Origin of the sequence: Streptomyces sp. NPDC016309 (assembly GCF_043077235.1) — a bacterium.
In the GTDB taxonomy this organism is placed as follows: Bacteria; Actinomycetota; Actinomycetes; order Streptomycetales; family Streptomycetaceae; genus Streptomyces.
Map to the genome: position 1 here is coordinate 1 of NZ_JBIBSG010000010.1, position 112,027 is coordinate 112,027.

106 protein-coding genes and 3 tRNA genes (1 of these 109 cut by a window edge) are annotated in these 112,027 nt (G+C 73.0%); 54 read left to right on the top strand and 55 right to left on the bottom strand.

The features are described 5' to 3' along the window. Positions 1-134: 134 nt before the first annotated feature. Positions 135-1,499, bottom strand: coding sequence for an FAD-dependent oxidoreductase (locus tag ACF068_RS24455; RefSeq protein ID WP_392276432.1), 1,365 nt, complete (start codon positions 1,497-1,499; stop codon positions 135-137). A gap of 161 nt (positions 1,500-1,660) precedes the next feature. On the opposite strand from ACF068_RS24455, the gene ACF068_RS24460 reads away from it, so the two are divergent. After that, positions 1,661-2,413 (top strand): hypothetical protein, encoded by a 753-nt coding sequence (locus ACF068_RS24460; RefSeq protein WP_392276433.1) that lies wholly within the window; start codon positions 1,661-1,663, stop codon positions 2,411-2,413. Positions 2,414-2,416: 3 nt separating this feature from the next. On the opposite strand, the gene ACF068_RS24465 is transcribed toward ACF068_RS24460, so the two are convergent. The 3 genes from ACF068_RS24465 to ACF068_RS24475 are packed head-to-tail and all read right to left on the bottom strand — an operon-like array spanning position 2,417 to position 4,059. Beyond that, on the bottom strand, positions 2,417-3,028 hold the full coding sequence (locus ACF068_RS24465; protein ID WP_392276434.1) for a hypothetical protein: 612 nt from the start codon (positions 3,026-3,028) through the stop codon (positions 2,417-2,419). Between the two features lie 9 nt (positions 3,029-3,037). After that, complete coding sequence (locus ACF068_RS24470) at positions 3,038-3,238, bottom strand: DUF397 domain-containing protein (RefSeq protein ID WP_392276435.1); 201 nt, start codon at positions 3,236-3,238, stop codon at positions 3,038-3,040. Beyond that, the gene (locus tag ACF068_RS24475; RefSeq protein WP_392276436.1) at positions 3,220-4,059 is read right to left on the bottom strand and encodes a helix-turn-helix transcriptional regulator; all 840 of its coding nucleotides are present in this window, start codon (positions 4,057-4,059) and stop codon (positions 3,220-3,222) included. Before ACF068_RS24475 ends, ACF068_RS24470 begins: the two co-directional genes overlap by 19 nt. Before the next feature lie 117 nt (positions 4,060-4,176). Here ACF068_RS24475 and ACF068_RS24480 point away from each other — a divergent pair, with 117 nt between their 5' ends. The 5 genes from ACF068_RS24480 to ACF068_RS24500 all read left to right on the top strand — a co-directional run bounded on the left by ACF068_RS24480 (position 4,177) and on the right by ACF068_RS24500 (position 6,929). Continuing rightward, on the top strand, positions 4,177-4,410 hold the full coding sequence (locus ACF068_RS24480) for a hypothetical protein (RefSeq protein ID WP_392276677.1): 234 nt from the start codon (positions 4,177-4,179) through the stop codon (positions 4,408-4,410). Next, entirely contained in the window at positions 4,407-4,634 is a 228-nt protein-coding gene (locus ACF068_RS24485; RefSeq protein WP_392276437.1) for a hypothetical protein, read from the top strand. The genes ACF068_RS24480 and ACF068_RS24485 overlap by 4 nt, the downstream gene beginning before the upstream one ends. Before the next feature lie 64 nt (positions 4,635-4,698). After that, on the top strand, positions 4,699-5,445 hold the full coding sequence (gene recO, locus ACF068_RS24490; RefSeq protein ID WP_392276438.1) for a DNA repair protein RecO: 747 nt from the start codon (positions 4,699-4,701) through the stop codon (positions 5,443-5,445). Positions 5,446-5,472: 27 nt separating this feature from the next. After that, positions 5,473-6,339 carry an isoprenyl transferase gene (locus ACF068_RS24495; protein WP_392276439.1) on the top strand — a complete coding sequence of 289 codons (867 nt, stop codon included), beginning with the start codon at positions 5,473-5,475 and terminating at the stop codon, positions 6,337-6,339. 44 nt (positions 6,340-6,383) lie between these two features. Further along, positions 6,384-6,929 (top strand): YcxB family protein, encoded by a 546-nt coding sequence (locus ACF068_RS24500; protein ID WP_392276440.1) that lies wholly within the window; start codon positions 6,384-6,386, stop codon positions 6,927-6,929. 78 nt (positions 6,930-7,007) lie between these two features. On the opposite strand, the gene ACF068_RS24505 is transcribed toward ACF068_RS24500, so the two are convergent. The 4 genes from ACF068_RS24505 to ACF068_RS24520 form a co-directional block, all read right to left on the bottom strand. Next, a complete protein-coding gene (locus ACF068_RS24505) occupies positions 7,008-7,415 on the bottom strand; it encodes a Fur family transcriptional regulator (protein WP_198943973.1) in 408 nt (135 codons plus the stop codon). Positions 7,416-7,504: 89 nt separating this feature from the next. Continuing rightward, complete coding sequence (locus tag ACF068_RS24510; protein ID WP_392276441.1) at positions 7,505-8,413, bottom strand: metal ABC transporter permease; 909 nt, start codon at positions 8,411-8,413, stop codon at positions 7,505-7,507. Position 8,414: 1 nt separating this feature from the next. Beyond that, the gene (locus tag ACF068_RS24515; protein ID WP_392276442.1) at positions 8,415-9,209 is read right to left on the bottom strand and encodes a metal ABC transporter ATP-binding protein; all 795 of its coding nucleotides are present in this window, start codon (positions 9,207-9,209) and stop codon (positions 8,415-8,417) included. Positions 9,210-9,214: 5 nt separating this feature from the next. Further along, on the bottom strand, positions 9,215-10,201 hold the full coding sequence (locus tag ACF068_RS24520; RefSeq protein WP_392276443.1) for a metal ABC transporter substrate-binding protein: 987 nt from the start codon (positions 10,199-10,201) through the stop codon (positions 9,215-9,217). Positions 10,202-10,345: 144 nt separating this feature from the next. Here ACF068_RS24520 and ACF068_RS24525 point away from each other — a divergent pair, with 144 nt between their 5' ends. Next, positions 10,346-11,728, top strand: coding sequence for a glycine--tRNA ligase (locus ACF068_RS24525; RefSeq protein ID WP_189551384.1), 1,383 nt, complete (start codon positions 10,346-10,348; stop codon positions 11,726-11,728). Positions 11,729-11,809: 81 nt separating this feature from the next. On the opposite strand, the gene ACF068_RS24530 is transcribed toward ACF068_RS24525, so the two are convergent. Continuing rightward, a complete protein-coding gene (locus ACF068_RS24530) occupies positions 11,810-12,406 on the bottom strand; it encodes a TetR/AcrR family transcriptional regulator (protein WP_392276444.1) in 597 nt (198 codons plus the stop codon). 31 nt (positions 12,407-12,437) lie between these two features. After that, positions 12,438-13,454, bottom strand: a complete 1,017-nt coding sequence (locus ACF068_RS24535) for an aldo/keto reductase (protein WP_392276445.1) — start codon at positions 13,452-13,454, stop codon at positions 12,438-12,440. Positions 13,455-13,703: 249 nt separating this feature from the next. On the opposite strand from ACF068_RS24535, the gene ACF068_RS24540 reads away from it, so the two are divergent. Then, positions 13,704-13,886, top strand: a complete 183-nt coding sequence (locus ACF068_RS24540) for a DUF6243 family protein (RefSeq protein ID WP_392276446.1) — start codon at positions 13,704-13,706, stop codon at positions 13,884-13,886. 159 nt (positions 13,887-14,045) lie between these two features. On the opposite strand, the gene ACF068_RS24545 is transcribed toward ACF068_RS24540, so the two are convergent. After that, a complete protein-coding gene (locus ACF068_RS24545; RefSeq protein WP_392276447.1) occupies positions 14,046-15,488 on the bottom strand; it encodes an MFS transporter in 1,443 nt (480 codons plus the stop codon). A 57-nt stretch (positions 15,489-15,545) separates the two neighbouring features. Between ACF068_RS24545 and dusB the strand changes: the two genes are divergently transcribed. The 3 genes from dusB to ACF068_RS24560 all read left to right on the top strand — a co-directional run bounded on the left by dusB (position 15,546) and on the right by ACF068_RS24560 (position 21,575). Beyond that, positions 15,546-16,682, top strand: a complete 1,137-nt coding sequence (gene dusB, locus ACF068_RS24550) for a tRNA dihydrouridine synthase DusB (RefSeq protein ID WP_392276448.1) — start codon at positions 15,546-15,548, stop codon at positions 16,680-16,682. 435 nt (positions 16,683-17,117) lie between these two features. Beyond that, positions 17,118-19,829 carry a pyruvate, phosphate dikinase gene (gene ppdK / locus ACF068_RS24555; RefSeq protein ID WP_392276449.1) on the top strand — a complete coding sequence of 904 codons (2,712 nt, stop codon included), beginning with the start codon at positions 17,118-17,120 and terminating at the stop codon, positions 19,827-19,829. A gap of 705 nt (positions 19,830-20,534) precedes the next feature. Next, positions 20,535-21,575, top strand: a complete 1,041-nt coding sequence (locus ACF068_RS24560) for an ArsR/SmtB family transcription factor (RefSeq protein WP_392276450.1) — start codon at positions 20,535-20,537, stop codon at positions 21,573-21,575. On the opposite strand, the gene ACF068_RS24565 is transcribed toward ACF068_RS24560, so the two are convergent. Further along, positions 21,545-22,705 carry a PhoX family protein gene (locus ACF068_RS24565; protein ID WP_392276451.1) on the bottom strand — a complete coding sequence of 387 codons (1,161 nt, stop codon included), beginning with the start codon at positions 22,703-22,705 and terminating at the stop codon, positions 21,545-21,547. The two genes, ACF068_RS24560 and ACF068_RS24565, sit on opposite strands and share 31 nt — an antisense overlap. Before the next feature lie 94 nt (positions 22,706-22,799). Then, on the bottom strand, positions 22,800-22,958 hold the full coding sequence (locus ACF068_RS24570; RefSeq protein ID WP_392276452.1) for a hypothetical protein: 159 nt from the start codon (positions 22,956-22,958) through the stop codon (positions 22,800-22,802). A gap of 70 nt (positions 22,959-23,028) precedes the next feature. Between ACF068_RS24570 and ACF068_RS24575 the strand changes: the two genes are divergently transcribed. Then, complete coding sequence (locus ACF068_RS24575) at positions 23,029-23,439, top strand: VOC family protein (protein ID WP_392276453.1); 411 nt, start codon at positions 23,029-23,031, stop codon at positions 23,437-23,439. A gap of 106 nt (positions 23,440-23,545) precedes the next feature. On the opposite strand, the gene nirD is transcribed toward ACF068_RS24575, so the two are convergent. From nirD to ACF068_RS24590, 3 genes are read right to left on the bottom strand one after another with little or no spacing between them, the layout of a single operon-like run. Next, positions 23,546-23,893 (bottom strand): nitrite reductase small subunit NirD, encoded by a 348-nt coding sequence (gene nirD, locus ACF068_RS24580; protein WP_392276454.1) that lies wholly within the window; start codon positions 23,891-23,893, stop codon positions 23,546-23,548. Next, positions 23,890-26,409, bottom strand: a complete 2,520-nt coding sequence (nirB, locus tag ACF068_RS24585; protein WP_392276455.1) for a nitrite reductase large subunit NirB — start codon at positions 26,407-26,409, stop codon at positions 23,890-23,892. Before nirB ends, nirD begins: the two co-directional genes overlap by 4 nt. Before the next feature lies 1 nt (position 26,410). Beyond that, positions 26,411-27,592, bottom strand: coding sequence for an NAD(P)/FAD-dependent oxidoreductase (locus tag ACF068_RS24590; RefSeq protein WP_392276456.1), 1,182 nt, complete (start codon positions 27,590-27,592; stop codon positions 26,411-26,413). A 213-nt stretch (positions 27,593-27,805) separates the two neighbouring features. On the opposite strand from ACF068_RS24590, the gene ACF068_RS24595 reads away from it, so the two are divergent. Then, positions 27,806-28,582 (top strand): sulfite exporter TauE/SafE family protein, encoded by a 777-nt coding sequence (locus ACF068_RS24595; RefSeq protein WP_392276457.1) that lies wholly within the window; start codon positions 27,806-27,808, stop codon positions 28,580-28,582. A 55-nt stretch (positions 28,583-28,637) separates the two neighbouring features. Here the strand turns inward: ACF068_RS24595 and ACF068_RS24600 are convergent, their stop codons facing one another. Beyond that, on the bottom strand, positions 28,638-29,303 hold the full coding sequence (locus ACF068_RS24600; protein ID WP_392276458.1) for a class F sortase: 666 nt from the start codon (positions 29,301-29,303) through the stop codon (positions 28,638-28,640). Positions 29,304-29,404: 101 nt separating this feature from the next. Next, positions 29,405-30,007: a hypothetical protein gene (locus tag ACF068_RS24605; RefSeq protein ID WP_392276459.1), complete on the bottom strand. Its 603-nt coding sequence runs from the start codon at positions 30,005-30,007 to the stop codon at positions 29,405-29,407. A 259-nt stretch (positions 30,008-30,266) separates the two neighbouring features. Here ACF068_RS24605 and ACF068_RS24610 point away from each other — a divergent pair, with 259 nt between their 5' ends. The 3 genes from ACF068_RS24610 to ACF068_RS24620 all read left to right on the top strand — a co-directional run bounded on the left by ACF068_RS24610 (position 30,267) and on the right by ACF068_RS24620 (position 31,724). Beyond that, a complete protein-coding gene (locus ACF068_RS24610; RefSeq protein ID WP_392276460.1) occupies positions 30,267-30,869 on the top strand; it encodes an NADPH-dependent FMN reductase in 603 nt (200 codons plus the stop codon). Positions 30,870-30,933: 64 nt separating this feature from the next. Then, positions 30,934-31,302: a divalent-cation tolerance protein CutA gene (gene cutA / locus ACF068_RS24615; RefSeq protein WP_392276461.1), complete on the top strand. Its 369-nt coding sequence runs from the start codon at positions 30,934-30,936 to the stop codon at positions 31,300-31,302. Then, entirely contained in the window at positions 31,299-31,724 is a 426-nt protein-coding gene (locus ACF068_RS24620) for a gamma-glutamylcyclotransferase family protein (RefSeq protein WP_392276462.1), read from the top strand. The genes cutA and ACF068_RS24620 overlap by 4 nt, the downstream gene beginning before the upstream one ends. On the opposite strand, the gene ACF068_RS24625 is transcribed toward ACF068_RS24620, so the two are convergent. The 3 genes from ACF068_RS24625 to ACF068_RS24635 form a co-directional block, all read right to left on the bottom strand. Beyond that, on the bottom strand, positions 31,672-33,759 hold the full coding sequence (locus ACF068_RS24625; protein WP_392276463.1) for a molybdopterin oxidoreductase family protein: 2,088 nt from the start codon (positions 33,757-33,759) through the stop codon (positions 31,672-31,674). The genes ACF068_RS24620 and ACF068_RS24625 overlap by 53 nt on opposite strands. Before the next feature lie 242 nt (positions 33,760-34,001). After that, positions 34,002-34,709: a vancomycin high temperature exclusion protein gene (locus tag ACF068_RS24630; protein WP_392276464.1), complete on the bottom strand. Its 708-nt coding sequence runs from the start codon at positions 34,707-34,709 to the stop codon at positions 34,002-34,004. Positions 34,710-34,757: 48 nt separating this feature from the next. Further along, positions 34,758-35,471: an aquaporin gene (locus ACF068_RS24635; protein WP_392276465.1), complete on the bottom strand. Its 714-nt coding sequence runs from the start codon at positions 35,469-35,471 to the stop codon at positions 34,758-34,760. Positions 35,472-35,575: 104 nt separating this feature from the next. On the opposite strand from ACF068_RS24635, the gene ACF068_RS24640 reads away from it, so the two are divergent. The 6 genes from ACF068_RS24640 to ACF068_RS24665 all read left to right on the top strand — a co-directional run bounded on the left by ACF068_RS24640 (position 35,576) and on the right by ACF068_RS24665 (position 43,349). After that, positions 35,576-36,283, top strand: coding sequence for a hypothetical protein (locus tag ACF068_RS24640; protein WP_392276466.1), 708 nt, complete (start codon positions 35,576-35,578; stop codon positions 36,281-36,283). Positions 36,284-36,487: 204 nt separating this feature from the next. Next, a complete protein-coding gene (locus ACF068_RS24645) occupies positions 36,488-37,243 on the top strand; it encodes a sirohydrochlorin chelatase (RefSeq protein WP_392276467.1) in 756 nt (251 codons plus the stop codon). 37 nt (positions 37,244-37,280) lie between these two features. Continuing rightward, a complete protein-coding gene (locus ACF068_RS24650) occupies positions 37,281-38,585 on the top strand; it encodes a deoxyguanosinetriphosphate triphosphohydrolase (protein ID WP_392276468.1) in 1,305 nt (434 codons plus the stop codon). A gap of 116 nt (positions 38,586-38,701) precedes the next feature. Further along, positions 38,702-39,970: an NAD(P)/FAD-dependent oxidoreductase gene (locus ACF068_RS24655; RefSeq protein WP_392276469.1), complete on the top strand. Its 1,269-nt coding sequence runs from the start codon at positions 38,702-38,704 to the stop codon at positions 39,968-39,970. Between the two features lie 59 nt (positions 39,971-40,029). Continuing rightward, positions 40,030-41,934, top strand: a complete 1,905-nt coding sequence (gene dnaG / locus ACF068_RS24660; protein WP_392276470.1) for a DNA primase — start codon at positions 40,030-40,032, stop codon at positions 41,932-41,934. 155 nt (positions 41,935-42,089) lie between these two features. Beyond that, entirely contained in the window at positions 42,090-43,349 is a 1,260-nt protein-coding gene (locus tag ACF068_RS24665; RefSeq protein WP_392276471.1) for an RNA polymerase sigma factor, read from the top strand. A gap of 22 nt (positions 43,350-43,371) precedes the next feature. On the opposite strand, the gene ACF068_RS24670 is transcribed toward ACF068_RS24665, so the two are convergent. The 4 genes from ACF068_RS24670 to ACF068_RS24685 all read right to left on the bottom strand — a co-directional run bounded on the left by ACF068_RS24670 (position 43,372) and on the right by ACF068_RS24685 (position 48,971). After that, a complete protein-coding gene (locus ACF068_RS24670) occupies positions 43,372-45,327 on the bottom strand; it encodes an ABC transporter ATP-binding protein (RefSeq protein ID WP_392276472.1) in 1,956 nt (651 codons plus the stop codon). Then, complete coding sequence (locus tag ACF068_RS24675; RefSeq protein ID WP_392276473.1) at positions 45,327-47,060, bottom strand: ABC transporter ATP-binding protein; 1,734 nt, start codon at positions 47,058-47,060, stop codon at positions 45,327-45,329. Before ACF068_RS24675 ends, ACF068_RS24670 begins: the two co-directional genes overlap by 1 nt. Before the next feature lie 144 nt (positions 47,061-47,204). Next, positions 47,205-48,647, bottom strand: a complete 1,443-nt coding sequence (locus ACF068_RS24680) for an FGGY family carbohydrate kinase (protein WP_392276474.1) — start codon at positions 48,645-48,647, stop codon at positions 47,205-47,207. 21 nt (positions 48,648-48,668) lie between these two features. Next, positions 48,669-48,971 (bottom strand): YtxH domain-containing protein, encoded by a 303-nt coding sequence (locus ACF068_RS24685; protein ID WP_392276475.1) that lies wholly within the window; start codon positions 48,969-48,971, stop codon positions 48,669-48,671. Between the two features lie 171 nt (positions 48,972-49,142). Here ACF068_RS24685 and ACF068_RS24690 point away from each other — a divergent pair. From ACF068_RS24690 to istB, 5 genes are all read left to right on the top strand, one after another. Beyond that, positions 49,143-49,215, top strand: a tRNA-Asn gene (locus tag ACF068_RS24690). A gap of 5 nt (positions 49,216-49,220) precedes the next feature. Continuing rightward, positions 49,221-49,293: transfer RNA gene (locus tag ACF068_RS24695), tRNA-Asn, on the top strand. A gap of 187 nt (positions 49,294-49,480) precedes the next feature. Further along, positions 49,481-49,554 (top strand) — tRNA-Ile (locus ACF068_RS24700). A 288-nt stretch (positions 49,555-49,842) separates the two neighbouring features. After that, entirely contained in the window at positions 49,843-50,970 is a 1,128-nt protein-coding gene (locus ACF068_RS24705; RefSeq protein ID WP_392276476.1) for an NADH:flavin oxidoreductase, read from the top strand. Positions 50,971-51,142: 172 nt separating this feature from the next. Then, positions 51,143-52,345, top strand: coding sequence for an IS21-like element helper ATPase IstB (istB, locus tag ACF068_RS24710; RefSeq protein ID WP_392276477.1), 1,203 nt, complete (start codon positions 51,143-51,145; stop codon positions 52,343-52,345). Here istB and ACF068_RS24715 read toward each other — a convergent pair. After that, entirely contained in the window at positions 52,335-52,748 is a 414-nt protein-coding gene (locus ACF068_RS24715; protein WP_392276478.1) for an organic hydroperoxide resistance protein, read from the bottom strand. The genes istB and ACF068_RS24715 overlap by 11 nt on opposite strands. 102 nt (positions 52,749-52,850) lie before the next feature. On the opposite strand from ACF068_RS24715, the gene ACF068_RS24720 reads away from it, so the two are divergent. Further along, positions 52,851-53,342 (top strand): MarR family winged helix-turn-helix transcriptional regulator, encoded by a 492-nt coding sequence (locus ACF068_RS24720; protein WP_392276479.1) that lies wholly within the window; start codon positions 52,851-52,853, stop codon positions 53,340-53,342. A gap of 160 nt (positions 53,343-53,502) precedes the next feature. Here the strand turns inward: ACF068_RS24720 and ACF068_RS24725 are convergent, their stop codons facing one another. From ACF068_RS24725 to ACF068_RS24740, 4 genes are all read right to left on the bottom strand, one after another. Further along, positions 53,503-54,825 (bottom strand): carboxyl transferase domain-containing protein, encoded by a 1,323-nt coding sequence (locus ACF068_RS24725; protein ID WP_392276480.1) that lies wholly within the window; start codon positions 54,823-54,825, stop codon positions 53,503-53,505. Then, positions 54,818-56,290, bottom strand: coding sequence for an acyl-CoA synthetase (locus ACF068_RS24730; RefSeq protein ID WP_392276481.1), 1,473 nt, complete (start codon positions 56,288-56,290; stop codon positions 54,818-54,820). The genes ACF068_RS24725 and ACF068_RS24730 overlap by 8 nt, the downstream gene beginning before the upstream one ends. 463 nt (positions 56,291-56,753) lie before the next feature. Then, complete coding sequence (locus ACF068_RS24735; RefSeq protein ID WP_392276482.1) at positions 56,754-57,797, bottom strand: rod shape-determining protein; 1,044 nt, start codon at positions 57,795-57,797, stop codon at positions 56,754-56,756. Positions 57,798-58,021: 224 nt separating this feature from the next. Next, positions 58,022-58,594 carry a hypothetical protein gene (locus tag ACF068_RS24740; RefSeq protein ID WP_392276483.1) on the bottom strand — a complete coding sequence of 191 codons (573 nt, stop codon included), beginning with the start codon at positions 58,592-58,594 and terminating at the stop codon, positions 58,022-58,024. 121 nt (positions 58,595-58,715) lie between these two features. Between ACF068_RS24740 and ACF068_RS24745 the strand changes: the two genes are divergently transcribed. Then, complete coding sequence (locus tag ACF068_RS24745; protein ID WP_392276484.1) at positions 58,716-59,531, top strand: hypothetical protein; 816 nt, start codon at positions 58,716-58,718, stop codon at positions 59,529-59,531. 162 nt (positions 59,532-59,693) lie between these two features. Here ACF068_RS24745 and ACF068_RS24750 read toward each other — a convergent pair whose 3' ends face one another. Then, positions 59,694-60,128 (bottom strand): MarR family winged helix-turn-helix transcriptional regulator, encoded by a 435-nt coding sequence (locus tag ACF068_RS24750; RefSeq protein ID WP_392276485.1) that lies wholly within the window; start codon positions 60,126-60,128, stop codon positions 59,694-59,696. 109 nt (positions 60,129-60,237) lie between these two features. Between ACF068_RS24750 and ACF068_RS24755 the strand changes: the two genes are divergently transcribed. Both ACF068_RS24755 and ACF068_RS24760 read left to right on the top strand, forming a co-directional pair. After that, on the top strand, positions 60,238-61,257 hold the full coding sequence (locus tag ACF068_RS24755; RefSeq protein WP_392276486.1) for an NADP-dependent oxidoreductase: 1,020 nt from the start codon (positions 60,238-60,240) through the stop codon (positions 61,255-61,257). Between the two features lie 66 nt (positions 61,258-61,323). After that, positions 61,324-61,749, top strand: a complete 426-nt coding sequence (locus ACF068_RS24760) for an organic hydroperoxide resistance protein (RefSeq protein ID WP_392276487.1) — start codon at positions 61,324-61,326, stop codon at positions 61,747-61,749. Between the two features lie 88 nt (positions 61,750-61,837). Here ACF068_RS24760 and ACF068_RS24765 read toward each other — a convergent pair whose 3' ends face one another. Beyond that, positions 61,838-63,031, bottom strand: coding sequence for a serine hydrolase domain-containing protein (locus tag ACF068_RS24765; protein WP_392276488.1), 1,194 nt, complete (start codon positions 63,029-63,031; stop codon positions 61,838-61,840). A 65-nt stretch (positions 63,032-63,096) separates the two neighbouring features. On the opposite strand from ACF068_RS24765, the gene ACF068_RS24770 reads away from it, so the two are divergent. The 6 genes from ACF068_RS24770 to ACF068_RS24795 all read left to right on the top strand — a co-directional run bounded on the left by ACF068_RS24770 (position 63,097) and on the right by ACF068_RS24795 (position 69,600). Continuing rightward, complete coding sequence (locus tag ACF068_RS24770; protein WP_392276489.1) at positions 63,097-63,957, top strand: EI24 domain-containing protein; 861 nt, start codon at positions 63,097-63,099, stop codon at positions 63,955-63,957. Then, complete coding sequence (locus ACF068_RS24775) at positions 63,950-64,555, top strand: LysE family transporter (protein WP_392276490.1); 606 nt, start codon at positions 63,950-63,952, stop codon at positions 64,553-64,555. The genes ACF068_RS24770 and ACF068_RS24775 overlap by 8 nt, the downstream gene beginning before the upstream one ends. A 150-nt stretch (positions 64,556-64,705) precedes the next feature. After that, positions 64,706-66,253 (top strand): Y4yA family PLP-dependent enzyme, encoded by a 1,548-nt coding sequence (locus tag ACF068_RS24780; RefSeq protein WP_392276491.1) that lies wholly within the window; start codon positions 64,706-64,708, stop codon positions 66,251-66,253. Continuing rightward, a complete protein-coding gene (locus ACF068_RS24785) occupies positions 66,250-67,569 on the top strand; it encodes a pyridoxal-phosphate dependent enzyme (protein WP_392276492.1) in 1,320 nt (439 codons plus the stop codon). The genes ACF068_RS24780 and ACF068_RS24785 overlap by 4 nt, the downstream gene beginning before the upstream one ends. Further along, the gene (locus tag ACF068_RS24790; RefSeq protein ID WP_392276493.1) at positions 67,562-68,776 is read left to right on the top strand and encodes an aminotransferase class V-fold PLP-dependent enzyme; all 1,215 of its coding nucleotides are present in this window, start codon (positions 67,562-67,564) and stop codon (positions 68,774-68,776) included. Before ACF068_RS24785 ends, ACF068_RS24790 begins: the two co-directional genes overlap by 8 nt. A gap of 71 nt (positions 68,777-68,847) precedes the next feature. Continuing rightward, positions 68,848-69,600, top strand: coding sequence for a class I SAM-dependent methyltransferase (locus tag ACF068_RS24795; RefSeq protein WP_392276678.1), 753 nt, complete (start codon positions 68,848-68,850; stop codon positions 69,598-69,600). A 29-nt stretch (positions 69,601-69,629) separates the two neighbouring features. Here ACF068_RS24795 and ACF068_RS24800 read toward each other — a convergent pair whose 3' ends face one another. Continuing rightward, on the bottom strand, positions 69,630-70,865 hold the full coding sequence (locus ACF068_RS24800; protein WP_392276494.1) for a pyroglutamyl peptidase: 1,236 nt from the start codon (positions 70,863-70,865) through the stop codon (positions 69,630-69,632). Between the two features lie 32 nt (positions 70,866-70,897). Further along, positions 70,898-71,473, bottom strand: a complete 576-nt coding sequence (locus tag ACF068_RS24805) for a TetR/AcrR family transcriptional regulator (protein ID WP_392276495.1) — start codon at positions 71,471-71,473, stop codon at positions 70,898-70,900. 109 nt (positions 71,474-71,582) lie between these two features. Here ACF068_RS24805 and ACF068_RS24810 point away from each other — a divergent pair, with 109 nt between their 5' ends. After that, entirely contained in the window at positions 71,583-74,030 is a 2,448-nt protein-coding gene (locus tag ACF068_RS24810) for a beta-glucosidase (RefSeq protein WP_392276496.1), read from the top strand. On the opposite strand, the gene ACF068_RS24815 is transcribed toward ACF068_RS24810, so the two are convergent. Both ACF068_RS24815 and ACF068_RS24820 read right to left on the bottom strand, forming a co-directional pair. Then, positions 73,961-74,959 carry an aldose epimerase family protein gene (locus ACF068_RS24815; protein WP_392276497.1) on the bottom strand — a complete coding sequence of 333 codons (999 nt, stop codon included), beginning with the start codon at positions 74,957-74,959 and terminating at the stop codon, positions 73,961-73,963. The genes ACF068_RS24810 and ACF068_RS24815 overlap by 70 nt on opposite strands. Continuing rightward, positions 74,952-75,857 (bottom strand): GDSL-type esterase/lipase family protein, encoded by a 906-nt coding sequence (locus ACF068_RS24820; RefSeq protein ID WP_392276498.1) that lies wholly within the window; start codon positions 75,855-75,857, stop codon positions 74,952-74,954. The genes ACF068_RS24815 and ACF068_RS24820 overlap by 8 nt, the downstream gene beginning before the upstream one ends. A 249-nt stretch (positions 75,858-76,106) precedes the next feature. On the opposite strand from ACF068_RS24820, the gene ACF068_RS24825 reads away from it, so the two are divergent. Continuing rightward, positions 76,107-76,601: a DUF3145 domain-containing protein gene (locus ACF068_RS24825; RefSeq protein WP_392276499.1), complete on the top strand. Its 495-nt coding sequence runs from the start codon at positions 76,107-76,109 to the stop codon at positions 76,599-76,601. A 215-nt stretch (positions 76,602-76,816) separates the two neighbouring features. Here ACF068_RS24825 and fabF read toward each other — a convergent pair whose 3' ends face one another. From fabF to ACF068_RS24850, 5 genes are all read right to left on the bottom strand, one after another. Then, a complete protein-coding gene (gene fabF, locus ACF068_RS24830) occupies positions 76,817-78,079 on the bottom strand; it encodes a beta-ketoacyl-ACP synthase II (protein WP_392276500.1) in 1,263 nt (420 codons plus the stop codon). Between the two features lie 67 nt (positions 78,080-78,146). Then, complete coding sequence (locus tag ACF068_RS24835) at positions 78,147-78,395, bottom strand: acyl carrier protein (protein WP_084897295.1); 249 nt, start codon at positions 78,393-78,395, stop codon at positions 78,147-78,149. Between the two features lie 82 nt (positions 78,396-78,477). Continuing rightward, on the bottom strand, positions 78,478-79,479 hold the full coding sequence (locus tag ACF068_RS24840) for a ketoacyl-ACP synthase III (RefSeq protein WP_392276501.1): 1,002 nt from the start codon (positions 79,477-79,479) through the stop codon (positions 78,478-78,480). Positions 79,480-79,495: 16 nt separating this feature from the next. Beyond that, the gene (locus ACF068_RS24845; RefSeq protein ID WP_392276502.1) at positions 79,496-80,419 is read right to left on the bottom strand and encodes an ACP S-malonyltransferase; all 924 of its coding nucleotides are present in this window, start codon (positions 80,417-80,419) and stop codon (positions 79,496-79,498) included. Positions 80,420-80,508: 89 nt separating this feature from the next. Beyond that, positions 80,509-81,711, bottom strand: a complete 1,203-nt coding sequence (locus ACF068_RS24850) for a PucR family transcriptional regulator (protein WP_392276679.1) — start codon at positions 81,709-81,711, stop codon at positions 80,509-80,511. Positions 81,712-81,810: 99 nt separating this feature from the next. Between ACF068_RS24850 and ACF068_RS24855 the strand changes: the two genes are divergently transcribed. Further along, positions 81,811-82,470: a pirin family protein gene (locus tag ACF068_RS24855; RefSeq protein ID WP_392276680.1), complete on the top strand. Its 660-nt coding sequence runs from the start codon at positions 81,811-81,813 to the stop codon at positions 82,468-82,470. Between the two features lie 43 nt (positions 82,471-82,513). On the opposite strand, the gene ACF068_RS24860 is transcribed toward ACF068_RS24855, so the two are convergent. Both ACF068_RS24860 and ACF068_RS24865 read right to left on the bottom strand, forming a co-directional pair. After that, the gene (locus tag ACF068_RS24860; protein ID WP_392276503.1) at positions 82,514-82,885 is read right to left on the bottom strand and encodes a hypothetical protein; all 372 of its coding nucleotides are present in this window, start codon (positions 82,883-82,885) and stop codon (positions 82,514-82,516) included. 27 nt (positions 82,886-82,912) lie between these two features. Next, positions 82,913-83,758 (bottom strand): serine hydrolase domain-containing protein, encoded by an 846-nt coding sequence (locus tag ACF068_RS24865; RefSeq protein WP_392276504.1) that lies wholly within the window; start codon positions 83,756-83,758, stop codon positions 82,913-82,915. 86 nt (positions 83,759-83,844) lie between these two features. Between ACF068_RS24865 and ACF068_RS24870 the strand changes: the two genes are divergently transcribed. Continuing rightward, positions 83,845-84,312, top strand: coding sequence for a MerR family transcriptional regulator (locus ACF068_RS24870; protein WP_392276505.1), 468 nt, complete (start codon positions 83,845-83,847; stop codon positions 84,310-84,312). Beyond that, positions 84,309-85,325: an aldo/keto reductase gene (locus tag ACF068_RS24875; protein ID WP_392276506.1), complete on the top strand. Its 1,017-nt coding sequence runs from the start codon at positions 84,309-84,311 to the stop codon at positions 85,323-85,325. Before ACF068_RS24870 ends, ACF068_RS24875 begins: the two co-directional genes overlap by 4 nt. 5 nt (positions 85,326-85,330) lie before the next feature. Here ACF068_RS24875 and ACF068_RS24880 read toward each other — a convergent pair whose 3' ends face one another. From ACF068_RS24880 to ACF068_RS24910, 7 genes are all read right to left on the bottom strand, one after another. Next, on the bottom strand, positions 85,331-86,596 hold the full coding sequence (locus tag ACF068_RS24880) for an acyltransferase (protein ID WP_392276507.1): 1,266 nt from the start codon (positions 86,594-86,596) through the stop codon (positions 85,331-85,333). Then, entirely contained in the window at positions 86,593-87,582 is a 990-nt protein-coding gene (locus tag ACF068_RS24885; RefSeq protein WP_392276681.1) for an alpha/beta hydrolase, read from the bottom strand. The genes ACF068_RS24880 and ACF068_RS24885 overlap by 4 nt, the downstream gene beginning before the upstream one ends. 363 nt (positions 87,583-87,945) lie before the next feature. Then, positions 87,946-88,623 (bottom strand): response regulator, encoded by a 678-nt coding sequence (locus tag ACF068_RS24890; RefSeq protein ID WP_392276508.1) that lies wholly within the window; start codon positions 88,621-88,623, stop codon positions 87,946-87,948. After that, positions 88,620-89,912: a sensor histidine kinase gene (locus ACF068_RS24895; RefSeq protein WP_392276509.1), complete on the bottom strand. Its 1,293-nt coding sequence runs from the start codon at positions 89,910-89,912 to the stop codon at positions 88,620-88,622. Before ACF068_RS24895 ends, ACF068_RS24890 begins: the two co-directional genes overlap by 4 nt. A 167-nt stretch (positions 89,913-90,079) precedes the next feature. Beyond that, positions 90,080-90,946 carry a DUF4429 domain-containing protein gene (locus ACF068_RS24900; protein ID WP_392276510.1) on the bottom strand — a complete coding sequence of 289 codons (867 nt, stop codon included), beginning with the start codon at positions 90,944-90,946 and terminating at the stop codon, positions 90,080-90,082. A 106-nt stretch (positions 90,947-91,052) separates the two neighbouring features. After that, positions 91,053-92,264: an alpha/beta hydrolase gene (locus tag ACF068_RS24905; RefSeq protein WP_392276511.1), complete on the bottom strand. Its 1,212-nt coding sequence runs from the start codon at positions 92,262-92,264 to the stop codon at positions 91,053-91,055. A gap of 239 nt (positions 92,265-92,503) precedes the next feature. After that, entirely contained in the window at positions 92,504-93,181 is a 678-nt protein-coding gene (locus ACF068_RS24910; RefSeq protein ID WP_392276512.1) for a TetR/AcrR family transcriptional regulator, read from the bottom strand. A 116-nt stretch (positions 93,182-93,297) separates the two neighbouring features. On the opposite strand from ACF068_RS24910, the gene ACF068_RS24915 reads away from it, so the two are divergent. From ACF068_RS24915 to ACF068_RS24925, 3 genes are all read left to right on the top strand, one after another. Beyond that, positions 93,298-94,908 carry an MFS transporter gene (locus ACF068_RS24915; protein ID WP_392276513.1) on the top strand — a complete coding sequence of 537 codons (1,611 nt, stop codon included), beginning with the start codon at positions 93,298-93,300 and terminating at the stop codon, positions 94,906-94,908. Between the two features lie 266 nt (positions 94,909-95,174). After that, positions 95,175-95,627 (top strand): peptidase inhibitor family I36 protein, encoded by a 453-nt coding sequence (locus tag ACF068_RS24920; protein WP_392276514.1) that lies wholly within the window; start codon positions 95,175-95,177, stop codon positions 95,625-95,627. A gap of 19 nt (positions 95,628-95,646) precedes the next feature. Further along, positions 95,647-95,955 carry a small hydrophobic protein gene (locus tag ACF068_RS24925; protein ID WP_392276515.1) on the top strand — a complete coding sequence of 103 codons (309 nt, stop codon included), beginning with the start codon at positions 95,647-95,649 and terminating at the stop codon, positions 95,953-95,955. 124 nt (positions 95,956-96,079) lie between these two features. Here ACF068_RS24925 and ACF068_RS24930 read toward each other — a convergent pair whose 3' ends face one another. The 3 genes from ACF068_RS24930 to aceE form a co-directional block, all read right to left on the bottom strand. Continuing rightward, positions 96,080-96,811, bottom strand: coding sequence for an alpha/beta fold hydrolase (locus ACF068_RS24930; RefSeq protein WP_392276516.1), 732 nt, complete (start codon positions 96,809-96,811; stop codon positions 96,080-96,082). Positions 96,812-96,911: 100 nt separating this feature from the next. Then, complete coding sequence (locus ACF068_RS24935; protein WP_392276517.1) at positions 96,912-97,760, bottom strand: potassium channel family protein; 849 nt, start codon at positions 97,758-97,760, stop codon at positions 96,912-96,914. Between the two features lie 51 nt (positions 97,761-97,811). Beyond that, the gene (aceE, locus tag ACF068_RS24940) at positions 97,812-100,544 is read right to left on the bottom strand and encodes a pyruvate dehydrogenase (acetyl-transferring), homodimeric type (RefSeq protein WP_392276518.1); all 2,733 of its coding nucleotides are present in this window, start codon (positions 100,542-100,544) and stop codon (positions 97,812-97,814) included. Positions 100,545-100,994: 450 nt separating this feature from the next. On the opposite strand from aceE, the gene ACF068_RS24945 reads away from it, so the two are divergent. From ACF068_RS24945 to ACF068_RS24970, 6 genes are all read left to right on the top strand, one after another. Next, entirely contained in the window at positions 100,995-101,426 is a 432-nt protein-coding gene (locus tag ACF068_RS24945; RefSeq protein ID WP_392276519.1) for a DUF3052 domain-containing protein, read from the top strand. A gap of 115 nt (positions 101,427-101,541) precedes the next feature. After that, positions 101,542-102,027 carry a peroxiredoxin gene (locus tag ACF068_RS24950; RefSeq protein ID WP_392276520.1) on the top strand — a complete coding sequence of 162 codons (486 nt, stop codon included), beginning with the start codon at positions 101,542-101,544 and terminating at the stop codon, positions 102,025-102,027. A gap of 112 nt (positions 102,028-102,139) precedes the next feature. Next, a complete protein-coding gene (locus tag ACF068_RS24955; protein WP_064071174.1) occupies positions 102,140-102,715 on the top strand; it encodes a TerD family protein in 576 nt (191 codons plus the stop codon). A gap of 288 nt (positions 102,716-103,003) precedes the next feature. Next, positions 103,004-103,579, top strand: a complete 576-nt coding sequence (locus tag ACF068_RS24960) for a TerD family protein (protein WP_392276521.1) — start codon at positions 103,004-103,006, stop codon at positions 103,577-103,579. Positions 103,580-103,662: 83 nt separating this feature from the next. Next, positions 103,663-104,787, top strand: a complete 1,125-nt coding sequence (locus ACF068_RS24965; protein WP_392276522.1) for a DUF475 domain-containing protein — start codon at positions 103,663-103,665, stop codon at positions 104,785-104,787. A gap of 139 nt (positions 104,788-104,926) precedes the next feature. Then, positions 104,927-105,670: a Tellurium resistance gene (locus ACF068_RS24970; protein ID WP_392276523.1), complete on the top strand. Its 744-nt coding sequence runs from the start codon at positions 104,927-104,929 to the stop codon at positions 105,668-105,670. Positions 105,671-105,778: 108 nt separating this feature from the next. Here the strand turns inward: ACF068_RS24970 and ACF068_RS24975 are convergent, their stop codons facing one another. Then, positions 105,779-106,627, bottom strand: coding sequence for a TerD family protein (locus ACF068_RS24975; RefSeq protein WP_392276524.1), 849 nt, complete (start codon positions 106,625-106,627; stop codon positions 105,779-105,781). Positions 106,628-106,803: 176 nt separating this feature from the next. Between ACF068_RS24975 and ACF068_RS24980 the strand changes: the two genes are divergently transcribed. From ACF068_RS24980 to ACF068_RS24990, 3 genes are all read left to right on the top strand, one after another. After that, positions 106,804-107,967 (top strand): HpcH/HpaI aldolase/citrate lyase family protein, encoded by a 1,164-nt coding sequence (locus ACF068_RS24980; protein WP_392276525.1) that lies wholly within the window; start codon positions 106,804-106,806, stop codon positions 107,965-107,967. A gap of 110 nt (positions 107,968-108,077) precedes the next feature. Then, entirely contained in the window at positions 108,078-110,609 is a 2,532-nt protein-coding gene (locus tag ACF068_RS24985; protein WP_392276526.1) for a phosphoribosyltransferase, read from the top strand. Further along, a complete protein-coding gene (locus ACF068_RS24990; protein WP_392276527.1) occupies positions 110,606-111,472 on the top strand; it encodes an HAD family hydrolase in 867 nt (288 codons plus the stop codon). Before ACF068_RS24985 ends, ACF068_RS24990 begins: the two co-directional genes overlap by 4 nt. Here ACF068_RS24990 and ACF068_RS24995 read toward each other — a convergent pair. Then, a protein-coding gene (locus tag ACF068_RS24995; protein WP_392276528.1) for a DedA family protein crosses the window boundary here: on the bottom strand, positions 111,441-112,027 show its 3' portion. Its footprint extends 25 nt past the window's final position; 587 of the gene's 612 nt are visible here — the last part of the coding sequence; its start codon lies beyond the right edge, outside the window; it ends in the stop codon at positions 111,441-111,443. The genes ACF068_RS24990 and ACF068_RS24995 overlap by 32 nt on opposite strands.

Consider the following 112,027-nt stretch of genomic DNA (forward strand, 5'->3'; position numbering starts at 1 on the left):
GGGGGCGGCGGCGGGCGGCGGGTGGGCGGGGCGCGGGGGGGGGGGGGGGGGCCGCCGGCGGGGGGGGGGGGGGGGGGGGGGCGGGGGGGGGCGCCCCCCCCGGGGGGGGGGGCCCCCCCCCCCGCCGCGTGCGGTCAGCGCTCGGCGCTCGCCCGGAGCATGCCCTCGCGCTCGACGATCTTGACGCGTTCGCGGCCCTCGGCCTCACCCAGCGCCCGCTCGGCCGCGTCCAGGCGGTACCAGCCCTCCCAGGTCGTGTACTCCACGCCCTTGTCCCGCAGGAACGCGTCGACCGCGCCCTCCTCCGGGGCGGCCGGGACCAGGAGCCGGCCCTCGCGGTGGTCCTCCAGCAGGTTGGCCACCGTCTCGTTGGCGTCGCCCTTGGTGTGGCCGATCAGGCCGACCGGACCGCGCCGGATCCAGCCCGTGACGTACGTCGACGCCATGTGCTCGCCACCCTCGATCACCCGGCCGCCCTCGTCCGGCACCGTGCCGCTGGCGAGGTCGAACGGCAGCTTGGGCAGCTCGTCGGAGAGGTAGCCCACCGCGCGGTACACGGCCTGGACGTCCCAGGTCGTGAACTCGCCCGTGCCCTTGACGTTGCCCGTGCCGTCCAGCTCGGTGCGCTCGGTGCGCAGCCCGACGACCCTGCCGTCCTCGCCGACGATCTCGGCCGGCGACTCGAAGAAGTGCAGGAACAGCTTGTGCGGCCGGTCGCCGACGTCGCGGATCGCCCAGTTCTCCAGGGTCTTGGCGACCATGTCGACCTGCTTGTTGGAGCGCCGCTGCTCGATGGACCCGGCGTCGTAGTCGATGTCCTCGGGGTTGACGACGACCTCGATGTTCGGCGAGTGGTCCAGCTCGCGCAGCTCCATCGGGCTGAACTTCGCCTGTGCCGGGCCGCGCCGCCCGAAGACGTGGACCTCCAGCGCCTTGTTCGCCTTCAGGCCGTCGTGGACGTTCGGCGGGATCTCGGTCGGCAGCAGCTCGTCCGCCGTCTTCGCCAGGATGCGCGCCACGTCCAGCGCCACGTTGCCCACGCCCAGCACGGCGACCTTCTCGGCCTCCAGCGGCCAGGTGCGCGGCACGTCCGGGTGGCCGTCGTACCAGGACACGAAGTCGGCGGCGCCGTACGAACCGTCCAGGTCGATGCCGGGTATGTCCAGCGCCCGGTCGGCCGTCGCGCCGGTCGAGAAGACCACCGCGTCGTAGAACGTCCGCAGGTCGTCCAGGACGATGTCGGTGCCGTAGTCGACGTTGCCGAACAGCCGGATCTGCGGCTTGTCCAGCACCTGGTGCAGCGCGGTGATGATGCCCTTGATGCGCGGGTGGTCCGGCGCGACGCCGTACCGGATGAGGCCGAAGGGCGCGGGCATACGCTCGAAGAGGTCGATCGACACACCGGGGTCGGTGGCGGCCTCGGACTTCAGCAGCGCGTCGGCGGCGTAGATCCCGGCGGGGCCGGCACCGACGATCGCGACCCGCAAGGGGCGGGGCATGACGAATTCCCTTCGAGCGAGGAGTGAGCGGTGACGTGAGTGCTCATACGCACCCTAAGTAAGGCTCGCCTCACCTCGGTACCCGCCCCCCGCCTATGACCCCATAAGCCGGGCTTATGGCATCTCTCGCCTCCACGCATGAACCGCGCCACGCTGGAACCATGAACGGCACGGCCGGCTGGGGCGCCAGGCTGATGAACAGCTCGATCACGGGCATGTCCCCGTGGATCGTCTTCTCCTTGCTGGTCGGCCCCGGCCGTTATGAACCGGCGGCCGGCCTCGCCCTGGCCCTGGCGGCCGTCCTGCTGCTGGTGCGCCACCGGCCGGTGTTCCTGGAGGTCGCCGGACTGGTCTTCTTCGGCGTCCTCACCGTCGTCGGCATGATCGCCCCGGTGGACACGATGCGATGGCTGGAGACGTACGCCAACGAGATCTCCAACCTCGCGATCGCCGCGCTGGCGGTGCTCTCCGTCGCGGCGGCGGCACCCCTGACGACGCCGTACGCCCGCAAGAAGGTCCCGCGCGAGTTCTGGCACACGCGGGACTTCCTCCGGGCCAACGTCGTCGTCACCCAGGCCTGGGCACTGGCCTTTCTGGTGGCGGCCGTGGCGGGCGGCATCGGCGACCTCGTCCTGCACGACCCCGACAACCTCTGGACGGCCTGGCTCGTCCAGGCGTCGGCGCTCATCACCGCCATGCGCTTCACCGAGTGGTACCCGGCCGTCCCCCGCCCGCCGGTACGCAGCCTGCTGATGCCGTTCGTCGGCCTGCTGATCCCCATGGGCGTCCTGGTCCTGGTCTACGACGCCGCCCCCCGCTGGCTGGCGGTCGGCCTGATCGTCATCGGCGTCATCCTGGCGCGCGCACTGCGCAAGGAGGTCGTGGTCGCCAAGCAGGAAGGGCGGGAGCCGTAGCGCCTACGACACGAACCCCACGACGCCGAAACCGGGCCGCGCCTCCACGTGCCGCAGCCACCCGATGACGTCCATCACCGCGTCGACCACCTCCGGCTCCAGCGGCGGCGCGTGCCCCTCCCGCTTCGTCCGCTCGAACTGCTCCAGCGCCTCCAGGCACTCCTCGTGCGTCCACTCGCCGCAGCGCGGCAGGTCGTAGGCCGGGATCCCCTTCGGCAGACCGTCGTAGTACCCCAGCTCCGCCACCGAGACGGCGGTGATCCGCAGTGCCCGCAGCCCCTCGTCGACGACCTCCAGCCAGTCGCCCCGGAACGGGCTGAAGGAGGAGTTGTCCAGGAAGGACCCCGTCAGCGAGCAGAGGCGCTTGTACGCGTACCCGTACTGGAAGGCGTACTGCTTGTTCTCGTGGAACGGCCCGCCGTGCACCACCGCGCGCAGCGCCTCGTACGCGGTGGGGGCGCCGTTCGCGATCTCGGAGGAGAAGTACCGGTCGTCGGCGGCCAGGTCGTCGCCGAAGCTGTCCCGTATGACCTGGAGCAACTGGTCGTCGCCGGAGCCGACGAGGGCGCGGGTGGCCTTGGGGTCGAGCAGGTACGCGCTCAGGGAAGAACTCATGTGATCACGTTAACCACCGGCACTGACACCCTCGACGAACGCCCGCCACGCGTGAGCGCCGACCACCAGGACCGGTCCGGCGGGCTTCTTGCTGTCCCGTACGGGGACGACGCCGGGGAAGTCGTACGCCACTTCGACGCAGTCGCCGCCCTCGCCGTTGCTGTGGGTGCTCTTGCGCCAGCGTGCGGTGCTCAGGTCGTAGTCGCGCATCGTCTGTAGTCCTCAGCCGCCGACTCGATCAGGGCGAGGGACGCCTCCGGCGACGACGCGGCGACCCTGACCAGATCGTAGGCGCGCTGTGCCCGCTTCACCACCGCCGGATCGTCCAGCAAGGTGCCCGAAAAAGCCGTTTCTGTATAGGCGGTTGGCGGGGCGTCCTCGAAGTCCATGAGCTTCAGCGACCCCATCATGGAGGCGTGCGCCCCCGCCGCGCACGGGATCACCGTCACCAGTACCGCCCGCCGGCGCGCCAGCGCCGCCACGTGGTCCAGTTGCGCCGCCATCACGGCCGGGCCGCCCACCGGCACCCGGAGCACGTTCTCGTGCAGGGTCACCCAATACTCGGGCCTTGTAGCGTCCGCCAGGACGCGGGCCCGGGCCAGCCGGGCGGTGACCTTCTCCTCCACGTACTCCTCGGGGACGAAGGGGTTGGCGGCCACGGTGACCGCCCGCGCGTACTCGGCGGTCTGGAGCAGGCCGGGCACGACCGTGGGCGCGAACTCGCAGATCCTCGTCGCCAGCGCCTCCAGCTCCGCAACGGCCCGGAAATACTCGGCGTACGGCGACGTGTTGATGAGCTTGCGGCACATCCGCTCGAAAAAACCATCGGTTTGTAGGACTTCGTCGATCCTCGCCGCCACGTCCAACTGCGGCTTTCGGATGGCCTGTTCGAATTGGCCGATGTATCCGCCCGAAACGAAGACCTTCCGCCCCAGTTCCTGCTGGGTCATTTTCGCGGCTTCGCGCCGGTTCTTCAGCTCCGTGCCGTAGAACTCCCAGGCGGCCTGCCTGGACGAGCCTGCGTTGGCCATGGCTTAACACCCCAGTCCTGCCGCGCAGTTGTAGCGCGTGCGCAACCGCCAATGCTAGAGGCGCGGGTCCATCCTGGGGGCAGTAAGCGGGAAATGGATTCGGAAAGGACCGTGTTGGTGAAGGAACAAAGCGAGCGACAGCCGTCGGGGACCGTCGAGGACGCGAAGGAGGCGGTGGCGGAATTGCGCGCGGCGCTGGAAAGGGCGGGAATCACGCTCCCGTCGCTGGGGCTGGACCCCGTCACATGCGCCGCGGAGCCCCCTCGGCCGCTCGTCGAACTGGGACGTTGCACGGTGGGGACGGCGCGCCGGCTGGCCGCCGCCCTGCCGGAGGAAGGTGGACGGGAATGAGCCTGCCGTTCGGGTTGCCGGTCGGGTCGTACGTCGTGGACGTCCGCAACGGGCGCGTGGGGCGCCTCATGGGGCACGTGGGGCCGTACGTCCAGCTCAGGCCCATCGGTGGCGGCCGGGAGTGGGACTGCCCCCCGGACGGGCTGCGGCCCGCGACGGACGCGGAGCGGATCAGCGCGGCGACGTCGTACGTGAACGCGCGGAGCCGGGGCGAGGTGCCTTGACGCCGCCGGGGCCGGGTTCCCGGGCCGGGCCCCGGCCGCCGTCCCGGTACGGGACAATGGGTCCATGACCCTGTTCCGCGACGACGGCATCGTGCTGCGCACCCAGAAGCTGGGTGAGGCGGACCGCATCATCACGATCCTCACGCGCGGGCACGGGCGCGTACGGGCCGTCGCCCGGGGGGTGCGCCGGACGAAGTCGAAGTTCGGCGCCCGGCTGGAACCCTTCAGCCACGTCGACGTGCAGTTCTTCGCGCGCGGCAGCGAGCTGGTGGGGCGCGGGCTGCCGCTGTGCACGCAGAGCGAGACGATCGCGGCGTACGGCAGCGGGATCGTCACCGACTACGCGCGGTACACGGCCGGTACCGCCATGCTGGAGACCGCCGAGCGGTTCACCGACCACGAGGGCGAGCCCGCCGTGCAGCAGTACCTGCTGCTGATCGGGGGATTGCGGACCCTGTCGCGCGGGGAGCACGCCCCGCACCTGATCCTGGACGCCTTCCTGCTCCGCTCGCTCGCCGTGAACGGCTACGCGCCCTCGTTCGACGACTGCGCGCGGTGCGGGCTGCCGGGGCCGAACCGGTTCTTCTCGGTCGGGGCGGGCGGGGTCATATGCGGCGACTGCCGGGTGCCGGGCAGCGTCGTACCCTCTGCGGAGGCCGTCGGTCTGCTCAGCGCGCTGCTGACCGGCGACTGGGAGACGGCGGACGCGTGCGAACCGCGCCACGTCAGGGAGGGGAGCGGACTGGTGTCCGCGTATCTGCACTGGCACCTGGAGCGAGGGCTGCGCTCCCTGCGGTACGTCGAGAAGTAGCAGCAGATTGAGGAGAGTGTGAGCCGCATGGCACGACGCGGATTCCTGGGCCGGTCCCGCCGCGACTACAAGGACGTCGAGCGGCACCCGTCCGGCGCGCGCCCGCCGAAGATCCCGGGTGAGCTGGTCCCGAACCACGTCGCCATCGTCATGGACGGCAACGGGCGCTGGGCGAAGGACCGCGGCCTGCCCCGCACCGAAGGCCACAAGGTCGGCGCCGAGCGGGTCCTGGACGTCCTCCAGGGCGCGATCGAGATGGGCGTCGGGGCGATCTCCCTGTACGCCTTCTCGACCGAGAACTGGAAGCGCTCGCCGGACGAGGTGCGCTTCCTGATGAACTTCAACCGCGACTTCATCCGCAAGACCCGCGACCAGCTCGACGAGCTGGGCATCCGGGTGCGCTGGGTGGGCCGGATGCCCAAGCTGTGGAAGTCGGTGGCCAAGGAGCTCCAGATCGCCCAGGAGCAGACCAAGGACAACGACCGGCTGACCCTGTACTTCTGCATGAACTACGGCGGCCGCGCGGAGCTGGCGGACGCGATGCAGGGGATCGCCGCGGACGTGAAGGCGGGCCGGCTCGACCCGTCGAAGGTCAGCGAGAAGACGATCCAGAAGTACCTCTACTACCCGGACATGCCGGACGTGGACCTGTTCCTGCGGCCCAGCGGTGAGCAGCGCACCTCGAACTACCTGATCTGGCAGAGCGCGTACGCCGAGATGGTCTTCCAGGACGTGCTGTGGCCGGACTTCGACCGGCGCGACCTGTGGCGGGCGTGCCTGGAGTTCGCCCAGCGCGACCGGCGCTTCGGCGGGGCGATCCCGAACGAGGAACTGCTGGCCATGCAGGGCCGCCCGGAGGGCGAGCGGGCGGTGACCGACGGGCCGGCCGTCTGACCCGGCCGCTACGATCACGGCTTTGTCCATGACAAGGAGGGGCCGTGACCGAAGCAGTGTCCGGAACGACGCGGGACACCGTGGAGCTGACCTACGTTCCCGTTCTCGCCGACGCGGTGGGGGCGATCCGCGCGCGGGCCCGGGCCACCCCGTCGGGGCGGCTCCAGAACGGGGTGCTGCTGGCCTGCGCGCTGTTCATGCTGGGCTCACTCGTCCTGAGCCTCACCGGCCCGAACGGGCCGAGCGTGGGCGGGGCGCTGCTCTGCCTCGTGGTGCTGCTCTTCGTTCTCGGCGTGTACCTGCTGGTCCCCGGCCTCCAGGGGCAGCAGGTGCACCGGATGTACGCCACCCAGGGCGAGTACCGGGTGGTCGTGGACGACGACGGCGTCCGGCAGTCCTCGCGGGACCTGGACATGACGTACCGCTGGCCCGCGCTGCCCCGGTACACCGAGACCGCCGAGCTGTTCGTGCTGCTCACCGGCGACCGGCACGGCGTGGGCATGGCCATCCTGCCCAAGCGGGCCGTCGACGGCCCGGACGGCGCCGACCGGCTGCGGGCCATCCTGGACCGGCACATCACCCGGCTGTGACGCACCACGCGTGAGGGCCCGCACCGGCGGTCCGGTGCGGGCCCTCACGCGTACGGCGTCACGCGGCGGCCGTCCGTGTCACTTGGCGGCGCACTCCGCGCACGTACCGAAGATCTCCACCGTGTGCGCCACGTTCACGAAGCCGTGCTCGCCGGCGATCGTCTCGGCCCACTGCTCCACCGCGGGGCCCTCGACCTCCACCGCCTTGCCGCACATGCGGCACACCAGGTGGTGGTGGTGCTCGCCGCTGGAGCAGCGGCGGTAGACCGCCTCGCCGTCGCTGGTGCGCAGCACGTCGACCTCGCCCGCGTCGGCGAGGGACTGAAGGGTGCGGTAGACCGTCGTCAGGCCCACCGAGTCGCCGCGGTGCTTGAGCATGTCGTGCAGCTCCTGCGCGCTGCGGAACTCGTCCACCTCGTTCAGCGCCGCCGACACGGCAGCTCGCTGCCGGGTCGACCGGCCGCGCACGCCGGGGGTTCCAGCCATCGCCACAGGTGCCTCCTCAACACTCGGCCCGCTCACACGTACGTCGGGCCATTCTGCCAGGCCCCGCCGAGGGGCCCGGCAGTCCCGCGTCAGACCTTCCCGGCCGTGACGTCGCCGGCCGCCGGGCCGCGGGTGCCGTCGACGGCCACGTCACAGGCGTCGGCGGACCCGGGTTCGGCGGCCCGGGCACGGCGCCGGGCCAGGGGCGCGGCCAGGGCGGTCAGCACGATGAACACCGCGATGGCCAGCAGGACGATCGTCGCGCCGGGCGGCACGTCCTGGTAGTAGGACGTCACCGTGCCGGCCAGGGTCACGGCCGTACCGATGAGGACCGCCAGCGCGAACGTCATCCGGAAGCTCCGGGTGAGCTGCTGCGCCGCCGCGACCGGCACCACCATCAGGGCGCTGACCAGCAGCAGCCCGACGACCCGCATGGCGACCGTGACGGTCACCGCGGCGGTGACCGCGATCAGCAGGTTCAGCGCCCGCACGGGCAGCCCGGTCACCCGCGCGAACTCCTCGTCCTGGCTGACGGCGAAGAGCTGGCGCCGCAGCCCCACCGTGACGAGGATCACGAACGCCGCCAGCGCGCAGATGGCGGCGACGTCCTCCTCGGACACCGTGGACAGGGAGCCGAAGAGGTACGAGTTGAGGTTGGCGTTGGAGCCGGTCGGCGACAGGTTGATCAGCATGACGCCGCCGGCCATGCCGCCGTAGAAGAGCAGCGCCAGCGCGATGTCGCCGCGGGTGCGCCCGTACGCCCGGATCAGCTCCATGGTGATGGCGCCGGCGACCGAGACGGCCGCGGCCATCCACACCGGGTTGGTGGACAGCAGGAACCCGAGTCCGACGCCGGTCATGGCGACGTGGCCGATGCCGTCGCCCATCAGGGCCTGCCGGCGCTGGACCAGGTAGATGCCGACGGCCGGGGCCGTGATGCCGACCAGGACGGCCGCGAGCAGCGCGCGCTGCATGAAGGCGAGCTGGAGGATTTCCATGTCAGGTCAGCAGTCCCGTGCGGAGCGGCTCGTCGGCCGCGTGCGGATGTACGTGGTCGTGGCCGGGCAGCGCGTGCTGGCCGACGGCTCTCGGCGGCGGCCCGTCGTGGACGACGCAGCCGTCCCGCAGCACGACCGCGCGGTCGATCAGCGGCTCCAGCGGGCCCAGCTCGTGCAGGACGAGCAGGACGGTCGCCCCCTCCGCGACCTGCTCGCGCAGCGTCGAGGCGAGGATCTCCTGGCTGGCCAGGTCGACGCCCGCCATCGGCTCGTCCATGATCAGCAGCTCGGGGTCGGCGGCGAGGGCCCGGGCGATCAGCACCCGCTGGTGCTGGCCGCCGGACAGGGCGCTCACCGAGTCCTTGGCGCGGTCGGCGAGCCCCACCAGCTCGATGGCCCGCTCCACGGCCGCCCGGTCCGCCCTGGAGGGCCACCCCAGCCGCGTACGGGACAGCCGGCCCGACGAGACGACCTCGCGGATCGTGGCCGGGACGCCGCTGGCGGCGGTGGTGCGCTGCGGTACGTACCCGACGCGCGCCCAGTCGCGGAACCGCCGCAGCTCCGTGCCGAACAGCTCCACGGACCCGCTGGTCAGCGGGACCTGGCCGATCACGGACCGCACGGCGGTGGACTTGCCGGAGCCGTTCGCGCCGAGCAGGGCGACGACCTCACCGCGCCGGACGGTGAGGTCGACCCCGCGCAGCACGGGGCGGGAACCCAGCGAGGCGGTGGCTCCGCCGAGGGTGATGACGGGCTCGGATATGGCCGGCTCTCTGCTCACGTCGCTGCCTCCCATGTGTGTCACTTGGCGCCGAGGGCCTTCTGGAGCGCGGCGAGATTGGACTCCATGACCTCGATGTAGTCAGCACCCCTGGACGTGTCCGTGATTCCCTCCAGCGGGTCCAGGACGTCCGTCCTGAGGCCGGTGTCCCGGGCGAGGGTCTTCGCGGTCCTGTCGCTGGCCAGCGTCTCGAAGAAGACGGTGGTGACCTTGTCCTTCCTCGCGGTGTCCTGGAGCTCCTTGATCCGGGCGGGGCTCGGCTCGGACTCGGGGTCCACGCCGGAGATGCCCTCCTGGTCCAGGCCGTACCGCTCGGCGAGGTAGCCGAAGGCGGAGTGGGTGGTGATGAAGGTCTTGGTGGCGGAGTTCTTGAGGCCGCCCGCGAACCTGGCGTCGAGGCCGTCGAGCTTCTTGACGAGAGCGGCGGTGTTCTTCTCGTAGGCCGCGGCGTTGTCCGGGTCGGCCTTCGCCATCGAGGCGCCGACGCCCTTGGCGACCTCGGCGTACTTCACGGGGTCGAGCCAGATGTGCGGGTCGGCCCCGGCCTCTCCCTCGTCCTCGGCGTGGTGGTCGCCATGCTCGTCGGCGTGCTCCTCGCCCTCGTGGGTGTGGCCGCCGGTGGCGGTGCCGTGCTTCTCCATCGTGGTGAGGGTGCCGGCGTCGACGGTGTGCTCGACGCCCGCCTGCTTGATGGCGTCGTCGACGGCGGGCTGGACGCCCTTGAGGTACAGGATGTAGTCCGCCTCGCCGAGCTCGCCGATCTGCCGCGGCTTCAGCTCCAGGTCGTGCGGCTCGACACCGGGCTTGGTGAGGGTGGTGACGGAGACGTGGTCGCCGCCTATCTCCTCGGCCAGGAACTGCATCGGGTAGAACGACGCCACCACGTCCAGCTTGCCGTCGTCGCCCGCGGCGGAGCCGGTGGAGCCCCCGCAGGCGGAGAGCGTGACCAGGCCGAGGGCCACGGCTCCGGCGACGGCGGTGGTGGGTATGAGGCGTCGTACGTTCATGGGATTCATTTTCAACAATACTGGAAACGATTGTCAACAAAGGGGGTACGTGGCCCCGGCCACCCACCGATTTGATCCCAGGGGTGCGCGCGCCGGTAACCTGAAGCATTCGCCGTTCGCCATCGTCGTTATGAAGAGAGCACAGTGGCCGCCGACAAGATCGACTCGATCGTCAACCTGAGCAAGCGCCGTGGCTTCGTCTACCCGTGCAGTGAGATCTACGGCGGTCAGCGGGCCGCCTGGGACTACGGGCCGCTGGGTGTCGAGCTCAAGGAGAACCTCAAGCGCCAGTGGTGGCGCTACATGGTCACCTCGCGCGAGGACGTCGTCGGTATCGACTCGTCGGTGATCCTGGCGTCCGAGGTCTGGGAGGCCTCCGGCCACGTCGCCACGTTCACCGACCCGCTCACCGAGTGCACCTCCTGCCACAAGCGCTTCCGCGCGGACCACCTGGAGGAGGCGTACGAGGAGAAGCACGGCCGCCTTCCCGAGAACGGCCTGAAGGACCTGGGCTGCCCCAACTGCGGCAACAAGGGCACCTTCACCGAGCCCAAGCAGTTCTCCGGCCTGCTCTCCACGCACCTCGGCCCGACCCAGGACTCCGGCTCCGTCGCCTACCTGCGCCCCGAGACCGCCCAGGGCATCTTCACCAACTTCGCCCAGGTGCAGCAGACTTCGCGCAAGAAGCCCCCGTTCGGCATCGCGCAGATGGGCAAGTCCTTCCGGAACGAGATCACTCCGGGCAACTTCATCTTCCGCACCCGCGAGTTCGAGCAGATGGAGATGGAGTTCTTCGTCAAGCCGGGCGAGGACGAGCAGTGGCAGGAATACTGGATGGAGCAGCGCTGGAACTGGTACCGCGACCTGGGTCTCCGTGAGGAGAACATGCGCTGGTACGAGCACCCCAAGGAGAAGCTCTCCCACTACTCCAAGCGCACCGCCGACATCGAGTACCGCTTCCAGTTCGGCGGCAGCGAGTGGGGCGAGCTGGAGGGCGTCGCCAACCGCACCGACTACGACCTGTCGGCCCACTCCAAGGCCTCCGGCACGGACCTGTCGTTCTTCGACCAGGAGGCCGGCGAGCGCTGGACGCCGTACGTCATCGAGCCCGCCGCCGGTGTCGGCCGCGCGATGCTGGCGTTCCTCCTCGACGCGTACAACGAGGACGAGGCCCCCAACGCCAAGGGCGTGATGGAGAAGCGCACCGTGATGCGCCTCGACCCGCGCCTCGCGCCGGTCAAGGTCGCGGTGCTGCCGCTGTCCCGCAACCCGCAGCTCTCGCCGAAGGCCAAGGGCCTGGCGGCCGACCTGCGCAAGAACTGGAACATCGAGTTCGACGACGCGGGCGCCATCGGCCGCCGTTACCGCCGCCAGGACGAGATCGGCACGCCGTTCTGCGTGACGGTCGACTTCGACACGCTCGACGACAACGCGGTGACCGTGCGCGAGCGCGACACCATGAAGCAGGAGCGCGTCTCCCTGGACCAGATCCAGGGCTACCTGGGCAGCCGCCTGCTCGGCTGCTGACCCTCCACCGCGCGTGCGGTGCAGCCCCCGGTTCCCTTGGGAGCCGGGGGCTTCCGCGTGCTCGCGTCCCCGCGGCCGGTCTCAGGCGCGCAGGCCGCGCAGCAGGAGGGAGACGACGGCGTCGAACGCGGCGTCGATGCCGGGGTCCGTCCAGTCGGCGGCGTGCACCGGGTCGTGGAAGCGGTCCGTGGCGTCGAAGACCGCGCGGGCCGTGGCGGTGAAACCGCCTCCCGTGCTCGGCGGAGCGGCGAACTCGCCCCGGCGGTGGCCGTCCTCGATGATCCGGGCGAGCTGCCCCACGAGGTGGTCCACGTGCTCGGCCACCACCCGGCTGCTCTCGCCGATCAGCACCTCGTACGTCGCGAACAGCTCCGGATCGGCGCCGGCCTTGCGGCGCTTGGCCGCGAACAGCGTCCTCAGCCAGCCGGTGAGCCGCTCGGCGGCCGGGCCGGGCCCGTCGGCGAAGGGGGCGAGCTCGGTCACCGCCCGCTCCAGCCAGCGCTCGGTGACGGCTTCGCGGAGCGCCGCCTTGGTGCGGAAGTGGCGGTAGACGCTGCCATGGCTCACCCCGAGGGCCCGGGCCACGTCGACCACCGTCGCCTTGCCGGGGCCGTAGCGCCGCAGCACCTCCTCGGTGGCTTCGAGGATGCGATCCGGGGTCAGGGCTTCGGTGCTCATGCCCCTGAAGGTACCGGGCCCGGGGGACCGGTCAGCGCTCGCTGTCCAGGTGCGCCATCTGCGCCGCCGCGTAACGGTCGCCGGCCGCCGCGCCCGCCGGGACGGCCGCCTCGACGGCGGCGAGGTCGCCGGCGCCGAGCGTGACGTCCAGGGCGCCGAGGGCCTCCGCCAGCCGGTCGCGGCGGCGGGCGCCGACCAGCGGCACGATGTCGTCGCCCTGGGCGAGCACCCAGGCGATGGCGGTCTGGGCGACGGTGGCGCCGTTGCGCTCGGCGACCTCGCGCAGCCGGTCGACCAGGCCGAGGTTGTGGCGCAGGTTCTCCCCCTGGAAGCGGGGGCTCATGGCGCGGAAGTCGCCGGGCGCGAGGGCGCGGTCGTGGGTGAAGTGGCCGCTGATCAGGCCGCGGGACAGCACCCCGTACGCCGTGATGCCGATGCCCAGCTCACGCGCGGTCGGCAGGATCTCGTGCTCGATGCCGCGGGAGAGGAGCGAGTACTCGATCTGGAGGTCGGCGACCGGGGCGACCGCCGCCGCCCGGCGCAGCGTACCGGCGCCCACCTCGGACAGGCCGATGTGGCGTACGTGCCCGGCCTCCACCAGCTCGGCGATGGCGCCGACCGTCTCCTCGACCGGGACATCGGGGTCCAGGCGGGAGAGGCGGTAGACGTCGATGTGGTCGGTGCCGAGGCGCTGGAGCGAGTACGCGGCGAAGTTCTTGACCGCCGCCGGGCGGCCGTCGTAGCCGGTGAAGCCGCCCTCGACGGTCCGCAGGGCGCCGAACTTGACGCTGGTCAGGGCCCGTTCGCGGGAGGCGGCGGGGGCGGTGCGCAGGGCCTCGTTGATCAGCAGCTCGTTGTGCCCCATGCCATAGAAGTCGCCGGTGTCCAGGAGCGTGACGCCCGCGTCGAGGGCGGCGTGGATCGTGGCGATCGACTCGGCGCGGTCGGCCTCGCCGTACAGGGCGGACATGCCCATGCAGCCGAGGCCGAGGGCGGAGACCCGGGGGCCGGTGGTGCCGAGGGTGCGGGAGGGGAGCGGGGAGGGCATGGCGGACTCCTCGGGAGGTCGGGAGGGGGGTGGGGGCGGGATACCTCCACCAAAGTGACATGACGGCTGACAGATTTCAATATCTGTCAGCAGTCATGTCACGGGAAAAGTGGGTGCCGGGGTGTCCTGCGGCGGGGTACCGTCACCTCATGCCGTTCCTTCCGATCTACGAGTGAGAGTGCGGCGGGTCCGACCGCCCGCCCCCCACGCGCCCCGAGCGGAACCACTTCTCACCACGATGGAGAACCCGTGGCCAAGAGCCGTAACAACCTTCTCGGCGTAGGCGGACAGCGGAAGAAGCTGTCCCGCGCCGACCAGCAGGGCTCCGCCCCCGCCCGCGCGGCCGACCGCCGCGCCGCGGCCGACCAGAAGCAGGAGCTCCTGCGCAAGATGCGCGAACGCGCACTGGGCGACGAGCAGCAGACCGGCTGACCGCCCGGCCCTGACCGGACCGCGCACGGCGATATGTCGCACGGCGCGGGCCGAAGGCCCGGACCACCCCTCGTACGGGGCGGTCCGGGCCTTTTCGCGTAACCGGTGCCTCGCGCGTGCCGGCGCGCGCGTGCCGGCGCCCCGCGCGCGTGCCGGTGCTCAGTGCGGGACGGGCAGGGTCTCCGGCTCCTCCAGGCGGCGGGCCGTGCGGATGGCGGTGGTGCGGGCCCAGGGGCCGGTGGTGGCGGTGCCGACGAGGAGGACGAGGAATCCGAGGGCGGCGATGATCCACCAGGCGGGGCGGCTCGCGGCGACGAAGCCGGTCGTGTGCGAGGCGGGCGCGACGCCGGCGGCCAGGACGGCACCGATGACCGCGACGCCAAGCGTCTGGCCGATCTGCCGGCTGGTCGAGGCGACGGCGGCGGCGACGCCCGCCTGGGCGCGGGGCATGCCCGAGACGGCCGTGTTGGTGATGGGGGCGTTCACCATGCCGAAGCCGAGGCCGAAGAGCACGTACCCCGTGAAGAGCAGCGGCGTGGACGTCTCGGCCTCGAAGGCCGCGAACAGCACGCCGCTCGCCGTCATCGTCACGCCCGCGACCAGCAGCGGCAGGCGCGGGCCCCGGCTGCCCACCATCCGCCCGGACACGGGCGCGCAGACCAGGGTGAGCGCCGCCATGGGAAGCATGTACAGCCCGGCGTGCAGCGCGGTGAGCCCCCGTACGTCCTGGAGGTACAGGGTGTTGATGAACAGGAACCCGCCCAGCGCGGCGAACGAGCACACCGCGATGATTGTGGCCCCGCTGAACGGCGCGCTGCGGAAGAAGCGCAGGTCGATCAGCGGCTCCGCGCGCCGGGGTTCGTACAGCACCAGGGCGATCAGCGCGAGCGCGGCCGCCGCCGCGAAGCCCGTGATCGTCGGCGAGGTCCAACCGGACACGGGCGCCTCGATGATGGCGTACGTCAGACAGCCCAGGAACACCATGACGAGCAACTGGCCGACCGGGTCCACCCGGCGCGGCCGGGGCGCGCGGGACTCGGGGACGTACCGGAAGGTGAGGAACAGCGCGAGCAGGCCGACCGGCAGGTTGATCCAGAAGATGGAGCGCCAGCCGACCGAGTCGGTGAGCACCCCGCCGACCAGGGGGCCCGCCGCCATGGAGATGCCCACCACACCGCCCCAGACACCGATGGCCCGGGCACGCGCGCGTGGCTCGGTGAACGTGTTGGTGATGATCGACATGGCGACCGGGTTGAGCATCGAGCCGCCCACCGCCTGCACCGTGCGGAAGGCGATCAGGGCGGGCAGGTTCGGCGCCAGGGAACAGAGGACCGAGCCGATCGTGAAGAGGACGAGCCCCGCCATGAAGACCTTGCGCCGGCCGATCCGGTCGGCGGTGGAGCCGGCGAGCATCAGCAGCGACGCCAGGACGAGGGTGTACGCGTCGATGGTCCACTGCATCCCGGCGACGGTCGCGTGCAGCTCCCGCCGTATGGAGGGCAGGGCGACGTTCAGGACGGTGTTGTCGAGGCTGACGATCAGCAGGCTCATGCAGCAGATCGCGAGGACCAGCAGCCGCCGGCGGTCGGTGGACTCGGGCATATATCCAAAGTACGCCTAACTAACGACCTCCTCGCTACGTGGGCGACAATGGGGGGCATGACCGCGTTCAGTCCTCTTGCCATCGGGCCGCACACCGTGCGGCCGCCGGTGGTGCTCGCGCCGATGGCCGGCATCACCAACGCCCCCTTCCGCACCCTGTGCCGCGAGTTCAGCGGTGGGAAGGGGCTGTTCGTGAGCGAGATGATCACGACACGGGCGCTGGTCGAGCGCAATGAGAAGACCATGCAGCTCATCCACTTCGACGAGACCGAGACGCCCCGCTCGATCCAGCTCTACGGCGTGGACCCGGTGACCGTCGGCAAGGCGGTCCGGATGATCGTCGACGAGGACCTCGCGGACCACATCGACCTGAACTTCGGCTGCCCGGTGCCCAAGGTCACCCGCAAGGGCGGCGGCTCCGCCCTGCCCTACAAGCGGCCGCTGCTGCGGGCGATCCTCAACGAGGCGGTCTCGAACGCCGGGGACCTGCCGGTCACGATGAAGATGCGCAAGGGCATCGACGACGACCACATCACCTTCCTGGACGCGGGCCGCATCGCCGTCGAGGAGGGCGTGACGGCCATCGCCCTGCACGGCCGCACCGCCGCCCAGCACTACGGCGGCACGGCCGACTGGGACGCCATCGCCCGGCTCAAGGAGCACGTCCCGGAGATCCCCGTCCTCGGCAACGGCGACATCTGGTCGGCGGACGACGCGCTGCGGATGATGCGCGAGACCGGGTGCGACGGCGTCGTCGTCGGGCGCGGCTGCCTGGGGCGGCCGTGGCTCTTCGGCGACCTGGTGGCGGCCTTCGAGGGGGCGGGGACGGCGGCCACGCCCACCCTGCGCGAGGTCGCGGACGTGATGGTGCGGCACGCCCGGCTGCTGGGGGAGTGGATCGGCGACGAGACCCGGGGCGTCATCGACTTCCGTAAGCACGTCGCCTGGTACCTGAAGGGGTTCGCGGTCGGTTCGGAGATGCGCAAGCGGCTGGCGGTGACCTCGTCGCTGGACGAGCTGCGCGCTCAGCTGAGCGAGCTGGACCTGGATCAGGCGTGGCCGGTGGGGGCGGACGGGCCGCGCGGCAGGACGTCCGGGAACAACCGGGTGGTACTGCCGGACGGGTGGCTCAAGGACCCCTACGACTGCGCTGCCGTCAGCGCGGACGCCGAACTGGACACCTCCGGCGGGTGACCCGCGCCGGGTGGGGCGAGGGGGTGCCGGAGGCTGCCCGGAGGCTGTGCCGGACCGGTCCGGATACTGGAATCCCGCGCTCCAGCAGGGCGTGATTCTCGCCACCCCTGATAGGGGTTGTGCTCAGATGAGCGCCAAATCGGCGGATGCACTTCTCAAAGGGTGGCACTCAGTGCCACCCTTTTTGTGTTCACAAGTTGAACGCAAGTGCCTGACTAGACGCTCACTTGAGCGGTTACCCCCAGCTTTGAGTCAAAGCTCATTCGGAGGCTGAAGGAGTCGGGCCGGAAAACCTACCGCGCGGTCACTTTCGATCTGGTGGCGGACGGGTGGTTAAGGCCGTATGACGGGTAGGCGTACGTACCCAGAAGCCTTCGATCTGGGTATGTTCCTCGCCGTCAGGGCAGCCACCGAGTCCTCGAGGAGTCGAGACCCGTGTCGGAAAACAAAGATCAGAAGTTCGTGTACGACTTCACCGAGGGCAACAAGGACCTGAAGGACCTGCTCGGCGGTAAGGGTGCCAACCTCGCCGAGATGACCAACCTGGGTCTTCCCGTGCCTCCCGGGTTCACCATCACCACCGAGGCCTGCAAGGTCTACCTCGACAGCGGCGACGAGCCGGTCGAGCTGCGCGACGAGGTCACCGCGCACCTCGACGCCCTCGAGGAGAAGATGGGCAAGAAGCTCGGCCAGGCCGACAACCCGCTTCTGGTCTCCGTCCGTTCCGGCGCCAAGTTCTCCATGCCCGGCATGATGGACACCGTCCTCAACATCGGACTCTCCGACAAGTCCGTCGAGGGCCTGGCCAAGCAGGCCGGGGACGAGCGGTTCGCCTGGGACTCCTACCGGCGCCTGATCCAGATGTTCGGCAAGACCGTCCTCGGCGTCGACGGCGAGCTCTTCGAGGAGGCCCTGGAGGATGCCAAGGCCGCCAAGAAGGTCACCGTCGACACCGACCTCGACGCGGGCGACCTGAAGAAGCTGGTCAAGCACTTCAAGAAGATCGTCAAGGCCGAGGCCGGCCGCGACTTCCCGCAGGACCCGCGCGAGCAGATGGACCTGGCCATCAAGGCCGTCTTCGACTCCTGGAACGGCGAGCGCGCCAAGCTCTACCGCCGCCAGGAGCGCATCCCGCACGACCTCGGCACGGCGGTCAACGTCTGCTCCATGGTCTTCGGCAACCTCGGCCCCGACTCCGGCACCGGCGTCGCCTTCACCCGCGACCCCGCCTCCGGCCACCAGGGCGTCTACGGCGACTACCTCCAGAACGCGCAGGGCGAGGACGTCGTCGCCGGCATCCGCAACACGGTGCCGCTGGCCGACCTCGAGTCGATCGACAAGACGTCGTACGACCAGCTCATGCAGATCATGGAGACGCTGGAGAACCACTACAAGGACCTCTGCGACATCGAGTTCACCATCGAGCGCGGCCAGCTCTGGATGCTCCAGACCCGGGTCGGCAAGCGCACCGCCGGTGCCGCCTTCCGGATCGCGACGCAGCTCGTGGACCAGGGCCTGATCGACGAGGCGGAGGCGCTCCAGCGCGTCAACGGCGCCCAGCTCGCCCAGCTCATGTTCCCCCGCTTCGACGAGAAGGCGGAGGTCCAGCAGGTCGGGCGCGGCATCGCCGCCTCGCCCGGCGCGGCGGTCGGCAAGGCCGTCTTCGACTCGTACACCGCCGTCAAGTGGTCCCGGTCCGGCGAGAAGGTCATCCTGATCCGCCGGGAGACCAACCCCGACGACCTGGACGGCATGATCGCCGCCGAGGGCATCCTGACCTCGCGCGGCGGCAAGACCTCCCACGCGGCCGTCGTGGCGCGCGGCATGGGCAAGACCTGTGTCTGCGGCGCCGAGGAGCTGGAGGTCGACACCAAGCGCCGCCGGATGACCGTGCCCGGCGGGCACGTCGTCGAGGAGGGCGACGTGGTCTCCATCGACGGTTCCACCGGCAAGGTGTACCTCGGCGAGGTGCCCGTCGTGCCGTCCCCGGTCGTCGAGTACTTCGAGGGCCGGATGCACGCCGGCGCCGACGACGCCGACGAGCTGGTGCAGGCCGTGCACCGGATCATGGCGTACGCGGACCGGGTACGCCGGCTGCGCGTACGGGCCAACGCCGACAACGCCGAGGACGCCTCGCGGGCGCGGCGCTTCGGGGCCCAGGGCATCGGCCTGTGCCGCACCGAGCACATGTTCCTCGGCGAGCGGCGCGAGTACGTCGAGCGGCTCATCCTCGCCGACACCGACGAGGAGCGCGAGGACGCCCTGAAGGCCCTGCTGCCGCTCCAGAAGCAGGACTTCGTCGAGCTGTTCGAGGCGATGGACGGCCTGCCCGTCACGGTCCGCCTGCTGGACCCGCCGCTGCACGAGTTCCTGCCCGACATCACCGAGCTGTCGGTGCGCGTCGCCCTCGCCGAGGCCCGCAAGGAGCCGCACGAGAACGAGCTGCGGCTGCTCCAGGCCGTCCACCGGCTGCACGAGCAGAACCCGATGCTGGGCCTGCGCGGCGTACGCCTCGGGCTCGTCATCCCCGGCCTGTTCACCATGCAGGTGCGGGCCATCGCCGAGGCGGCCGCCCAGCGCGTCGAGGCCAAGGGCGACCCGCGCGCCGAGATCATGATCCCGCTGGTCGGCACGGTCCAGGAGCTGGAGCTGGTCCGCGACGAGGCCGAGCAGGTCATCGCCGAGGTGCAGGCGCAGACCGGCGTGGAGCTGACGCTGGCGCTCGGCACGATGATCGAGCTGCCGCGCGCCGCCGTGACCGCCGGTCAGATCGCCGAGTGCGCCGAGTTCTTCTCCTTCGGCACCAACGACCTCACCCAGACGGTGTGGGGCTTCTCCCGGGACGACGTGGAGGCCAGCTTCTTCACCGCGTACCTGGAGAAGGGCATCTTCGGCGTCAGCCCGTTCGAGACGATCGACAAGGACGGCGTCGGCGCGCTCGTGCGCAGCGCGGTCCAGGCCGGCCGGGCCACCCGCCCGGACATCAAGCTCGGCGTCTGCGGCGAGCACGGCGGTGACCCGGAGTCGGTGCACTTCTTCCACGAGGTGGGCCTGGACTACGTCTCCTGCTCGCCGTTCCGGATCCCGGTGGCGCGCCTGGAGGCGGGCCGCGCGGCCGCGCAGTCCAGCGGGAGCGACAGCCGCTGAACCAGGGCCGTGGCCGTCCACGCCCGGACGGCCACGGCGCCATGAGCCACCGGAGCCGCCGTCGGTCCCCGACCCTCACCGATCGGCGGCGGCTCCGGTATCCATGAAGGACGGGGCGGACACCTTGTGCGGAGGTGTCCGCCCCGTCGTCGTGCGTCCGGGGGAGCCGACCGGGGGAGCCGTCCGGGGGCCAGGAACCAGGGGCCGGGTGCCGTGGGGAGCCGGGGCCGGGGGCCGAGGGGCCGGGGGCCGAGGGACGCGGGGAGCCCGGGCCCGCGCGGGGTCCCGGGGAGGAATGCGGGTTCCTGTTGCATTGCGGCCGGTTGAATTCCGGGCTGTTGAACACCGGACCTTTATGTCAGGTCAATGTACCGGCCAATGTCGGCTGAATGTGCTGATTCATCCCGCAAAGAACGGGCGGAGCGCGGCCACCGGATCCCCACCCGCCGACCGCGCCCCATTACCCCTGCCGGGCGGGAGAGCCGCAACCTTTCAGGTCCGCCGCCGGACGCGCGAAGCCCCCCACGGTCTTCACCACGTCACCTCGGTCCTGAAGGTTTCCTGCCCGACGGCGTACAGCTTTTCGGTTCACCCCCGGTCTCCGCGATGCGTTTCAACTGTGGCTGAAATGCCGTGGTGACGGCCTGTGATGGCATGCATACTCATTGGCGGGGGGTGATTGCGGATGCAACAGGGGTGGGTTCAGTGCTGCGTATTCATTTCACCGGGGACGACCTCGCGGGGGTCAGGATGGCCGCCCGGCCCGACGCGTTGTGGGAGACGATTCTCAGCTTTCACCGGCTGCGGGACCGGCGCGGCGCCCTGGTCTACGGAGCGTGGCGCTCGGAATCCCGGACGCGGCTGAACGGCGAGACGAGGCTCCTCGGCGCGCTCGTGCCGACCCGGGGCTATTTCCCCGACTTCCTCACGCCTCCCCAGGGCCTCGACGGCCTCGACGCGGGACTCCAGGCGGTGCGGGCCACCCCGCCGGCCCGGGTCCACACCGAACTGGCCCTGCTGGCCGCCTCCCGGCCCGGCTCGGCCCCGCTGCCCGCCTGGGCCCGCGACCTCGCCGAGGGCCGCCAGGAGCCGTTCGGACGCCTCGTCGGGGCGTTGCGCGGCTACCACCGGGCCGCCGTCGAGCCGTACTGGGCGCACATCGAGGCCCGCGTCGAGGCCGACCGGGCGGTGCGCGGGCGCGCCCTCCTCGACGGCGGCGCCGACGAACTGCTCGCCTCCCTGCCGCCGGTGCTGCGCTGGCGCGCGCCCGTGCTGGAGGCGGACTACCCCGTCGACCGTGAGCTGCACCTGGACGGGCGGGGCCTGCTGCTCCAGCCGTCGTACTTCTGCCGGGGCACCCCGGTGGTGCTCCGGGACCCCGAGCTGCCGCCCGTGCTGGTCTACCCCGTGACGCACACCGACGCGCCCGCCCCGGGCCCCGGCGAGCCCGGGGCGTCCCCGCTGGGCCGGCTCGTCGGGCACACCCGGTGCGCGGTCCTCAGGGCCATAGGGCACGGCGGTACGACCAGCGAGCTGGCCCGCCGCGCCGGGGTGTCCCTCGCCTCCGCCAGCCAGCACGCGGGCGTGCTGCGCGACGCCGGCCTGGTGGTCACCCTCCGCCAGGGCAGCTCCGTCCTGCACACCCTGACGCCACTGGGCGCCGCCCTCCTGCACGGGGGCGGCACCCAGCCCGGACAGCTCCAGCAGCGGCGGCGTTACGCGCGGAACGGCCCCGTCACCTCGTAGGTGATGCCGCCCGACGAACTGCCGGTGGTGCCCCGCTGGCTGGAGAAGTACAGCCGCTTGCCGTCCGGCGAGAAGGCCGGGCCGCAGATCTCCGAGCCGGACTGGCCGTTGATCCGCAGGAAGGGCGCCACCACGTCGTCGGGCGTGATGACGCAGATCTCCATGTTGCCGCCGTCCTCGGCGACGAACAGATCGCCGGAGGACGAGCCGGTGACGTTGTCCACGCCGGTCAGCGGGGCGGAGCCGCCGCTGACCAGCGAGTCGTCGTAGGCCAGCTCGTAGGTGTTGTCGGTGAGGTCGAGCTGCCAGAGGCGGTTGTCGCCCTTGGTGGTGAACCAGACGGTGTCGTTGGCGTAGTGGCAGCCCTCGCCGCCGTTGAACCGCTTGGCGCCGGAGACCTGGTCACGGGTGTAGGCGGGGGAGCCGTCCGGATCCGGCACGGTCACCCAGGTGAAGCTGCCGGAGGCGGCGGTGCCGGCCTTCAGCACCTGGAGGGTGCCGGCGGACAGGTCGCCCCAGGTGGTGGGGACGAAGCGGTACAGGCAGCCGTTGGTCTCGTCCTCGGTGAGGTACACGACCTTGCGCACGGGGTCGGCGGCGGCCGCCTCGTGCTTGAAGCGGCCCATCGCGTCCCGGCGCACGGCCCCGTTCACGCCGAACGGGTCGGTCTCGTACACGTACCCCAGGCTGACCTCCTCGCAGGACAGCCAGGTGTTCCACGGGGTCCTGCCGCCGGCGCAGTTCTGCCGGGTGTTCGACAGGATGCGGTAGGCGCCGGTGATGGCGCCGGTCGAGGAGAACGTCACGGCGCTCGCGCCGCCGCCCGGGTTGATCTCCGAGTTCGACACGTAGATCCAGCCCGTGCCGTCGGCGAAACAGGCGCCGCCGTCGGGGGCGTTGTGCCAGGTGTACGCGGTCGGCCCGACCTTCTGGCCGGAGCGGGCGATCACCCGGCTGGTGAAGCCGGCGGGCAACTGGATGCCGTTGGCGTCCGCCGCGCCGAGCGCCCCGTAGGGGCCCGGGCCGGGCTGGGCCGGGGCCGCGTAGGCCGCGCCCTGCATCAGGGTGCCGCCGAAGGCCGCCACCGTGCCGCCCATGACCGCTCCACGCAGGAAACTGCGACGTTCCACTTGTCACTCCAAGGGTGTGTGACCCTCCCGCCGCGCCGGTCGGGCGACGGGGCCGCGCGCTTCCGGAACCTAGGAGTCCCTCATGGACGGTGCATCAACGGCCGGTGAAGCGGAAGCGGCGGAGCCCTGCTGCTTCGGCGCGGGGGTGGTTCCCGGCCGGAACCGCGCCGGGCCCGGGCCCGGCGCCCGGGTGGGTGGAGTGGCGGGGGACGCCGAGTGGGGCGAAGTTCTTCCCGAGGGGTTGCTCGCGCACCGATGAATCGTGCCGGACTCCCCGGTCTACCCCCCCGACAGCGACACACACGAGAGAAGAGAAGACGACCATGCCCCAGATGATCTTCGTGAACCTGCCGGTGAAGGACCTCGAGACCTCGAAGGCCTTCTGGAGCAAGCTCGGCTACTCCTTCAACGAGCAGTTCAGCGACGACAGGACCGCGTGCCTGGTCATCAGCGACACCATCTTCGTCATGCTGCTCACCGAGCCGCGCTTCAAGGACTTCACCAAGAAGGACGTCGCGGACGCGGCGCGCACCACCGAGGCGATCTTCGCGCTGAGCGCCGACAGCCGGGAGCGGGTCGACCGGCTGTGCGACGCCGCGCTGGCGTCCGGCGGGTCCGCCGCCAACGAGCCGCAGGACTACGGCACGATGTACGGCCGCTCCTTCCAGGACCCCGACCACCACCTGTGGGAGGTCATCTGGATGGACCCGAAGGTGGTGGAGGGCCAGGCCTGACCGGGCTCCCACCCCACCGCGTGGACCCGCACGCCGTCGCCCGGGTGGTCCAGGGCGGCGGCGCGGGCCGGCGCACGACACGGCGGCCCGCGCTCACCGCGGCGGGTCAGGCCACGGCCGCCGCGACGAGTTCCCGGGTCCGCACCGGGAAGACCGCCACCGACACCTCCTCGTCGTCCAGGCACCGCCCCGTCTCCAGGTCGAAGCGCTGCTTCAGCAGCGGCGACGCCACGAACGGCCGTCCGCCCGCCGAACCGATCAGGCCGCGCGACAGCACCTGGGCGCCGGTGAAGGGGTCCCGGTTGTCGATCGCGTACAGCCGGCCCGCCCGGTCCCGGAACAGCGCCGCCTGCCGGCCGTCCGGCAGCAGGGCCGCCATGCCGCGCCCCGGGGTCAGTACCGAGTCGTCGCAGACCGTCAGCCAGTCGTCGTCGTGGCAGAGTTCGAGCATCATCGGGCGGAGGCTCCTTCCAGGGGTTCCAGCGTGAGGATCGTCAGGTCCGGCTTGATCTGGCCGCGCTGGGGCACGAACTTCACCGACGGGTCCGGCGCGTCCGGGGCGTTCACGAAGGAGACGAACCGGCGCAGCCGCTCGGGGTCGTTCAGCGTCTCGGCCCACTCGTCGTGGTAGCTCGCCACGTGCGCGGCCATCAGCGCCTCCAGCTCGTCGCACAGCCCGAGCTTGTCGTGCACGACCACGTCCCGGAGGTGGTCCAGGCCGCCCTCCAGCCGCTCCAGCCAGGCCGCCGTGCGCTCCAGCCGGTCGGCGGTACGGATGTAGAACATCAGGAACCGGTCGATCAGCCGGATCAGCTCCGCGTCCGACAGGTCCTGGGCGAGCAGGTCCGCGTGGCGCGGCGTGGCGCCGCCGTTGCCGCCGACGTACAGGTTCCAGCCGTTCGCCGTGGCGATCACGCCGAAGTCCTTCGACTGGGCCTCCGCGCACTCGCGCGCACATCCCGAGACGGCCGACTTGAGCTTGTGCGGGGCGCGCAGGCCCCGGTAGCGCAGCTCCAGGTCGATGGCCATCTTCACCGAGTCCTGCACGCCGTACCGGCACCAGGTCTGGCCCACGCAGGACTTCACCGTCCGCAGCGACTTGCCGTACGCGTGGCCCGACTCGAAGCCCGCGTCCACCAGCCGGGTCCAGATCTGCGGAAGCTGGTCCACCCGCGCGCCGAACAGGTCGATCCGCTGCCCACCCGTGATCTTGGTGTAGAGGCCGAAGTCCCGGGCCACCTCACCGATCACGATCAGTTTCTCCGGGGTGATCTCCCCGCCCGGGATGCGCGGCACGATCGAGTACGAGCCGTTGCGCTGCATGTTCGCCAGGAAGTGGTCGTTGGTGTCCTGGAGGGCCGCCCGCTCGCCGTCGAGGATGTACTCGTTGGTCAGGCTGGCCAGGATCGACGCCACGGCCGGCTTGCAGACCTCGCAGCCCTCGCCGCCGCGCGCCTCCTCGCGGCCGTGCGAGTCCAGCAGCTCCCCGTACGACGTGACGCGCAGGGTGCGGACGATCTCGTACAACTCGCTGCGGGTGTAGGAGAAGCAGCCGCACATCCCGCTGTCGGCCGGCTTCGGCAGGAGCTGCTGGATCACCTTCACACAACTGCCGCAGCCGGTGCCCGCCTTGGTGCACTTCTTCACCTCGGGCAGCGAGGAGCAGGCACAGATGGCGCCCTTGGTGACGTTGTGGCAGGAGCAGATGATCGCGTCGTCGGGGAGCGACTGCGGGCCCAGCGACACCGGCGCACCGGCACCGGCCGGCAGCACCAGCTGCTCGGGCGCCACCGGCGGCTTCGTCCCGGTCATCGGGCGCAGCATGCCGTACGACTCGGCGTCACCGACCAGGACACCGCCCAGCAGCACGCCGTCGGGGTCCACCACCAGCTTCTTGTAGATCCCGGAGCGGGAGTCCGAGTAGACGACGTCCAGGCAGCCCTCGGCCGTGCCGTGCGCGTCGCCGAACGACGCCACGTCCACGCCGAGGAGCTTCAGCTTGGTGGACATGTCGGCACCCGTGAAGCCGTCCACCTCCTCGTCCGCGATCGTCGCGGCGGCGGTCAGCGCCATCTCGTACCCGGGCGCGACCAGGCCGTACACCCGGCCGTCCACCGCCATGGCGCACTCGCCGATCGCGTACACCGCCGGGTCCGACGTCCGGCACCGCTCGTCCACCGCGATGCCGCCGCGCTCGCCGACCGCCAGGCCGCAGTCGCGCGCAAGCTGGTCCCGGGGCCGTACGCCCGCCGAGAAGACCACCATGTCGGTGGTGACCGTCGAGCCGTCCGACAGGGCCATGCCGGTCACCGAGCCGTCCTCGGTGAGGACCTCCTGCGTGCCGGTGCCGGTGTGGACGACGAGGCCCATGTTCTCGATGGTGCGCAGCAGCGCCGCGCCGCCGCCCTCGTCGACCTGCACCGGCATCAGCCGCGGCGCGAACTCCACCACGTGCGTCTCCAGGCCCAGGCCCTTGAGCGCGCCGGCCGCCTCCAGGCCGAGCAGCCCGCCGCCGACCACCGCGCCGGTCCGCGCCGTCTTGGCGTACTCCTCGATGGCGAGCAGGTCCTCGATCGTCCGGTAGACGAAGCAGCCCGTGGCGTCCTTGCCCGGCACCGGCGGGACGAAGGGGTAGGAGCCGGTGGCCAGCACGAGGGTGTCGTACGCGATCACCCGGCCGGCCCGCGAGGTGACCGTGCGGGCCTCGCGGTCGATGGTCTCGGCCGGGTCGTCCAGGTGCAGCTCGATGCCGTGCCGCGCCATGAAGCCGTCCTCGACCATGGACAGGTCGTCGGGCGTCTTCCCGTCGAAGTACGAGGTCAGGCGCACCCGGTCGTACGCCGGGCGGGGCTCCTCGCAGAGCACGACGATCCGCGCCCGCTCCGTGACCCCGCGCTCGGCGAGGGCCTCCAGGAAGCGCTGGCCGACCATGCCGTGGCCGACGAGGACGATTGTGGGCATGTGGGCCATTTCAGGAGCCTCCGTCATGGGTGAGCAGATGGAGCAGGGGCGCTTCCGGGAGGGCCTCGTCGCCCTCCCAGGCCCGGGCGAGCGCCCCGACCGCGCCGAGGTCGCCGAGCAGCACGCCCCCGACGAGCCGGTCGCCTCGGACGACGACCTTCCGGTACGCGCCGCTGGTGGCGTCGGCGAGCTGCACGGTGTCGTCACCGGGCAGCGGCGTCGCCTCGCCGAACGCCGCCAGTTCGAGGGCGTCCATGCTGAGCCGGGTCAGCGCGCGGGTGCCCCGGTAGGCGCCGGTGCCGTGGGTCAGCACCTCGGTGAGGACGTCGGCCTGCTCCAGGGCGGCGCCGGCCAGCCCGTAGAGCCGGCCGTCGTGCTCGGCGCAGTCACCGACGGCGTGGATGTACGGGTCGGAGGTGCGCAGCCGGTCGTCCACGACGATCCCGCGCTTCACGTCCAGGCCTGCCTCCAGGGCGAGGCCCACGCGGGGGCGCACCCCGCAGGCGAGGACGACGACATCGGCGGCCAGCACGAAGCCGTCGGCCAGTTCGACCGCCTCCACCGTGTCGTCCACGCACCGCAGGCCCCGGACGCGGCACTCGGTGTGCACCTCCACGCCCAGGTCCGCCTCCAGGTGGCGGCGGAGGATCGCGGACGCGCCCGCGTCGAGCTGGCGCTCCATCAGGTGCTCGCCCTGCTGGGCCAGCACCACCTCCGCGCCCCGGGCGGCCAGCGCGCGGGCCGCCGACACGCCCAGCAGCCCGCCGCCAATCACCACCGCCCGCGCCCCGGGGCCCACCAGCGCGTCCAGCGCCAGGCAGTCGTCGAGCGTCCGGAACGCGTGCACCCCGGCCGGCAGCCGTCCGGCCCCCAGGCCCCGCAGCGGCGGCAGCACCGGGTTCGAGCCGGTGGCCAGCACCAGCCGGTCGTAGGCGAACGCCTCGCCGCCCGCGCAGTGCACCACCCGGGCGGCGCGGTCGATGCGGGTCACCCGCACCGAGTGCCGCGACCCGTCTTCCCGGGGGGCCGGCAGGGCGATGACCTCGGGCCCGTACCGCCCGGCCAGGACATCCGCGAGCAGCACCCGGTTGTACGGGGCGTGCGGCTCCTCGCCGAGCAGGGTGACGGGCAGCCGCTCGGCGAGACGCGCGCCCGCCGTGCCTCCGCCGACCACCACGATCCGTGAACTCATGCCCGTCAGCGTGCGTCGGCGGTGTTACCCGACCGCATCCCGATTGTTTCGCCCACGGAAAGCTGATCTCAGCGGAGCCCGGCTCCGGGCGTGAGGAGCAGCGGCGCGGACCCCGCCGCCCGGCGGCGCCCACCGGCGGCCGGACCTCAGAGGTACCTCAAGCCTCCCTGGTTCCGTGGACGGCACACGTATCCCGTCCCTAGGCTCATGGTCATGCCCGAGATATCGCTGACCACCCTGGTCCTCCTCTGTTCGGCCGCCCTCGTGGCGGGGTGGATCGACGCCGTGGTGGGCGGCGGCGGGCTGCTGCTCCTGCCTGCGCTGCTGCTCGGTCTGCCGCACGTCCCGGCCGCCCAGGTCCTCGGCACCAACAAGGCGGTGGCGATCGTGGGCACCACGGGTGCCGCCGTGACCTACGTGCGCAAGGCGCCGGTAGACGTGGGGACGGCGGTGCGGATCGGGCTGGCGGCCCTGGCCGGGTCCATGGGCGGCGCCTTCTTCGCCGCGGGGATCAGCAGCGACGTGCTGCGGCCGGTCATCATGGTGGTGCTGCTGGGCGTGGCGGCGTTCGTGATGCTGCGGCCCTCGTTCGGCACGGCCACCGCCGGGCGGCCGGTCACCCGGGCCCGGGTGGTCACCGCGATCGTCCTCGTCGGCGGCGGCATCGGCTTCTACGACGGGCTGTTCGGCCCCGGGACCGGCACGTTCCTGGTGCTGGCCCTGACCGCCGTGCTCCACCTGGACCTGGTGACCGCGTCGGCCACCGCCAAGATCGTGAACGTGTGCACCAACGCGGGGGCGCTGGCGATGTTCGCGTACCAGGGGACGGTGCTGTGGCGGCTCGCCGCGCTGATGGCGGTGTTCAACCTGGCGGGCGGGATGTTCGGGGCGCGGATGGCGCTGCGCAAGGGCGCGGAGTTCGTGCGGGGCGTGCTGCTGGTGGTCGTCTTCTCGCTGGTGGCGAAGCTGGCCTTCGACCAGTTCGGCTAGGTCGTGTCCGCGGAGTCTCGCCTGGCCCGCGGTCCTGCACGCGCGCTCGGGCGCCTCAGCGGACGCCGATCAGGTGGGCGTACGCGACGACGTTGCCCCGGTAGCCGGTCTTCCGGTCGAACCCGCCGCCGCAGGTGATCACCCGGAGCTCCGCCCGGTCGGCGGCCCCGTAGACCTTCCGGTCGGGGAAGCCGTCCTTCTCGTACACCTCGATCGCGTCGATGGTGAAGACCGCTGTCCGGCCGTCGTCGCGGGCGACCTCGACGCGGTGGCCCTTCTTCAGCGCGCCGAGCGCGTAGAAGACGGCGGGCCCCTCGGCGTTGTCGACGTGCCCGACCACCAGGGCGGTGCCCTTGGCGCCGGGCGGGGTGCCGTCCGCGTACCAGCCGGCGACGTTCGGGTTGCCGGCCGGCGGGACCTCCAGGCTGCGGTCCGGTGCCAGGCCCAGGCGCATCACCGGGGCGTCGACGCCGATCTCGGGGATGCGGACGCGGACCGGGGCGGCGGCGGGCAGCGGGTCGGCGGCCGCGTCGGTGTGCCGGTGGGGTCCGGCGGCGAAGGCCTCGGCGGCGGTGGGGACGGGCGGGGTCGTCTCCGCGGAGCCGTTCTGGACCAGCCAGAGGCCGACGCAGGCGGCGATGACCACGCCCCAGCCCTTGCCCTTCTTCCCGGCGCCGTTCACGGTGTCGTTCCCGGCGCCGCTCCTGGTGTCGTCGGTCATGGCTGCCCTCGCGGGGGATGGGGCTCCCCGCCCGCGCCGCGGTCTCGGGGACACACGCGGCGGGGGCGGGGAGCGGGGCGGGGGTACGGGGACGGACCCCGTCAGCTGTCCTGCGCGCCGCTCGCCCGGCGGCGCAGGAGCCAGACCCCGCCTACGGCGGAGGCGGCCAGCACGGCCACTCCCGCCGCGATCTGGGTGGTGTCGGGGCCGACGCTGCCGCCCACCCCGGTCCGTACGTGGCCACTGGGGTCGTGGCGGCCCTGGTCGTGCCCCCCGGTGCCGCCCGAGTCGTGGCCGCCCGAGTGCCCGCCCGAGTCGTGGCCGCCGGAGTCGTTGCCCCCGTGCCGGACGGTCAGGTCACCGGTGGCCGTCCTGCCGTTGTCGCAGGCGACGGCGATGGCGTAGGTGCCCGGCTTGGTGTGGGAGGGCACGGTGAACCGGCCGACCACGACGTCCTTGTGGGCGCCCGGCGACAACTCGAAGTCGCCCGCGCCCAGGGACTGCGCGTCACCGATCCCGTGGCCCTTCTTGCCGCACGCGGTGGTGTTGACCGTGACGGTCTCACCGGGTTCGGCGGGTGACGGGTACACCTCCAGCTTCCCGAAGTCACCGGCGGGGGCGGCGTACACGGCCGGCGAGGCGAGGGCGCCGAGCGAGACGACCGCCAGCGCGGTACCGGTCAGCAGGCGGGCAGTGGTGCGCATGGGGTCCTCCGGGGCGCGCGACGGGGGGTGGGGCAGGCTGATCTCCTGTGTCCGAGGTAAGACCCCACCCGCCGCCCGCGCCTGCTGATGACCCATCAGATTGCGCCGTCCGGGTCGGCGTGGCGCCCTGGACGCCGGACGTCGCCGCAGGTCAGGGGCGATTCACCGGGCCCGTCGGGCGGGTCGCCCCGAACGGGTGACGCCGCCCTCGCCGGAACCGCTTGACCTCAACTTTGGTTGAGGTACCAAGGTCTTCCCCATGAACACCGACCGCACCTCCTCGCCGCTCAAGCTCGCCGTCGTCGTCGCCAGCAACCGCGAAGGCCGCTTCGGGCCCGTCGTCGCCGACTGGTTCCTCGGCCACACCGCCCAGCACGCCGACTTCACCGTCGACGTCCTCGACCTGGCCGACCCGGCGGCCGAGCTGCCCACCGCCCTCTCCTACGACCCCGCCCCCGAGGTCCGCGAGCGGCTCGCCAGGGTCGGCCCCGTGCTGGCCGCCGCCGACGCCTTCGTCGTCCTCACCCCCGAGTACAACCACTCCTTCCCCGCCTCCCTCAAGAACCTCATCGACTGGCACTACACCGAATGGCAGGCGAAGCCCGTCGGCTTCGTCTCCTACGGCGGCATGTCGGGCGGTCTGCGCGCCGTCGAGCAACTGCGGCAGGTCTTCGCCGAGATGCACGCGGTGACCATCCGGGACACCGTCTCCTTCCACAACGCCCGCGGCCACTTCGACGAGGACGGCCGCCACAAGGACCCCACCGCCGCGGACGCCGCCGCCAAGACGATGCTCGACCAGCTCGCCTGGTGGGCCCACGCCCTCCGCGACGCCAAGGCCGTCCGCCCCTACACGGGATAGGTCCCGGGGTGCGTACGCTCGGCCGTACGCGGCGCGGCGAGCCCCGGAACCGAACCGAGCCCCCATGACGCGCCGCCGTGGCGTGACGACGACGCGCGGAGGAGAGACCGTGACCCTGGCCCTGACCGTACTCACCACGACCGACGGCGCCGACAAGGCGCAGGAACTGGCCCGGGGAGCGGTGGAGGCGCGGCTCGCCGCCTGCGCCCAGGTCTCCGGGCCGGTCACCTCGGTCTACCACTGGCAGAACGCCATCGAGACCAGCCAGGAATGGCAGGTCCTCTTCAAGACCACGGAGGACTGCTACCCCGCGCTGGAGGCGTACCTCACCGACCGGCACGACTACGACACGCCCGAGATCATCGCCACCCCGGTGGTGCGGGGCAGCACGGCCTACCTGTCCTGGATCCGGCAGGAGACGTCGGCGCGATGACGGGGCCGTCCGGGGAACTGCCCTTCTTCGTCTACGGGACGCTGCGCCCGGGCGAGTACAACCACGACCGGTTCCTCCGCGGCCGCACCGCCGCGGAGGAACCGGCCCGGCTGACCGGGGCCCTGCTGTACGAAGGGCCCGGTTACCCCTACCTGGTGCGCGGCGAGGGACGGGTGGCCGGTGAGCTGATCAGCGCCGCGCCGGGCGGGTACGCGCGGCTCCTCGACGTACTGGACCGCCTGGAGCACGGCTACGAGCGGCAGGTGTGCGAGGTGGTGCGCGCCCGGGACGGCGCGAGGGTCCGCGCCTGGGTGTACGTGGCCACGCCCGCCGTACGTCTGGGGGAGCCGATAGCGGGCGGGGACTGGCTCAGCCGGCGTCCGGCGCCGCGCCCGCTTCCAGACGCACCGCGCACACCTTGAACTCGGGCATGCGCGAGGTCGGGTCGAGCGCCGGGTTGGTGAGCGTGTTCGCCCGGCCCTCCCCGGCCCAGTGGAACGGCATGAACACCGTGTCCGGCCGGATCCCGGTGGTGATCCGCGCCGGGGCCACGGCCCGCCCGCGCCGCGAGACGACGGTGACCGGCTCGCCCTCGGCCACGCCCAGCCGGTCCGCCAGCCGGGGGTGCAGCTCCACGAACGGCCCGGGCGCGGCGGCGTTCAGCTCGGCGACGCGCCGGGTCTGGGCCCCCGACTGGTACTGGGACACGACACGCCCGGTGGTCAGCACCACCGGGTACTCCTCGTCCGTCTCCTCGGCCGCCGCCCGGTGCGTGACGGGCACGAACCGCGCCCGCCCGTCCGGTGTCGCGAACCGGTCCAGGAACAGCCGGGGCGTACCGGGGTGCTCCGGCTCGGGACACGGCCAGAAGACGCCGTCCTCCTCCGCGATCCGGCGGTAGCTGATGCCCGCGTAGTCGGCGGGGCCGCCGGCCGACGCGCGGCGCAGCTCCTCGAAGACCTCCTCCGGGTCGGTGGGGAAGCCCTTCTCCCAGCCGAGCAGCCCGGCCAGCGCGTGCATCACCTCCAGGTCGCTGCGCACGCCCTCGGGCGGGTCGACGGCCCGGCGGCGCAGCAGGACGCGGCCCTCCAGGTTGGTGAGGGTGCCGGTCTCCTCCGCCCACTGGGTGACGGGCAGCACGACGTCGGCGAGCGCCGCGGTCTCCGACAGCACCACGTCCGCCACGGCGAGGAAGTCCAGGGACTCGATCCGCTCCTGGATGTGCGCGGCGCGCGGCGCCGACACCACCGGGTTGGACCCCATCAGCAGCAGGGCCCTGATGTCGGTGCCGAGGGCGTCCAGCAGTTCGTAGGCACTGCGGCCGGGGCCGGGGAGGACGGCGGGGTCGACGCCCCAGACGCCGGCGACGTGGGCGCGGGCCGCGGGGTCGTCGAGCTTGCGGTAGCCGGGGAGCTGGTCGGCCTTCTGCCCGTGCTCGCGCCCGCCCTGTCCGTTGCCCTGGCCGGTCAGGCAGCCGTACCCGGACAGGGGCCGGCCGGCGCGGCCGGTGGCCAGGCACAGGTTGATCCAGGCGCCGACGGTGTCGGTCCCCTTGGACTGCTGCTCGGGGCCGCGGGCGGTCAGCACCATCGACTCGGGCGCGTCGCAGAACATCGCCACCGCCTCGCGCAGTTGCGGGACCGGTACGCCGGTGATGCGCTCGACCAGCGCGGGCCAGTGGGACATGGCGGCCGCGCGGGCGTCCGCCCAGCCCGTCGTACGGCTCTCGATGAACTCCTCGTCGGTCCGCCCCTCCGCCACCACCAGGTGCAGCAGCCCCAGCGCGAGCGCCAGGTCGGTGCCGGGGCGGGGGGCGAGGTGGAGGTCGGCCTGCTCGGCGGTACGGGTGCGGCGCGGGTCGACGACGATGAGCCGGCCGCCGTTCTCCTTCAGCTCGGTGAGGTACCGGAGGGCCGGCGGCATGGTCTCGGCGAGGTTCGACCCGACGAGGATCACGCACCCGGTGCGGGGGACGTCCTCCAGCGGGAAGGGCAGCCCCCGGTCGAGCCCGAAGGCCCGCTGGTGGGCGGCGGCGGCGGACGACATGCAGAACCGGCCGTTGTAGTCGATCTGCGAGGTCCCGAGGACCAACCGGGCGAACTTGCCGAGTGTGTACGCCTTCTCGTTGGTGAGCCCGCCGCCCCCGAACACCCCGACGGCGTCGGCCCCGTGCGCGTCCCGGGTGCCGCGCAGCCCGTCGGCGACGGTCCGCAGGGCCTCCTCCCAGGAGGCGGGTTCGAGCCGGCCGGTGGCGGGGTTGCGGACCAGGGGCCCGTCCAGCCGGACCCGGGAGGAGAGCACCGCGGGCGCGGTCCGTCCCTTGCCGCAGAGGGCGCCCCGGTTGACGGGGAAGTCGGTGCGCTCCACCACCTCGACGCCGTCGCCGGCGGGCCGGAGGTTCATCCCGCACTGCAGCGCGCAGTACGGACAGTGCGTGGCGGTGGTGGTGGTGAGCATGCCCCTGAGCATGCGTCCCGCGTGTTACGCCCACCGTCACGCCGCATTACACGCCCGGTACGGCCGCCTCCGCACCCCCGCCCCGTGGCGGTGAGGGCCGCGCCCGGGCAGCGACCGCCGGACCCGGGCGCCGGGCGCACCCGGACCCCGCGCGGCCCGGCGGGCGCACCCGGCTGCCCGGGTCACCACCCGAGGCGCCCGCGCGGCCCGGGTCACCGCCCCGGGCGCCCGCGCGGGCCGGGTCACCGCCCCAGGGCCTCCGTCACGCCCGTCTCCTCGCGTCCCAGGAATGTCGGGTCCGGCTCCAGCGCCGCGTCCAGGGCCGCCTTGCCCGCCGCCACCAGCTCCCGCGCCCCGCCGTAGTACCAGACCGAGTCGTGCGGCTCGTCGACGCCGACGCCGTACGTGTCGATCCCGGCCGCCTGGCAGAGCGCGACCGCCCGGCGGATGTGGAAGCCCTGGGTGACCAGCACGGCGTCGTCCACACCGAAGATCTTCTTCGCGCGCACGCACGAGTCCCAGGTGTCGAAGCCCGCGTAGTCGCTGACGATCCGTCCGTCCGGCACGCCGCGCTCCCGCAGGTACGCGCGCATGGCGTCCGGCTCGTCGTATTCGACCCGGCCGTTGTCACCGGTCACGAGCAGCACCTTGACCTTGCCGTCCCGGTACAGCGCGGCGGCGGTGTCGAGCCGGTGCGCCAGGTACGGCGTCGGGCGTCCCTTCCACAGGCCGGCCCCGAAGACGACGGCGACGTCCCGGGCGGGCACGTCGGCCGGGGTGCGGAGCCGGCCGTCGGCGACGGCGTGCGTCCACGTGGCGGGCATGAGCGCGAGGACGCAGCCCAGCACGGCACCCCGCACCAGCCGCCGCTGCCCCCGCCGGCTCACCGGCCACTTCAGCCTCGACCGTACGGACCGCACACCCTGTCGGAATCCCACGCCCCACCTCATCCCACGCCCCACCTCCGCCTCTTCCGACGCCGGAACGGCCCCTCCGGTTCAGTGCGGCACGTGTGATCCCTCCGACGGCCGTCCTCCGTAGAGCAGGGCGGCGAGCGCGGCTCCCAGGAGGCCGCCCAGGAGCTGGGCCGCGATGAAGCCCGGCATCGACGCGGGGGCGATGCCGGTGAACGAGTCCGTCAGGGACCGGCCCACCGTCGCGGCCGGGTTGGCGAAGGAACCGGAGGAGGTGAACCAGATCGCGGCGGCGATGTACGCGGCGACCGCGAGCGGCGCGAGCCGGGCGCGCCCGATCCGGTCCAGGCCCTGGACGAGCAGCACCAGACCGGCCGTGGCGACCGTCTCGCCGAGCAGCAGGTGCGCGTCGGACCGTGCCTGGGTGGACCAGCCGCCGGGCGCTCGCCCGTACATCGCCCCCGCCAGCAGCGCCCCCGCGACCGCCCCGGCCAGCTGGGCGGTGATGTAGAGGACGACCTCCCGGCCGGTCAGCCCGTCCCGGGTGCGCCGCCCGGTCCACCAGACGGAGAGCGTGACCACCGGGTTGAGGTGGGCCCCGGAGACCGGGGCGAACAGGGCGATCAGAAGTCCCAGGCCGATCGCCGAGGCCAGCGAGTTGGCCAGCAGCCGCACCCCGGTGTCGGCGCTGAGGCCGGTGGCCTGGATGCCCGAGCCGACGATGACCGCCACGAGCGCCCCGGTGCCGACCAGTTCTGCCCCGGCACGGCGCGGCAGCGCCGTCCGCGTCCCACTCATGGACCCCCCACTTCCTCTCTGTGGAAAAACTATTCCGTGTTTCGAAAGTAAGGTAGCGGGTAAATAAGATCGTTCTCTGCCCCGTGGCCTGGCACGATGTCCCGATGACCACGTCCGGCCCCTGGGCCCTCGCCGCCGCACGCAACAACGCCGAATGGTGCGCCACCATGTGCCGGGCCCACGGACTCGGCGGGGGCACCCTCGGCGAACGTGCCTGGACGCACCCGCGCCGGACGCCGCCGTACTACCCGGACGCCGTCACCCTCGCCCCCGACGCGCCCCTGGCGGAGGTGCTCGCCGGCATCGACCGGAGCACCCCCGGTGCCTCGGTCAAGGACGGGTTCGCCACCCTCGACCTCACCGGACACGGCTTCACGCCGCTGTTCGACGCCCGGTGGATCCACCGCCCCGCCGGCGCCCCCGCCCCGCACCACCCGGACACCGCCCCCTGGGAGCCCGTGCGCACCCCCGCGGAGCTCGCCGCCTGGGAGGACGCCTGGAGCGGCGGCGAGCCCCCGGACCTCTTCCGCCCCGCCCTCCTGGCCGACCCCGCGACCACCGTCCTCGCGGGCCGCGCACCGGACGGCCGTACCGTCGCCGGGGCGGTCGTCACCCACAGCACCGGCCCCGGGGTCGTGGGCGTCTCCAACGTCTTCGGCGCCGACCCCTGGCCCGGCTGCCTCGCGGCGCTCACCCGGCTGTGGCCCGGCACCCCGGTCGTCGGGTACGAGCACGGCGAGGACCTCGCGGCCGCCCTCGCCCACGGCTTCACGGCGACCGGCCCCCTCCGCGTCTGGATCGCCACCGCCTGACCCACGGCCCCGCTCCCGGCCCGACCGGCCGGTCCGGGGCGCCGTGAGCCGCTGGAAAACACCTGTCACCCGCGCGCAACGACCCGGCAACACCCGCCCGTCACCATCGATTCATGACGGAGCCGGCCCACCTCCACGCGCCCGACCCCCACCAGCGGCCCGGCTCCCGGCCGACCCCTCACCGCCAACGGAACGCGCAGGCCCATGAGCACACCCCACCTGCCCACCCTCGTCGCCGTCGCCCACGGCAGCCGCGACCCCCGCGCGCTGACCACCGTGAACGCCCTGCTCGACCGGGTCCGGGAACTCCGGCCCGGCCTGCCCGTACGGCTCGGCCACATCGAGCTGAACGCGCCCCTGCTCACCGACACCCTCGCCGGCCTGCCGGACGGCGACGCCGTCCTCGTACCCCTCCTCCTCAGCCGCGGATACCACGTCAAGCACGACCTGCCCGGCGCCGCCGCCACCGCACCCCACCTGCGCGTGCGCGTCGCCGCCCCGCTCGGCCCCCACCCCCTGCTCGTCGAGGCGCTCCGGAGCCGGCTCGTCGAAGCCGGCTGGCGCACCGGCCACGGCACCAGCCGCAGCACCGGGGTCGTCCTCGCCGCCGCCGGATCCCGCGACCCCGACTCCGCCGCCGACACCCGCCGCACCGCCCGGCTGCTCGGCGAGCGCCTCGGCGGCGTGCCCGTCGTCCCGGCCTACGCCTCCGCCGCCGCCCCCACCGTCGCCGACGCCGTCCGCGCGCTCACCGCCCGGGGCCGCCACCGCATCGCCGTCGCCTCCTACTTCACCGCCCCCGGCCTGTTCGCCACCCGCAGCGCCGCCGCCGCGCCCTGGCTCGCCGCCGCCCCCCTCGGCCCCCACCCCGCCCTCGCCCGGCTCGTCCTCCACCGCTACGACCAGGCCCTCACGGCCGGGACGGTCCCGGCCGGTCCCTCCCGACTGGTCCCCGCCTGACCGGTTCACCATCCGTCCCTGCGGTTACCTTCAGTGCATGAACGGCATGGACGGCATGAACGGCGTGGAAGGTACGTACGACACCGCGGACACCGAACGCTGGGCCCCCGAGCCCGACAAGCGACCGGGCCGCACCGCGTTCCAGCGGGACCGCGCCCGGGTGCTGCACTCCGGGGCGCTGCGGCGACTGGCCGGGAAGACCCAGGTCGTCACCCCCGGCTCCCGCAGCCACGCCTGGGATCCCAGCCCGCGCACCCGGCTCACCCACTCCCTGGAGTGCGCCCAGGTCGGCCGCGAGCTCGGCGCCGCCCTCGGCTGCGACCCCGACCTGGTCGAGGCCGCCTGCCTGTCGCACGACATGGGCCACCCGCCCTTCGGTCACAACGGCGAGCAGGCCCTCAACGACTTCGCCGAGGACTGCGGCGGCTTCGAGGGCAACGCCCAGTCGCTGCGCCTGCTCACCCGGATCGAACCCAAGCGGTTCGTGCACGACGAGGGCTCCGGCGAACTCGTCAGCGTCGGCCTCAACCTCACCCGCGCCGCCCTCGACGCCGCCACCAAGTACCCCTGGCCGCGCGGCGCCCACCCCACCGACCCCGGCTCGCCCAAGTTCGGGGTGTACGAGGACGACCTCCCGGTCTTCGCCTGGGCGCGGCGGGGCGCCCCCGGACAGCGCCGCTGCTTCGAGGCCCAGGTCATGGACTGGTCCGACGACGTGGCCTATTGCGTGCACGACTTCGAGGACGGGCTGCACGCCGGGCACATCGACCCCAACCTCCTCCTCGCCGAACCCGAACGCGCCGACATCTGGCGGGTCGCCGTCGGGCGGTACGTCCCCGCCGGCACCGACCCGCAGGAACTGGCCGACGCCCTCGACCGGCTCATGGAGCAGGAGTGGTGGCCGCACGGCTACGACGGCACGGCCCTCGCCCAGGCCCGCCTGAAGGACGCCACCAGCCAGCTCATCGGCCGCTTCTGCCTCGCCGCCGAGACCGCCACCCGCCAGGCGTACGGGACCGGCCGCCTCACCCGGTACGCCGCCGAACTGGTCGTCCCGCGCGAGGCGCGCAACGAGTGCGCCGTCCTCAAGGCCGTCGCCGACCGGTACGTGATGCAGCGCGCCGAGCAGGAGGCGCTCCGGGCCGACCAGCGCATCGTCCTCGCCGAACTGGCCGAGGCCCTGACCGCCCGTGCCCCCGAGGGCCTGGACCCCCAGTTCCGCGCCCTGTTCGACACCGCCCACGACGACCGGGCCCGCAAGCGGGTGATCGTCGACCAGATCGCCTCCCTGACCGACGCCTCCGCCCGCACCCTGCACGCCCGCCTGACGAGCCGCCCCTGAACCGGCCGCCGCCGAAGCCGGCGCGGACGTCCTCTTCCAACATCACGCTCCGTACGGGACGCTGCTGGGGCCGGCGGCGTAGCGTGACAATTCCCGGAACCACCAGGAGGCAACAAGTGGTCGACGCAGATCAGACCTTCGTCATCGTCGGCGGGGGACTGGCCGGGGCCAAGGCGGCGGAGACACTCCGCTCCGAAGGGTTCACCGGCCGCGTGATCCTCATCGGAGAGGAAGCCGAACCGCCCTACGAACGTCCGCCCCTGTCCAAGGGCTACCTCACGGGCAAGGAACCGCGCGAGCGCGCCTACGTCCACGAGTCGACCTGGTACGCGGAGCACGACGTCGAACTCCACATCGGCCAGCCCGTCACCTCCGTCGACCGTGCCGCCAGGACGGTGCGGCTCGGCGACGGCACCACCATCCGCTACGACAAGCTGCTGCTGGCCACCGGTTCCGAGCCGCGCCGCCTCGACGTCCCCGGCACCGGCCTCGCCGGAGTGCACCACCTGCGCCGCCTCACCCAGGCCGACCGGCTTCAGCACACCCTCGCCGCGCTCGGCCGCGACAACGGCCACCTGGTGATCGCCGGCGCCGGATGGATCGGTCTGGAGGCCGCCGCCGCGGCGCGCGGGTACGGCGCCGAGGTCACCGTCGTCGAACCGGCCCCCACCCCCCTCCACGGAGTCATCGGCCCCGAGCTCGGCCAGCTCTTCGCCGACCTGCACGCCGCGCACGGCGTCCGCTTCCGGTTCGGCACCCGCCTCACCGAGATCACCGGCCAGGACGGCATGGTGCTGGCAGCCCGCACCGACGACGGCGACGAGCACCCCGCCCACGCCGTCCTCGTCGCGATCGGCGCCGCCCCCTGCACGGCCCTCGCCGAGAACGCCGGCCTCGCCCTGGTGGACCGGGCCCACGGCGGAGGCATCGCCGTCGACGCGTCGCTGCGCACCTCCGACCCCGACATCCACGCGGCCGGGGACGTGGCCGCCGCCGAGCACCCCCTCCTGCACACCCGGCTGCGCGTCGAGCACTGGGCCAACGCCCTCAACGGAGGGCCCGCCGCCGCCCGCGCCATGCTCGGCCGGGACGTCTCCTACGACCGGATCCCGTACTTCTTCTCCGACCAGTACGACCTGGGCATGGAGTACAGCGGCTGGGCCCCGCCCGGCACGTACGACCAGGTGGTGCTGCGCGGCGACGCCGGCCGGCGCGAGTTCATCGCCTTCTGGCTCAAGGACCGCCGGGTGCTCGCCGGGATGAACGTGAATGTGTGGGACGTCACATCGGACATCCAAGACCTCATCCGTTCCGGTGCGCCCGTGGACCCCGAGGCCCTCGCCGACCCCGCGACACCGCTCACCGCCGTCCGGCCCGGCCCCTAGGTCGTGTCCGCGCCCCGCTTCCCGCCGGACGATCACCGAAGCCCCCGTAAGATTTACGCGTGGCAGGCGGCAGGATCAACGATGACGACGTGAAGGCGGTACGGGACGCGGTCCCGATCGACGCCGTCGTGTCCGAGTACCTCCAGCTACGCAGCGCGGGCGGCGGCAACCTCAAGGGCCTGTGCCCCTTCCACGACGAGAAGTCCCCCTCCTTCCAGGTCAGCCCCAGCAAGGGTCTCTTCCACTGCTTCGGCTGCCAGGAGGGCGGGGACACCATCGCCTTCGTGATGAAGATCGACCACCTCTCCTTCTCGGAGACGGTCGAGCGCCTCGCCGCCAAGGCGGGCATCACCCTGCGGTACGAGGAGGGCGGGTACAACCCCGGCCACCAGCGCGGCGAGCGGATCCGCCTGATCGAGGCGCACAAGGCGGCCGCCCAGTTCTACGTCGAGCAACTCGACGGCGCCGAGGCCGAGATCGGACGGAAGTTCCTCGCCGAGCGCGGTTTCGACCAGGCCGCCGCCCAGCACTTCGGCGTCGGCTACAGCCCGGCCGGCTGGGACCACCTCACCCGCTACCTGCGCGGCAAGGGCTTCTCCGACAAGGAGCTGCTGCTGTCCGGGCTCTCCCAGGAGTCCCGCCGCAACCCCATCGACCGGTTCCGCGGCCGTCTGATGTGGCCCATCCGGGACGTCGGCGGCGATGTCGTCGGGTTCGGCGCCCGCAAGCTCCGCGACGACGACACCGGCCCCAAGTACCTCAACACGCCCGAGACGCCGATCTACAAGAAGTCCCAGGTGCTGTACGGCATCGACCTGGCCAAGAAGGACATCGCCAAGTCCAGCCGCGCCGTCGTCGTCGAGGGCTACACCGACGTCATGGCCTGCCACCTCGCCGGCGTCACCACCGCCATCGCCACCTGCGGCACCGCCTTCGGCGGCGACCACATCAAGATCCTCCGCCGGCTGCTGATGGACAACGGCTCGGCCCGCGTCATCTTCACCTTCGACGGCGACGCCGCCGGCCAGAAGGCCGCGCTGCGGGCCTTCGAGGACGACCAGAAGTTCGCCGCCGAGACCTACATCGCCATCGCCCCCGACGGCATGGACCCGTGCGAGCTGCGCCTCGCCAAGGGCGACGAGGCGGTCGCCGACCTGGTCGAGCCCCGCACCCCGCTCTTCGAGTTCGCGCTGCGCCAGATCGTGGGCCGGTACGACCTGGAGACCCCCGCCGGCCGCGCCGCCGCCCTCGACGAGGCCGCGCCGGTCGTCGCCCGCATCAAGAACACCGCCTCGCAGCACGAGGTGGCCGTGCAGCTCGCCGGCATGCTGGGCATCCTCGACACCCAGTTCGTCGTCAAGCGCGTCGCCCAGTTCGCCCGCTGGGCCAGGGACCGCGGCGGCCGGGGCCCCGCGCCCGCCTCCCGTCCTACCCCCGCCGCGCCCGCGGCACACGCCCCCGCCGCGCCCTCGGGCCCGGCCCTGAACCTGCGCAGCCCGGCCCACCGCACGGAGCGGGAGCTGCTCAAGCTCGCCCTCCAGCACCCGGCCCTCGTCTCGCCCGCCTTCGACGCGTACGGCGCCGACGAGTTCACCGCCCCGCCGTACGCCGCGGTCCGCCGGACCATCGCGGAGGCGGGCGGCGCCGAGCAGGGCGCCGGCAACACCGCCGAGTACCTGGCGCGCGTACGGGACGCGGCCCCCGACGACACCGTCCGGGCGCTGGTCACCGAGCTCGCCGTGGAGGTCATCCACGGCCGCACCGTCGACGAGACCTACGCCGGCGACCAGCTCGTCCAGGTCCGCCTCCGGGCGGTCGACCGCCGCATCCGCGACGTCCAGGGCTCCCTCACCCGCCTCGGCTCCCACGGCGACCCCGACCACCTCGCCGCCGTCCAGAACGAGCTCTGGGTCCTCCAGCAGTACGCCCAGTCGCTCCGCAACCACGGCGCCGCCGCCCTCTAGACACCCCCCGGGACCGGGGACACCCCCCGGACCGGGCACCGAGCCGCCCTCGGGCCCGCGAAGGCCGCACCGGCGCGCCCTGTCACCGGACGGTCGCAAAAAGTGGTCGCACGCCCCTACTGGCGGTGATGTGTCGTACCCCACACTGGGAGGCGGTGCCTGAGTCCTCGGAGCGCGGCCGGTCCACCGACGGTGGGCCCCTCACCCCCGCGGATCCGCTCATCGAGTACGGGACGGAGAACAGCGGCCCGGCCGCCGCCGTCCCGCTGCCGTACGCCCCCGACCCGGCAGCGATCACCCTGGAGGTCGCCCTCGTGCAGACCCGGACCCTGACCGACACCGACCCGGCCACGGCATCGGCCGTCGCCGTCCCCGTACAGGGCATCCCGCCCCACCACCCCGAGACGCTGCCCGGAGCGCTGCCCGACGCCGTACCGGACCCCGACGAACCCGAACAGGCGCCCGCCGACCGCAGTCGCGCCGCCGCGGAGGCGTCCGCCGGCGGCCCGTCCGCCGACCTGTTCCGCCAGTACCTCCGGGAGATCGGCCGCATACCGCTGCTCACCGCCGCCGAGGAGGTGGAACTGGCCCGCCGCGTGGAGGCCGGGCTGTTCGCCGAGGAGAGGCTCGCCACCGCCGCAGGCCTCGACGAACGGCTGGCCCTGGACCTCGACCGGCTGGTCGTCATGGGCCGGATGGCCAAGCGCCGCCTCATCGAGGCCAACCTGCGCCTCGTCGTGTCCGTCGCCAAACGGTACGTCGGCCGGGGCCTGACCATGCTCGACCTGGTCCAGGAGGGCAACCTGGGCCTGATCCGGGCGGTCGAGAAGTTCGACTACGCCCGCGGCTACAAGTTCTCGACGTACGCCACCTGGTGGATCCGCCAGGCCATGTCCCGCGCCCTCGCCGACCAGGCGCGGACCATCCGGGTCCCGGTCCACGTCGTCGAGCTGATCAACCGGGTCGTCCGGGTCCAGCGCCGGATGCTCCAGGAACGCGGCTGCGAACCCACCCACGACGAGGTCGCCGCCCACCTGGACCTGGCGCCCGAGCGGGTCGGCGAGGTGCTGCGCCTCGCCCAGGAGCCGGTCTCCCTGCACGCCCCGGTCGGCGAGGAGGACGACGTCGCGCTCGGCGACCTCATCGAGGACGGCGACGCCGCGTCCCCCGTGGAGTCCGCGGCGTTCCTCCTGCTGCGCGAGCACCTGGAGGCCGTCCTGTCCACCCTCGGGGAACGCGAACGCAAGGTCGTCCAGCTCCGTTACGGCCTGGTCGACGGGCGGCCCCGCACCCTGGAGGAGATCGGACGGATCTTCGGCGTGACACGCGAACGCATCCGCCAGATCGAGTCCAAGACCCTCAGCAAGCTGCGGGACCACACCTTCGCCGACCAGTTGCGCGGCTACCTGGACTGACGCACCCCGCCCCGGCCGCCGGTCAGTCGACCTCCGCCACCGCCTGCGCGAACTGCGCCGCGTACAGACGGGCGTAGGCCCCCTGTGCCGCCAGCAGCTCCTCGTGCGAGCCCTGCTCGACGATCGCCCCGTCCTCCATCACCAGGATCACGTCCGCGTCCCGGATCGTCGACAGCCGGTGCGCGATCACGAAGCTGGTCCGGCCGTGCGCCAGCCGCGCCATCGCCTTCTGGATGAGCACCTCGGTCCGGGTGTCGACGGAGCTGGTCGCCTCGTCCAGGACGAGGATGACCGGGTCCGACAGGAAGGCCCGGGCGATGGTGATGAGCTGCTTCTCGCCCGCGCTCACCCCCGCGCCCTCGTCGTCGATGACGGTGTCGTACCCGTCCGGCAGCGTCCTGATGAACCGGTCCGCGTGCGCGGCCCGCGCCGCCTCCTCGATCCGCTCGCGGGTCACCCCGCGCGACGCGGGAGCGCCGTACGCGATGTTGTCGGCGATCGTGCCGCCGAACAGCCAGGTGTCCTGGAGCACCATGCCGATCCGGGACCGCAGCTCGTCGCGCGTCATGTCCCGGGCGTCGACGCCGTCCAGCAGGATGCGGCCGCCAGTCACCTCGTAGAACCGCATCAGCAGGTTGACCAGCGTGGTCTTGCCCGCCCCCGTGGGGCCGACGATCGCGACCGTCTGGCCGGGCTCCACCGACAGCGACAGGTCCTCGATCAGCGGCCGGTCCGGGTCGTAGCGGAACGACACCCGTTCCAGCGTCACCCGCCCCGCCGGTTCCACCGGCTCCACCGGCTCCTGCCGCCCGGCGGTCCCCGGGGCGTCCGGCTCCTGCTCCTCGGCGTCCAGCAGCTCGAAGATCCGCTCCGCGGAGGCGACCCCCGACTGCACCAGGTTCGCCATCGACGCGACCTGCGTCAGCGGCATCGAGAACTGGCGCGAGTACTGGATGAACGCCTGCACGTCGCCGATGGACAGCGTCCCGGACGCGACGCGCAGCCCGCCCACCACCGCCACCAGCACATAGTTGAGGTTGGAGATGAAGAACATCAGCGGCTGCATGATCCCGCTGTTGAACTGGGCCCGGAAGCCCGCCTCGTACAGCGCCTCGTTCTGCTCGCGGAAGTCGGCCGCCGCCTCCTCCTGCCGCCCGAAGACCTTCACCAGCGCGTGGCCGGTGTACATCTCCTCGATGTGGGCGTTGAGCCGGCCCGTCGACTTCCACTGCTGCACGAAGTGCGGCTGCGACCGCTTGCCGACCTTCGTCGCCACGACCACCGACAGCGGCACCGTCACCAGCGCGACCAGTGCCAGCAGCGGCGAGATCCAGAGCATCATCACCAGCACACCGATGATCGTCAGCGCCGAGTTGATGAGCTGACCCATCGTCTGCTGCATGGTCTGCGCGATGTTGTCGATGTCGTTCGTCGCCCGGCTCAGCACCTCACCGCGCTTGGCCCGGTCGAAGTACGCCAGCGGCAGACGCTCCAGCTTCGCCTGGACGTCCTCCCGCATCCGGTACACCGTCCGGTTGATCACCATGATCGACATGCGCGTCGACACCAGCATCAGCAGCCCGGCCGCCACGTACACCACCAGGACGGTCATCAGCACGGTGGCGACGGCGTCGAAGTCGATGCCCCGCCCCGGCTGGAAGTCCACCCCCGACAGCATGTCCGCGAGCCCGCCGTCCCCGTCGGCCCGCAGCCCCGCCAGCGCCTGCTCCTTGGTGATCCCGTCCGGCATCCCGCGCCCGACGACCCCCGCGAAGATCAGGTCGGTCGCCCGGCCCAGCACCTTGGGCCCGACCACCGACAGCGCCACGCTCAGCACACCGGCCACCAGCATCAGCCACAGCGTGGCCTTCTCGGGCCGGAACTGCCGCAGCAGCCGCCTGCCCGACCCCTTGAAGTCCATCGACCGCTGGTCGGGGCCCCCGGCCGCCGCCATCATCCGTCCCGCCGGCCCCGCCATCAGGCAGCCTCCGCCTCGGTCAGCTGGGAGAGCACGATCTCCCGGTACGTCTCGTTGCCCGCCATCAGCTCCTCATGGCGCCCGGTCCCCACGACCCGGCCCTCGTCGAGGACCACGATCCGGTCCGCGTCACGGATCGTCGACACCCGCTGGGCGACGATCACCACCGTCGCCTCGGCGGTCTCCGCCGCCAGCGCGGTCCGCAGCAGCGCGTCCGTCGTGTAGTCCAGCGCCGAGAACGAGTCGTCGAACAGGTAGATCTCCGGCCGCTGCACCAGCGTCCGCGCGATCGCCAGCCGCTGCCGCTGCCCGCCCGACACATTGGTGCCGCCCTGCGAGATCGGCGCGTTCAGGCCGCCCTCCATGGCCCGGACGAAGTCGGCCCCCTGGGCCACCTCCAGCGCGTGCCACAGCTCCTCGTCGGTCGCGTCCGGGTTGCCGTACCGCAGGTTCGTGGCGACCGTCCCGGAGAACAGGTACGGCTTCTGCGGCACCAGGCCCACCGTCTTCGCCATCAGCACGGGATCCACCTGCCGCACGTCCACCCCGTCGACCAGCACCTCGCCGCCCGTGGCGTCGAACAGCCGCGGCACCAGGCCCAGCAGCGTCGACTTGCCGCTGCCGGTCGAACCGATGATCGCCGTCGTCTCACCGGGCCGGGCCACCAGGTCCACCCCGCGCAGCACCGGCTCCTCGGCACCCGGGTAGCGGAAGTCCGCCCCCCGCACCTCCAGGTGCCCGCGCCGCGGCAGCTCCCGCACCGGGGAGACCGGCGGGATCACGCTGGACTCCGTACGCAGCACCTCCTCGATGCGCTCGGCGCACACCTCGGCGCGCGGCACCATCATGAACATGAAGGTGGCCATCATCACGGCCATCACGATCTGCATCAGATAGGCCAGGAAGGCGGTCAGCGCGCCGATCTCCATCCCGCCGCCGTCGATGCGATGCGCGCCGAACCAGACGACGGCGACGCTGGAGATGTTGACCACGGTCATCACGGTCGGGAACATCAGCGCCATCAGCCGGCCGGTCGACACCGACACCTCGGTCAGGTCCGCGTTGGCGCGCGCGAACCGCTCCCGCTCGTAGGCGTCCTTCACGAACGCCCGGATCACCCGGTTGCCGGTGATCTGCTCGCGCAGCACCCGGTTCACCGTGTCCAGCCGCTCCTGCATCGCCCGGAACAGCGGCCGCATCCGCTTCACGATCAGCGAGACGGCGATGCCCAGCACCGGGACCACCGCGATCAGCACGCCCGACAGCGGCACGTCCTGGCCGAGCGCCATGACGATGCCGCCCACGCACATGATCGGCGCCGACACCATCAGCGTGAACGCCATCAGCACCAGCATCTGCACCTGCTGGACGTCATTGGTCGTCCGCGTGATCAGCGACGGCGCCCCGAAGTGCCCGACCTCCCGCGCGGAGAACGACTGCACCCGTTCGAAGACCGCCGCCCGCACGTCCCGGCCGAGCGCCGACGCGGTCCGCGCGCCGTAGTAGACGGCAGCGATGTTGCAGACCACCTGCACCACCGAGATCGCGATCATCAGCGCGCCGAAGGTGAGGATGTAGCCGGTGTCACCCTTGACGACACCGTTGTCGATGATGTCCGCGTTGAGCGTGGGCAGGTAGAGGGTGGCGCACGTCTGCAAGAGCTGGAGCGCCACCAGCAGGACTATGGGCCGTTGGTACGGCCCCAGATGGATCCGGAGAAGTTGTCTGAGCACGGGTTCAACTATCGCCCGCCCCGCCCGCCCTGACGACTCGGTTTTCCCCGTCCTTTGCCCCGTCCGGGCCGATCGTCACCGGACCGCCACGCCCGGACCCTCCGCCTCCGCCGCCGCGGCCCCCGTTTCCGCCCCAACCGCTCGCTAGAGCGAGAACGCCCCGGGATGGAGCTGCTCGCGCGTCGCCCCGTACTGCTGGCGCACCGCCTGCCCGACCGCGAGCTCCTCGCCCGGCTCGAACACCTGGGCGGCGGCGCCCTGCCAGGCCGGCGGGGACTGCGGCGACAGCACGCCCTGCGAGACCCCCAGCGCCCACGCCGCCTGCCGTGCCGCGCCGAGCGCCGCGTAATCGGCCGGCTGGGGTACGACCACCTGCGCGCCGAAGATCGCCGGCGCGGCCGCCTGCACCGCGGGCAGCTCCGCCGCCGCCCCCAACAGGAACACCCGCCGCACCTCCACGCCCCGCCCGCGCAGCACGTCCATCGCGTCCGCCAGCGAGCACAGCATGCCCTCGAACGCCGCCCGCGCCAGGTGCTCGGGCTTCATCGACTCGCGCCGCAGCCCGCTCAGCGTCCCGGCCGTGTGCGGGAGCTGCGGAGTGCGCTCACCCTCCAGGTACGGCAGCAGCACCAGCCCCGAGGCGCCCGGCGTCGACTTCAGCGCCAGCGCCGACAGCTCCTCCAGGCCCCCGCCCAGGCCCAGCATCTCGGCGGTCCCGCGCAACGCCCGTACCGCGTTCGACGTGTGGACGACCGGCAGGTGCATGCCCGCCGCGTCCGCGAACGCCGTGATCATCCCGTGCGGATCGGCCGACGCCTCGTGATGCACCGCCATCACCGACCCCGACGCCCCGAGCGACACCACGGCGTCCCCGAGCCCGAGCCCCAGCCCGAGCGCGGCCGCCATGGTCTCGCCGGTCCCCGCCGAGATCAGCAGCCCCTCGGGAGTCATCCCGGCGGCCTCGGCGGGCCCCAGCACCTCCGGCAGCGCCGCCTGGTGCCCCAGCGCCAGCTCCACCAGGTCCGGCCGGTACGCACCCGAACCCGCCGACCAGTAGCCGGTGCCCGAGGCGGCGCCCCGGTCCGTGGTCCGGCGCACCGGACGGCCCAGGAGCTGCCACACCAGCCAGTCGTGCGGCTGGAGCACCATCGCCACCCGCGCCGCCGCCTCAGGCTCCGTCCGGGCGAGCCACCGCAACTTGGCCACCGGCTGCGCCGCCTGCGGTACGCAGCCGACCGCCTCGGCCCACGCCCGGCGCCCGCCGAGCGCCTCGACCAGGTCCGCGGCCGCCACCTGGGCCCGCTTGTCGTTGCCGACCAGCGCCGGGCGCACCAGCGAGCCCTGCCGGTCCAGCGGCACCAGACCGTGCTGCTGGGCGGACACACCGATCGCCTGGACGCCCTCGAGCAGCCCGCCCGACGCGGCCTCGCCCAGCGACAGCAGCCACGCCTGCGGGTCGACCTCCGTGGCCTTCGGTTCGACGGGGTGCGGTGCGTAGCCCTGCCGCAGCACCGCACCCGTTTCCGTGTCACAGACGACGATGCGCGTGAAACCCGACGAACTGTCCAACCCGGCGACTATCCCCATGGGGATAGATTCTGCCGCACCCTAGGTGTTACTGGTCCCCCACTCGTCCTGGCCGTTGCCCTGGCTGCGCTCCCGCAGCGAGCGCACCCGCTCGGCCACCGACTCGGGCATCCGGTCGCCGACCTTGTCGCTCACGGTGTGCAGCGCCTTGCCGGCCACCTCCCGCCCGGTCTGCGCGGCCGATTCGGCGGCATTGCGCACCGCCGGGTTGTGGGAGAACTCGCGCGCGGACTTGCGGAGCTGTTCGTAGCGCTCCCGTCCGGCACGGGTGCCGAGGACGTAACCGAGGGTCAGTCCAACGACGAACGTGACCTTGTACCGCATGGCTGCCACCCTTCCGTAGGCGTCGGTGCTGGCCGCCTACCCGTAAGGGCCGGAGATCACCCCGGGGAACCGATTGGCGGAGCACCCCCCTGCTTGCGCTAATGTATGTGTCGCAGCGAGCGAGCGCCGCCCGGGAGACCCCAGGTGGGTACGTTCGGTGCAACGCAGCAATCCCCTGTAGCTCAATTGGCAGAGCAGCCGGCTGTTAACCGGCAGGTTACTGGTTCGAGTCCAGTCGGGGGAGCGCGATCCCCTGTAGCTCAATTGGCAGAGCATTCGGCTGTTAACCGGAGGGTTACTGGTTCGAGTCCAGTCGGGGGAGCGGTACCAGGAGAGGGCCTTTCGAGGCCCTCTCCTTGTTTTTCCGACCCGGTTCGCCCCCGGCGGGAACCATCCGGGCCGCGGCGCGGTCTCCATGGTCGTGCGTTGCCGACCATCCGGAGCAGGAGATCGTATGAGCGGCTATGCTGCGGCAGACGGCGCGCACAAATGTGCGCGACGCGCCGTAAGGGGCGGTAGCTCAGCCGGTTAGAGCAGCGGACTCATAATCCGTCGGCCGTGGGTTCGAGTCCCACCCGCCCCACCGCAGTCCAGCGGTGAAGAAACGATTCGAGCAGCGCTTTCGGTGCTCGAAGCACCGCAGTGCCCCCGGGGTGACCGCTTCCCCCGGGTGTCCCACGGCCGTGAAGTGCCGTACACGGGCCGCCTGTCCGGCGGTCCGGCCCCCGCCCCTTTCCGCGGGGCCGGCGTGTCCCGGATCACAGGGTGGTCCGGGCGGTGGCCGGGAATCGGGGCGCGAGCGGGGAGGTTGACGCATGCACGCGTTCAATGCACGTGCACATACCGTCTGGTACCTCCGAGGAGCACCCCCGTGACCGTCACCGAGCCCGCCGCCTCCCGCGCGGCCGACATCCTCTCCCGGCCCGTCACGCTGAACGGTCTGACCGTTCCCAACCGCATCGTGATGGCGCCGATGACGCGCCAGTTCTCCCCGGGCGGCGTGCCCGGCGAGGACGTGCGGTCGTACTACGCCCGCCGTGCCGCCGCGGGGGTCGGGCTGATCGTCACGGAGGGGACGTACGTCGGCCACGAGTCGGCCGGGCAGAGCGACCGGGTGCCCCGGTTCCACGGCGAGGAGCAGCTCGCGGGGTGGGCCGCCGTCGCCGAGGCCGTGCACGCGGCGGGCGGCACGATCGTGCCGCAGCTCTGGCACATCGGCATGGTGCGGCGGCAGGACGACCCGCCCTTCGCCGGCGCTCCCGCGGTCGGCCCCTCCGGTATCCGCCTCGACGGCACCGAGGGTGCCGGCAGGGCGATGACCCGGGGTGACCTGGACGACGTCATCGGCGCCTTCGCGGAGGCCGCCGCGGCCGCCGAGCGCATCGGCTTCGACGGCGTCGAACTGCACGGCGCCCACGGCTACCTCCTCGACCAGTTCCTGTGGGCGGGCACGAACCGCCGTACCGACGCCTACGGCGGCGACCCGGTGGCCCGCACGAAGTTCGCGGCCGAGATCGTGGCCGCCGTGCGTGAGGCCGTCTCGCCCGGCTTCCCGGTCCTCTTCCGCTACTCCCAGTGGAAGCAGGACGCCTACGACGCCCGGCTGGCCGAGACCCCGGAGGAGCTGGAGGCGATCCTGACCCCGCTCGCCGCGGCCGGTGTCGACGCCTTCCACGCCTCCACCCGCCGCTACTGGGTGCCGGAGTTCGAGGGGTCGGACCTGAACCTCGCCGGCTGGACCAAGAAGCTCACCGGCCGGCCCGCCATCACCGTCGGGTCCGTCGGCCTGGACGGCGACTTCATCCGGGCGTTCATGGGCGAGGGCGCCCCGCTCCAGGGCATCGACAACCTGCTCGACCGCCTGGAGCGCGACGAGTTCGACCTGGTCGCCGTCGGCCGCGCCCTGCTCCAGGACCCCCAGTGGGCGGCGAAGGTGCTGGCGAACCGCCTGGACGAGCTGAAGCCCTACGACGTGGCGGCGCTCAAGACGCTGAGCTGACGTCTGCTTTCGCCGTCGCACCCCCCGCCGGTCCTCCGGCGGGGGGTGTTCCGTTTCCGGCGGCAAGGGGTGTTGTCCTACTGGAATTCTATTAACCCCAACGGGTGGCACGAATTCAGATTGTCGGTGGCAGCGCACAAGAATGACGAACCTCCCGGCCGTTGGAGGTCTCGTGTCCCGCTCCGCCCCGCCCCCGTCGACCATGACCACCCTGGGGTGCGCCCTCTTCGCGACCCGCTGGCTCCAGGCCCCGCTGTACTTCGGTCTGGTGGCGGCACAGGGGGTGTACGTCTACAAGTTCTTCAACGAGCTGTGGCACCTCGTCCACCACGTCATCAGCGGTCACGCGGACGAGACGCACGTCATGCTGGCCGTGCTCAAGCTGGTCGACGTGGTGATGATCGCCAATCTGCTGATCATGGTGATCGTCGGGGGGTACGAGACCTTCGTGTCCCGGATCGGCCTCCAGGGGCACCGGGACCAGCCCGAGTGGCTGTCGCACGTCAACTCCAACGTGCTGAAGGTGAAGCTGGCCACCGCCATCGTGGGGATCTCCTCGGTGCACCTGCTCCAGATGTTCGTGGACGTGCACCACACCCCCCGGCACGACCTGTTGTGGGGGACGGTGATCCATATGGCGTTCATCGCCTCGGCCGCGATCCTCGCCTACATGTCCGGGCCCATGGCCGCGCACGAGGCCAGGCAGCACCCCGTGCCGGGGGCGCCCCCGGAGGCGGCCGTACCGGCCCAGCGGGAGGGGCGGCGGGAAACGCCGGAGGAGCCGGCGGCCGGGGCCGAGGGGCGGATCGAGGCCGCGGGGTTCCCGGCCCGGAAGGTGCTGGAGACGTTCGACGAGGGGCACCTGCGGGCGCCCGGGCCGCAGGTGATCGCCCGGCTCGGGAAGGTGGACTTCGTGGGCCGGAAGGCGAACGTGGTGCTGCTGGGCGGTCCCGGCACCGGCAAGACCCACCTGGCCGTCGCCCTGGGCGTACGGGCGTGTCAGGCGGGCCACCAGGTGCTGTTCGCCACCGCCGCCGAGTGGGGCACCCGGCTCGCGGACGCCCGGGCCGCGGGACGGCTGCGCGAGGAGCTGGCCCGGCTGGACGCGTACCCGCTGCTCGTGGTCGACGAGGTGGGGTACGTGCCCTTCGACGCCGAGGTGGCGCAGCTCCTCTTCCAGCTTGTCTCGCACCGCTACGAGCGGGGTTCGCTGATCGTCACCGGCAACCGGCCGCTCGGCCGGTGGGACGAGGTGTTCGGCGACGGCGCGACGGCCTCCGCGACGGTGGACCGGCTGGTCCACCACGCGGAGGTGGTCACCCTCGACGCCGACAGCTACCGCACGCGCCGGCTGGACCCGAGCCTCACTCGATGACGAGCTCGACCGGGATGTTGCCGCGCGTGGCCTTGGAGTAGGGGCAGTACGCGTGGGTCTTCTCCAGCAGGTCACGGCCGGCCTCGCCCTGGAGGTGGTCCGGGAGCTCGACGCGCATCACGACCGCGAGGCCGAAGCCGCCGTCCGTGTCCTTGCCGATGCTGACCTCGGCGGTCACCGAGGCGTCCTTGACGTCGATCTTCTCCTGGCGGCCTATCGAGCCCATCGCGCTGGCGAAGCACGCCGCGTACCCGGCGGCGAAGAGCTGCTCGGGGTTGGTGCCCTGGCCGTTGCCGCCCAGCGCCTGGGGGAAGCCGAGCGGAAGGTCGATCTGGCCGTCGGAGCTGACCGCGCGGCCCTCGCGGCCGTTGGCGGTGGCGACAGCGGTGTACAGGGCGTCCATGGGACTCGTCCTCTCGGAAGGGTGCGTGGCGTGGTGCCGGAGATATTTGTATCGCACGATTCAGTTGTGCACAACTGAATCGCGTTCGCGTACCCTGTGTCCATGGACACGTTCGGGACCGTGCGGGACGAGGACTTCCTCCGCCTCGACCACCAGATCTGCTTCTCGCTGCACGCCGCCACACGCGCCTTCAACGGCGTCTACCGCACCGCGCTCAAGGACCTCGGCCTCACCTACCCCCAGTACCTGGTGATGCTGGTCCTCTGGGAACACGGCGAGCTGCCGGTCAAGCGGATCGGCGAGCACCTGCGGCTGGACTCCGGCACCCTGTCCCCGCTCCTGAAGCGCCTGGAAGCGGCCGGGTACGTCGAGCGGCGGCGCAGTGCCGAGGACGAGCGGTCCGTCACCGCCCGGCCCACCCCCGCGGGCACCGAGCTGCGGGAGCGCGCCGTCGGCGTCCCGCGCCGGATCGCCGTCGCCACCGGGCTGCCCCTGGAGGAGATCCGCGCGCTGCGCGACCGGCTCGAGGAACTGACCACCGCCCTGGACGCCGCGGAGGCCGGCGCCACGGCGGACTGCGCCACGGAGGAGTGAGCCACGGAGGAGTGAGTCACGAAGGAGCGGGCCGGGGAGGACAGCGCCACGGAGGAGTGAGCCGCCCCCCGGGCGATGCGGGGCGCGCCGGAGGGGGTGAGCGGCGGGGGAGCGGGCCGGGCGCGCGCCCGGCGGGGCCGCCGGGCGCGCCGGCCCGTCGTCAGACGATGCCGCGCACCAGCCCGAGGTCCAGCAGGTCCTGGGGGCGCAGGCGGAGCTGCTCCGCCGTGCGCGGCGCCTCCTCGGGCGGGCGCTTCAGGATGGCCGCCGCCAGCTCCGGGGCGATCACCGAGAAGTAACTGTCCCGGGTGGCCCAGGTGTTGCCGGGCGCGGCCAGGGCCAGCGCGCCGCCCGAACCGCCCTCGCCGATCAGGAGCGTCGTCACCCCGACCCGCGCACCGGCGACGGCCGCGAACGCGTCCGCGATCGCCGCGCCCGCACCCGCCCGCTCCGCCTCGGCGTCGTTCGCCGCGCCGGGGGTGTCGACGAGCGTCAGCACCGGGATGCCGAGCCGGTCGGCGAGCCGGATCACCCGGGCCGCCGTGCGATAACCCGCCGGGCGGGTCGCCGTCCCGCACTGGGCGACGTACGCCACCGCGCCCGCCCCGGCGCGGATCCCGACGCCGCACAGCGTCCCCGGGTCCGTACCCCCGCAGCGGTCGCCGACGAGCGGCAGCCGGTCCGTGAAGTACGCGTCCAGATACGCCTCGGCGCGCGGGCGGGCCGGGTCACGCGCCTGCCGCACCGCGTCCCAGCCGCTCGCGGGCAGCGCGGTGCCGGCGAGCGCGGAGGGCGGCGGGACCTCCGGCGCGGGGCCGGTCAGCGCGGCCAGCCAGCGCGCCACCGTCCCGCGCAGCTCCTCCGGGCGCACGACCGCGTCGACATGCCCCGCCGCGAGCTGGCCCTCGGCCGTGTACGCGGCCGGGTCGGCGTCCGGCGGGCGCACCCGCGACCCGGCGAACCCCACCTGCGCCCCGGGCAGCGCCAGGATCACGTCGGCACCCGCCCCCACCGTCGCCCAGCCGCCACCGGTCGCCGGGTCGCGCAGCACCGCGACGTGCGGCACGCCGGCCTCCCGCAGCAGCACCGACTCGCGCGCCACCCGCTGGAGCTGGGTCAGCGCGACCATGCCCTCCTGCATCCGGCTGCCCCCGGTCGCGACCAGCGAGACCAGCGGGATCCGCTCCTCCCGCGCCAGCCGGTACGCCGCCTCCAGCCGGTCGCCCGCCCGCTCGCCCAGCGAGCCGCCGAGGAACCCGAACTCGAAGGCCAGCACCGCGCACGGCCGGCCGCCGGCCAGCGCCCTGCCGTACACCACGGACTCGGCCTCGCCCGTGCGCTCGGCGGCACGCGCGCGGGAGGCGCCGTACCCCTCCCAGGACAGCGGGCCGTCCGGCGCGCACGTCCGGCCGGGCGGGGTGTGCTCCGTGAAGGCGTCGGTGACCAGCGCGACGGCCTCGCGGGCGGACAGGCGCTCAGCCACGGAGCGCCCGCTTCAGGATCTTGCCCATGTCGTTGCGGGGCAGCACCTCCAGGTACCGGACCACCCGGGGCCGTTTGTGCGGGGCGAGCTGCGCCGCGACGTGGTCGGCCAGCTCCTGCCCGGACGGCGGCGCCCCCGGGTCGGCGGGGACGACCCACGCCACGATCCGCTCGCCCAGGTCGGCGTCCGGTTCCCCGGTCACGGCGGCCTCCCGCACCCCCGGGTGGTCGAGCAGCGCGTTCTCGATCTCACCCGCGCCGATCTTGTAACCGCCGCTCTTGATCAGGTCGGTCGCCTTGCGCCCCACGATCCGTACCGACCCGTCCGCGTCCCGGACCGCCATGTCGCCGGTGCGGAACCAGGTCCCGTCGAACGCGGCGGCCGTGGCGTCGGGCCGGTTCAGGTACTCGGTGAACAGGTTCGGGCCGCGCACCTGGATCTCGCCGACCGTCTCCCCGTCGTACGCCGTGATCTCCGTGCCGTCCTCCTCGACCAGCCGCAGGTCGACCCCGGGCAGCGGGACGCCGACCGAGCCGGTGCGCGGCTCGACGTCGTCCGCCCGGACGCTGGTGTTCATCAGCGTCTCCGTCATCCCGTACCGCTCGATCACCCGCCGTCCCGTCAGCGCGGCGATCCGCTCGTGGTCGTGCACGGGCAGCGCCGCCGACCCCGACACCAGCAGCCGCGCGCCGGCCAGCGCCTTGGCCAACTGCGGCTCGTCCGCCAGGGCTTCGGCGACGCGGTGGTACATCGTCGGTACGCCGAACAGCATCGTCCCGCCGTCCGCCAGCTCCCGCGCCACCCCGCCGGTGGTGAACCGGCCCAGGTGGCGCACCGATCCGCCGCGCCGCAGCGGTCCCAGCACGCCCAGGATCAGCCCGTGGACGTGGAAGAGGGGCAGGGCGTGCACCAGGACGTCGTCGGACGTCCATCCCCAGGCGTCCTCCAGCGCGTCCAGGGTCGCGGCGACGGCCCGGCGGGACAGCACCGCGCCCTTGGGCGGGCCGGTGGTGCCGGAGGTGTAGACGACCAGCGCCGGGTCCGCGGGCGACGCCGGCTCGGCGCGCGGCGGGACCCCGGCCCCGCCCCGGTCCCCGGACCCGTCGGCGGGGACGCCGGTGGGGATGTCGGTCCGGGGCAACGACGCCAGGGCAGGGGGTAGTTCGGCGTCCGCGGCGGCCAGGACGAGCGCCGGGCCGCTGTCGGTGACGATGTGCGTCAGCTCGCGCTCACCCGTCTTCGGGTTGAGCGGTACGGCCGGCACGCCCGCCAGCAGCGCGGCGACCACGGCGACCGCCGTCTCCAGCGTGGGCGTGGCCCACACGGCGACGCGCCCCGCTCCGTCCAGCCGGGCGGCCAGCGAACCGGCGACGGCCCGCAGTTCGCCGTACGTCAGCGAACGGTCCCCGAACCGCAGCGCGGGCCGTTCGGATCCGGCGTCCAGGGCCGGAAAGAGCGAACTCACTCGTCGTCCTCCTCGCAACGCCGCGCAGGGGTCCGCGCGGGGCTGTCCATCTGCGGTCACGGGCCCCACCATTCTCCCCGTCGACGCCCGGGCGGAAGCGATGCCGAGTGTGCTGTTCGCCGCAGTTCCGGCGCTGCTCGTGCGGGGTACGGTCCGGGCTCGAGCGCCCGTACCGTCCAGCGGTCCGGTGGTCCTCGCGCCCGGCTGCGACGAGTGCTCGCGCGTACGGCGGCGGGGGCGGGACCGGGAGGGCCGGGTGCCGCCGGGGGGCTCGCGGAGGAGGACGCGGCCCCGGGCGCGGGGGAGGGGTGCGGCGGGTGCGGGCTCGCCGGGCGCGGGCGCGGGCGGGGGAGGTGCGGGGGTGCCGGGGCGGTGCGGGACGGGGCGCGGGCGGGGCGCGCCCGTCAGGGGCGCGGCACCCGCCCGCGGTGGGATCCGGGCGCCCCCGCCGGGCGCCCACGGGTCACTCGGCCTCGGCGAGCGGGTTCAGCGTGATGGGCTGGACGCGGCCCTCCAGCATCGCCCCGAGGCCCAGGACGGCGCAGATGTCGGGCCGTTCGGCGATCTGCACGGGCATGCCCGTCGCGTTGCGCAGCATCTGGTCGAGGCCGGGCAGCAGCGCGCTGCCGCCGACCATCATGATGCCGCGGTCCACGAGGTCGGCGACCAGGTCCGGCGGGCAGTCCCGCAGCACCTTCCCGATGCCGTCGAGCACCGTCGTCAGCGGTGTGTGCAGCGCCTGGCGCACGGCGGCCGTGTCGACCAGCACGGAGCGGGCCAGCCCCGTCGCCACGTCCCGCCCGTGGATCTCGGTGGACGCCGGGCCGTGCGGGGTGAGGCCGTTGCCGTGCAGGGCGAGCTGGAGCGGGCGCACCGACTGGCTCGGCAGCATCAGCTCGTGCTGGTGGCGCAGGTACTGGATGACGGCGTGGTCGATGGCGTTGCCGCCGACCGGGATGCGCTCGGCGGTGACGATCGCGCCCAGCGACAGTACGGCGACCTGGGTGGTGGCGGCCCCGCACACCAGGATCATGGTGGCGGTGGGCTCCTCCACCGGCAGCCCGCAGCCGACCGCCGCCGCGATCAGGGTGTCCACCAACTCCACACGGCGGGCGCCGAGCCCGACGAGCGTCTCGATCGTGGCGCGCTGGGCGAGCGGGTCGCTGTCGTGCGGGGTGCACGCGGCGGCCCGCAGCATCGGCTTGCGGCGGAGCTGGCGGCGGAGCTTCTCGCCGAGGAGGTGGCGCAGCATCCGCTGGGCCATCTCGATGTCGACGACGGTGCCGCCCGAGACGGGGCGCACGACGCGGATGTAGTCGGGGGTGCGGCCGGTCATCTTCTCCGCGAACTCGCCCACGGCGATCAGGGCCCCGGTACGGGTGTTGACGGCGGCGACGCTCGGCTCGTCGACGACGAGCCCCACACCCTTGATGAAGACCCGGGTCCTGGCGGCCCCCAGGTCGACGGCGACATGGCAGCGGCGCAACTGCTCGAGACTGACGGTCACGGTGCGGATCCTCCCAGGAGCGGTACGTCCTCGCATCGTGCGTGCGCCGGGCGGGCCGCGCGCGCCGGGGGAGCTGACGGGGTGACAGACAGCGGCCGAAGGAGCGACGCGGGGCCGGTGGGGCGGCCGTGGCCGGGGCGTGCGGCGGCCGTGCGGCGCGGCTACCAACCGGGCGTGCGGGCGGGGCGTACAGGCAGGGCGTACGGGCCGGGCACACGGCCGGTTCACACGAGCCGTTGGAGCAGTCCCCAGGTGAACTCGGCCACGCACGGCTCCGCGCCGGGCGGGGTGAACGCCAACCGCCACCGGGTGGGCGCGCTGCCCTCCATCGGACGGGCCGGCGCGAAGGCGCGGGCCACCTCGTCGACCGTGCAGCTCCAGGGGCGGAGGTCGGCGACCGTACGCAGCTCGGGGCCGGCCGCGCCGGGCGCCCGGACGAGCCACTCGTTCCACACCGCCCCGCCGCCGGGCGCGGCCAGCACCTCGAAGCGGAGGTCCGGCCAGAGCGGCACGGGCCACAGCAGGGCGTCGCACTCCAGGTCGCCGATGGCGCGGCGGGTGCGGGACTCGGGTTCACCGAGCACCGAGCGGTAGCGGGTGAGCGCGCCCCGTGACCGGGGGGCACGGGTCATCGCCTGCCAGCGGCGGTTGGCCTCCCGCATGCCGGCGATCGACACGCCCAGCCGGCGGCGGGCGTCCTCCACGAGGCCCGGCTGGTGGTCGGCCATCCGGCGCAGCAGGACGAGCTGGAAGTCGAGCGGACCGAACGGGGCGGAGGGCGCGCCGGAGGCTGTCATGCCGACATCCTGCCCGTTCCACGCGAAGGGAACGGCGCGCCGGGTGTCGGCACTTTCCACACAGGATCCTCACAGTCGCGGGTACCTCCGGTGTCCCGGCGGCGCATAATCTGCGGGCGCCATGGATTACTGCCACCAGTGTCAGAGGCACCTCAACGGCGCCCTGGCCTGTGCCGGCTGCGGAACGCCCGTCGAGGAGCTCCGGCACGACGACGCCCAGACGTCCGCGGCGGAGCACGTCTACGAGCTGGACCGGGACGAGGAGCATCCGCCCGCGGGGCCCCGTCGTGCCCGCGGCCAGGCGCGCCGTGCCCAGCCGCCCGCCCGCCGGGCGCGCCCGGCGGGGCGCCGTGCCCGCAAGCGGCGGGGGCGCAAGCTGCTCACCGTGGTGGGCGCGCTCGTCCTGGCGGCCGGGCTGCTGAGCCTGGCCGAGCTGGCGATCGAGCACCCGGGTGAGGACGGTTCCGCCACCGCCGTACGGCAGGACGACGAGGCCCTCCCGGACCCGCTGCCCGCCCGGCCGGAGGGCTCCGAGGTGCCGGACGGCCCGAGCCCGGTCGCCGAACCGGTGACGGCGACGTCCGCCACGGCCGGCCCCGAGGAGGGCGCGGGTCCCGGCGACGAGGGCTCCGGCGCGCCGTCGCACGCGCCCGGCGCGTCCGCCTCGGCGCCGGGTGGCGAGCCGGGCACCGGCCCGTCCGCCCCGCAGCCGTCGGGCGACCCCGAGGAGCCGGGTACCCCCGAGGACCCGGGCCAGGACGACCCGGCCCCCGAGGACCCGCCTCCGGGCGGGCCCGGCGACCCCGGTGACCCGGGCGACCCTGGCGACCCCGCCCCCGAGGACCCGGCCCCCGAAGAGCCCCCGCCACCCGCCGACCCCACCCCGGAACCCACCCCGACCGAGTCGTGCGACTGGTTCCTCTGGTGGTGCGTCTGACCCCCGGCACCCCGCACCCCGGCCGATCGGGCCCCGGCCCCTGAGCCGGGTCACGGGCCGGCGGCCCCTACTCCGAAGGCCCGTCACCCGGCAGCCCCGCGCCGACGTCGTCGAAGTACCGGCGCCCCCCCGGGGTGGGCGCCGGTACTGTGCGGACGCTCCCTACTCGCCCGGCGTGCCCAGCATGCGGCGGAGGAGGTCGCGGAGGGCGGTGCGTTCGGCCTCGGAAAGGGCGGCGAGGGGTTCGCGCGCGAAGTCGAGGGCCTCGCGGAGGCGGCGGGCCGTGGCGCGGCCCTCCTCCGTGGCCGCCGCGATCTTGACCCGGCGGTCGGCCGGGTCCGGCCGGCGTTCCACCAGGCCGCGCGCCTCCAGGCGGTCCACGATGCCGGTCACGTTGGACGGCTCGCACCGCAGCGACTGCGCGATGCGGCGCATGGGCGTCGGCTCCAGGGCGAGCAGCCCGAGGACACGGGCCTGGGCGCCGGTCAGGGAGTGCTGCGCGGCGGCCTGCTCGTACTCCTCGTGGTAGCGGGTCACCACCGAGCCGATGAGCTCGACCACTTCGAGGGTGAGCGGGTCTGTGCGTCTGCTGGACATGGGTCCAGGATACCCATTTACTTGACAACCTGAAATATCCAGGCGCATGGTTGTTTCAGGTAGTGAACGAAACACGCACGGCGTGCAGCAATACCAGGAGGCCCGCACCATGTCCGCTCTTCCCGCGTCCGGCCGCGAATGGCACCTCGTCGCCCGCCCGCACGGCTGGCCCGCGCCCGAGGACTTCGCTCTCCGCGAGGCGCCCGTCGCCGCGCCGGCCGAGGGCCGGATCCTCGTCCGCAACCTGCACTTCTCGGTCGACCCCTACATGCGCGGCCGCATGAACGACGTGAAGTCGTACGTACCGCCGTTCCAGCTCGACCGGCCCATGGAGGGCGGCGCGGTCGGTGAGGTCATCGCCTCCGCCGCCGAGGGCTTCGCGGTGGGCGACCACGTCCTGCACGGCCTCGGCTGGCGCGAGTACGCGGACGTGAACGCCAAGCACGCCACCAAGGTCGACGCATCCCTCGCCCCCCTCTCCGCGTACCTCGGCGTCCTCGGCATGACCGGCCTCACCGCCTACGCCGGTCTCTTCGACGTCGCGTCCTTCACGGAGGGCGACGTGGTCTTCGTCTCCGGCGCGGCCGGCGCCGTCGGCAGCCAGGTCGGCCAGATGGCGAAGCTCCGCGGCGCCTCCCGGGTCATCGGCTCGGCCGGCTCCGACGAGAAGGTCCGGCTCCTCACTGAGGAGTACGGCTTCGACGCCGCCTTCAACTACAAGAACGGCCCCGTCGCCGCCCAGCTCAAGGAAGCGGCCCCGGACGGCATCGACGTCTACTTCGACAACGTCGGCGGCGAGCACCTGGAAGCCGCGATCTCGTCCTTCAACGTGCACGGCCGCGCCACCATCTGCGGCATGATCGCCCAGTACAACAGCACCGAGCCGACCCCCGCCCCGCACAACCTCGCGCTGGTCATCGGCAAGCGGCTGCGCATCCAGGGCATGCTCGTGGGCGACCACGCGGCGCTCCAGCCGCAGTTCGTCAAGGAGGTCGCCGGCTGGCTGGCCTCCGGTGAGCTGAAGTACAAGGAGACCGTCGTCGAGGGCATGGAGAACGGCGTCGAGGCGTTCCTCGGCATGCTGCGCGGCGAGAACACCGGCAAGATGATCGTTTCACTCACCCGATAGGCTCACCTCCAGCCCGCCGCGATCACGGGCGCGAGTCGCGGCGCCACACAGGAGGAAACCTCTTACATGTCGATCCAGCAGTCCGACGTCCTGTACACCGCCGTCGCCACCGCCGAGAACGGCCGTGACGGCCGCGTGGCCACCAACGACGGCAAGCTCGACGTCGTCGTGAACCCGCCCAAGGAGATGGGCGGGTCCGGCGAGGGCACCAACCCCGAGCAGCTCTTCGCCGCCGGTTACAGCGCCTGCTTCCAGGGCGCGCTCGGCGTCGTCGCCCGCCAGGAGGGCGCCGACATCACCGGCTCGACGGTCACCGCCGAGGTCGGCATCGGCAAGAACGCCGACGGCTTCGGGATCATCGTCAAGATCTCCGCGAAGATCCCGAACGTCAGCGCCGCCACCGCCAAGGAGCTCATCGAGAAGGCCCACCAGGTCTGCCCGTACTCCAAGGCCACCCGCGGCAACATCACGGTCGACCTCGACGTCGCCTGATCGCACCGCCCGTACGCGCCGGAGGGCCGCACCCGCTCGGGGTGCGGCCCTCCGCCGTACCGTCCGGGCCCGGGCCGCCCCGGCCGCGTCAGGGCGCCGACGCCAGCGCCGCCGAGTGCACCGCCCGCACGAGGCGGACGTTCTCCGGCGCCGCCCCGCCCGGGAAGGCGTACCGGCGGCGCGTGAACCCGTACGCCAGGCCCGCCCGCGGGTCGGCGAACGCCTGCGACCCGCCCGCCCCGCCGTGACCGAACGACCCGCTGCCGAGGAACGGGTACCGGTACGTCGAGTCCTGGAAGCCGAGGACGAACGAGCTGTGGTCCCGCCCGACCAGGTCGTACCCGACCGAGTGGAGCTGGCCGATCTCCGCCACCGTGCCGGCCTCCAGCAGGGGCTCCCGCCCCTCCAGCCCGGTCACCGCCGCCGCGTACATCCCGGCGAGCCCGCGCGCCGACGCCACCCCGCCGAACGAGGCCGGTCCCTTGGCGCGCACCAGCCGGTCGTTGGGCAGGCTCTCGATGTCGGTCGGCCGCTCACCGTTGCGGTTGTACGCGATCGACGGCAGGGTGCCGGGCGCGTCCGGCACCTCCGCCGCGGCGAGCTCCGCCCGCTGCTCCGGCGTCGGGTCCATCGGCTGGACCGGACGGAAGCGCGGCTCGTGCTCCTGAGGCAGGCCGAGGAAGAAGTCCAGCGCGTGCGGGGCGCGGATCCGCTCCTCGTACAGCTCGTGCAGCGTCCGCCCGGTCGCGCGGAACACCACCTCGCCGGTCAGGGCCGCGATGACGTACGCGTGGTAGCCGAACCCCGCCCCCGGGCGCCAGTAGGGCCGCTGCCCCGCCAGCCGCCCGGCCATCGCCCGGTCGTCCGCCAGCTCCTCCGGCGAGAAGCCGCCGTCCACGCCGACCACGCCCGCGCGGTGCGTGAGCAGGTCGCGCAGCGTCACCGCGCCCTTGCCGCCCGCCGCGAACTCCGGCCACCAGTGCGCCACCCTCCGGTCCAGGTCCAGCGTCCCGTCCTGGACCAGCAGCGCGACCAGCAGGTGCGCGGCGCCCTTGGTGGAGGAGTAGACCCCGTACAGCGTCTCCCCGTCCGTGTCCGGCCCCGCCCACAGGTCGACGACCTTCCGGCCGTGCACGTACGCGGCCACCTGCGCCGCGTAGTCGGGCCTCTCCCCGGCCACCACCGCGGCGAATTCCTCCCGTACCGCCTCGAAGCCCTCGGCCACGGTCCCCCGAACAGCCCTCCGGTCCGACACCCGTACTCCCTCCCGCGTAATGATCATGACGATGGATCAAGCTGTCACCGGCCCGGGGAATTCCCGCGGGAGCCCCCCGCTAGGGTGGCCCCATGCGTGATCTCGGGGTGGGTTTCGGCTATCTGATGAAGGGCCAGCGCTGGGTCGGCCGGCACGGCCGGTGGTTCGGGTTCGGGCTGCTGCCCGGCCTGGTCACCCTGGTGCTGTACGCGGCCGCGCTGGCCGGTCTGGCCTACGGGGCCGACGACCTGACCGCGTGGGCGACGCCCTTCGCGGACGACTGGTCCTCGCCCTGGCGGGGCACCTTCCGCGGCTTCCTGACCGCGCTGGTCTTCGCCTTCGGCCTGTTCCTGGCCGTCGTGACGTTCACCGCCGTCACCCTCCTCGTCGGCCAGCCCTTCTACGAGTCGCTCTCCGAGGAGGTCGACCGCGCCGAGGGCGGCGAGGTGCCCCGGTCCGGGCTGCCGCTCTGGCGCGAGCTGTGGATCTCCGGCCGGGACAGCGTGCGCATCCTCCTGCGGGTGGTGCTGTACGGGATCGTCCTCTTCGCGCTCGGGTTCATCCCGGTCGTCGGCCAGACCGTCGTCCCCGTGCTCGGCTTCTGCGTGTCCGGCTTCTTCCTGGCGGAGGAGCTCACGGCGGTGGCGCTCCAGCGGCGCCGGGTCGAACTCAAGGAGCGCCTCGCGATGCTGCGCGGCCGCCGCATGCTCACGCTGGGCTTCGGCGTGCCGCTGACCCTCGCCTTCCTGGTGCCGTTCGTGGCGGTGTTCCTGATGCCGGGCGCCGTCGCCGGTGCGACGCTGCTGGTCCGCGACCTGGAGGAGCGGCCGGAGCCGCCCGCCGGCGGGCCGGGCGACGCGGGCGCCGACGCGGGGCCGGCCCCGGGCACGCACGCGGGGCCGGGCACCGGCGCGGGCCCGTACGGCAAGCCCGGGAGCGTGCCCGGTGCCTGAGCTGCTCGCGGTCGCCGTCATCACGGTCCTCGCGGTCATCAGCCCGGGCGCCGACTTCGCCATGGTCGTACGGAACAGCTGCCTCCACGGCCGGAAGACCGGGCTCCTGTCCGCCGCGGGCGTCGCCGCCGGTGTCCTGGTCCACGTCACGTACACCATGCTGGGCGTGGGCCTGCTGATCGCCGCCAACACCGCGCTGTTCACCGCGATCAAGCTGGTGGGCGCGGCCTACCTCGTGTACATCGGCCTGCGCACGTTCTTCTCCCGCGCCGACGTGACGGTCGACCTGGAGTCGAAGCAGACCCTCACGCGGTGGGCCGCGCTGCGCGGCGGCTTCCTGACCAACGTGCTGAACCCGAAGACCACCCTGTTCGTGGTCTCCACCTTCACCCAGGTCGTCGGCCCGGACACGCCACGGTGGCAGCAGGGCGCCTACGGCCTGTTCATGTCCCTCGCGCATCTGGCCTGGTTCGGCCTGGTGGCGCTGTTCTTCTCGCACTCCCGGCTGCGCACGTCGCTGCTGCGGGCCCAGAAGGCCCTCAACCGGGTGATCGGCGGCACGCTGGTGGGGCTGGGGATCACCCTGGGGGTGACGTGACGGCGTTCCGGAACCGCTCCACCGGCCGCACGGGCTGAATCCGGCCGTCTCCTTCCCCACGGCCATCCCGCCCGGGAAAGTTGGGCATAAAGAGCGGGACGACGACGGAGCCGGTCGGCATTCCTCGCGGAAGCGGGAGGAAAAGCTGGGATGAGCACGGCGGGGAAACGCACGGCGGGGACGGACCCACCCGGAACACCGGACGTACGAGCCCCGCTCGGGGCGGACGAGGAGCCCCTCTACCTGGAGCCCCGGCTCGAACGGCGGCCGGCCGCGCTCCTGGAGACCGGAGGCGCGTTCCTGCACGGGCTGGTGGACGCGCTGGGGTCACCCCTCAACGTCCTCCTGCCGGACCAGATCGCCGACAACGTGGAGCGCTTCCGCGCCGTCCTCCACCGCCACCGGCTCACCGGCCGTATCTTCTTCGCGCACAAGGCGAACCGGTCCAGCGCGCTGGTCCGCCGCCTGGTCACCACCGACGCCGCCCTGGACGCGGCCTCCCTCGGCGAGTTGCAGCACGCCCTCGCGTCCGGGTGGACGGGCGACCGCGTCATGGCGACGGGCCCCAAGGACCCGGAGTTCCTGTGGCTGGCGGCCCGCTCCGGGGCGATCGTCAACGCCGACGGGCCGGCGGAGCTGGCACAGGCCGCCGGGCTCGTACGGACCCACGGGCTGCCCCGGCTGCGGGTCGTGCTGCGGCTGTCCGGCTTCTCCTCCGCCGGCACCACGCTGCTGTCCCGCCGCAGCCGCTTCGGCTCCCCGGCAGGGGACCTGGACGACCTGCTGGACACGGCGGGCCGCCACCGGGACGCCCTGGAGCCGGTCGGTGTCGGCTACCACCTCGACACCACCGGCCTGGACGAGAAGGCGGCCGCCCTCGAAGGCTGCCTGCGGGCCATGGACGCGCTGCGGGCACGCGGCTTCTCCCCGCGCGCCGTCGACGTCGGGGGCGGGTTCGGCGTCGACTACCTCGCGCACGCCGGGCAGTGGGACCGCTACACCACCGCGCTCACCCACGCCGTCATGGGCCGGCGCCCGCCCATGACCTGGGACGGCCACGGCTACGGCCTCCGGATGGAGAACGGCACCCTCAGGGGCTCGCTGGGCCTCTACCCCGCCCACCGCCCGACCGCCGGCGCCGGCTACCTGGACGAACTGCTGACGCGCCCCGCCCCGGGGCTCGGCGGCCGCCCGCTGGGCACCCTGCTGCTGGAGAGCCTCCACGAGCTGTACGTGGAGCCCGGCAGGGCGCTCGTGGACCAGTGCGGGCTCACCCTCGGCAGGGTCCTGGAGGTACGGCGGGCGGACCCCGGCGGGGCCCACCTGGTGCGCCTGGCCATGAACGCCGGTGACATGAGCCTGGAGGACCACGGCGTCCTCCTCGACCCGGTCCTCCTGCCCCGCGACGCCGCCCCGCCCGCCCCGGACGGCCCCGCCGCCGTCCACCTGATGGGCAACCTGTGCCTGGAGTCCGACCTGATCACCCGCCGCGTCGTCCACCTGCCCCGGCTGCCTCGCCCCGGCGACCTCCTCGCCTTCCCCAACACCGCCGGCTACTGCATGGACTTCGGCGCCACCCACGCCCAGCGGCAGCCCGTCGCCCGCAAGGTCGCCGTCCACCGGGAAGGGGGTTCCTGGCACTGGTGCCTCGACGAGCAGTACTGGCCGATCACACGACCGGGGGGACCGCGCACATGAGGTACGACAGCATCACCGACGCCATCGGCAACACCCCGCTGGTACGCATCGACCCGGAGGTCCACGGTCTGCGCACCATCGACCTCTACGCCAAACTGGAGATGCTCAACCCCTTCGGCTCCCTCAAGGACCGGGCCGCGTGGAACATGGCCCGCGGGGGTCTGGCCGCCGCCCGGGAGCGCGGCGAGACGGTCGTCGAACTGTCCAGCGGCAACACCGCCAAGGCGCTCGCCCTCATCGCCGGACTGCACGGACTGCCCTTCAAGAGCGTCACCAACAGGATGCGCATCCCGGAGATCAAGGACCTGCTCCTGCTCCTCGGCGCCGAGATCGAGGAACTGCCGGGACGCTCCGAGTGCCTCGACCCGACCGACACGGACGATCCGCTGACCCTGTTCCACCAGCGGCTCAACCGGCCCGGCAGCGCCCACTTCCACACCGACCAGTACTTCAACGCGCTCAACACCGACGCCCACGCGTCCGGCACCGGCCCCGAGATCATCGCCGACCTCGACGGCCGCGTCCCCGACTGGTTCTTCGCCTGCGTGGGCACCGCCGGATCGTCCACCGGCGTCGCCAGGGCACTGCGCGCCCACGACCCGGCGGTGCGCGTCGTCGGGCTCGTCGGGGAGAAGAGCGACTTCATCCCCGGCATCCGTACCGCCGACGAGGTGCAGGAGGTCGGGCTCTTCGACCCCGCCACCTACGACGCCATCGAGACCGTCGGCGCCGACGACGCGATCGACGGCATGGTGACCCTGCTGCGCCGCTGCGCCCTGCTCGCCGGACCCACCGGCGGAGCCGCCTTCCACGGGGCGGTACGCCACCTGCGCGCGCTGGACGGGGAGTCGGCCGGGCGGCGGACCGCCGTCTTCATCGTCTGCGACCGGGCGGAGAGCTACCTCGGGTACGTCCGGCAGCGGCGCCCCGAGCTCCTGGGGCGGCCGCCGGTGAAGAACTCGGTGGCCACCCTGACCGACACGGAGGCCCGCACCGCCACCGTCGTCGACGTCGCCGGGGCGCGGAAGTGGATCGCCGAGGAGCGCCCGCTGGTGATCGACCTGCGCGGCCCCTTCGCGTACGCGGCGCTCCACATCGACGGCTCGGTGAACATCGTCGACGAGCTGTTCGACGAACTGCTGCGGGGCGGCCTGCCCTTCGGCAAGCGGCAGCCGGTGCTGCTGGCCTGCCCGGTGGGCGAGCGGTCCGCGCGGTACGCCGCCCTGCTGACCCGCATGGGCCATCCCGACGTCCGCAGCCTGGCCGGCGGCATCGTCGCCTGGCGGGACGCGGGAGCGCCGCTGGTGCGTGACTGACGTGGCGGACGGCACCCTCGCCGAACTGGCCGGCTGGCAGCGGGCGCTGCGCGCCCAGTTCCCCATCGTCACGGCCCACCCGGACCTGGTGTACCTGGACAGCGCCGCCACCGCGCAGAAGCCCCGGGCCGTGCTGGACGCCGTCCACGACTACCTCACCACGTCCAACGCCAACGCCGGCCGGGGCTCGTACCCGTGGGCCAACGCCACCACCTCGCTGGTGGAGGACGCCCGGGAACGGGTCAAGCGGTTCCTCGGCGACCCCGAGCCGGAGCGGTCGTCCGTGCACTTCACCAGCGGGACCACGGAGGGGCTGCGCACGGTCGCCCGGGACTGGCTGCCGGACCTCCTCGCGGACGGGGACGAGATCGTCGTGCCGTTCCACGACCACCAGGCGAACCTGTCACCGTGGCTGGAGGCCCGGGACCTGCTCGCCCGCCAGGGGGTGGCCGTGCGGGTCCGCGAACTGCCGTACCAGGCGGCCTCCGGGGACTACGACCCGGCGGCGCTCGCCCGGATCACCGGTCCGCGCACCCGGTTCGTGGCCGCGACGCACGTGCACCACGTGTACGGGGCGGACATGAACGTGCACCGCGTCCGCGAGGCCGTCGGGCCGGACGTGGCCATCTGCCTGGACGCCGCCCAGAGCGTGGGCCACCTGCCGGTGTCCCTCGCCGGCCTGGACGTGGACTTCCTGGTGTTCTCCGGCCACAAGGCGCTCGCCCTGCCCGGCACGGGCGCGGTGTGGGCCCGCCGCCGGCACGGGCCGGACTTCCGGCCGGGCGGGTGGCGGGGCACCCCGAACACGGCCGGGATCGCCTCCCTGGTGGCGGCGCTCGACTGGCTGGAGGAGGCCGGGACCGACCGGGTGGAACGGTGGACCGTGGCGCTGACGTCCCTGCTGACCGACGGGCTGAGCCGGATGGAGGGCACCTACGAGGTCCTCGGCTGCCGCACCAGCCTGGCGGCCGGGTCGCCGGTGCAGCGGCGCCGGAGCCTGGTGAGTTTCCGGCACCGGGGGATCGACGCCCAGGACCTGGGCTTCGTCCTGTTCAGCCACGGATTCATGGTGCGGTCCGACGGCCACTGCCAGGCCGGGCGCGGCGGGGGAGGGGCCGGGGACGGCTCCGTACGCGTCAGCCTCCACATCCACAACACACCCGAAGAGATGGAAAGGCTCCTCGCCACGCTCGCCAGTCTGCAATGATTTTCAATAACGGACGTGGTGCGTGAGGCGCGGAGGACACGGGCGGCCATGGGTGTGAGTGCGGCATGGGGATGAACGCGGTGACGGCCGCACGGTGGGTGGAGCGCTGGGAGGACCAGCAGCAGCGGTACGCGGTCGACCGCGAGGAGAGCTTCACCGTCATCGCCGACGTGGTCGAGCACGTGACGCGCGGCCGGCCCGGCCCGCCGCTCGTCCTGGACCTCGGCAGCGGTCCCGGCTCGCTGGCGGCGCGGCTGGCGGGCCGCCTCCCGGGCGCCGAGGTGCTGGCGGTCGACGCCGATCCGCTGCTGCTGGAACTGGGCAGGACGTACTACGGCAACGCCCTCCGCCACGCCGAGGCGGTGATCGGCGAGCCGGGCTGGCTCGACGCGCTCGGCCTGGACCGCCCGGTGGACGCGGCCGTGTCCACGACGGCCCTGCACTACCTGGACCGCCGCACACTGCGCCGGGTCTACCGGGACCTGGCCGGGCGGCTGCGCCCCGGCGGCGTCCTCGTCAACGGCGACCACATCAGCCCGGACGCCCCGAAGGTCTCCGAACTGGCCGGTGACATCGGCCGCCGCCATGCCGAGCGCCACCTGACCCTCGGTCACGACGACTGGCAGTCCTGGTGGTCGGGGGCCGCCTCCGACCCGGAGCTCGCGCGCTTCCTCGGCCGGCGCGGGGGCCACCGGCACCCGCGCTGCGAGGGCAACGACCTGACCGTCTCCAGCCACCTGGCCCTGCTGCGCGAGGCCGGGTTCGAGCAGGCCGGCGTGGTCTGGCAGTACGGGCACAGCCACGTCCTGGCCGCCGTCCGCTGACCCGGCGCCCCGGCCCGGCCCGCCCCCGCTCAGTCCCCGGCCGCGGCCACCGCGACGACGGCCCTGACCTGGGCGGTGATGTCGGCCCGGTTGCGCAGGAACTCGGGGTCCGTCACCGCGTCGGTGTTGCCCGCGCCGAACTGGAGCACCGGCGTGTGCAGGTGCCCGCCCGGCAGCCCGGCCAGGCCGAGCCGGTCGCGCAGCAGCGTGGCGCGGTACGCGATCTCGTTGGACAGGTAGTCCCCGCCGCCGCCCGCGCGGGCCGCCGAGCCGGGGGTCGGCCCGCCGGGCCGGACCACCGGGGCGGTGCCGCCCGCCGGGACCTCGGTCACCGAGGTGTTGTCGTACACCGGGAACCGTCCCGTGTCCGCCGCCAGGATCGTCGCGTACGGCAGGGTCGTCGCCGTCCACTGCGGCTGCGACGCCGGGTCGGCGACCGGCACGGTCCCCGTCGCGGACACGTTCTCGTTGTCGCCGAACCCGCCGCGCCAGGCCCCGTTGTAGCGCTCGACGTCGAACCGGCCGACGCGGCCCTGGCTCACCGTGGTGAAGGCGTCCACGTGCGGCAGGTGCGGGCGCAGGGTCCGCTCCACCTCGCCGTCCGCGAAGTCCGCCCAGCGCACCGGGAACACCGCCGTCTCCACCCGGGCGAGCCGGCCGTCGGCCGTGCGGAGCAGCGTCCCGTCCAGGGCGAGGGCCGCCGCGCCCGACGGGTTGCTGATCCGCACGTCCCGGTCCAGCGTGAACGGGTCGAACCCGGTCACCAGCACCCGCTTGACGCCCTTCCCGGCGGGGTAGCGGATGGCGTCCTGGCCGCGCGAGGAGGTCTCCAGCCGGTCCAGCAGCCGGTTCCGCGCCTCCGGCGGCAGGGCGAAGCCGGGCTCCCAGGCGCGCAGTTCGCGGGTCATCGCCAGCCGCGCCCAGTACAGCGGACGGTCGTCGTCCCGGGCGAGGTCGCCCCCCGCGGGGCCCCGTCCCTGCGCCCGGTCCACCGCCCGCCGCCACAGCCCCGACGCGTGCCCCGCGACCACCCGCTCGGCCGCCGCGTAGGACCCGGCCCCGTCCAGCGCGTCGGCGAACCGGGGCGCCACCGTGCCGAACCCGCTGCGGGTGAGGATCTCCCGGGGCACGGCCCGGTCGAGCCGGGCCTCCTCGACGGTGGGTCCGCCGGCCGGGGCCGCCGCGCGGGCGGGAGCCGTGGCCAGGGGGAGCGTCAGCGCGGCGAGAGCGGCGACCAGCGTGATGCGCGACGGTGTCCGGGGCACAGGAGGCAGTCCTTCCGTAGGGTGCCGGAACGCTACCGCGTCCCCAACAGCCGCAGGAAGTCCCGGAATACGGCCGGCATGTCCACCGCGTCCGGATCCAGCAGCCACTGGTACTGGAGCCCGTCCAGCACCGCGACCACCAGCGGTGCCGCCCGCTCGGGGGTCAGCCCGCCGGGCAGCCGGTCCCCGTACTCGGCCCGCAGGACGTCCTCCGTCTCCGCCCGCACCTGGGCGTAGCGGCGGGTGAAGAAGTCCCGCGCCGGGTGGTCCTCCGTCACGCTCTCGCCGAGCAGCGCCGAGAAGGTCTGCACGATGCCCGGCCGCATGGCGTTGTACTCGACGAGCGACGCCAGCAGGTCCAGCCGCCAGCCGTCGCGGCCGCCGCTCCCGCCGCCGCCCGTGTCCCACTGGTCGCGCTCCTCCAGGACCGCGACGAGCAGCGCCTCCTTGGTGGGGAAGTGGTGCAGGAGCCCCTGCTGGGTCAGTCCGACCCGCGCGGCGACCGCACCGAGGGAGGCGCCCCGGTAGCCGCGCTCGGCGATCACTTCGAGGGCGGCGCGCACGATCTCCGCACGCCGCTCCTCGCTCCTGGCCCTGGCCGCTGCCATCCTCGTACTCCGATCCTTTGGGTAACGGAAGAATAACGAAACCTACCGTCCTACAGGTGACGGCGCACCATGGGGCGTACCGCCCGCACACCGACCCGGAGGTACGACGGTGACAGACGCGACCGGCGACCGGTACGACGAGGCCGTCGAGGCGGCACTCGGCGCGCTCGACCTCGACGCCAAGGCCCGCCTCCTGTCCGGCCAGGACATGTGGTCCCTGCCCGCCCTCCCCGAGATCGGCCTGAAATCGCTGGTCATGTCCGACGGCCCGATCGGCGTGCGGGGCGTCCGCTGGACCGCCGACGACCCGTCCGTCACCCTGCCGTCCCCCACCGCGCTCGCCGCCACCTGGGACCCCGGCCTCGCCCGCCGCGCCGGCCGGCTGCTCGCCCAGGAGGCCCGCCGCAAGGGCGTCCACGTCCTCCTCGCCCCCACCGTCAACCTGCACCGCTCACCCCTCGGCGGCCGCCACTTCGAGGCGTACAGCGAGGACCCGTACCTCACCGCCGAGATCGGCACCGGCTACGTCCTGGGCGTCCAGGACGGCGGCGTCGCCACCACCGTCAAGCACTTCGTCGCCAACGACGCCGAGACCGACCGCTTCACCGTGAACAACACCGTCGCCCCCCGCCCGCTGCGTGAGCTGTACCTCGCCCCCTTCGAGGCCATCGTCAAGAACGCCCGCCCCTGGGGCGTCATGACCGCCTACAACCGGGTCAACGGCACCACCATGACCGAGCACCACCACCTGGTGAACGAGGTGCTGCGCGCCGAATGGGGCTTCGACGGCGCCAACGTCTCCGACTGGACGGCCGCCCGCGACACCGCGCGCGCCGCCGAGGGCGGCCTCGACATCGCCATGCCCGGCCCCCGCAGCGTGTACGGCGAGGCCCTCGCCGCCGCCGTCCGCGCCGGCCGGGTCGACGGGGCGACCGTCGACCGGGCCGTCCGCAACGTACTGCGGCTCGCCGCCCGCGTCGGCGCACTGGACGGCGCCGGACCGGCCGTCACCGCCCTCCCCGGCCCCGTCGACGGCGACGCCCTGGCCCGGGAGGTCGCCCGCCGCTCCTTCGTCCTCGTCCGCAACGACGCCGCCCTCCCGCTGGCACCGGGCGGCACGGTCGCCCTGCTCGGCGCCGCCGCCCGCGACGCCCGGATCCTCGGCGGCGGCTCCGCCCAGGTCTTCCCCGCCCGCACCGTCTCCCCGCTCGACGGCCTCACCGCCGCGCTGCCCCCCGGGGCGCTGACCCACGCCGTCGGCGCCCACCCCGACGACGAACCCGCGCCCGCCGCCCGGGGCTTCGCGCTGCGCGCCGTCTGCCGCGACGCGGCCGGGACCGTCATCGGCGAGGGGGCGCTGCCCAGTGGCGAGGTCCAGTGGATCGGCGACGACCTGCCCGGGGGCGTCACCCGCGACCGGCTGCACAGCGTCGAGGTGACCGGCACCTTCACGCCCCGCGAGAGCGGCGCCCACACCTTCGGCACCCGGGGCCTCGGCGCCCTCACCCTCACCGTCGCGGGCCGGACCCTCTACGACGGCGTCCAGGAGATGGGCGGCGAGGCCGACCCGTTCGAGGCGTTCGTCGGTGCCCCGCTGGAACGCGGCACGGTCACCCTCACCGAGGGCGTCCCCGTCGAGGTGTCCCTGCTCCACCCGCTCCACCCGCTCGACCCGGAACACGCCGCGCCCCTGCCGGGCGTGCTGTTCTCGCTCCTCCACCGCGGGCCGCGCCGCGACCCCGACGAACTGATCGCCGAGGCGGCCGCGGCCGCCCGCGCCGCCGGCACCGCGGTCGTCGTGGTCGCCACCACCGAGCGCGTCGAGTCCGAGGGCTTCGACCGCGCCGACCTGAGGCTGCCCGGCCGCCAGGACGACCTCGTGCGGGCCGTCGCCGCCGCCAACCCGAACACCGTCGTGGTCGTCAACGCGGGCTCCCCGGTCGAGATGCCCTGGCGCGACGACGTCGCCGCCGTCCTGCTGACCTGGTTCCCCGGCCAGGAGGGCGGCGCCGCCCTCGCCGACGTCCTGCTGGGCGCCGAGGAGCCCGGCGGCCGCCTCCCCACCACCTGGCCCGCCGCCCTCGCCGACACACCCGTCACCGACGTCGTGCCCCGCGACGGTGAACTCGCCTACAGCGAGGGCCTCTTCATCGGCTACCGGGCCTGGGACCGGGCCGGCACCGTCCCCGCGTACCCCTTCGGCCACGGCCTCGGCTACACCACCTGGGAGTACGAGACCCTGGAACCGGCACCCGGCGGCGCCACCGTGCGCGTCCGCAACACCGGCACCCGCCCGGGCCGCGAGGTCGTCCAGCTCTACGTGGCACCCGTGGACGACCCGGTGGAGCGCCCCGCCCGCTGGCTGGCCGGCTTCACGAGCGTCGAGGCGGGCCCGGGCGAGAGCGCCGAGGCCCTGGTCCGCATCCCGCGGCGGGCGTTCGAGGTCTGGGACGAGGCGGCCGGCGCCTGGACGGTGGTCCCCGGCGCCTACGAGGTGCTGGCCGGGCGCTCGCTCACCGATACCCGGCTGCGCACGTCCCTGGACGTCGGGGCCTGACGGACCCCGAACGCGTACACCGTCTCCGACGCGTACACCTCGCCCGGCCGCAGGACCGTGCTCGGGAACCCGGGCCGGTTCGGGGAATCGGGGAAGGCCTGGGTCTCCAGCGCCACGCCGTCCGGCCGGCCCGGCGCGTAGACCTGGAGGCCCGGCTCGGTCGTACGGACCGTCAGCAGCCGCCCCGACACCGGCGAGTACAGCTCGGCCGCCGGCACCCCGGGGTCCCCGTCCAGGACGAAGTTGTGGTCCAGCCCGGTGCCCACCGGGCGCCACGTCCGGAAGTCCAGCCGGGTACCGGCCACCGTCGCGACGACACCGGTCGGGACCGACGCGTCGTCCAGCGGTGTGTAGTGCCCGGCCGCCAGCCGCATCTCGTGCGCCCCGCCCAGGTTCCAGTACGTGTGGTTCGTCAGGGCCACCACCGTCGGCGCGTCCGTCACCGCCTCGTACGCGATCCGCAGCGCGCCCGAGGCGTCCAGGGTGTACGTGGCGGAGACCTCCAGACGCCCGGGAAAGCCTTCCTCGCCGTCCGGGCTCACCCGCGACAGCCGCACCCCGCCGTCGACCGCCTCCGCGGCCCACACCCGCTTGTCGAACCCGCGTTCCCCGCCGTGCAGGCTGTTCGGCCCCCCGTTGCGGGCCAGTCGGTACGTCCGCCCGTCCAGCGTGAACGAACCCCCCGCTATCCGGTTCGCGTACCGCCCCACCAGCGCCCCGAAGTACGGCCCCGGATCGGCCTCGTACCCGGCGGGGGAGCCGTACCCCAGCACCACGTTCGCGACGGCGCCGTCCCGGTCGGGCACCTCCACCGACTGCACGATGCCGCCGTAGGTCAGCACCCCCACCCGGGTACCGCCCCGCTCCAGGACCCAGCGGTGGACCGCCGTACCGTCGGCCAGCCGGCCGCACACCCCGGTGTCACCCACGCCCGGCCCCCGTGACCTGCCGGTACGCGATCTCCGCCAGCCGCCCCTGGCCGTCCGCGCTCGGATGGAACCAGTCCCACGGGCTCAACTGCCCGCCCGAGAAGCGGTAGCCGAACACCGCCCCGCCGTCGTACCGGCACAGCCGGTCCTCCGCGCACACGTCCCGCAGCACCCCGTTGTACGCCACCACCCGCTCGTACACCTCCCGGCGCCGCGCCGCGGCCGCCGCGCCGACGTCGTCCGCGTCCCCCAGCATCGACGCGCACACGCCCAGCTTCCACACCTGCTTGCCCAGCACACTGGTCCGCCCGGTCGACCACAGCCGCATCAGGTCCGGCACGCTCGACACGTACACCTGGCTCTTCGGCGACACCGCGCGCAGCCGGGCCATCGCCTCCTCCAGCGAGGCGCGGAACTCCGGCACCGGCGTCATCAGGTCCGCGCTGTCCCGGCAGGCGTCGTTCGCGCCGACCATCACCGTCACCAGCCCCGGCCGCCGCACGGCCGCCCGCTCCATCTGCACCGGCAGCTCGGCGGCCCGCGCCCCGGACCGGGCCAGGTTCCAGCTCCGCGAGGGCAGCGCCGACGGGCCCAGCAGCCGCCGCGCCAGGCTGTTCACCCGCGCGTCGCCGCCCGTCGCCCAGGACATCTCGGGGCAGTCGACCAGGATCCCGCACGCGTCGAACCCGCGGGTGATCGAATCCCCGACGGCCGCGACCGACGCCGGGCTCGGGTCCCACGCCGGGGAGGGCCTCGGCGAGGGGGAGGGGCGCGACGCCACGCCCGGCCCGCGCTCCGGTGCGGCCTCGCACCCGGTCAGCGCGGCGCCTCCCACCAGGGCGGCGGCCACCGCCCACGTGGTGAGCGGGCGTATACGGCCTCGTCGGCCGGCAAGCATCCGGTAGCCCTTTCGTCGGCGTCCTGGCGGGTGAATGCTTGGGGTCCAGGTCCCCGGGGCAGACCGTACGTCATCCCAAGCGCCCCGGCGCACGGTAGCTTTTCCCCGTCGAACCGTCAGGCGCCTTCGCCAACCGGCTCCGGTAAATTACATCACGTCACATGCTGTCCCTTTTGCGGAGTTTCACTCCCGATGCTGTTTACTGAGGCCGCTGGGAAAGGCGAACCTCGTCCCACACTGGAGGTCCCGGTGACGACACGTGGAGTCCTGTACGTACACTCCGCACCGCGCGCGCTGTGCCCGCACGTCGAATGGGCGGTGGCGGGAGTGCTCGGTGCGAGGGTCCAGCTCGACTGGATCCGGCAGCCGGCCTCACCCGGCACCTGGAGAGCGGAGTTCTCCTGGCGGGGCGAACCGGGCACCGCCTCCAAACTCGCCTCCGCGCTGCGCGGCTGGCAGATGCTCCGCTTCGAGGTCACCGCCGAGCCCTGCCCCACCGCCGAGGGCGAGCGCTACAGCGCCACGCCCGAGCTGGGCATCTTCCACGCGGTCACCGGTATCCACGGCGACATCCTGATCCCCGAGGACCGCCTCCGCGCCGCCCTCGTCCGCGCCGCCCAGGGCGAGACCCAGCTCGAGGCCGAGATCGCCCGGCTGCTCGGCAAGCCCTGGGACGACGAGCTCGAACCCTTCCGCTACGCCGGCGAGGGCGCCCCGGTCCGCTGGCTCCACCAGGTCGTCTGACCCCGGGACGCCCACGCGCGCCCGGGTGTCCCCCGGCGCCCGCCGCCCACGTGTCACTCCGGGGCGGTGCCCCCCGGGTCGTGCCCACCCGCGGCTCCCGCTCCCGCTCGCGCCGCGTGCCGCCACCGGGTCGTGCCACGCCCGCGGACACGCGTGTGGGCCCGCCCCTCCGGGGGCGGGCCCACACGCGTGTCCGTCGGTCGCCGACCGCGAGGTCAGACCGTCCGGAACGCCAGCACCACGTTGTGGCCGCCGAAGCCGAACGAGTTGTTGATCGCGGCGATCGTGCCCTCCGGCAGCGGACGCGGCGTGTCGCGCACGATGTCGGCGTCGACCTCCTCGTCCAGGTCCTCGACGTTGATGGTCGGCGGGGCCGTCCGGTGGTACAGGGCCAGCACCGTGGCGACGGTCTCGATGCCGCCGGCACCGCCCAGCAGGTGACCGGTCATGGACTTGGTGGCGGAGACCGCCACGTGGTCCAGCTCGTCGCCGAGCACCTTGCGCAGCGCCTTCACCTCGGCGACGTCACCCTGCGGGGTGGACGTGGCGTGCGCGTTGAGGTGCACGACCTCGGCCGGCTTCAGGTCGGTGGTGTCCAGCAGGTTCTGGAGGGCGGCGGCGATGCCGCGGCCCGTCGGCTCCGGCTGGGCGATGTGGTGGCTGTCGGCCGACAGCCCCTGGCCGAGCGCCTCGCAGTAGACCTTCGCGCCCCGCGCGGCGGCGTGCTCGGCCGACTCCAGGACGACGACACCCGCGCCCTCGCCGAGGACGAAGCCGTCACGGCCCTTGTCGTACGGGCGGGAGGCCTTCTCGGGCTCGTCGTTGTTCTTGGACATCGCCATCATGTTGGCGAACGCGGCCACCGGCAGCGGGTGGATCGCCGCCTCGGTGCCGCCCGCGAGGACCACGTCGGCGCGGCCGGTACGGATCATCTCGACGGCGTAGCCGATCGCCTCGGCACCCGACGCGCACGCCGAGACCGGGGTGTGCACGCCCGCCCGGGCGTTCACCTCCAGGCCGACGTTGGCGGAGGGGCTGTTCGGCATCAGCATCGGCACGGTGTGCGGGGAGACGCGGCGTACGCCTTTCTCCTTCAGCACGTCGTACTGGTCCAGCAGGGTCGTCACGCCGCCGATGCCGGAGGCGATGACGGTGCCGAGCCGCTCGGGCTCGATCGAGGCGTCCTCGCCCGCCGGGGCGGTGAAGCCCGCGTCCGCCCACGCCTCACGGGCCGCGATCACGGCGAACTGCGCCGAACGGTCCAGCTTGCGGGCCAGCGGGCGGGGCAGCACCTCGGCCGGGTCGACGGCCACGGGTGCCGCGATGCGCACGGGCATGTCGGCGAAGCGGTCACCTTCGAGGGGCTTGACGCCGGAGCGTCCCGCCAGCAGACCCTCCCAGGTCGCGGCGGAGTCGCCACCCAGCGGTGTGGTTGCGCCGATACCGGTGACGACCACGGTGCGATTGGTCGAGTTCACAGGAATTCTTTCTCCACGTGTATGAGGTATGCGGGGAATGTGGCGCCACCGCCGGGTGGCGGTCCGATCAGCCCTGGTGCTTCAGGATGTAGTCGGCGGCGTCGCCGACAGTCTTGAGGTTCTTGACGTCCTCGTCGGGGATCTTGACGTCGAAGCGCTCTTCGGCGGCGACGACGACCTCGACCATGGAGAGCGAGTCGACGTCCAGGTCGTCGGTGAAGGACTTGTCCAGCTGGACGTCCTCGACCGGGATGCCGGCGATCTCGTTCACGATGTCGGCGAGACCGGCGACGATCTCTTCCTGAGTGGCGGCCATGTGGCGCTCCTTCGGTGTGTGTCTCAGAGGTGTTTCTCAGAGGGTTTTGAGGCTGTCGCCCGGGAAAACTCCCGAAACGTGCCTAGGGGAGGGTAACGACCGTCGCGGCGTAGACGAGACCCGCCCCGAAGCCGATGACGAGCGCGGTGTCACCGCTCTTCGCCTGACCGGTCGCCAGGAGCCGCTCCATCGCGAGCGGAATCGAGGCGGCCGAGGTGTTGCCGGTCGTCTCCACGTCACGGGCGACCGTGACGTGCTCCGGCAGCTTCAGCGTCTTCACCATCGAGTCGATGATCCGCATATTGGCCTGGTGCGGGATGAAGACGTCCAGGTCGGCCGCCGAGATCCCGGCCGCGTCCAGCGCCTGCTGGGCGACCTTCGCCATCTCGAAGACGGCCCAGCGGAACACCGCCTGGCCCTCCTGCGTGATGGCCGGGAACTTCTCGACCGTACCGTCGCGGTAGTCGGTCCACGCGACGGTCTGCTTGATGGTCTCGGACTTGTCGCCCTCGGAGCCCCACACGGTGGGGCCGATCGCCGGCTCCTTCGCGGGGCCGACGACGACGGCGCCGGCGCCGTCACCGAACAGGAAGGCCGTCGCACGGTCCTCCAGGTCGGTCAGGTCGCTCAGCCGCTCCACGCCGATCACGAGGACGTACTCGGCGGAACCTTCCACCACCATGCCCTTGGCGAGGGTCAGGCCGTAGCCGAAGCCGGCGCAGCCCGCCGAGATGTCGAACGCGGCCGGCTTGTGGGCGCCGATCTTGTCCGCGATCTCGGTGGCGACGGCGGGGGTCTGCTTGAAGTGCGAGACGGTGGAGACGATCACGCCGCCGATCTGCTCGGCCGTGATCCCCGCGTCCGCGATGGCCTTGCCGGCCGCCTCGACCGACATCACCGTCACCGTCTCCTCGGGCGAGGCCCAGTGACGGGTGGCGATGCCGGAACGGGAGCGGATCCACTCGTCGGACGAGTCGATCGTCTCCAGGATCACCTCGTTCGGCACCACACGGGTGGGCCGGTAGCCGCCGACGCCCATGATGCGGGCGTACGGTGCGCCCTGGCTGGGCTTGATCTTCGCCATGCTCTACGGCTCCTTGTCAGACGGCGGGCGTCGCGTGCTCGGCGATGAGCGCGCGGGCCGCGTCGAGGTCCTCCGGCGTCTTCAGGGCGACCGTCTTGACGCCCTTCAGGGCGCGCTTGGCGATACCGGTGAGCGTGCCGCCGGGGCACACCTCGACCAGGGCGGTCGCGCCGAGCCGCTGGAACGTTTCCATGCACAGGTCCCAGCGGACGGGGTTGGCGACCTGGCCGACCAGGCGGGCGACGACATCGGCGCCCGTGGCGACGGTCTGCCCGTCCTTGTTGGAGACGTACGGCACGGTCGGGTCGGCGACCGTCAGGGCCTCGGCGGCCTTGCGGAGCGTCTCGACCGCGGGCGCCATGTGGTGCGTGTGGAACGCGCCGGCGACCTTGAGCGCCACCACACGGCGTACGCCCTCGGGCATGTCCGCCTCGAGCGCCGCGAGCTGCTCCATGGTGCCGGCCGCCACGATCTGGCCGGCGCCGTTGACGTTCGCCGGGGTCAGGCCCAGCTTCTCCAGGTGCGGGACGGTGACCTCCGGCTCACCGCCGAGCAGCGCCGACATGCCGGTCTCGGTGACGGCGGCGGCCTCGGCCATCGCCAGGCCACGGGTCCGTACGAAGCCGAGCGCGGCCGTGTCGTCGAGGACACCGGCGAACGCGGCCGCCGTGATCTCGCCGACGCTGTGGCCGGCGACGGCGTCAGGGGCCGTGTCGCCGAGCGCGGCGGCGGACAGCAGACCGGCCGCCACCAGCAGCGGCTGGGCCACCGCCGTGTCACGGATCGCGTCCGCGTCCGCCTTGGTGCCGTAGTGGACGAGGTCGAGCCCGATGGCGTCGGACCACGCGGCGACGCGGTCACGGGCGCCGGGAAGGTCGAGCCAGGGAGTCAGGAAGCCGGGCGTCTGAGCGCCTTGGCCGGGAGCGACGAGTACGAGCACCCTCACACTCTCTCTTGTGGACGGCTCCTACCGCCCGTGAGGACAGGGACCAAGAACCGTCAGGGGAATTGTGGACGTTCGACAAAAGTCTAGGACTGCGGTTCTCCGTCGACCAGACGCCCGAGGATCAGCGCGATCCTCAGGGTGAACGCGGACCGCACATCGGACGGCGACCATCCGGTGACGTCGGTCACACGTCGGAGCCGGTAGCGCACGGTGTTCGGATGGACGAAGAGCATCCGAGCCGCGCCCTCAAGACTGCTCGCCTGCTCCAGATAAACGCTCAAGGTTTCCAGGAGCGCCGAGCCCGCCTCCTCCAGCGGTCTGTAGATCTCCTCCACCAACTGCTCGCGCGCGGACGGGTCACCGGCGATGGCGCGCTCCGGCAGCAGATCGTCCGCCAGCACCGGCCGCGGCGCGTCCTGCCACGCCGAACAGGCCTTCAGGCCCGCCGCCGCGGCCTGCGCGGACCGGGTGGCCGCCAGCAGGTCCGGCACGATCGGCCCGGCGACGACCGGCCCGGCCGCGTACGGGCCGATCAGCGCCTTGGCGACCTGGAGCGGGTTGTCGCTGCCGCCCGCGATCACCACCAGCCGGTTCCCGAGCACCCCGGTGAGCACCTGGAGCTTGGCGTGCCGGGCCGCCCGCCGGATCGCCTCCACCGTCAGCTCGCTGTCGCCGTCCGGGGCCGTGCCCAGGATCACGCACACGTGCTCCGGCGAGTTCCAGCCGAGCGCGGCCGCCCGCGAGACGGCGCCCTCGTCCGCCTCGCCGGACAGCACCGCGTTCACCACCAGGGACTCCAGCCGGGCGTCCCACGCGCCGCGCGCCTCGGCGGCCTGCGCGTACACCTGGGCCGTGGCGAACGCGATCTCCCGCGCGTACACCAGCAGCGCCTCGCGCAGCACCGACTCGTCGCCCGGGGCCGCGACCTCCTCGATCGCCGCCTCCATGACCTCGATCGTGGTGCGGACCATCTCCACGGTCTGGCGCAGGGTGATCGCCCGGGTCAGCTCGCGCGGAGCCGTGCCGAAGACGTCGGTGGAGATGGCCTGCGGGGTCTCCGGGTGCCGGAACCACTCGGTGAACGCGGCGATGCCGGCCTGGGCGACCAGCCCGATCCACGACCGGTTCTCCGGTGGCATCGCCCGGTACCAGGGCAGCGTCTCGTCCATGCGGGCGATGGCGTTCGCCGCGAGGCGTCCGGAGGACTGCTCCAGGCGCTTCAGGGTGGCGGCATGGGACCGGTGGTCGTTCGCTGCGGGTTCAGGCACGGGACAAGACTGCCTTATCCGGACGGGGGAGTGCGGCGCCGGGGCTACGGTGGTCCCGTGAGTTCACGGCAACCAGACGGCGCGGCCCCCGCCGCCGGACCCGCCCCGGGCACCCCGGTGTGGTCGGTGCGGCGGGCCGGCGACCGCTACCGCGGCGGCGCGGCGGCGGACGGCATCGAGACCCTGCACGCCTTCTCCTTCGGGCGCTTCTACGACCCCGACAACCTCCGGTTCGGCGCGATCCTGGCCTGCAACGAGGAGCGGCTCGCCCCCGGCTCCGGGTTCGACGAGCACCCCCACAGCCACACCGAGATCGTCACCTGGGTCGTGGAGGGCGAGCTCACCCACCGCGACTCGGCCGGGCACACCTCGCGCATCGGCCCGGGTGACGTACAACACCTCAGCGCGGCCGCCGGGGTCCGGCACGAGGAGCGCAACGACGGCGACCGCCCGCTGGTCTTCGTGCAGATGTGGCTGGCCCCGCGCCGGCCCGGCGGCGACCCGGCCTACGACGTGGTGCGGGGCATCGCGGACACGGCCCCGTACGCCCTGCCGGCCGCGGGCGCGACACTCCACGTACGGCGCCCCGAGGCCCCCGGGGAGCGGATCGCCGTCCCGGACGCCGCCCACGTGTACGTCCACGTCGTCCGCGGCACGGTACGGCTCGGCGACGACGAGCTCGCCCCCGGGGACTCGGCGCGGATCACCGGCTCGGCGGGGCTGGAGCTGGAGGCGCCGGCCCCGGCCGAGGTGCTGCTGTGGGAGATGGACGGCTGACCCCCGTGCGCGCGGTGCGCCACCGGGGCGCACCGCGCGGGGATCACTGGTCGGAATAGCTGAAGTCGCCCACCGTCCAGGCGCTCACGTCCTTGATGGCGATCCGGTACATCCCGCCCGTCTCCGGGATGCCCACCTGGCCCTGGAGGATCCGGGCGACGTGGAAGTGCAGATGGGTGGGCGCCCCGGACGGCCGGGACCCGCCACCCCCGGGCGGCGCGAACGTGCCGGCGAACGGACCGAGCCGGTCCGAGTCCCGCAGCACCTCGGCCACCCGCTGCCGCCAGACCGTCTCGGGCGCCAGCCGGCCCGTGATGACGGCCCCGTGGACCACGACGGTCAGGGACATCTGCGTGGTTTGCTCCGACTCCACCGTGGCGGCGATGTCAACGAGCAGTTCATCAGGCTTCGACATGGGCGTTGATTCTAGAGTGGCGGGCGCTCAGCGCGCCGCGCGGAGTTCCGCCAGCACCGCGTCCGTGAACGGTGGCCACGCCTCGACCGCCCACGGACCGAACGCCCGGTCGCTCAGGGCGACGCAGGCCCCCCCCGTGCCGCCGCCGTCCGCCCACGCGGCGTCCGGGTCGATCCACAGGAAGGTGCCCGACTGGCCGAAGTGGCCGAAGGCGCGCGGCGAGGACGAAGCGCCCGTCCAGTGCGGCGACTTGCCGTTCCGGATCTCGAAGCCCAGGCCCCAGTCGTTCGGCCGCTGGTGGCCGTACCCGGGCAGGATGCCCGTCAGCCCGGGGTGGACCACCGTCATGGCCTCCAGCACCGTGCGCGGGTCCAGCAGCCGGGGCGCCTGCACCTCGGCGGCGAACCGCACCAGGTCGTCGACCGTCGACACGGCGTCCTTCGCGGGCGAGCCGTCGAGTGCCGTGTCCGCCATGCCCAGCGGCTCCAGCACCGCCTGGCGCAGGTATTCGGCGAACGGGATGTCCGTGGCCTTCGCGACATGGTCGCCCAGCACCTCGAACCCGGCGTTGGAGTAGATCCGCCGGGTCCCCGGCGCCGCCATCACCCGGTGCTCGTCGAACGCCAGGCCCGACGTGTGCGCCAGCAGGTGCCGCACCGTGGACCCCTCGGGCCCGGCCGGCTCGTCGAGCTCGACCGCCCCCTCCTCGTACGCCACGAGCACGGCGTACGCGGCGAGCGGCTTGGTCACCGACGCCAGCGGGAACCGCCGGCCGGTGGGGCCGTGCGCCCCGGCCACCGTGCCGTCCGCCCGCACGACGGCCGCCGCCGCGTTCTCCACCGGCCAGTTCTCGATCATCGCCACGCTTCGCATGGGGACGAGCGTAACTCCGCGCCCCGCCGGGACTTCCCCGGGCCGAGGCTTGCTTCGAGTGCACTCCAAGGTCCTAGCGTGGGGGCATGACGGTGATCGAGAGCATTCCCGTACGGACCGGGCGCCGCGAGTTCTGCGTCTCCGCCCCGCCCCCGCACCCGCGCCCCGCCGGGCAGGACCGCTACACGATCAGCGAGGTGGCGGCCTGGACCGGGCTCACCGCGCACACCCTGCGCTGGTACGAGCGGATCGGGCTGATGCCGCACGTCGACCGGTCCCACACCGGCCAGCGCCGCTTCACCAACAAGGACCTGGACTGGCTCGCGTTCGTCGGCAAGCTGCGGCTGACCGGCATGCCGGTGGCGGACATGGTCCGCTACGCGGAGCTGGTGCGCGAGGGCGAGCACACCTTCGACAAGCGGCAGGAGCTGCTGGAGGCCACGCGCCGGGACGTGCGGTCCCGCATCGCGGAGCTCCAGGACACGCTCGCCGTACTCGACTACAAGATCGACTTCTATGCGGGTGCCCGACGGGCCCCGGAGAGGACCGCATGAGCACGGAAAAGATCGCGACCGTACGCCTGGGCACCGGAGGCCCGCTGGTGGGCGTCCAGGGCTTCGGCGCCATGGGCATCAGCGAGTTCTACGGCGACACCGACGAAGCGGCGGCCCGCGACACCCTCGACGCCGCCCTGGAGGCCGGCGTCACCCTGATCGACACCGCCGACATCTACGGCCGCGGCGCCAACGAGGAGTTCCTCGCGCCGTTCGTCGCGAAGCACCGCGACGAGATCACCCTCGCCACCAAGTTCGCCGTCGAGCGCACCGACGACCCGCGGTACCGGCGCGTCCGCAACGACCCCGCGTACATCAGGTCCGCCGTCGAGGGCAGCCTCCGGCGCCTCGGCGTCGACGTCATCGACCTCTACTACATGCACCGCCGCGACCCCGCCGTGCCGCTCGCCGAGTCCGTCGGCGCCATGGCCGAGCTGGTGGAGCGCGGCCTGGTCAAGCACCTGGGCCTGAGCGAGGTGACCGGCGCGGAACTGCGCGAGGCGCACGCCGTGCACCCGATCACCGCCCTCCAGTCCGAGTGGTCCCTGTTCTCCCGGGACGTCGAGCGCAGCGCGGTGGGCGCGGCGGCGGAACTGGGCGTGGCGTTCGTGCCGTACTCGCCCCTCGGCCGCGGCTTCCTCACCGGGGCGTTCGCCGACGCGGCCACGGACCTGACGGACGGCGACTTCCGGCAGCACCAGCCGCGCTTCACCGGCGACAACGCCCGCCGCAACGCCGCCCTGCTGGAGCCCGTCCGCGCCGTCGCCAAGGCCCACGGAGCCACCCCCGCCCAGGTCGCGCTCGCCTGGGTGCAGCAGCGGGCGGAGGTGCACGGCCTGGCCGTGGTGCCCATCCCCGGCACTCGCAAGCGCGCCCGCCTGCTGGAGAACGCGGCCGCCACCCGGATCACCCTCACCGAACGGGAACTGGCCGCCCTGGAACCCCTCGCCGACCGGGTCGCCGGCGACCGCTACCCGGACATGTCGTCCACCTCGGCCGCCCGGGAGTCCTGACCGGCTCAGGTGAGCGCGTACACCGCGAAGCCCGCCGCCAGCAGACCCGCGGCCGAGCGGCGGGCGGCGGTGGCGTGCGTCCACGGGGTCTCGAAGCCCCGCGCGTACCGCCCGATCACCAGCAGCAGCCCCGCGAACAGCGGCATCCACGCCAGCCGCGCCGGGATCCAGCCGAGGGTGTCGGGCGTGGTCGTCAGCCCCGGCACCGCGCCGGCGAAGGACGCGGGCACGGCCGCCGCCAGCATCGCGGTCTGGTGCCAGCACAGGATCGTCATCGCCGACAGGTTGACCACGACCACCGGCGCCCACAGCGCGGGGCGGCGCAGCAGCGCCCCCAGCCGGTCGCGCAGCAGGACCGCCGCGCCGCTCTGTGCCGCCGCCAGCGCCAGGACGAGCAGCGACGGCGGGTGGGAGTTGGTACGGGCCTCCCCGGGGACGCCGACCATCGAGGCGGGGTAGTGGAACGCGAGCAGGAGCGTGGCGAACAGGGCCGCGCCGCCGAGCAGCAGCGCCCACGCCTCCCGCCGGCCGACCCGCCGCACGCCCCACGAGACGCCGAGCTGGTAGGCGAAGAGCCAGCCGGGCAGGAGGTTCAGCAGGCCCAGCCAGGACGGCACGGCGTCCGCGTACGGGCCGTAGCGGAGGACGTCCACCACGGCGACCGAGGCGAGCAGCGGGGCGGCCGCCCACACACCGAGCCGGCGGGCGGCGCGGACGCAGTACGGGGTCAGGGCGGTCACCACCAGGTACACCCCGACGAACCACAGCGGCTGGACGACGAGTGTCGCCCCGGTGCGCAGCGTGTCGCCCGGGACGCCCGCCACGCCCAGGGCCGCGACCAGGACGGCCCACACGGCCGTGACACCGAGGACGGGACGGCCGAGCCGGGCGATCCGCCCCTTGAGCCACGCGCCGGTGGAACCCGGGCGCCCGTCGTACGACAGGACGGCCGCGTACCCGCCGACCAGGAAGAAGATCCCCAGCATCTGGAGCCCCCAGCTCAGGGGCGCGAAGAACCCGAAGGCGGACAGCGGGCTGGCGTTGTGGATCGCCCCCTCGCCGTCGAGCGTGAAACCGCCGAGGAGCCAGTGGCCGGTGGGGACGGCGAGCAGCGCCAGGGCACGCAGCCCGTCGACGGCACGGTCGCGGTGGGCCGGCGTCCGGGCGTCGATCCGGCGGGCCAGGGCGGACGCGGAGGCGGTGGCGCGGGCGGCGGCGGAGGCGGGACGGGAGCGGCGGGCGGTGGCGCGGGTGGGGGCGAGGGTCTTCATCGGACGTCTCCCCGGGCGATGGCGGCGAAGGTACGCAGGGACTCGGTGCCCGGCGCGAAGTAGCCGGTGTGGCCGTGCGCGTCGGCGGCCGGCACGGGGCGGGCGCCGAAGTCGGGGCCGGCCGGGTCGGCGCCGTGGCCGAGGCCCAGGAACCGGACGTTCGGCACCTTGGAGATCCAGTCCGACGGGTCCTTCGCGGCCCACACCCGGGCGGTGGTGCGCAGGTCGGTGACGGTGCCGGCGCGCATCCCGGGGGAGCCGAGGACCACCAGGTCACGGGCCCCCAGCCGGGGGGCGGCCAGCCCGCAGACCACGGAGCCGTAGCTGTGGCAGAACACGGCGGGCGCCGGGACGCCCTGGGCGGCGAGCCCGTCGGTGAGGCGGGCCAGCCGCTGCGCGCCCGCCTCCGCGAGCTCGCCGGTCGCGGCGTCCAGGCCCACCCCGACGGGCGTGGTGTACCCGGCCCACGCGATGACGGCGGTGCCCGGCGCGGCGGTCCGGAGCTGCCTCGCCATCCCGGCGGGCGTGCCGTACGGGTCGCCGGCCCGGTCGTACGTCCCCGCGTCGATGTCCGACCCCGGTACGACGACGGCGACGTGGCGGCTGTGCGCCAGGTCCCCGAGTACCTCGGCCACCTGGCCGCGCCCGCGCGGGTCGAACGCCAGGACCTGCCGCCCGGCGAGGTGCGCGAACCGGGGATCACGCCGCAGGGCGGTCGCGTTGGCCTCGTAGCGGAGGGCGACCGGGGCCCCGTCGAGGTTGCCCACGACGGTGGGGTGACGGCGCGCCAGGTCCTTCTGCCGTGCGGCCGGCAGGGTCCGGAAGAAGGCCGCCACCTCACGGGGCGTGGCGGTCGCCGGATCGGGCAGCGCCCGCCCCAGCGACGTGTCGTCCCGCCACGCCTCGCTCCCCGGCGGCGGCCCGGTCACCGCCCGCTGCCCGCTCCCGGCGGCCCACCCGGCGGTCCCGCCGACGACCACGCCCATGAGCAGGACGGCGGTCAGCGCCCTTCCCCAGCGCCTGCCGCCGCGGCCGGTGCCCTCCGGCTGGCCGGCGCCGACCGTGTGGTCGGTGCCGACCGTGTCGACGGTGCTGTCCGTGCGGGCCTTCTTCCAGCGGCGCATGACGCCCCCCTCTGCTTCCCTCGTCCTGTGCGGCGAGAGGAAGGTAAGGAGGCGGCCTCCGGCAGGACGTCACCCCGAGGAGCCAACTGCCGGGTGGTACCCGGGTAGGGGGTGTACGAGAGCGGTGGGCCGGACGGGGCCGGCGGACCGGCCCGGGGCGCTCCGGGTCGTGTCCCAGGGAGCGTGCAGGACGCCGCGGGCCAGGCGAGACTTTGCGGACACGACCTAGGCGTCGCCCGGGGTGACCAGGCCAGACTCGTAGGCGAAGATCACCGCTTGCGCCCGGTCGCGGAGGTCCAGCTTGGACAGCACGCGCCCGAAGTGCGTCTTCACCGTCTGCTCGGCGAGGACCAGCCGGCCGGCTATCTCCTGGTTCGACAGGCCCCGGGCGATCAGCTCCAGCACCTCCGTCTCCCGGGGCGTCAGGCCGTTGAGGCGCAGCGAGCGGTCCCGGCGCGGGGCCGGGCGGGAGGCGGCGAAGTCGGCGATCAGGCGGCGCGTCACGGACGGCGCCAGCAGCGCCTCGCCGGCCGCCACCACCCGTACCGCGCCGATCAGGTCCGCCGGCGGGGCGTCCTTCAGCAGGAACCCGGACGCACCGGCGCGCAGCGCCTCGTACACGTAGTCGTCCACGTCGAAGGTGGTGAGCATCAGCACCTTCGGCAGGTGCACGACCCCCGGCGGCGGTGACAGGATCTCCCGCGCCGCCGCCAGGCCGTCCATCTCCGGCATCCGGACGTCCATCAGGACCACGTCGGGGTGTGTCGAGCGGGCCACGGCCACCCCCTCGCGGCCGTCCGGCGCCTCCCCGACCACGTCGATGTCCGGCTGCGCCGACAGCAGCGCGGCGAATCCCGCGCGCACCATGGCCTGGTCGTCGACGATGATCACGCGGATGGTCACGCGGGTTCCTCCGGAGCGGGGGTGAGGGGCAGACAGGCCGCGACACGGAAACCGCCGTCGGGCAGCGGCCCGGTGTCGAGGGTGCCGCCGGTCAACCGTACGCGCTCCCGCATGCCGACCAGCCCGTGCCCCGTACCGGACGTCTCCAGGGGTGAACTTGCCTGCTCCAGGGGCCCGTTGACGACCAGCACCGTCAGCCGGTCGCTGTCCGCCGACACCGACACCGACACGCGCGTCGGCGCGCCCGGCGCGTGCCGCACCACGTTGGCGAGCGCCTCCTGCACGATCCGGTACGCGGACAGGTCCACCGCCGGCGGCACGGCACCCAGCCCGGCCGGCATCGCCAGCTCGGCGGGCACCCCCGCCCGTACCGTCGCCTCCACGAGCTGCTGCACCCGCTCCAGCCCCGGCTGCGGTGCCCGTTCGCCCTCCGCGCCCTCACTGCGCAGCACCGCCAGCAGCCGCCGCATCTCGGCCAGCGACTCGCGCGCGGACGCGGCGATCGTCGAGAACTCCTCGCACGCCGCCGCCGGCAGCCCCTCGATCCGGTACGGCGCCGAGTCCGCCTGCACGGTGATCACCGACATGTGGTGGGCCACCACGTCGTGCAACTCCCGCGCGATGCGGGCCCGTTCCTCCAGCAGGGTGCGCCGCGCACGCTCGGCCTCACTGATCGTCTCCTGCTCGACGAGCCGCCGTTGCGCGTCCCCGCGCTCCCGCAGCGACGCCGTCAGCAGCAGCACGGCCCCGCTGAGGATGAACAGCAGCAGGTGGATGCCGTCGCTGCGGGTCGGCGAGATCAGCTCGAAGAGGAACCCCGCCGCGCCGGTCACCAGCCACACGCCCAGCAGCGTGCGGCGCGGCTCGCGCAGCCCCAGGGCCGCCATCAGTGCCAGGCGGCCGACCACGATCATCGGCGTCCACGGCCACGCCCGGCCGGCCACGCCGTCGGCACCGAGCAGGAACAGCGCGCCCAGCACATCGGCGGCCATGACGATCCACCACGCCTGGAGCGGACGCCTCACGGCGAGCAGCAGCGGCACGGTCTGCGCGGTCGCCAGGGCCCCGGCGACAGCGCCGTTGACCCGGTAGTCGCCGACGAGGACGGTGACGGTGACCGGCAGCAGCGTGGCGACGAACCCGAAGGCGACGGCGTACGGCAGCCTCCGCAGCCAGGGCGAGGCCGCCCGCGCGAGCAGCGGCTCCGCGCCCTCGGTCGGCGTGGTGACGGCGAGCCCCAGCGCGCGTGCCGAACCGCGCAGTCGGGAGAGCGGGAGATTGGTACGCATGATCCGCCAGCCTAGGCAGCGGCCGGCCACCCGGCGTCATACCGGAGTGCCGGTTCCCACCCCCTACCCCGGTACGACCCCACCGCCCCGCCGGGGCGGGCCTCCGCCGGCTCCGGATCCGCCGGGCCCGGGCAGGCCGGGCCCGGCGGCCTCCCGGGACCCCGGGGTCACAGCTCCGCGAGGAGCTGGGCCTTCTTCGCGGCGAACTCCTCGTCCGTCACCAGGCCCGCCTGGTACAGCTCGCCCAGGTGCCGTATGCGCTCCGCGATCACCGCCGGGTCGCGTCCCGCCGTCACCGCGGCGGGCACCGGCACGGGCAGCCCGCCCGCGTCCCGGACCGCGGCGAGGACCGCCGCGGCGAACGGCAGGGACTCGTGCACGGGCCCGTAACCCAGCCCGAAGACGACTGCCGCCGGGTCCTGGTCCGCCTGCGCCGGCTGGACGTCGCCCGCGTGGCCGCGCCGCAGCAGCCGGAGGTAGCCGTCGAAGACGTCGGGCGAGCGCCACTCGACCCCGCTCAGCTCCCGTACGGAGAAGGACTGGTCGCCGGCCTTCCACTTGGCGGACGACGCGCCGGTCCAGAACCAGCGGAACGCCACCTGGCCACCGTCGAAGGACGCCTTGCCGTCGTACGCCTTGAACTGGAGCGGCGCCTCGGGGGCGGCGACCAGGAACCGGTCGGCCGGCTCCCCGGCGTCCGGCCCGAGCAGGGCGCGCAGCTCGTCGGCGTAGTACTCGGCGAGGGTCTCCCGCTCGGCCGGCAGCACCAGCCGGTACGGGTCGCAGGCGTCCTTGAGCTGGCCCGCGGCCGCCTCCATCAGCGGATCGGCTCCCGCCCTCGGGACCGCGTGCAGCACGACCGTGCCGCGTCTGCCAGGGGAGAGGGTCACCGACGCCAACGCTTCGTGCGGGATGCGTCGCTCGCGCAGCGCCTGGTAGAGCTTCGGTGCGCGGATCCCCCGTTCGAAGCGGATGAGCACGGCGTCGGGTTCGAACTCCCAGGTGGCATGAATTCCGGCCAGCACATCACCCATGCGCCTCATCGTATGCGGCGGGCGCCCGCGCGTCGCCCCCCGGAGACGCGCGGGGTCGCCCGGAGACTTGTGGGCCGGGGCGGCGCTCCACGCGCCTCTACGCGCGTCAGACCGTGCTCGTGCCGGAGATTCCGCTGCGGCAGCCGTACGGGTCGCCCTCACAGCGGACCGTACGGTACGAGCCGACGCCTATGTCTGCGAAGTTGCGGAGGCTCTCCGTACCGGGCTCGAAGTACCCGGCGTGGCCCACCGCGCCCGCCGCGGACAGCACCCGGGCCCCGAACTCCGGCGCCACCGGATCGGCGCCGTGCCCCAGCCCGCCGACCTCCAGGTACGGCACCCCGGCGATCCAGTCGTCGGCGTCCCGCATGGCCCACACCCGGGCTCCGGTGCCCAGTGCGGACGCCGTCTCGGCCCGCATTCCGGGGCTCCCGGCCACCGCGACGTCCACCACCCGGGAGGGCAGCCGGCGGGCGGCGACCCCGCACACCACGGAGCCGTAGCTGTGGCAGAACAGCGCCACCCGGGAGTCGCCGGGCAGCGCGGAGGTGAGGCCGACCAGCCGGTTCGCCCCCGTCTCGGCGAGCCGCCCGATGGCCGCGTCCATGCCGACGCCGACGGGCGCGGTGTAGTCGGCCCAGGCGATCACGGCGGTACGGGTGGCGGGGGAGGCGGCGCGCTCGGCGGCGTACAGCGATTCGGCCATCCCGGCGGGGGCCGAGTATTTGCGGGCGGTCTTCTGGAACGTGAGCAGGTTGGTGTCGACGCCCGGGACGACCACCGAGACGTGCTCGGCCCGGTCGAGGTCGCCGAAGACCTCGGCGACACGGCCCTTGCCGGACGGGTCGAAGGCCAGGACCTGCCGGTCGGCGCGCATCAGGGAGGCGAACCGGTGCGTGCGCCGGACGGCCTCCAGGTGCCCCTCCGGGGACAGCCGACCGTCCTCCACCCGCTTCCGCTCGGCCTCCAGCGCGGCGCGCAGCGCGTGCCGGTTGGCCCGGTAGCGGACGGTGACGGGGACGCCGTCGAGGTTGCCCACGACGAGCGGGTGCTCGGCGGCGAGCCGGTCGCGCTGACGGGGGCTCAGCGAGCCGAAGAACGCGGCGAGTACGGACGGCGGGGACGCGGGATCGGGAAGGTCCCGGGTGCCTATCCGGTCGTCCCGCCACGCGGCGAGCGCGGCCTCGCGCGGCTCTCCCGGCCCGCGGTGATGGCGGATCGCGGTCCAGCCGGTCGTCATGAGGAGGACGAAGACCACGGCGAGGGCGAGCAGTGCGCGCCACACCTGGAGCGTGGGGGAGGAGTCGAAGGAAGTCACTGCGGGACACCCTAGGAGACGTGCGAGGGGCGTCGCGAGGAGGGTGACGTACATCACGCGTGAGAGTGGCTCATCGGGGTAGTGCGCTCACTCCCCGTACGCGCCGGGCGTCAACACGCCCTATATAAAAGCCGCGTGAGGAAAGGCCCGGTAAAGACGCGAGGCCCGGCAAGGCGCATGGCCCGGTGCGGGTGAGGGCGGGGGGGGAGGGCGCGGGGGAGGGTGCGGGCGCCCGGGCGTCACCTCCGTGCGCCAGGGGCGCGCCAGTCGGCGGCGAGCGCCGGGCCCAGATGGTCCAGGTACGTCTCGGTGAGCGTCCGGATCGCCTCCAGGGACGCGTCCGCGCCGCGCCCCCAGAGCTGCCCGGTGATCCGCATGACGCCGCTGAACGCGGCGACGGCCACACGCGGGCGCGGATCGGCGTCCACGTCCAGGCCCTCCCGTGCGGCGATCAGCTCGGCGATGGTCTCCTCCATCTCGATGGAGCGCCGCAGGTGGACGGCGAGGAGGGCCGGGGTCGACTCGATCACCTGGAAGGTGCGCAGGTACAGCTCGATCGGCACGAGCTCCATGATCGCCTCGCCGATCGTGTCCCAGGCGGACAGCACGGCGTTGCGCATCGCCTCCAGCGGCGCCTCGTGCGCGGGGCGCTCGCGCAGGGCGGTCAGGAAGTGCCGCTCGACCATGTGCTGGACGGCGAAGGCGACCTCCTCCTTGCTGGCGAAGTAGCGGAAGAAGGTGCGCTGCGACACGTCCACGGCGTCGACGATCTCGTCGACCGTCGTCCGCTCGTACCCCCGGGTGGTGAACAGCTCCAGCGCGGCGCGCAGCAGGGCGTCGCGGGTGCGCTGCTTCTTGCGCTCACGCAGCCCGGCGGGCGCCGGCCTCCCGGCGGTGGTCGGCTGCTCGGGCGTCACGTCATGGTCCTCTTTCTGCCATTTCCGGCTGCTCAGGCTACCTGTGAGCGACGCGACAGTTACCGGCGTATGAAACCCTTTGTCAATTGTCAGTCGCTGACACTAGCCTCGCTCGTATGACTAGTAGGACCACCATCCAGAAGTCGCCGCAGGGCCAGGACCCCGTGCCGGGACCGGGCAGGGGCCTGCGCGGCCACCCCTGGCTGACGCTGTTCGCCGTGGCGGTCGGCGTGATGATGGTCGCGCTCGACGGCACGATCGTCGCGATCGCCAACCCCGCGATCCAGCGGGACCTCGGCGCGTCACTCGCCGACGTCCAGTGGATCACCAACAGCTATCTGCTCGCCCTCGCCGTGGCGCTGATCACCGCGGGCAAGCTCGGGGACCGGTTCGGTCACCGCCAGACGTTCCTCATCGGCATCGCGGGCTTCGCCGCCGCCTCCGCCGCGATCGGCATGTCCGACTCGATCGCCCTCGTGATCGCCTTCCGGGTGCTCCAGGGCGTCTTCGGCGCCCTGCTGATGCCGGCCGCGCTCGGCCTGCTGCGCGCCACCTTCCCGGCCGAGAAGCTGAACATGGCCATCGGCATCTGGGGCATGGTCATCGGCGCCTCCACCGCGGGCGGCCCCATCCTCGGCGGCCTCCTCGTGGAGCACGTGAGCTGGCAGTCCGTGTTCTTCATCAACGTGCCGGTCGGGGTGGTCGCCCTGGCGCTGGGCCTGGTGATCCTCAAGGACCACCGCGCGGAGAACGCGCCCCGCTCCTTCGACGTCCCCGGCATCCTGCTGCTGTCCGCCGCGATGGGGTCCCTGGTCTTCGGCCTGATCAAGGCCGGCGAGTCCTGGGGCTGGGACGGCGGCAACACCTGGCTGTGCCTGCTGGGCGCGGTGGTCCTCTTCGCCCTGTTCGCCGTCTGGGAGACGAAGGTCGCGGAACCGCTCATCCCGCTGGGCATGTTCCGCTCGGTACCGCTGTCGGCGGGCACCGTGCTGATGGTGCTGATGGCCTTCGCCTTCATGGGCGGGCTGTTCTTCGTCACCTTCTACCTCCAGGGCGTCAAGGGACTCAGCCCGGTCGACAGCGGCCTGCACCTGCTGCCGCTGACGGCCATGATGATCGTCTCCTCGCCGCTGGCGGGCGCGCTCATCACCAAGTTCGGCCCCCGGGTCCCGCTGGTGGGCGGCATGGTGTGCACCGCGGCCGCCATGTTCGGCATGATCACCCTGACCGAGGGCACCGGCACCCTGGCCATGTCCCTCTGGTTCGCCCTGCTGGGCCTCGGCCTCGCCCCGGTCATGGTGGGCGCCACGGAGGTCATCGTGGGCAACGCTCCGCTGGAGCTGTCCGGTGTGGCCGGCGGTCTCCAGCAGGCCGCCATGCAGGTCGGCGGCGCGCTCGGTACGGCGGTGCTGGGCGCGGTCATGTCCTCCAAGGTGAACGCCGAGTTCGCCGGCAACTGGAAGGACGCCGGCATCCCGGTCCCGCCCGACCCGCGGCTGGAGCAGGCGGCGGAGTTCGGTGCCGTTCCGGCCGAGCTGGCGAAGGCCCCCGGGATGACGCCGGACCTGCTCGCGAAGATCGGCGGCGTCATCCACGACACCTTCCTCTCCGGCATGGGCCTGGCCTTCACGGTCGCGGGCGTCGTGGCGGTCGTCGCGGCGCTGGTGGCCACGCTGACCAAGCGCGGTGAGAACGCGGAGGCGGGCGCGGGCGGCGCCCATATCTGAGCTCCCCGGCCGGGTCCTGCCCGGCGCACGACGAGGGCCCCGCGGCGCGTCCGCTGCGGGGCCCTCGTCGTGGTTGTGGTCGTGGCCGTGCCTGTGCGGGTGGCTGTGGCTGTGCGGGTGGCTGTGGACGTGGCTGTGGTCGTGGGGCGTCACCCGGTCGCGCTGCGTCACCCATGCGGGTGGATCCGTCCCGGAATCCTTCCCCAGACGGTGACGGAGCGTGAGGATGGTCGTACGTGATCGTCAGTCGTCCACGGGGGGTTCCCATGCGTTCCACGACCGTTCTCACCACCGCCGTCACCGTCGCTCTCACGGCCGGTGCCCTCGCCGCGTCCGTGGTCGGGGCCGCCGCGCCGGTGACCGCCGCGCCCGTGTCCGTCGCTCCGGTGTCCGTCGAGCGGGGGGCCGCCGAGCGGGGGGCCGCCGCGCCGCCCCGGCTCGGGCCCTGTGACGCCGGGCAGTTGTGCCTGTGGGCGAAGGAGGGCTTCCGGGGTGCCCGGCAGACCCATGAGCTGGCCGACCTCGACATCGATGCGTGCGTCCCGCTGCCGGCCGGATCGTCCGCGGCGTCCCTCGCCAACCGCACCGGACGACCCGTCACCACCTACCAGTCCGCCGAGTGCGCGGAGACCGGCGAGTTCGAGACGTATCCGGGCGGCGGCACCTGGGTGCCCCAATCGCCGTACAAGGTACGGGCTTTCAAGGTGTGGGAGACATGAGCCCGGGCACCCGGGGGCCATGGGAAGTTTCGGGTACACCTCGCGTTCGCGCAGGAGCCCCCGCTCACGCGGCCGGATGTGGTCGCGGACCGGGCCGGATCGCGCGACGCTCGGGATCGTCGGGCTGGTCTGCGCGGTCGCCGGATTCTTCGTGCTGGGCATCGTCCTCGGCCCGGTGGCGATCGTCTGCGGCTGGCTGGGCATGGGCCGGCGCTGGGCGAACGATCACCTTCCGGCGCTGGTCGCCTTCGTCCTCGGGGCGATCGACACCGTCCTGGCCCTCGTCTGGCTGGCCGGTGCCGGCACCCCGGGCAGCGGCATCCTCTGAACCCGAACGCACCGGCGCCCCCGGGCGCCGCGCGTCAGGGCGACCGCCCCGGGCACCCTCCTGCCCCGGGGCGGGCCCCGCGCCGCGGCCGTACGGGTGCCTCACCGGGCGGCCCCAGGGCCGGTCAGCCGTGGACGGCCACCTGCCGGGCGAAGCGGCGCACCGCGTCCGTGAAGGCCGCCGGGTCGTCGAAGTTGGCCAGGTGCCGGGCGCGCGGCACCAGTTCGACACGGGCCCGTGGATGTGCCCGGGCGAAGTCCCGCTCCCCGGACCGGAAGACGGTGTCCTTCTCCCCGTTCAGGATGAGTACCGGAGCCGCCACGTGGCGCATGTCGCCCGCGTCGAAGCGGCCGAGCACCTCGTCCCACGCGGCGGGCAGGGTGTGGAAGGCGTAACCGGCGCGGATGGTCGGCTCCACCAGCTCGGGCGGGTACAGCCGGCGCAGCAACCGGTCGTTCCACCGGGTCAGCCGGTCCTCCGGCACCTTGGGCACCAGCCGCGACACCCATCGGTACGGTGTCGCCCACGGGCCCCGGGTGGAGGCACTGGCTCCGGCGAGGACCAGGCCCCGCAGCCGCTCCGGGCACCGCCGGGCGAACTCCAGCGAGGCATAGCCGCCCAGCGAGTGCCCGACGACCAGAGCCGGCCCCCGGCCGAGCGCGTCCACCGCATCCGCGATGACGTCCGTGGCCGCGCGGAGGCTCCACGGCTCGGCGGAGCGGGCCCCGTGCCCGGGCAGGTCGACGGCGGCCACCGGGAAGTCGTCGCGGAGCGCGGCGATCTGCGGGCTCCACTGGCCCGCGCTGAACCGCGTCCCGTGCACGAAGACAATGGGTGGTGCGTCCTGCGGCGTCATGGATCCCCCCAAGATCAGCGGCCTGCCCGACGGACTGTACAGCCCGCACCGGAAGCCCGCCTTGGCCCGTCCCGGCCCGTCCCCGATGGCCACCCGTCCCTTACGGGGTCCGCTCCGGGGCGGTTCGCTCCGGGGCGGTCGACGACGTGGCCGGACCGGGTACGCCCCCCGGGCCGGGCACGGCGGGCACGCCGGGCACCCCCGGGCCGGGCACGGCGGGCACGCCGGGTGCGGCGGGTGCGGTGCCCGAGAGCCGGCCGACCTCCGCCCGCAGTTCCCTGATCTCCAGGGCCAGCGCCTCCAGAAGCGCGCTCTGGCGGCGTTCCTCCTCGTCGTCCCGCTCGAAGCGGGAGATGAACCACGCGGCGATGTTGGCCGTCACCACACCGAGCAGCGCGATCCCGGACAGCATCAGGCCCACGGCCAGCAGCCGCCCGAGCCCCGTGGTCGGCGCGTGGTCCCCGTAGCCCACGGTCGTCATCGTGGTGAACGACCACCACACCGCGTCGCCCAGCGTCTTGATGTTCCCGTGCGGGGCGTCGCGCTCCACGTGCAGCACGGCCAGCGAGCCGAACATCAGCAGCCCCACCACCGACCCGGCCACGTACATGGTGAGCGTTATCTGCGAGGCCATCCGGGCCCGCCGGCCCACGAGCATCAGCGTCGAGACCAGCCGCAGCAGCCGCAGCGGCTGGACCAGCGGCAGCACCACCGCCACCAGGTCGAGCGGATGGCCGCGCACGAAGAGCCACCGGGAGGGGGCGAGCAGCAGCCGCACCGCGTAGTCCAGGGCGAACGCGCCCCACACCACCCACTCCACGGACGTGCACAGCGAGTGGACCCACGGCTCGGCGTCCGGCATGACGATCGGCACCGCGTACGCGATGCCGAAGGCCAGGGCGAGCGCCAGGAGCGGCGTCTGGGTACGTGCTTCCCAGCGTTCCTTCATGCCGGAATGGTAGGCGGGTGCGGGGGGCCGGAGCCCCCCGCGTGACGGGCGTTACGCGTCGCCGCCGGCGGCGCCGGGGTCGGCCGCCGCCACGTCCAGGAGCTGGTAGCGGTCCACCGCCTGCTTCAGCGCCGACCGGTCGACCTTGCCCTCCCGGGCCAGCTCGGTCAGCACGGCCAGCACGATCGACTGCGCGTCGATGTGGAAGTACCGGCGTGCCGCACCACGGGTGTCGGCGAAGCCGAAGCCGTCCGCGCCCAGCGAGCTGTACGTCCCCGGCACCCAGCGGGAGATCTGGTCCGGCACGGAGCGCATCCAGTCGGAGACGGCCACGAACGGGCCCTCCGCGCCGGAGAGCTTCCGCGTCACGTACGGAACCCGCTGCTCCTCCTCCGGGTGGAGCAGATTGTGCTCCTCCACCGCCACGGCGTCGCGCCGCAGCTCGTTCCAGGAGGTCGCCGACCAGACGTCGGCCCGCACGTCCCACTCCTCGGCGAGGATCCGCTGGGCCTCCAGCGCCCACGGCACGGCAACGCCGGACGCCATGATCTGCGCCGGGACCGACCCCGCCTCACCCGCCTTGAAGCGGTGGATGCCCTTGATGATGCCGTCCACGTCGACGTCCGCCGGCTCGGCCGGGTGCTGGATCGGCTCGTTGTACACGGTGAGGTAGTAGAAGACGTCCTCGGCTTCCTCGCCGTACATCCGGCGCAGACCGTCCTTGACGATGTGCGCGATCTCGAAGCCGAACGCCGGGTCGTACGCGACGCACGCCGGGTTCGTCGAGGCGAGGAGCTGCGAGTGGCCGTCCGCGTGCTGGAGCCCCTCACCGGTCAGCGTCGTACGGCCCGCGGTCGCGCCCAGGACGAAACCGCGCGCGAGCTGGTCGGCCATCTGCCAGAACTGGTCGCCGGTCCGCTGGAAACCGAACATCGAGTAGAAGACGTACACCGGGATCAGCGGCTCGCCGTGCGTGGCGTACGCCGAGCCCGCCGCGATCAGCGACGCCGTGCAGCCCGCCTCCGAGATGCCGTCGTGCAGCATCTGCCCGGTCGGCGACTCCTTGTACGCGAGCAGCAGCTCACGGTCCACGGCCTCGTACTGCTGGCCCAGCGGGTTGTAGATCTTGGCGCTCGGGAAGAACGAGTCCATACCGAAGGTGCGGTACTCGTCCGGCGCGATCAGCACGAACCGCTTGCCGATCTCCTTGTCCCGCATCAGGTCCTTGAGCAGCCGCACGAACGCCATCGTCGTGGCGATCGACTGGTGCCCCGAACCCTTCTTGACCGCCGCGTACGTCTTGTCGTCCGGCAGCGCCAGGGGCTTCGCCCGCACGACCCGGGTCGGGACGTACCCGCCCAGCGCCTTGCGGCGGTCGTGCATGTACTGGATCTCCTCCGAGTCCCGGCCCGGGTGGTAGTACGGCGGGACGCCGCTCTCCAGCTGCTGGTCGCTGATCGGGATGTGCAGCCGGTCGCGGAAGCGCTTCAGGTCGTCGACCGTCAGCTTCTTCATCTGGTGCGTCGCGTTGCGGCCCTCGAAGTTCGGGCCGAGGGTCCAGCCCTTCACCGTCTGCGCCAGGATCACCGTCGGCTGGCCCTTGTGCTCCACGGCCGCCTTGTACGCCGCGAAGATCTTCTTGTGGTCGTGACCGCCACGGCCCAGGTGCAGGATCTGGTCGTCGGTCATGCCCTCGACCATCGCCCGCAGCCGGTGGTCGTCACCGAAGAAGTGCTCGCGGATGTACGAGCCCGTCTCCGTCGCGTACGTCTGGAACTGTCCGTCCGGCGTGGTGTTCAGCTTGTTCACCAGGATGCCGTCGCGGTCCTGGGCCAGCAGCGGGTCCCAGGAGCGGTCCCACACCAGCTTGATCACGTTCCAGCCGGCGCCACGGAACTGCGACTCCAGCTCCTGGACGATCTTGCCGTTGCCGCGCACCGGGCCGTCGAGCCGCTGGAGGTTGCAGTTGACGACGAACGTCAGGTTGTCGAGGCCCTCGCGGGCCGCGATCGAGAGCTGGCCGAGCGACTCCGGCTCGTCCATCTCGCCGTCGCCCAGGAACGCCCACACGTGCGACGTGGAGGTGTCCGCGATCCCGCGCGCCTCCATGTAGCGGTTCATGCGCGCCTGGTAGATCGCCCCGATGGGGCCGAGGCCCATGGAGACGGTCGGGAACTCCCAGAAGTCCGGCATCAGCCGCGGGTGCGGGTACGACGACAGTCCGTTCGGGAACTTCGACTTCTCCTGGCGGAACGCGTCCAGCTGCGCCTCGGTCAGCCGGTCCAGCAGGAACGCGCGCGCGTAGACGCCGGGCGACGCGTGGCCCTGGAAGAAGATCTGGTCGCCGCCGTCGCCCTCGTCCTTGCCGCGGAAGAAGTGGTTGAAGCCCACGTCGTAGAGGGACGCGGAAGAGGCGAACGTCGCGATGTGACCGCCGACCCCGATCCCGGGGCGCTGCGCGCGCGACACCATGACGGCGGCGTTCCACCGGGTCGCGTTCAGTACCTTCCGTTCGATCTCCTCGTTGCCGGGGAAGAACGGCTCGTCCTTGGTGGCGATGGTGTTGACGTAGTCCGTGCTGCGCATCTCGGGCACGGCCACGCGCTTCTCGCGCGCCCGCTCGATCAGGCGGAGCATCAGGTAGCGGGCCCGCTCGCGGCCGCGCTCGTCCACGGCGGCGTCGAGGGAGTCAAGCCATTCCCGGGTCTCCTCGGGATCGAAATCCGGGACCTGGCTGGGAAGGCCGCCAATGATGATCGGGTTGCGATCGGATCCGGAAGCCACGCTGTTCCTTCTGTTCGGTGGAGCCTACGGCAGTGGAATGTCAGCAGTACGGTCGCGCCGCCACCATCGTGTACCCCATGGGCGTAAACGTCATCTTTACCGAGGGGTAACCCCCACGGGGCGCCTCATCCGGGCCCGGGTCACCGGAAGGCGCTGGTCAAATCGCAACCATACGCCCAACCCGGCCATGCGTTCCGTTCGGCCGTTCGACCCTCACGGGCGCACGGAAGGAGTAGAAGCGAATAAAGTGGGTCAAGAGCCGTGGCGTGTAGCGCGGGCGTGGACGGGAAGGTGCCTGGAGTTGCGGCGAGACGGCCCCAAAAGTCACCGTTTCGGCGGTCTCGCTCGCCGGGTACTTGCGCGATCCGCCCCGCACGTGTGGACTACGCCCAATGCCACGCGTACGCGCGCGGCCGAAGCACTTCCCAAAAAACGATCAGGAGGCAAGCCGTGAGCGCGACCGCGGACCACGCGGAGGAGCGGACCAACCCGGCGGCGAAGCTGGGGTTCGAGCCCGGACAGGTGGTCCAGGAGATCGGCTACGACGACGACGTCGAGCAGGAGCTCCGTGAAGGCATCGAGGCCGTCATCGGCCAGGATCTCGTCGACGAGGACTACGACGACGTCGCCGACGTCGTACTGCTGTGGTTCCGTGACGACGACGGCGACCTCACGGACGCGCTGGTCGACGCCATCGGTCTGATCGACGAGGGTGGGCAGATCTGGCTCATGACGCCCAAGACCGGCCGTGACGGTTACATCGAGCCCAGCGACATCAACGAGGCCGCCCAGACGGCGGGCCTCTCGCAGACCCGGAGCATCAACGCCGGCAAGGACTGGACCGGCAGCCGACTGGTGACCCCGAAGTCCGGCAAGCGCTGAGCCGCTCGCCCGCCGGCCACCAGCCAGCCACCGGGGCCCCCGCCGACATCCGTCGGCGGGGGCCCTGTGCGTAGGGTGGGTCCCCACGAGACCCAGTGAAGGGATGCTTTCTGTCATGGCGATCGAGGCGATCGAGACGACCGCGCCTGTTCAGGTCGGCACCAAGGCCCCGGACTTCGAGCTGAAGGACAACCACGGCCGCACCGTGTCGCTCGCGGACTTCCGCGGTGAGAAGAACGTCGTGCTCCTCTTCTACCCCTTCGCCTTCACCGGCGTGTGCACCGGCGAGCTGTGCGCGCTCCGCGACGAGCTGCCGACGTTCGTCAACGACGACACCCAGCTCCTCGCCGTGTCCAACGACTCGATCCACACCCTGCGGGTCTTCGCCGAGCAGGAGGGCCTGGAGTACCCGCTGCTGTCGGACTTCTGGCCGCACGGCGAGGTCTCTCGCGCGTACGGCGTCTTCGACGAGGAGAAGGGCTGCGCGGTGCGCGGCACCTTCATCATCGACAAGGAGGGCGTCGTCCGCTGGACGGTCGTCAACGGCCTGCCGGACGCCCGCGACCTCAACGAGTACGTCGCGGCGCTCGACACCCTCTGATTCTTCGGCGCAACTGCCTGCTCACGACGGGAACCGGTCACTAGGATCCAGTCGTTGATCCGATGCCAACGCACGACGGGGGCGCTGCCCCTGGAAACCAATGGAGGGACTCGTGGGAGTCAGCCTCAGCAAGGGCGGCAACGTCTCGCTGACCAAGGAGGCCCCGGGCCTGACGGCAGTCACCGTCGGTCTGGGCTGGGACGTCCGCACCACCACCGGTACGGACTTCGACCTCGACGCCAGCGCCATCCTGGTCAACGCCGAGGGCAAGGTCCGCAACGACCAGGACTTCGTGTTCTTCAACAACCTGAAGAGCGCGGACGGCTCGGTCGAGCACACCGGCGACAACCTCACCGGTGAGGGCGAGGGCGACGACGAGCAGGTCAAGGTCGACCTGGCCAACGTCCCGGCCGACGTCGCCAAGATCGTCTTCCCGGTGTCGATCTACGACGCCGAGACCCGCCAGCAGTCCTTCGGCCAGGTCCGCAACGCGTTCATCCGCGTCGTGAACCAGGCCGGCGGCGCCGAGATCGCCCGCTACGACCTGAGCGAGGACGCCTCGACGGAGACCGCCATGGTCTTCGGCGAGCTGTACCGCAACGGCGCGGAGTGGAAGTTCCGCGCGGTGGGCCAGGGCTACGCCTCGGGCCTGCGCGGTATCGCGCAGGACTTCGGCGTCAACGTCTGACCCACCCCCGGCACACCGCCGGCCCCGACCGGGGCGGGGGTGCCACCGGGGCGCTCCGGCCGCGCTCCACCAGCTCCGGCCGCGCTCCGGCGGGGTCGAACCGCCGAGCAGTTCCGTCCGGCGCCGCACGCTTCCGTGCGGCGCCGGACGTGCCTCACCGCCCGCCCCGGGCTCGCGTGACCGCGGCCCCGGGCCCGGGCGCACCGGCCGGGCCGTGACCGGGCCGGTGGGTCCGGGGGCCGCCCCCGGGACCACGCAGCAGCAGATCTCAGGGGAGGAATCACCATCATGGGCGTCACGCTCGCCAAGGGAGGCAACGTCTCCCTCTCCAAGGCCGCACCCAACCTCACCCAAGTGCTGGTCGGGCTCGGCTGGGACGCGCGCTCCACCACCGGAGCGCCCTTCGACCTCGACGCCAGCGCGCTGCTGTGCCAGAACGGCAGGGTGCTCGGCGACGAATGGTTCGTCTTCTACAACAACCTCACCAGCCCCGACGGCTCCGTCGAGCACACCGGTGACAACCTCACGGGTGAGGGCGAGGGCGACGACGAGTCCCTGATCGTCGACCTCCCCCGGGTGCCGGAACACGTGGACAAGATCATCTTCCCGGTGTCCATCCACGAGGCCGACAACCGCGGCCAGACCTTCGGCCAGGTCAGCAACGCCTTCATCCGGGTCGTCAACCAGGCCGACGGCCAGGAACTGGCGCGCTACGACCTCAGCGAGGACGCCTCGACCGAGACGGCGATGATCTTCGGCGAGCTCTACCGGTACGGCGGAGAATGGAAGTTCCGGGCCGTAGGACAGGGGTACGCATCGGGTCTGAGGGGCATCGCTCTAGACTTCGGGGTCAATGTTTCCTAAAGCACGTCTCCGGGTTCGTTCAAGACCCGGCGCGCACGGCGCGGGGGAGACCCGTACCCGTACTTAACACGATTGGGTAGCCAGTGGTTCTGAAAACCTTCGGCTGGTCGTTCGCCATCACGGCGCTCGGCCTCGCTTTCGCCGCCTGGCAGTGGGGCTGGGAGGCGTTCGGGATCGTACTGATCCTGTCCGTCCTCGAGATCTCCCTGTCGTTCGACAACGCGGTCGTCAATGCCGGGATCCTCAAGAAGATGAACGCCTTCTGGCAGAAGATCTTCCTGACGGTCGGCATCCTGATCGCCGTCTTCGGCATGCGGCTGGTCTTCCCCGTCGTGATCGTCGCCATCAGCGCCAACGTCGGACCGATCGAAGCGGTCCAGCTCGCGATGGACCAGCCCGAGCAGTACGAGGACCTCGTCACCGACGCCCACGCCGCGATCGCCGCGTTCGGTGGCATGTTCCTGCTGATGATCTTCCTCGACTTCGTCTTCGAGGAGCGGGAGCACAAGTGGCTCGCGTGGCTGGAGCGGCCGCTGGCCAAGCTCGGCAAGGTCGACATGCTGTCGGTCTGCATCGCGCTGATCGTCCTGCTGATCACCGCCCTCACCTTCGCCACCCAGGCCCACACCAGCTCCGGCCACGCCGACAAGACGGCCACCGTCCTGCTGTCCGGCATCGCGGGCCTGATCACCTACCTCGTCGTCGGCGGCCTGTCCGGCTACTTCGAGGACAAGCTGGAGGAGGAAGAGGAACGCGAGCACGAGGAGGAGGAGAAGGCCAGGAAGGCCGGCAAGCCCGTCTCCGCCGTCGGCCTCGCCGGCAAGGCGGCCTTCTTCCTGTTCCTGTACCTCGAGGTCCTCGACGCGTCGTTCTCCTTCGACGGCGTCATCGGCGCCTTCGCCATCACCAACCACATCTTCTGGATGGCGCTCGGCCTCGGCATCGGCGCGATGTACGTCCGGTCGCTCACGGTCTACCTGGTCCGCCAGGGCACCCTGGACGACTACGTCTACCTGGAGCACGGCGCGCACTACGCGATCGGCGCCCTCGCCGTGATCCTGCTCGTCACCATCCAGCACGAGATCAACGAGATCGTCACCGGCCTCGTCGGCGTGATCCTGATCGCCGCGTCCTTCCTGTCCTCCGTACGCCGCAACAAGGCGCTGGAGGCCCAGGGGGCGGACGACCAGACGCACGTCTCCGTGTGACATTCGCCGGGGCCCGCCGGAGTGTGGCGGCCCCGGCAACGAGGAACGCTTCCGTTGCGGGGCGGCCGGGTGCTCCCGGCCGCCCCGCACGCGTATCCGAGCGGATCCCGAGGGGAACCGGACGACTGGGGGTGGGGGCATGGCCTTCTGGGACAGCCTGTTGCGCAACAACAACGCGGCGCAGTTCGACTCGGGCAGCGCCTCGTCGAACTCCATCGACCTGACCAAGCGCCGCCCGACCGTCTCGCTCACCAAACAGGGAGCGGCGACCGGCAACCTGCGCGTCAACCTCTCCTGGCGGATGCGCACCTCCGACATCGAGGGCCGGTCCCGCCGCAGCGGACGGCTGCTGCGGCACCCCTTCCAGCTCTTCAAGCCCGAGGTGGTCCAGGCCCACACCCAGGGCGTGGTCAACGTCGACCTCGACATCGGCTGCCTGTACGAGCTGAAGGACGGCACCAAGGGCGTGGTCCAGCCACTGGGCGGCTTCTTCGGCGACCTCAACGCGGCGCCGTACGTGAAGCTCAGCGGCGACGACCGGTTCGGCGCGCCGTCCGGCGAGACGATCTTCGTCAACCTCGACCACCGGGACGCCATCAAGCGCCTGCTGTTCTTCGTCTACATCTACGACCAGACCCCGGCGTTCGACCGCACGCACGCCACCATGACGCTCTACCCGAGCAACGGGCCGCGCATCGAGATAGAGCTCGACGAGCGCGCCCCACAGGCCCGCTCCTGCGCGGTCTTCCTGCTGGAGAACGTCAAGGACGAGCTGGTGGTCCGACGGGAGGTGCGGTTCGTGTACGGCTTCCAGGCCGAGCTGGACCGGCTGTACGGCTGGGGCCTGCAATGGGGCCGCGGGTTCAAGGCCGGCAAGGTCTGACACCCGTACGGCCCGCCCCTCGGCCTCGCGGAGGCGGCCGGGCCGCCACGGCCGCCGGTGCCGGCGCCTGCCGGGCGCGGGGTCCGGCGGGCGCGGGGTCCGGCGGCGTCAGCGCCGGACGAACTGCGGCCCCATCGGCGGCAGGGTGAAGTTCGGGTCCGGCGCCGGCGCGGCGGCCGCCGCGGGCTGCGGGTATCCGTAGGCGGGCTGCGCCGCGCCGGGCTGCGGGTATCCGTACGCCGGGCCCGGGGGCGACGCGGGGGGCGGTGGAAGCGTCGCCGGAGCCGGGGGCGCCGTGGCCACCGTCGGGGCGGCGGACGCCCCGGTGACCGGGGAGGACGCGGGCGTCGCCGGAGCCTCGCCGGCCGGCCGCCCGTCCGTCGCGCCGGCCCCGTCCGTACCGCCCGCCTCCTCGGCCTCGTCCACCGAGATGCCGAACGCCGTGGCCAGACCGATCAGCCCGGTCGGGTACCCCTGCCCCACCGCACGGAACTTCCAGCCCTCCCCGCGCCGGTACAGCTCGCCGCAGATGATGGCCGTCTCCTCGCCCGTCTCGGGCTTCACCTCGAAGACGGCCAGCGGCTCCGAGGCAGCCGGGCCCGCGTCGTACAGCAGGATCCTGAGGTCCCGTACGCGCTCGAAGGTGTCGCCGTCCGACGACGCCGCGATCACCACCTGGTCCACCGACGCGTCCAGCGCCGCCAGATCCGCCTCGACCGTGTCGGTCAGCCCCTCCGGCACCCGCTTCTTCGACAGCCGCCGCACCAGCCCCGACGGGTGGCGCGGCTGGTTGTAGAAGACGAAGTCCTCGTCCGAACGCACCCGTCCGTCGGCGCCGAGCAGCAGGGCGGAGGCGTCCACGTCCGGCACCCCGGGGCCCGGGGTCCAGCACAGTACGGCCCGTACGGCCGCGGCGTCGAGCGGGACGTTCGAGCCCTTCAGCATGGCGTGCGTCATGTCCGACATCCTGCCTGGCCGCCCACGCCGCGGACAACGCGGGGGCCGCCCGGGAGGGGCGAGAAGCGGACGAGTTACCTGAAGTTCACGCCCGGGGGGAACCCGGGACACCCGTCCCTACGTACTATTACCGGCCACATGTCGTCAGGGCCGTCGAGGCAGTACGGGGGATACTCATGCGTCATTTCGGGCACATCCCGGCCACTGCCCGGGCGGGCCTGTTCCACCGGGAACCGTGCGAGTTCAGCGCCGCCTCCCCGGCCCGCGTCCTCGCGGCCGCGCTCGGGGCCACGCTGTACAGCCCGGCCACCCGGCCGCGGCTCGCCGACGACGTGCTCAAGCAGGTCGACCGCGGCGTGGTGTCGATGGTGCTGTGCCTGGAGGACTCCATCGACGACGGCGAGGTCGCCGGAGCGGAGGAGAACCTCGTACGGCAGTTCGCCGACCTGCGCGCACGTGGCCTGGAAACCCCGCTGCTCTTCATCCGGGTGCGGGAGGCGGGGCAGGTGGGGGACCTGGTGCGGCGGCTCGGGCCGTCCGCCCGGCTGCTGTCCGGATTCGTGCTGCCCAAGTTCACCGAGGAGCGCGGCGGGCCCTTCATGGAGGCCCTGGCCGTGGCCGAGAACATGTGCGGCCGCCGGCTGTTCGCCATGCCCGTGCTGGAGTCGCCCGAGCTGCTCCACCTGGAGAGCCGCCGCGAGACCCTCGCCGGGATCGGCCGCGTCGTCGACAAGTACCGCGACCGGGTCCTCGCGCTGCGCCTCGGCGTCACCGACTTCTGCTCCGCCTACGGGCTGCGCCGCTCGCCCGACATGACCGCCTACGACGTCCAGATCGTCGCCGGAGTGATCGCCGACGTGGTCAACGTCCTCGGCCGGTCCGACGGCACCGGCTTCACCATCACCGGGCCGGTCTGGGAGTACTTCCGCCTCCAGGAGCGCATCTTCAAGCCACAGCTACGCCGCAGCCCCTTCATGGAGCAGCGCGCCGACGCGCTGCGCACCGCGCTGATCGAACACGACATGGACGGGCTGCTGCGCGAGATCGAGCTCGACCGGGCCAACGGACTGCTGGGCAAGACCTGCATCCACCCCTCCCACGTGCTGCCGGTGCACGCGCTGTCCGTGGTCAGCCACGAGGAATTCAGCGATGCCCAGGACATTCTGCGGCCGGAACGGGGCGGCGGCGGGGTGCTGCGCAGCGCGTACACGAACAAGATGAATGAAGTGAAGCCGCACCGCGCGTGGGCCGAGCGGACCCTGCTGCGGGCGGAGGTCTTCGGCGTGGCGAAGGAGGACGTGGGCTTCGTGGAGCTGCTGGCCGCGGGACTGGTCACATGACGTCGCCGTGGCGGCGGTCGTCGCCGTCGTGGCGTCCGCCGGTGTCGTCGGTGTCGTCGGTGTCGCCGTCGTCGTCGCTGTCATCGCTGTCATCGAGGGAGAACGAGAACGTGGGCGTCTGGTCGGGTACGTGGGTGTCGGAGCGGCTCGGGGTCGAGCTGACCGGCGACCCCGGGCTGCGCGAGCTGCTGGGCATGGCCCTGCGGCGCAACCCGAAGCGGGCGCACCTGCTCGTCTCCCGGGTGCTGGGCAAGCATGTGCCGCAGAGCCCGTACGTCGTGTGGCGGTCGGGTTACGACCTGGGCGTACGGGTACGGGAGCTGCTCGGCTCCGCCGAGGCCGCCCGCGCGGTGGTCCTCGGGTACGCGGAGACGGCCACCGGTCTCGGCCACTCGGTCGCGGACGGGCTGGGCACGGCCCCGTACCTGCACTCCACCCGCCGGCCCGTACCAGGGGTGCCCCGGGCGGGCGGCTTCGAGGAGGCCCACTCGCACGCCACCTCGCACCTCCTGCTCCCGGAGGATCCGGCGCTCCTGGCGGGCCGCGGACCGCTGGTGCTGGTCGATGACGAGTTCTCCACCGGCAACACGGTGCTCAACACGGTACGGGCCCTGCACGCCCGCTACCCGCGCGAGCGGTACGTGATCGTCGCGCTCGTCGACATGCGCTCGGCCGCCGACCGGGACCGGCTCACGGGCTTCGCCGCCGAGATCGGCGCCCGGGTGGACCTGGTCACCCTGGCCGCGGGCACGGTCCGCCTCCCCGAGGACGTCCTGGAACGCGGCCAGGCCCTGGTGGCCGCGCACGAGCGCCCGGAGCATACGGAGCGCCCGGCCGGTGGTACGGGTGCTGGTTCCGATGCTGGTTCCGGGGCGGAGCCCGAGCGCGCGGACGTGCGGCGCGTCGACCTGGGATGGCCGGACGGCGTCCCCGACGGGGGCCGCCACGGCTTCACCCCCGCGCACCGCGCCCGGCTGGACGCCGCGCTCCCGGCCATGGCCGAACGCGTTGCCGACGCCCTGGGGCTCGCCCCCGTCGCCGCCCGCGGCGAGGCCGCCGGGGAGGGCCGCGGCGAGGGCCAGGGGCAGGGCCAGGGGGAGGGCCACGGCGAGGCCGCCCTGCCGCGCGTACTGGTGCTGGGCTGCGAGGAGCTCATGTACGCGCCCCTGGCGCTGGGCGTCGCGCTGGAGCGGCGCGGCGGCGCCGAGGTGCGCTTCTCCACCACCACCCGCTCGCCCGTCCTGGCCGTGGACGACCCCGGCTACGCGATACGCACCCGCCTGGTGTTCCCCGCCCACGACGACCCCGCCGACGGCCCCGGCGACCGGTACGCCTACAACGTCGCGGGCGCCGGCTTCGACGCGGTCGTCGCCGTCGTCGACTCGACCGCCGACACCCCCGCCCTCCACGCCCCCGACGGCCTCCTGGCCCGGCTCGGCGCGCACGTACCGCGCGTCCTGCTCGCCGTTGTACCGTCCTACACCCCACGAGGTGCCCTGATGCTGCCCGAGCCCCTGCGAGGGCCCGCCTTCTCGTCCTACGCCCCCGAGGAGGTCGGCTGGCTCCTCCAGGACCTCTCCGACGTGGAGCTGGAGGCCCCGACCGAGGAGCGGGAGGAGGCCATCCAGAGCGGCGGCGCCCACTACGCCGAGTCGCTGCCCGTGGAGTACCAGCCCAGCGACCGCTACCAGGCCCTCTTCCACGCGGCCCTCGGCACCTCGGCCGCCCGCATCGCCCGCGCCGTCGGCACCGTCACCGAGACGGTCCTGGCCGAGCGGTCGCCCCGCCCCGTGCTCGTGTCGCTCGCCCGCGCCGGCACCCCCGTCGGCGTGCTCATGCGCCGCTGGGCACTCCACCGCCACGGCCTCGACCTGCCCCACTACGCCGTGTCCATCGTGCGCGGCAGGGGCATCGACGCCAACGCGCTGCGCTGGCTCCAGCACCACCACGACCCGGCCGATGTCGTGTTCGTCGACGGCTGGACCGGGAAGGGCGCCATCACCCGCGAACTCGCCGCCGCCCTGGCGGACTTCCCCGGCTTCGACCCCGAGATCGCCGTCCTGGCCGACCCCGGCTCGTGCGTGCGCACCTACGGCACCCGCGAGGACTTCCTCATCCCCTCCGCCTGCCTCAACTCCACCGTCTCCGGGCTCATATCCCGTACGGTGCTGCGCGCCGACCTCGTCGGCCCGCACGACTACCACGGCGCGAAGTTCTACCGCGAACTCGCCGGCGCCGATGTCTCCACCACCTTCCTGGACACCGTCGCCGCCCACTTCGACGAGGTCGCCACCGTCGTCGACGCCGACGTCAAGGAACTCCTCGCCACCGACCGCACCCCCACCTGGGAGGGCTGGGCGGCCGTCGAGCGGATCAGCGAGGAGTACGGCATCCACGACGTCAACCTGGTCAAGCCCGGCGTCGGCGAGACCACCCGCGTCCTGCTGCGCCGCGTCCCCTGGAAGATCCTCGCCCAGCGCGGCGCGGGTGCCGACCTCGACCACGTACGCCTGCTCGCCGAGCAGCGCGGCGTCCCCGTCGAGGAGGTCGACCACCTGCACTACACCTGCGTGGGGCTGATCCACCCGCGGTTCACCAAGGGCGCGACGGGCGCCGACGGCAAGGCGGTGACCGGCCGATGACCACGCCCACGACCACGGCCGCCCCCATGGCGGCGGCCTCGGCGGGTTCGGCGACGCTCATCGCCAGCGACCTCGACCGCACCCTGATCTACAGCTCCGCCGCCCTCGGCCTCACCATGCCGGACGCCGAGGCCCCCCGGCTGCTGTGCGTCGAGACCTACGAGCACAAGCCGCTGTCGTACGTCACCGAGACCGCCGCCGCCCTGCTGGCCGACCTGCCGCGGCACGCCCTCTTCGTCCCCACCACCACCCGCACCCGCGAGCAATACCACCGCATCCGGCTGCCCGGGCCCCCTGCGCCGTACGCCATCTGCGCCAACGGCGGCCACCTGCTCGTCGACGGCGTCTCCGACCCCGACTGGCGGCGTACGGTCGCCACCCGCCTCGCCGACGAGTGCGCCACGCTCGACGAGGTACGCGCCCACCTCCTGGCCGTCGCCGACCCGGCCTGGCTGCTCAAGGACCGGGTCGCCGAGGACCTCTTCGCCTACCTGGTCGTCGAGCGCGCCCTGCTGCCCGACGGCTGGATGAAGGAACTGGCCGCCTGGGCCGCGCCCCGCGGCTGGGCCGTCTCCCTCCAGGGCCGCAAGGTGTACGCCGTGCCCCAGCCGCTCACCAAGAGCGCCGCCGTCCGCGAGGTCGCCCGCCGGACCGGGGCCGACCGGGTGCTGGCCGCCGGCGACTCGCTGCTGGACGCCGATCTGCTGCTCGCCGCCGACCGGGGCTGGCGGCCCGGGCACGGGGAGCTCGCCGAGAGCGGCTGGAGCGCCGGGCACGTCGACGCGCTGGAGGAGCGGGGCGTGGCCGCGGGGGAGGAGATCCTGCGCCGGTTCACCGCCGCCGTGCGTCCGTCCCCGGCCTGAGGAGCCGGACGGCCACGAACGCCACCACGGCGCCCGCCGCCACCACCAGCACCACCTTCGAGTACAGCGACACGTAGTGGCCGACTTGCTCCCAGTTGTCGCCCAGCGCGAAACCGGCCAGGACGAAGACGCTGTTCCAGATCGCGCTGCCGAGCGTGGTCAGCCCGAGGAACACCGGCAGCGGCATGCGCTCGATGCCCGCCGGCACGGAGATGAGGCTGCGGAAGACCGGGACCATCCGGCCGAAGAACACCGCCTTGGTGCCGTGCCGCGCGAACCAGGCCTCCGTCCGCTCGATGTCGGAGACCTTCACCAGCGGCAGCCTGCTCGCCACCGCGATGGTCCGCTCCCGCCCGAGCAGCGCCCCGACCCCGTACAGCGCGAGGGCGCCGATCACCGAACCGGCCGTCGTCCACAGCAGCGCGGCGACCAGACCGATCCGGCCGGTCGCCGAGGCGAACCCGGCCATCGGCAGGATCACCTCGCTGGGCAGCGGCGGGAAGAGGTTCTCCAGGGCGATCGCGAGTCCGGCGCCGGGCGCGCCGAGCGTGTCCA

What these genes read in the sequence shown, in the direction of transcription:
- ACF068_RS24455 (WP_392276432.1), bottom strand. Translation starts at nt 1,499, where the DNA reads ATGCCCCGCCCCTTGCGGGTCGCGATCGTCGGTGCCGGCCCCGCCGGG.
- ACF068_RS24460 (WP_392276433.1), top strand. Translation starts at nt 1,661, where the DNA reads ATGAACGGCACGGCCGGCTGGGGCGCCAGGCTGATGAACAGCTCGATC.
- ACF068_RS24465 (WP_392276434.1), bottom strand. Translation starts at nt 3,028, where the DNA reads ATGAGTTCTTCCCTGAGCGCGTACCTGCTCGACCCCAAGGCCACCCGC.
- ACF068_RS24470 (WP_392276435.1), bottom strand. Translation starts at nt 3,238, where the DNA reads ATGCGCGACTACGACCTGAGCACCGCACGCTGGCGCAAGAGCACCCAC.
- ACF068_RS24475 (WP_392276436.1), bottom strand. Translation starts at nt 4,059, where the DNA reads ATGGCCAACGCAGGCTCGTCCAGGCAGGCCGCCTGGGAGTTCTACGGC.
- ACF068_RS24485 (WP_392276437.1), top strand. Translation starts at nt 4,407, where the DNA reads ATGAGCCTGCCGTTCGGGTTGCCGGTCGGGTCGTACGTCGTGGACGTC.
- recO (WP_392276438.1), top strand. Translation starts at nt 4,699, where the DNA reads ATGACCCTGTTCCGCGACGACGGCATCGTGCTGCGCACCCAGAAGCTG.
- ACF068_RS24495 (WP_392276439.1), top strand. Translation starts at nt 5,473, where the DNA reads ATGGCACGACGCGGATTCCTGGGCCGGTCCCGCCGCGACTACAAGGAC.
- ACF068_RS24505 (WP_198943973.1), bottom strand. Translation starts at nt 7,415, where the DNA reads ATGGCTGGAACCCCCGGCGTGCGCGGCCGGTCGACCCGGCAGCGAGCT.
- ACF068_RS24510 (WP_392276441.1), bottom strand. Translation starts at nt 8,413, where the DNA reads ATGGAAATCCTCCAGCTCGCCTTCATGCAGCGCGCGCTGCTCGCGGCC.
- ACF068_RS24515 (WP_392276442.1), bottom strand. Translation starts at nt 9,209, where the DNA reads ATGGGAGGCAGCGACGTGAGCAGAGAGCCGGCCATATCCGAGCCCGTC.
- ACF068_RS24520 (WP_392276443.1), bottom strand. Translation starts at nt 10,201, where the DNA reads ATGAACGTACGACGCCTCATACCCACCACCGCCGTCGCCGGAGCCGTG.
- ACF068_RS24530 (WP_392276444.1), bottom strand. Translation starts at nt 12,406, where the DNA reads ATGAGCACCGAAGCCCTGACCCCGGATCGCATCCTCGAAGCCACCGAG.
- ACF068_RS24535 (WP_392276445.1), bottom strand. Translation starts at nt 13,454, where the DNA reads ATGCCCTCCCCGCTCCCCTCCCGCACCCTCGGCACCACCGGCCCCCGG.
- ACF068_RS24545 (WP_392276447.1), bottom strand. Translation starts at nt 15,488, where the DNA reads ATGCCCGAGTCCACCGACCGCCGGCGGCTGCTGGTCCTCGCGATCTGC.
- dusB (WP_392276448.1), top strand. Translation starts at nt 15,546, where the DNA reads ATGACCGCGTTCAGTCCTCTTGCCATCGGGCCGCACACCGTGCGGCCG.
- ACF068_RS24575 (WP_392276453.1), top strand. Translation starts at nt 23,029, where the DNA reads ATGCCCCAGATGATCTTCGTGAACCTGCCGGTGAAGGACCTCGAGACC.
- nirD (WP_392276454.1), bottom strand. Translation starts at nt 23,893, where the DNA reads ATGATGCTCGAACTCTGCCACGACGACGACTGGCTGACGGTCTGCGAC.
- nirB (WP_392276455.1), bottom strand. Translation starts at nt 26,409, where the DNA reads ATGGCCCACATGCCCACAATCGTCCTCGTCGGCCACGGCATGGTCGGC.
- ACF068_RS24590 (WP_392276456.1), bottom strand. Translation starts at nt 27,592, where the DNA reads ATGAGTTCACGGATCGTGGTGGTCGGCGGAGGCACGGCGGGCGCGCGT.
- ACF068_RS24595 (WP_392276457.1), top strand. Translation starts at nt 27,806, where the DNA reads ATGCCCGAGATATCGCTGACCACCCTGGTCCTCCTCTGTTCGGCCGCC.
- ACF068_RS24600 (WP_392276458.1), bottom strand. Translation starts at nt 29,303, where the DNA reads ATGACCGACGACACCAGGAGCGGCGCCGGGAACGACACCGTGAACGGC.
- ACF068_RS24605 (WP_392276459.1), bottom strand. Translation starts at nt 30,007, where the DNA reads ATGCGCACCACTGCCCGCCTGCTGACCGGTACCGCGCTGGCGGTCGTC.
- ACF068_RS24610 (WP_392276460.1), top strand. Translation starts at nt 30,267, where the DNA reads ATGAACACCGACCGCACCTCCTCGCCGCTCAAGCTCGCCGTCGTCGTC.
- cutA (WP_392276461.1), top strand. Translation starts at nt 30,934, where the DNA reads ATGACGCGCCGCCGTGGCGTGACGACGACGCGCGGAGGAGAGACCGTG.
- ACF068_RS24620 (WP_392276462.1), top strand. Translation starts at nt 31,299, where the DNA reads ATGACGGGGCCGTCCGGGGAACTGCCCTTCTTCGTCTACGGGACGCTG.
- ACF068_RS24625 (WP_392276463.1), bottom strand. Translation starts at nt 33,759, where the DNA reads ATGCTCACCACCACCACCGCCACGCACTGTCCGTACTGCGCGCTGCAG.
- ACF068_RS24630 (WP_392276464.1), bottom strand. Translation starts at nt 34,709, where the DNA reads ATGAGGTGGGGCGTGGGATTCCGACAGGGTGTGCGGTCCGTACGGTCG.
- ACF068_RS24635 (WP_392276465.1), bottom strand. Translation starts at nt 35,471, where the DNA reads ATGAGTGGGACGCGGACGGCGCTGCCGCGCCGTGCCGGGGCAGAACTG.
- ACF068_RS24640 (WP_392276466.1), top strand. Translation starts at nt 35,576, where the DNA reads ATGACCACGTCCGGCCCCTGGGCCCTCGCCGCCGCACGCAACAACGCC.
- ACF068_RS24645 (WP_392276467.1), top strand. Translation starts at nt 36,488, where the DNA reads ATGAGCACACCCCACCTGCCCACCCTCGTCGCCGTCGCCCACGGCAGC.
- ACF068_RS24650 (WP_392276468.1), top strand. Translation starts at nt 37,281, where the DNA reads ATGAACGGCATGGACGGCATGAACGGCGTGGAAGGTACGTACGACACC.
- ACF068_RS24670 (WP_392276472.1), bottom strand. Translation starts at nt 45,327, where the DNA reads ATGGCGGGGCCGGCGGGACGGATGATGGCGGCGGCCGGGGGCCCCGAC.
- ACF068_RS24680 (WP_392276474.1), bottom strand. Translation starts at nt 48,647, where the DNA reads ATGGGGATAGTCGCCGGGTTGGACAGTTCGTCGGGTTTCACGCGCATC.
- ACF068_RS24685 (WP_392276475.1), bottom strand. Translation starts at nt 48,971, where the DNA reads ATGCGGTACAAGGTCACGTTCGTCGTTGGACTGACCCTCGGTTACGTC.
- ACF068_RS24715 (WP_392276478.1), bottom strand. Translation starts at nt 52,748, where the DNA reads ATGGACGCCCTGTACACCGCTGTCGCCACCGCCAACGGCCGCGAGGGC.
- ACF068_RS24720 (WP_392276479.1), top strand. Translation starts at nt 52,851, where the DNA reads ATGGACACGTTCGGGACCGTGCGGGACGAGGACTTCCTCCGCCTCGAC.
- ACF068_RS24740 (WP_392276483.1), bottom strand. Translation starts at nt 58,594, where the DNA reads ATGACAGCCTCCGGCGCGCCCTCCGCCCCGTTCGGTCCGCTCGACTTC.
- ACF068_RS24745 (WP_392276484.1), top strand. Translation starts at nt 58,716, where the DNA reads ATGGATTACTGCCACCAGTGTCAGAGGCACCTCAACGGCGCCCTGGCC.
- ACF068_RS24750 (WP_392276485.1), bottom strand. Translation starts at nt 60,128, where the DNA reads ATGTCCAGCAGACGCACAGACCCGCTCACCCTCGAAGTGGTCGAGCTC.
- ACF068_RS24755 (WP_392276486.1), top strand. Translation starts at nt 60,238, where the DNA reads ATGTCCGCTCTTCCCGCGTCCGGCCGCGAATGGCACCTCGTCGCCCGC.
- ACF068_RS24760 (WP_392276487.1), top strand. Translation starts at nt 61,324, where the DNA reads ATGTCGATCCAGCAGTCCGACGTCCTGTACACCGCCGTCGCCACCGCC.
- ACF068_RS24765 (WP_392276488.1), bottom strand. Translation starts at nt 63,031, where the DNA reads ATGATCATTACGCGGGAGGGAGTACGGGTGTCGGACCGGAGGGCTGTT.
- ACF068_RS24770 (WP_392276489.1), top strand. Translation starts at nt 63,097, where the DNA reads ATGCGTGATCTCGGGGTGGGTTTCGGCTATCTGATGAAGGGCCAGCGC.
- ACF068_RS24780 (WP_392276491.1), top strand. Translation starts at nt 64,706, where the DNA reads ATGAGCACGGCGGGGAAACGCACGGCGGGGACGGACCCACCCGGAACA.
- ACF068_RS24785 (WP_392276492.1), top strand. Translation starts at nt 66,250, where the DNA reads ATGAGGTACGACAGCATCACCGACGCCATCGGCAACACCCCGCTGGTA.
- ACF068_RS24795 (WP_392276678.1), top strand. Translation starts at nt 68,848, where the DNA reads ATGAACGCGGTGACGGCCGCACGGTGGGTGGAGCGCTGGGAGGACCAG.
- ACF068_RS24805 (WP_392276495.1), bottom strand. Translation starts at nt 71,473, where the DNA reads ATGGCAGCGGCCAGGGCCAGGAGCGAGGAGCGGCGTGCGGAGATCGTG.
- ACF068_RS24820 (WP_392276498.1), bottom strand. Translation starts at nt 75,857, where the DNA reads ATGCTTGCCGGCCGACGAGGCCGTATACGCCCGCTCACCACGTGGGCG.
- ACF068_RS24835 (WP_084897295.1), bottom strand. Translation starts at nt 78,395, where the DNA reads ATGGCCGCCACTCAGGAAGAGATCGTCGCCGGTCTCGCCGACATCGTG.
- ACF068_RS24840 (WP_392276501.1), bottom strand. Translation starts at nt 79,479, where the DNA reads ATGGCGAAGATCAAGCCCAGCCAGGGCGCACCGTACGCCCGCATCATG.
- ACF068_RS24860 (WP_392276503.1), bottom strand. Translation starts at nt 82,885, where the DNA reads ATGTCGAAGCCTGATGAACTGCTCGTTGACATCGCCGCCACGGTGGAG.
- ACF068_RS24865 (WP_392276504.1), bottom strand. Translation starts at nt 83,758, where the DNA reads ATGCGAAGCGTGGCGATGATCGAGAACTGGCCGGTGGAGAACGCGGCG.
- ACF068_RS24870 (WP_392276505.1), top strand. Translation starts at nt 83,845, where the DNA reads ATGACGGTGATCGAGAGCATTCCCGTACGGACCGGGCGCCGCGAGTTC.
- ACF068_RS24875 (WP_392276506.1), top strand. Translation starts at nt 84,309, where the DNA reads ATGAGCACGGAAAAGATCGCGACCGTACGCCTGGGCACCGGAGGCCCG.
- ACF068_RS24880 (WP_392276507.1), bottom strand. Translation starts at nt 86,596, where the DNA reads ATGAAGACCCTCGCCCCCACCCGCGCCACCGCCCGCCGCTCCCGTCCC.
- ACF068_RS24885 (WP_392276681.1), bottom strand. Translation starts at nt 87,582, where the DNA reads ATGGGCGTGGTCGTCGGCGGGACCGCCGGGTGGGCCGCCGGGAGCGGG.
- ACF068_RS24895 (WP_392276509.1), bottom strand. Translation starts at nt 89,912, where the DNA reads ATGCGTACCAATCTCCCGCTCTCCCGACTGCGCGGTTCGGCACGCGCG.
- ACF068_RS24900 (WP_392276510.1), bottom strand. Translation starts at nt 90,946, where the DNA reads ATGGGTGATGTGCTGGCCGGAATTCATGCCACCTGGGAGTTCGAACCC.
- ACF068_RS24915 (WP_392276513.1), top strand. Translation starts at nt 93,298, where the DNA reads ATGACTAGTAGGACCACCATCCAGAAGTCGCCGCAGGGCCAGGACCCC.
- ACF068_RS24920 (WP_392276514.1), top strand. Translation starts at nt 95,175, where the DNA reads ATGCGTTCCACGACCGTTCTCACCACCGCCGTCACCGTCGCTCTCACG.
- ACF068_RS24925 (WP_392276515.1), top strand. Translation starts at nt 95,647, where the DNA reads ATGGGAAGTTTCGGGTACACCTCGCGTTCGCGCAGGAGCCCCCGCTCA.
- ACF068_RS24930 (WP_392276516.1), bottom strand. Translation starts at nt 96,811, where the DNA reads ATGACGCCGCAGGACGCACCACCCATTGTCTTCGTGCACGGGACGCGG.
- ACF068_RS24935 (WP_392276517.1), bottom strand. Translation starts at nt 97,760, where the DNA reads ATGAAGGAACGCTGGGAAGCACGTACCCAGACGCCGCTCCTGGCGCTC.
- ACF068_RS24950 (WP_392276520.1), top strand. Translation starts at nt 101,542, where the DNA reads ATGGCGATCGAGGCGATCGAGACGACCGCGCCTGTTCAGGTCGGCACC.
- ACF068_RS24960 (WP_392276521.1), top strand. Translation starts at nt 103,004, where the DNA reads ATGGGCGTCACGCTCGCCAAGGGAGGCAACGTCTCCCTCTCCAAGGCC.
- ACF068_RS24970 (WP_392276523.1), top strand. Translation starts at nt 104,927, where the DNA reads ATGGCCTTCTGGGACAGCCTGTTGCGCAACAACAACGCGGCGCAGTTC.
- ACF068_RS24975 (WP_392276524.1), bottom strand. Translation starts at nt 106,627, where the DNA reads ATGACGCACGCCATGCTGAAGGGCTCGAACGTCCCGCTCGACGCCGCG.
- ACF068_RS24980 (WP_392276525.1), top strand. Translation starts at nt 106,804, where the DNA reads ATGCGTCATTTCGGGCACATCCCGGCCACTGCCCGGGCGGGCCTGTTC.
- ACF068_RS24990 (WP_392276527.1), top strand. Translation starts at nt 110,606, where the DNA reads ATGACCACGCCCACGACCACGGCCGCCCCCATGGCGGCGGCCTCGGCG.